The sequence below is a fragment of the Bacteroides sp. AM23-12 genome (assembly GCF_003434395.1).
GTDB classification, from domain to species: domain Bacteria; phylum Bacteroidota; class Bacteroidia; order Bacteroidales; family Bacteroidaceae; genus Bacteroides; species Bacteroides thetaiotaomicron.
The window spans coordinates 1-115343 of record NZ_QTLF01000010.1; the positions used below are offsets into that span (position 1 = coordinate 1).

At 41.5% G+C, this 115343-nt stretch carries 69 protein-coding genes, 1 tRNA gene and 3 pseudogenes; 51 read left to right on the forward strand and 22 right to left on the reverse strand.

Annotated elements, in window-relative coordinates; all coding sequences use genetic code 11:
- The 7 genes and pseudogenes from DW640_RS10980 to DW640_RS11010 all read right to left on the reverse strand — a co-directional run.
- Positions 1–181, reverse strand: a pseudogene (locus DW640_RS10980) (glycosyl transferase); the annotation flags it as partial.
- On the reverse strand, positions 178–1377 hold the full coding sequence (locus DW640_RS10985) for a glycosyltransferase family 4 protein (RefSeq protein WP_117578116.1): 1200 nt from the start codon (positions 1375–1377) through the stop codon (positions 178–180). The gene DW640_RS10985 and the pseudogene DW640_RS10980, both read right to left, overlap by 4 nt.
- Positions 1365–2468, reverse strand: coding sequence for a hypothetical protein (locus tag DW640_RS10990; RefSeq protein ID WP_048696059.1), 1104 nt, complete (start codon positions 2466–2468; stop codon positions 1365–1367). The genes DW640_RS10985 and DW640_RS10990 overlap by 13 nt, the downstream gene beginning before the upstream one ends.
- Positions 2465–3913 (reverse strand): lipopolysaccharide biosynthesis protein, encoded by a 1449-nt coding sequence (locus DW640_RS10995; RefSeq protein WP_016269018.1) that lies wholly within the window; start codon positions 3911–3913, stop codon positions 2465–2467. The genes DW640_RS10990 and DW640_RS10995 overlap by 4 nt, the downstream gene beginning before the upstream one ends.
- A 16-nt stretch (positions 3914–3929) precedes the next feature.
- Complete coding sequence (locus tag DW640_RS11000) at positions 3930–4496, reverse strand: ORF6N domain-containing protein (protein WP_048696061.1); 567 nt, start codon at positions 4494–4496, stop codon at positions 3930–3932.
- A gap of 11 nt (positions 4497–4507) precedes the next feature.
- The gene (gene metG, locus DW640_RS11005; protein WP_016269017.1) at positions 4508–6547 is read right to left on the reverse strand and encodes a methionine--tRNA ligase; all 2040 of its coding nucleotides are present in this window, start codon (positions 6545–6547) and stop codon (positions 4508–4510) included.
- Between the two features lie 143 nt (positions 6548–6690).
- Positions 6691–7416, reverse strand: coding sequence for a S24 family peptidase (locus DW640_RS11010; protein ID WP_011108539.1), 726 nt, complete (start codon positions 7414–7416; stop codon positions 6691–6693).
- Positions 7417–7860: 444 nt separating this feature from the next.
- Between DW640_RS11010 and DW640_RS23735 the strand changes: the two genes are divergently transcribed.
- The 20 genes from DW640_RS23735 to DW640_RS11100 all read left to right on the forward strand — a co-directional run bounded on the left by DW640_RS23735 (position 7861) and on the right by DW640_RS11100 (position 38772).
- Positions 7861–8184: a hypothetical protein gene (locus DW640_RS23735; RefSeq protein ID WP_008767218.1), complete on the forward strand. Its 324-nt coding sequence runs from the start codon at positions 7861–7863 to the stop codon at positions 8182–8184.
- A gap of 48 nt (positions 8185–8232) precedes the next feature.
- The gene (locus DW640_RS11020; RefSeq protein ID WP_117578120.1) at positions 8233–9138 is read left to right on the forward strand and encodes a DUF4373 domain-containing protein; all 906 of its coding nucleotides are present in this window, start codon (positions 8233–8235) and stop codon (positions 9136–9138) included.
- A gap of 183 nt (positions 9139–9321) precedes the next feature.
- A complete protein-coding gene (locus tag DW640_RS11025; protein WP_008767216.1) occupies positions 9322–9840 on the forward strand; it encodes an HU family DNA-binding protein in 519 nt (172 codons plus the stop codon).
- A gap of 190 nt (positions 9841–10030) precedes the next feature.
- Positions 10031–10162, forward strand: a complete 132-nt coding sequence (locus tag DW640_RS24305; protein ID WP_255309861.1) for a hypothetical protein — start codon at positions 10031–10033, stop codon at positions 10160–10162.
- A gap of 5 nt (positions 10163–10167) precedes the next feature.
- A complete protein-coding gene (locus DW640_RS23560; RefSeq protein ID WP_008767215.1) occupies positions 10168–10263 on the forward strand; it encodes a smalltalk protein in 96 nt (31 codons plus the stop codon).
- 91 nt (positions 10264–10354) lie between these two features.
- Positions 10355–13252, forward strand: a complete 2898-nt coding sequence (locus DW640_RS23565) for a hypothetical protein (RefSeq protein WP_158562595.1) — start codon at positions 10355–10357, stop codon at positions 13250–13252.
- Positions 13230–13508: an RHS repeat domain-containing protein gene (locus DW640_RS24395; protein ID WP_199610343.1), complete on the forward strand. Its 279-nt coding sequence runs from the start codon at positions 13230–13232 to the stop codon at positions 13506–13508. Before DW640_RS23565 ends, DW640_RS24395 begins: the two co-directional genes overlap by 23 nt.
- Positions 13509–13523: 15 nt before the next feature.
- On the forward strand, positions 13524–18014 hold the full coding sequence (locus tag DW640_RS11040; RefSeq protein ID WP_117578124.1) for a DUF6443 domain-containing protein: 4491 nt from the start codon (positions 13524–13526) through the stop codon (positions 18012–18014).
- Between the two features lie 51 nt (positions 18015–18065).
- Positions 18066–18482 carry a hypothetical protein gene (locus tag DW640_RS11045; protein ID WP_141652236.1) on the forward strand — a complete coding sequence of 139 codons (417 nt, stop codon included), beginning with the start codon at positions 18066–18068 and terminating at the stop codon, positions 18480–18482.
- 397 nt (positions 18483–18879) lie between these two features.
- The gene (locus DW640_RS11050) at positions 18880–20940 is read left to right on the forward strand and encodes an acetate--CoA ligase family protein (protein WP_016269009.1); all 2061 of its coding nucleotides are present in this window, start codon (positions 18880–18882) and stop codon (positions 20938–20940) included.
- Between the two features lie 99 nt (positions 20941–21039).
- Complete coding sequence (locus DW640_RS11055; RefSeq protein ID WP_048696075.1) at positions 21040–25062, forward strand: two-component regulator propeller domain-containing protein; 4023 nt, start codon at positions 21040–21042, stop codon at positions 25060–25062.
- Positions 25063–25123: 61 nt separating this feature from the next.
- Positions 25124–26416 carry a Gfo/Idh/MocA family oxidoreductase gene (locus DW640_RS11060; RefSeq protein ID WP_008761858.1) on the forward strand — a complete coding sequence of 431 codons (1293 nt, stop codon included), beginning with the start codon at positions 25124–25126 and terminating at the stop codon, positions 26414–26416.
- Positions 26413–26661 carry a hypothetical protein gene (locus tag DW640_RS11065; RefSeq protein WP_008761859.1) on the forward strand — a complete coding sequence of 83 codons (249 nt, stop codon included), beginning with the start codon at positions 26413–26415 and terminating at the stop codon, positions 26659–26661. The genes DW640_RS11060 and DW640_RS11065 overlap by 4 nt, the downstream gene beginning before the upstream one ends.
- A 46-nt stretch (positions 26662–26707) precedes the next feature.
- The gene (locus DW640_RS11070; RefSeq protein ID WP_008761860.1) at positions 26708–28126 is read left to right on the forward strand and encodes a Gfo/Idh/MocA family oxidoreductase; all 1419 of its coding nucleotides are present in this window, start codon (positions 26708–26710) and stop codon (positions 28124–28126) included.
- 56 nt (positions 28127–28182) lie between these two features.
- The gene (locus DW640_RS11075) at positions 28183–29532 is read left to right on the forward strand and encodes a DUF1080 domain-containing protein (RefSeq protein ID WP_072067238.1); all 1350 of its coding nucleotides are present in this window, start codon (positions 28183–28185) and stop codon (positions 29530–29532) included.
- An 87-nt stretch (positions 29533–29619) separates the two neighbouring features.
- Positions 29620–30480: an FAD:protein FMN transferase gene (locus tag DW640_RS11080; RefSeq protein ID WP_008761862.1), complete on the forward strand. Its 861-nt coding sequence runs from the start codon at positions 29620–29622 to the stop codon at positions 30478–30480.
- A gap of 147 nt (positions 30481–30627) precedes the next feature.
- On the forward strand, positions 30628–33576 hold the full coding sequence (locus DW640_RS11085; protein ID WP_062694214.1) for a glycosyl hydrolase 115 family protein: 2949 nt from the start codon (positions 30628–30630) through the stop codon (positions 33574–33576).
- A 68-nt stretch (positions 33577–33644) separates the two neighbouring features.
- Positions 33645–35777 (forward strand): alpha-N-acetylglucosaminidase, encoded by a 2133-nt coding sequence (locus tag DW640_RS11090; protein WP_117578126.1) that lies wholly within the window; start codon positions 33645–33647, stop codon positions 35775–35777.
- A 21-nt stretch (positions 35778–35798) separates the two neighbouring features.
- Positions 35799–37607, forward strand: a complete 1809-nt coding sequence (locus DW640_RS11095; RefSeq protein WP_117578128.1) for a hypothetical protein — start codon at positions 35799–35801, stop codon at positions 37605–37607.
- Between the two features lie 46 nt (positions 37608–37653).
- Positions 37654–38772, forward strand: a complete 1119-nt coding sequence (locus DW640_RS11100) for a glycoside hydrolase family 105 protein (protein ID WP_048696084.1) — start codon at positions 37654–37656, stop codon at positions 38770–38772.
- A 102-nt stretch (positions 38773–38874) separates the two neighbouring features.
- Here DW640_RS11100 and DW640_RS11105 read toward each other — a convergent pair whose 3' ends face one another.
- Entirely contained in the window at positions 38875–39360 is a 486-nt protein-coding gene (locus DW640_RS11105) for an HU family DNA-binding protein (protein ID WP_048696085.1), read from the reverse strand.
- Positions 39361–39563: 203 nt separating this feature from the next.
- On the reverse strand, positions 39564–40163 hold the full coding sequence (locus tag DW640_RS11110; RefSeq protein WP_117578158.1) for a DsbA family protein: 600 nt from the start codon (positions 40161–40163) through the stop codon (positions 39564–39566).
- A gap of 613 nt (positions 40164–40776) precedes the next feature.
- Here DW640_RS11110 and DW640_RS11115 point away from each other — a divergent pair.
- From DW640_RS11115 to DW640_RS11145, 7 genes and pseudogenes are all read left to right on the forward strand, one after another.
- The gene (locus DW640_RS11115; RefSeq protein ID WP_118196688.1) at positions 40777–41310 is read left to right on the forward strand and encodes a transposase; all 534 of its coding nucleotides are present in this window, start codon (positions 40777–40779) and stop codon (positions 41308–41310) included.
- Between the two features lie 632 nt (positions 41311–41942).
- Positions 41943–45155: a SusC/RagA family TonB-linked outer membrane protein gene (locus DW640_RS11120; RefSeq protein ID WP_062694220.1), complete on the forward strand. Its 3213-nt coding sequence runs from the start codon at positions 41943–41945 to the stop codon at positions 45153–45155.
- 18 nt (positions 45156–45173) lie between these two features.
- Positions 45174–47180, forward strand: a complete 2007-nt coding sequence (locus DW640_RS11125) for a RagB/SusD family nutrient uptake outer membrane protein (RefSeq protein ID WP_062694222.1) — start codon at positions 45174–45176, stop codon at positions 47178–47180.
- 408 nt (positions 47181–47588) lie between these two features.
- A complete protein-coding gene (locus DW640_RS11130; protein WP_074911523.1) occupies positions 47589–48725 on the forward strand; it encodes an aldose epimerase family protein in 1137 nt (378 codons plus the stop codon).
- Between the two features lie 28 nt (positions 48726–48753).
- Positions 48754–50298, forward strand: coding sequence for a sulfatase (locus DW640_RS11135; protein ID WP_062694228.1), 1545 nt, complete (start codon positions 48754–48756; stop codon positions 50296–50298).
- Positions 50299–50329: 31 nt separating this feature from the next.
- Complete coding sequence (locus tag DW640_RS11140) at positions 50330–51439, forward strand: glycoside hydrolase family 105 protein (RefSeq protein WP_062695874.1); 1110 nt, start codon at positions 50330–50332, stop codon at positions 51437–51439.
- A 1397-nt stretch (positions 51440–52836) separates the two neighbouring features.
- A pseudogene (locus DW640_RS11145) lies at positions 52837–54465 on the forward strand (reverse transcriptase domain-containing protein).
- Between the two features lie 185 nt (positions 54466–54650).
- On the opposite strand, the gene DW640_RS11155 reads toward DW640_RS11145, so the two are convergent.
- A complete protein-coding gene (locus DW640_RS11155; RefSeq protein WP_117578132.1) occupies positions 54651–57374 on the reverse strand; it encodes a trehalase family glycosidase in 2724 nt (907 codons plus the stop codon).
- A 467-nt stretch (positions 57375–57841) separates the two neighbouring features.
- On the opposite strand from DW640_RS11155, the gene DW640_RS11160 reads away from it, so the two are divergent.
- The 3 genes and pseudogenes from DW640_RS11160 (at position 57842) to DW640_RS11170 (ending at position 62516) form a co-directional block, all read left to right on the forward strand.
- A complete protein-coding gene (locus tag DW640_RS11160) occupies positions 57842–59431 on the forward strand; it encodes a sulfatase (RefSeq protein WP_225629681.1) in 1590 nt (529 codons plus the stop codon).
- A gap of 151 nt (positions 59432–59582) precedes the next feature.
- A pseudogene (locus DW640_RS11165) lies at positions 59583–61138 on the forward strand (ATP-binding protein).
- Positions 61139–61487: 349 nt separating this feature from the next.
- Positions 61488–62516 (forward strand): hypothetical protein, encoded by a 1029-nt coding sequence (locus DW640_RS11170; RefSeq protein WP_008761897.1) that lies wholly within the window; start codon positions 61488–61490, stop codon positions 62514–62516.
- A 128-nt stretch (positions 62517–62644) separates the two neighbouring features.
- On the opposite strand, the gene DW640_RS11175 is transcribed toward DW640_RS11170, so the two are convergent.
- The gene (locus DW640_RS11175; protein ID WP_233525438.1) at positions 62645–65353 is read right to left on the reverse strand and encodes a trehalase family glycosidase; all 2709 of its coding nucleotides are present in this window, start codon (positions 65351–65353) and stop codon (positions 62645–62647) included.
- 454 nt (positions 65354–65807) lie between these two features.
- Between DW640_RS11175 and DW640_RS11180 the strand changes: the two genes are divergently transcribed.
- From DW640_RS11180 to DW640_RS11250, 15 genes are all read left to right on the forward strand, one after another.
- The gene (locus DW640_RS11180) at positions 65808–67697 is read left to right on the forward strand and encodes a family 43 glycosylhydrolase (protein WP_233525439.1); all 1890 of its coding nucleotides are present in this window, start codon (positions 65808–65810) and stop codon (positions 67695–67697) included.
- Between the two features lie 94 nt (positions 67698–67791).
- A complete protein-coding gene (locus DW640_RS11185) occupies positions 67792–69189 on the forward strand; it encodes an IPT/TIG domain-containing protein (RefSeq protein ID WP_070101337.1) in 1398 nt (465 codons plus the stop codon).
- Between the two features lie 23 nt (positions 69190–69212).
- Positions 69213–72278, forward strand: a complete 3066-nt coding sequence (locus DW640_RS11190) for a TonB-dependent receptor (protein WP_055270892.1) — start codon at positions 69213–69215, stop codon at positions 72276–72278.
- Positions 72279–72290: 12 nt separating this feature from the next.
- Positions 72291–74390, forward strand: coding sequence for a RagB/SusD family nutrient uptake outer membrane protein (locus tag DW640_RS11195; RefSeq protein ID WP_117578138.1), 2100 nt, complete (start codon positions 72291–72293; stop codon positions 74388–74390).
- A 19-nt stretch (positions 74391–74409) separates the two neighbouring features.
- A complete protein-coding gene (locus DW640_RS11200; RefSeq protein ID WP_055270888.1) occupies positions 74410–75435 on the forward strand; it encodes a DUF4973 domain-containing protein in 1026 nt (341 codons plus the stop codon).
- A gap of 565 nt (positions 75436–76000) precedes the next feature.
- Positions 76001–76924 (forward strand): glycoside hydrolase family 43 protein, encoded by a 924-nt coding sequence (locus DW640_RS11205; RefSeq protein WP_048692907.1) that lies wholly within the window; start codon positions 76001–76003, stop codon positions 76922–76924.
- 20 nt (positions 76925–76944) lie between these two features.
- Positions 76945–78492, forward strand: coding sequence for a glycoside hydrolase family 76 protein (locus DW640_RS11210; RefSeq protein WP_022301663.1), 1548 nt, complete (start codon positions 76945–76947; stop codon positions 78490–78492).
- A gap of 602 nt (positions 78493–79094) precedes the next feature.
- Positions 79095–80156 (forward strand): glycoside hydrolase family 105 protein, encoded by a 1062-nt coding sequence (locus DW640_RS11215; RefSeq protein ID WP_117578160.1) that lies wholly within the window; start codon positions 79095–79097, stop codon positions 80154–80156.
- Between the two features lie 142 nt (positions 80157–80298).
- A complete protein-coding gene (locus tag DW640_RS11220; protein WP_117578140.1) occupies positions 80299–83010 on the forward strand; it encodes a glycoside hydrolase family 2 protein in 2712 nt (903 codons plus the stop codon).
- 104 nt (positions 83011–83114) lie between these two features.
- Positions 83115–84506: an FAD-dependent oxidoreductase gene (locus tag DW640_RS11225; RefSeq protein WP_022471943.1), complete on the forward strand. Its 1392-nt coding sequence runs from the start codon at positions 83115–83117 to the stop codon at positions 84504–84506.
- Positions 84507–84544: 38 nt separating this feature from the next.
- Complete coding sequence (locus DW640_RS11230; protein WP_048692804.1) at positions 84545–85693, forward strand: glycoside hydrolase family 130 protein; 1149 nt, start codon at positions 84545–84547, stop codon at positions 85691–85693.
- 47 nt (positions 85694–85740) lie between these two features.
- Positions 85741–86844: a glycoside hydrolase family 105 protein gene (locus DW640_RS11235; protein ID WP_008761909.1), complete on the forward strand. Its 1104-nt coding sequence runs from the start codon at positions 85741–85743 to the stop codon at positions 86842–86844.
- 380 nt (positions 86845–87224) lie between these two features.
- Positions 87225–89258, forward strand: a complete 2034-nt coding sequence (locus DW640_RS11240) for a hypothetical protein (protein ID WP_008761910.1) — start codon at positions 87225–87227, stop codon at positions 89256–89258.
- Between the two features lie 43 nt (positions 89259–89301).
- Positions 89302–91113: a glycoside hydrolase family 2 protein gene (locus tag DW640_RS11245; protein WP_008761911.1), complete on the forward strand. Its 1812-nt coding sequence runs from the start codon at positions 89302–89304 to the stop codon at positions 91111–91113.
- 170 nt (positions 91114–91283) lie between these two features.
- Positions 91284–92270 (forward strand): glycoside hydrolase family 43 protein, encoded by a 987-nt coding sequence (locus DW640_RS11250; protein WP_022471948.1) that lies wholly within the window; start codon positions 91284–91286, stop codon positions 92268–92270.
- A 492-nt stretch (positions 92271–92762) separates the two neighbouring features.
- On the opposite strand, the gene DW640_RS11255 is transcribed toward DW640_RS11250, so the two are convergent.
- The 8 genes from DW640_RS11255 to xerD all read right to left on the reverse strand — a co-directional run bounded on the left by DW640_RS11255 (position 92763) and on the right by xerD (position 104486).
- The gene (locus DW640_RS11255) at positions 92763–94316 is read right to left on the reverse strand and encodes a HAMP domain-containing sensor histidine kinase (protein ID WP_008761913.1); all 1554 of its coding nucleotides are present in this window, start codon (positions 94314–94316) and stop codon (positions 92763–92765) included.
- Between the two features lie 126 nt (positions 94317–94442).
- Entirely contained in the window at positions 94443–95456 is a 1014-nt protein-coding gene (locus DW640_RS11260) for an aldose epimerase family protein (protein WP_008761914.1), read from the reverse strand.
- 329 nt (positions 95457–95785) lie between these two features.
- Positions 95786–96994: a 6-bladed beta-propeller gene (locus DW640_RS11265; protein WP_074857941.1), complete on the reverse strand. Its 1209-nt coding sequence runs from the start codon at positions 96992–96994 to the stop codon at positions 95786–95788.
- A gap of 198 nt (positions 96995–97192) precedes the next feature.
- On the reverse strand, positions 97193–98827 hold the full coding sequence (locus DW640_RS11270; protein WP_165360370.1) for a hypothetical protein: 1635 nt from the start codon (positions 98825–98827) through the stop codon (positions 97193–97195).
- 89 nt (positions 98828–98916) lie between these two features.
- Positions 98917–100455 (reverse strand): YifB family Mg chelatase-like AAA ATPase, encoded by a 1539-nt coding sequence (locus tag DW640_RS11275; RefSeq protein ID WP_117578142.1) that lies wholly within the window; start codon positions 100453–100455, stop codon positions 98917–98919.
- A 13-nt stretch (positions 100456–100468) separates the two neighbouring features.
- Complete coding sequence (locus DW640_RS11280) at positions 100469–101584, reverse strand: TlpA disulfide reductase family protein (protein ID WP_117578144.1); 1116 nt, start codon at positions 101582–101584, stop codon at positions 100469–100471.
- Between the two features lie 112 nt (positions 101585–101696).
- Positions 101697–103388: a tetratricopeptide repeat protein gene (locus DW640_RS11285; RefSeq protein WP_008761919.1), complete on the reverse strand. Its 1692-nt coding sequence runs from the start codon at positions 103386–103388 to the stop codon at positions 101697–101699.
- A gap of 138 nt (positions 103389–103526) precedes the next feature.
- The gene (gene xerD / locus DW640_RS11290) at positions 103527–104486 is read right to left on the reverse strand and encodes a site-specific tyrosine recombinase XerD (RefSeq protein ID WP_117578146.1); all 960 of its coding nucleotides are present in this window, start codon (positions 104484–104486) and stop codon (positions 103527–103529) included.
- Positions 104487–104560: 74 nt separating this feature from the next.
- Here xerD and aroQ point away from each other — a divergent pair, with 74 nt between their 5' ends.
- Genes aroQ through DW640_RS11315 form a run of 5 tightly spaced genes read left to right on the forward strand, consistent with a single transcriptional unit; the run spans position 104561 to position 108708 of the window.
- Positions 104561–104983: a type II 3-dehydroquinate dehydratase gene (aroQ, locus tag DW640_RS11295; protein WP_008761921.1), complete on the forward strand. Its 423-nt coding sequence runs from the start codon at positions 104561–104563 to the stop codon at positions 104981–104983.
- A gap of 31 nt (positions 104984–105014) precedes the next feature.
- On the forward strand, positions 105015–106472 hold the full coding sequence (pyk, locus tag DW640_RS11300) for a pyruvate kinase (protein WP_008761922.1): 1458 nt from the start codon (positions 105015–105017) through the stop codon (positions 106470–106472).
- A gap of 25 nt (positions 106473–106497) precedes the next feature.
- The gene (locus tag DW640_RS11305) at positions 106498–107136 is read left to right on the forward strand and encodes an O-methyltransferase (protein WP_117578148.1); all 639 of its coding nucleotides are present in this window, start codon (positions 106498–106500) and stop codon (positions 107134–107136) included.
- Between the two features lie 16 nt (positions 107137–107152).
- A complete protein-coding gene (rbfA, locus tag DW640_RS11310) occupies positions 107153–107485 on the forward strand; it encodes a 30S ribosome-binding factor RbfA (protein WP_008761924.1) in 333 nt (110 codons plus the stop codon).
- Positions 107482–108708: an FtsX-like permease family protein gene (locus DW640_RS11315; protein ID WP_117578150.1), complete on the forward strand. Its 1227-nt coding sequence runs from the start codon at positions 107482–107484 to the stop codon at positions 108706–108708. The genes rbfA and DW640_RS11315 overlap by 4 nt, the downstream gene beginning before the upstream one ends.
- 182 nt (positions 108709–108890) lie before the next feature.
- Here the strand turns inward: DW640_RS11315 and DW640_RS11320 are convergent, their stop codons facing one another.
- A complete protein-coding gene (locus DW640_RS11320; protein WP_011108506.1) occupies positions 108891–109901 on the reverse strand; it encodes a 2-oxoacid:ferredoxin oxidoreductase subunit beta in 1011 nt (336 codons plus the stop codon).
- Between the two features lie 3 nt (positions 109902–109904).
- The gene (locus tag DW640_RS11325) at positions 109905–111755 is read right to left on the reverse strand and encodes a 2-oxoacid:acceptor oxidoreductase subunit alpha (RefSeq protein ID WP_032840807.1); all 1851 of its coding nucleotides are present in this window, start codon (positions 111753–111755) and stop codon (positions 109905–109907) included.
- A 203-nt stretch (positions 111756–111958) separates the two neighbouring features.
- Here DW640_RS11325 and DW640_RS11330 point away from each other — a divergent pair.
- Positions 111959–112030, forward strand: a tRNA-Arg gene (locus DW640_RS11330).
- A gap of 173 nt (positions 112031–112203) precedes the next feature.
- Here DW640_RS11330 and secDF read toward each other — a convergent pair.
- The gene (secDF, locus tag DW640_RS11335; RefSeq protein WP_008765303.1) at positions 112204–115236 is read right to left on the reverse strand and encodes a protein translocase subunit SecDF; all 3033 of its coding nucleotides are present in this window, start codon (positions 115234–115236) and stop codon (positions 112204–112206) included.
- Positions 115237–115343 lie beyond the last annotated feature (107 nt).

Below are 115343 nucleotides of genomic sequence, written 5' to 3' on the forward strand. Positions count from 1 at the left end.
CAGGGAGCGGCAGCAGCGGAAGCGCTGAGACAGGCTGAAAGGCAACGGTCTCCTGTACACCTTTCCCGTCGGGAGCGATGAGCGACGTTTCGTGCCCCATGCCCGCCCATGTCTGAGCAAACTGTTTATAATACGTTTCCCGATGGCCTGATACTGAACAATCTATGACTGTAACTTTCATGATTCCGATGCTTTTGGGGGCTTGGACATTTCTAATGCTTCTGAATAAACTTGCCGTAACTTCTGCCCCGCCAACTGAAAGTCGAAACGGCTGACGATGGACTGGCGGATTTTCTCTTTGTCGAACGACTCGTAGGTGTCGTACAATGTTTTCATCTTAGCGGCGAGCGCATCCACATTTCCCGGTCGGATGAGGAAGCCGCTTTCGGGAGTGATGATGTCCTCCGGTCCTCCGCATACGGTGCCGATGGCGGGCAAGCCTGTTGCCATTGCTTCGATGAATACGATGCCGAATGTCTCCGCAAAGGAGGCCAGTACAAAAGCATCGCAAGTAGCCAGCAACCCGGACAATTCTTCCCGTGACAGGCGGCCGGTCAGTTTTACCTGCTCTTCCAGGTGGAGAGACTGAATCTGCTCTTTGAGTGACTGCATTTCTTCCCCGTCTCCGGCAATGAGTAAAGAGACGTGCGGCATATCCTTGAATGCCCAGTGAAAAGCAGTCAGCAAATCCCAGAATCCTTTGCGCTTATTCAGGTTTCCGATGCTGATGAAAGTGAAATGTTTCTCTTTCTCCGTCCGGTGAGGGCTGAATGCAAAGGTGTTCGTATCTACAAAGTTCGGTATGACGGTCACTTTATCCGGGTCACTGACGTATGCGCACAGGCTCCGTTTCAGTTTCGTGCCGACACAGATGATCTTGCGTGCCTCGCTGTATGCCTTCTTTAGTATCACTGCCTGCGACGGTGTCGTCTGATTGCCGTTGATGGAAGAGGCGTGCTCTGTGATGACATAGGGAATCTTATACCATTTATAAACCAGTCGTGCGGCATACCCTGCCCATGTGCCGAAGTGCGCATGAATCAGGTCGGGGCGACCGTAAGTGCGGATATACTTCCGTACTAACAAGACGGTCAGCAGAGACCAGATGATTCCTCCCGCGCGGGTGCTTAGTTTCGGGTTCCATGCGTGCATGCGCATGGTGACGAAACTGCCGTTATCTTCTGCCGATATCTGAAAATGACTCTCTTTGCGGAACCGTTTCCATGTGAAGTTCTTCAGAGGCCTTTGCTCCGTGAAGGCAAGTCCTGTCCGGCAGCCTGATTTAGCCAGTTGCATAGCCTGCTCGAAGAACATATATCCCCGGTGCGGGGAGGAGTCCTTCTCAGGATAGTACATTGGAAGTATCAGTATATGCATTTGTCTTTTATTTTTAGAAGAAGAATGGTGATGAAATCGCGGATACGTTTCCCGAAAGTAACGGTCGGCACACCGGTGTAGGCGGAGGCTTTCTTGCGGAAGGCCTCTTCGTCATCGAAAGTGGGGTGGTTCACAAAGTGTTTGTACAGCAGATACAATCCTCTTTTTTTCTCGTAAGGAAGATGCCATACCGCTAGTTGCTCGTCTCCTTTTTCTACCGTATTGTATTTGGGGTAGGTCCAGAGGCGTTTGACGTATTGATTGGCGATATTGTTGTGGATGTTGAGCCTCGTAGCCACTACGCTCAGGAAGTGGGCTTCTTCGTTCAGTTTGGGCTGATTGGCGGCAAAACGTTCCAGATTATAATTCCATAAAGCAGGATACGCTTCGTTGATTCGTGCTACTACATCACCACGCAGCGAGATAAATTCTCCCCCGTAATAATGGACAAGCTCTGTTCTTGTGACTCCGTTTTTCGTATCTTGCTGCTCTGCTTCTTCCTTTTCCGCTTCTGTTTTCTTCGTTGCCTCCTTCTCTTTTTCTCTCTTCTCTTTTTCTACGTAACAGTCATTATAGATATCTGTCATCTCCTTTAGTGTGATTCCGTTCACGCTGAGGTCCGGTCGGTCGGATGCATCGTACAGGGCGGAACCGTATTTCCGTGTGTCGCTGAACAGTTGCTCCAACGGACGCATACAGAGACAGTCCGCATCGCAGATGAGCAACGTATCGTCCGCTTGCATCCTTTTCTCCATATAGCGCAGGATATCATACAGGTAGAATTGATTTCTCCATGCCCCGTACCATCCTTTGGGAGGGATGCAGAGATAAGGCAGGGTAACAGTCTCAATCCGTAACTCCTTGAATAATCGTTCCAGATAATCGGGAAACTGATCCAGATTGCTGAAGAAAAGCAACTTGTCATCCGGATGATAATGCCTGAAAGTGGTAAAGAACGGCACTTGTATCTGCATATAAATGGAATGGACGAGGGCGGAATCTCCCCGTTTGCCTGCCTGCGGATAGAAACTGGCATCTTCTTTGGATTCCTTGTAGAACCAGGTCGCTATGTAATTGGTAGGTGTCGTCATGATATCTTTTTCTTTTTAATGAACTGAATACATTCCTTGAAAATGACTGATTGCATTTTCCACAAAACAAGTGCATATAGAGAAGCCACGAAAAACACTTTGATGGTAAGTGACAAATACAGATTAGTGATGCCCGACGTTATGTAATGGGCTGCGATTGTCAGCGAAGCTGCCAGCAGAAAATAAGGAGCGATATCTTTCAGTATGCTGAACAGCGTCAGCGGAATCTCTCTCCGGGCAAAGCAGTACCAGACAAACAGCCACCCGATATTGATAGCGACAAACAGATAAATCATGGTGGTGATGCCGTATGGATAACTGATACAGGCAGTGATCAGCTGCAACACGCTCAGTGCGATACTGTTGAACATAAAGATGGAAGACCGCCCGCGGCTGACCAGCAATAAGGAGAACAGATTATTGATCGGGATAAAGGCTCCCCATATACAAAGTAATTGCATGATCCGTGCGGAAGCGAGCCACTTGTCCGTGATGGCAATCAGAATGAACTCTCTGGAAATGAGGCTGAGCCCGAACATGGCAGGGAAAGAAATAAAAGCCGTGAAACGCAGCATTTTATGAAACACGGCCGCCTGACGCTGCGGGTCATTAGCCACACTTGCCAGTACGGGCTGGGTGACTCCGTTGATCATTCCGGTGATGAGGGCGTGTCCCTTATTGTTCCAGTTGTTGGCCTGGCTGAAGTCTCCGACTTCCTGTTTAGTGTAGAATTTACCCAGCAGGACGGAGAACAGGTTTTGGTTGATGATAATAAAGACTTGCGTAATCAGCATTTTACTGCTGAATCCGAACATCTCCCTGATGGGAGAGAAGTCAATGCGGAAGCTGGGCTTCCAGTGGGCAAAGTACCAGTTGAGTGCCGTGCCTATGACGACAAAGGTCATTGTCTGTATAGCCAGACCCCAATAGGCAAATCCGTTTGCGGCAAGAATAATCCCCACAATACCGGATAGAAACAGGCTTGAAAGAGAAATGATGGTATTCTCCTTCACTTTGAGATTACGGAAAAGAAGAGCTCGTGGAGCTATCCCGAAACTGGCTATAAAGAAACTGAGGAAAGAGAAACGGGCAAGCGACGTTAACTCCGGAGTATCATAAAATTTAGCAATCAGCGGAGCTGAAGAATAGAGCAAAATATAAAGAACAGCACTAAAAGAGATACTGAACCAGAATACAGCGTTATAGTCTTTATCGCTGACTTTCTCGCGATTGGCGAGTGCTGCGACAAATCCGCTTTCCTGCAGGGCGGAAGCAATGGCCGGAAAGATAGCCAGCATACCGATCATACCGTAATCTGCAGGGTCCAGTAATCTTCCTAACACTACTCCGAAAAGAAGTCCTAGTAGCTGCTGTACGCTGCTGCTGAGCCCTCCCCAAAATAGCCCTTTTGCTGTTTTTTGTTTCAGTGACTGTTCTTCACTCATATTATTATACCATATTTCACTTTCTGAATCCTATTGGATTACGTGGCTTATCCGCTGTTGCTTTTTGCGCTTGCAGTTCGGCCAGTGTTTGATTGATCAGCTCCAATTGTGTGCGGGTATCCTCATTAATATCATTATAATCGGTGAAGGCCTCTTCGATATAATTTTTCAGTTCTTCCATCTGATTTTCTAACTGGCCGACTCTATCTACAGGAAATTTGGCAATTAGTTGCCGTATGGCAACAAATGCACGTACAATCAGAACACTGGTCTGTATGGCAATATCACTTCGGAGTATACTGGAGAGCATTACAACACCGTGTTCGGTAAATGCTAGTGGAAGAGCAGATTTCGGACGTTTGGCACGGGATGTCATCACAAATTGTGATGACATATCTTCCCATTCCTCATTTGTTAGTTGAAACATAAAGTCTTCGGGAAAGCGGCTCTGATTCCGCTTTACCGATTGATTTAAGATACGTGTCTCAACTTGGTACATTTCGGCCAAATCAAAATCCAGCATTACTTTCTGCCCTCGGACTTCATATATCTTACTCTGTATTAATGTGAGTGTAATATCCATTAGCTTATCACTTATTTTACTTCGCTGCCCGGCTTCACCTCTTTCTGAGGCATGATAACTGCCAGACTACCGTCGTTGTTTTCGGCACTCAGAATCATGCCTTCGCTGACGATACCTTTCAGCTTGCGCGGTGCGAGATTGGCGATAAAGCAAACCTGCTTGCCTACCAGTTCTTCCGGCTGGTAGTGCTTTGCGATGCCCGATACGATGGTACGTGTTTCCAGTCCGTCGTCAATCTTGAATTGCAGCAGCTTGTCGGCTTTCGGCACTTTCTGACATTCAAGGATGGTACCTACGCGGATGTCGAGTTTCGTGAAATCATCAAATTCGATGTTCGGACGAATCGGGTTTGCCTTATAGTTGGCTTCTTCGTTGGCCTTCTTCGTGTCGAGCAACTTCTGTACCTGTGCCTCGATTACGCTGTCTTCTATTTTTTCGAACAGCAGTTCCGGCTTGTTCAGCTGATGTCCTACCGGGAGCAGGTCGTTCCTTCCCAGTTCCGACCATTCGAAGCTTTCCATGTTCAGCATCTTGCGGAGTTTCTCCGAGCTGAAAGGCAGGAACGGTTCGAAAGCGATGGCAAGGTTGGCAACCAGTTGCAGAGAGATGTTCAGGATGGTGCCTACACGTTCCATGTCGGTCTTTGCCAGTTTCCAGGGTTCGGTGTCGGCAAGGTATTTGTTGCCGATGCGTGCCAGGTTCATCGCCTCTTTCTGCGCGTCGCGGAATTTGAATACGTCGAGCAGCTTTTCTACTTCTGCCTTTACGTCGGCAAATTCTTTCAGGGTTTCTTTGTCGTAATCCGTCAGTTCTGCGCAGGCGGGTACTTTGCTGTCGAAGTATTTCTGAGTCAACACCATTGCACGGTTCACGAAGTTGCCGTATACGGCTACCAGCTCATTGTTGTTGCGTGCCTGGAAGTCTTTCCATGTAAAGTCGTTGTCCTTCGTTTCCGGAGCATTGGCGGTCAGTACGTAGCGGAGTACGTCCTGCTTACCAGGGAAGTCTTCCAGATATTCGTGCAGCCATACCGCCCAGTTGCGGGAAGTCGAAATCTTGTCTCCTTCCAGATTCAGGAATTCGTTGCTCGGCACGTTGTCCGGCAGGATATAGCTTCCTTCCGCTTTCAGCATGGCGGGGAATACGATGCAGTGGAATACGATATTGTCCTTTCCGATGAAGTGGAGCAGGCGTGTTTCGGGGTCTTTCCACCATGTCTCCCAACTGTCGGGAAGCAGTTCCTTGGTATTGGAAATGTATCCGATAGGAGCATCGAACCACACGTACAGCACCTTTCCTTCCGCACCTTCTACGGGCACAGGGATACCCCAGTCGAGGTCACGACTGACGGCACGCGGCTGCAATCCCATGTCGAGCCAGCTCTTGCACTGTCCATATACGTTGGGGCGCCATTCCTTGTGGTCTTCCAGAATCCATTGGCGCAACCATCCTTCGTGTTTGTCGAGGGGCAGATACCAGTGCTTGGTCTCCTTCATCACAGGTTTGCTGCCGCTGATGGCGCTCTTCGGGTTGATCAGATCGGTGGGCGACAGGGAGGTTCCGCATTTCTCGCATTGGTCGCCATAGGCACCTTCCGAATGGCAGTGAGGACACTCACCGGTGATGTAACGGTCGGCGAGGAATGTTTTCGCTTCTTCGTCGTAGTATTGTTCGGATGTTTTTTCGATAAACTCTCCTTTGTTGTATAGCGTCTTAAAGAAATCCGAAGCCAGCTCATGATGCGTCTTCGAAGTGGTGCGGCTGTATACATCGAACGAAACGCCGAATTCTTCGAACGATTTCTTGATCAGATAGTGGTAACGGTCTACTACATCCTGCGGAGTGACTCCTTCTTTCTTTGCACGAATCGTGATAGGTACTCCGTGTTCGTCCGAACCTCCGATAAACAATACATCTTCTTTCTTCAGTCGCAGATAGCGCACATAGATATCTGCCGGTACATATACGCCGGCCAGGTGACCGATGTGTACAGGTCCGTTCGCATACGGCAGTGCCGATGTGACGGTGGTTCTCTTGAATTTCTTTTCCATTGATATAGAGTGATTTTATGATTTTACTGCTTGCAATGTGCAAAGATACGGTTTGCAACGTGCAAAGATAATGCTTTCCACAGATTTCAGGAAGAAATGTGACAGGAAATCTGTGGAAAAGGCTTGTTTAGCCTGTGCCGTTTTTACATCATCATATTCTTTCTGATGGAGAACTTCACTATTGCCATATCCTGAATGGTGTCTACAGGCAAGTCCATCGGCTCGTGGTGCGGATTGTAGCTGACGAGTTTGACGTACCCTTCCTTCTCCGAGCGGTTGACGTATTTCACCGTCAGATACTGGTCTCCGTCGAGGTGGAACGCCACGATGTACATTTCTCCGTAAATGACGTTGCTGAAGTTGTTGATCCCCTTGAACCCTACGATATCTCCCGATTTGAGAATGGGATACATACTGTCTCCGTTGACAAAGATGGCTCCGTCACACGCGGGTATGCTCGGAATCAGTATTTTGCCCAGCGCATATTGGCGTTTGTCGGAAAGCAGGGTCCTTAAATTGGCGGCGGCTGTGATGTCATAGAGCGTCACACTTCGGTCGTCTATGGCTTCTGTGGTTTTTGAATTGTGAATAGTCTCTACTTCTCCCCGTATCTTTCCGTTGTCAAAAGACTTTGGGTCGTGCAGCGGACTTCCCTTTCCGGTCAGCAGCCAGTTGTAGTCCACATGACGCAGCTTATTCAGCAGTAAAGGAAAGTCTATGCTGTTTCGCGCGCACCAGTTGGAAAGTGTCGCTCTGGCTACTCCTAAATAGGATGCAAGTTCACTATCCCGTTTCAGATTCAACGCTATTTTCGCCCGCTTTACGATTTCCGGTACATTCAGCAGTGTATCCGCTTGTTTCTCATTCATGTTTTTGCTTACTTTTTTATATGTTAATATTTATTCTTGCCTTATCGCCTCATATACAGTCTTTTGTAAAATAATTCAGCGTTAATATCTAAAATTATTTGTTTTATATATGCGACTTACTATACCTTTGTGGTATTCGAAATGAATATTTGATTTCAAAATTAGAAATAAAAATTAGATAAACCATGAGAAAACAAGAAAAAGATGCGAAATACTTTCAAAAACCGCATTCTCCCCCTCCGAAAAGAGAGCTGTCAGCTGTTAATAGTTGATTTGTCAGGAGTTAACAGTTGTTATATTGGGTATTAACAGCTGACGTGATGGCTGTTAACATCTGACGGGCAAGTTGCCAATGATCATTGTGTAGGATGTGAACCTCCTGTGCGCAGGCTGCCTTACCTTTTATCTGAAAACATATCAAGTATATCAAAAAGAATAACCGGAATGGAAACATTACAAAAACAAACACTTTACGTTTGCGGCTGTTGCAAACACACGCTTCCTTCAGAAGCCTTTTACGTAGATAAGAAAACCGGCCTTTCAAACAACTACTGCAAGGAATGCCGCAAATCTGCCAGCCGGAAATACAGGAAGACCGAGAAGCGCACGCTGGCACGTGATGACCGTGAACCTTATCCCGTTATCACCTCTACGAAAGACCCCGATCTTCGTCAGAAACTGATTCTGTCCGCCCTGCAGACTGTAAGGGCAAGTATCAAGCGGAAAAAGCAGAAACTTTGTGAAGTGGAAGCGGAACTGACTGATTAACAAAATGAAAAAACTGACTGATAAACTATTTATAAAAACAATACAACTATGGGAAGAATCAAACAGGGACTGGACTACTTTCCCCTGAGCACCGACTTCATGCACGACCGTATCGTTCGTCGTGTCATGAAGCGTGAGGGCGATTCCGCTTTCACCGTTTTAATCTATATTATGTCTTATCTCTATTCGGGCGAGGGCTACTATGTCCGTGCCGACACCGATTTCTGTGACGAACTTTCCGATCAGCTTTTCAGTACGGACAACGATACCGTCCGCCGTGTCATCCGTCTGTTTCTTGAATACGGGCTTTTTGACTCTGCGCTTTATGAGCGTTACAGCATTCTGACTTCTGAGGATGTCCAGCGGCAGTATCTCTTCATCACCAAACGTCGCAGTCGTCACCATATCTGTCCGGATTATTGTCTGCTGCCGGAAGGGAAAACAACGGATGAGCAGCCGGATACTGTTGCCGCAACAGGGGAAAATGTTGCAGTATCCCCGGATATTGCAACGGTATCCCGGGATACTGCAACAAAAACAGCTCTCATAAAAAGAAAAGAAAAAGAAAAGAAAGAAAACATCCTCCCTAACCCTCCTTTCGCAAAAGGAGGGGATGAAGAAGAAGGGAGTGAAGGAGAGAAAGTAGCTGAAGGAGCCGGAGGCGGGATGAGAGAAGAATGCGATCAGCGATCTGCCACGAGGAAACGGAATCTGACGCAGGAAGATATCGACCGGATGCAGGTTCCCCCGGACGGATGTCCCCGCAATTTTTCCGGTCTGCTGGAGAATCTCCGTCTCTTTCGTGTTCCTCCTGCTGAACAGTACGCTATATTGCTGAAAAGTAATTACGGTGAAATCGGTGGTGATATATGGAAAGGCTTTAGCGTCATTCGTGGAAGCGGTGGGAAGATTAAACTGCCGGGACATTATTTGCTGAGTGTGCTGAATAAATAATATGAATTTGATAAATATATGTATATCAATATGTTATATGCTTATTTCTTATATTAACTAACTTATTAACGCACATTTCCGAAATCGCTTGTATAGCTGAGAATAAGCCCTTATATTTGCAGTGTCAATAAGCTTAACGACAGAAACTAACAAAAAGATTAATAACTAAAAACTATTACAATTATGCCAGTATTATATAAACCTTTCCAGTCTAATCTGGAAGATAAGAAAAGTGGGAAGAAACTGTTTTATCCCCATGTAGTTCGTACAGGAAATATCAATTCCGCACAGCTTTCCAAAGAGATTGCCGCATATTCTTCCCTTTCTCCGGGTGATGTGAAAAATACGCTTGACAATCTGGTGACGGTGATGGCGCAGCATCTTCAATCGTCCGAAAGCGTCAGTGTGGATGGTTTGGGAACGTTCCGCATGGTGATGAGTGCCCGTGGCCGGGGTGTTGAGACCGCCGATGAGGTGAGTGCTGCACAGGCTACGCTTACCGTCCGCTTCCAGCCTACCACGACGAAGAATCTGGACCGTACCACCGCTACCCGTTCTATGGTGACGGGTGCCAAGTGTGCCCGCTATGACAAGCTGGTCTCCGCACCTGGTGACGGCGGATCGGTTGATGATCCGAATGACAAGCCTGGTGGTGGCAGCGATGGCGGAGATGATGGAGAAGCACCGGACCCGACAGTATAATTTGTTTCTTGCTTCGCGGGAAGAAATATAAGACTAACGACTGAACTGTAACTGTAAAACAGAAAAATAAAGAAACAAGAAACAAACTAGAGCTAACTAAGGATAACCAGCAAAAGACTAACTAATGATAATTGGTTAAAGACTAGGACTTTAATAAGACAATCAACTAAACAGAGAATTATCAATTAACATGAGAACTATCAATTTGATCGTGGTGCATTGTTCCGCCACGCAGGGGAATCGTACGCTTTCTCCGGAGGAAAATACGGTAGGAACACAGAGTAAACTAAACTATTTAAAGAACGAGAAAGGTGGTAAATGATGGCAATGAAGAAATCAGTATGGGATATGATCCTAAAGGTGGTTATCGCGGTAGCGTCAGCTGTGGCAGGCGTTTTGGGTGCTAATGCGATGAGTTTGTAAGAAATCTAAATTCATTAAAGGGTACATACCAAATATCTTGTTGTGTACCCTTCTTATATTTATCTAAACTATTCTCAAAAATAAAAAATATATGAAACGTTTGAGTATTAAACATATACTTGTAACATTGCTGGCAATGGTAGGAATGATACCACCGGTTGTTGCTAATAATCTTCCATCAATTACTTCTTTGGAACGTGAACCAGTCGTCTATTCGCCGCAAGTGGCTTCAATGATCCGTTACGATCATACTCGGGTTAATCAGAATACAGGATGTATTAATCAAAGGATATCGCTTGTAAATTTCTTGGATAAGGATTTTGACTTTCCTATTTCCATATCTTACACTTCTCAAGGATTTCGTCCACAAGTAGCTGATAATTATGTAGGGAGAGACTGGATGCTAGATGTCGGTGGAATAATCTACCGTAAAGTGAACGGAATGCCAGATGATTTGAAGGGATATAAAACTTTGCCCGGAGTCCATAATACATATACGGGATTTCTTGCAATGCTGGGAACCAATTATTTCAACATGGACACTATGAAAAAAGATGTATATCAGAATCCTTATAAGTACGCTTACCGACCAGAAAGTACAATGGCTACTTTGCCTGTTATTCCTCCTACAGAGAATAAAGGGAATATAGAAAGTTGTCCTGATGTCTTTTATTTCTCTTTTGGAAAGCATTCCGGAAAATTCATGATTAATTATGATGGAAGTATAAGTGTCATCGGATACAATGGGGGTAAATACCAAGTGGATTTAAGTGGCATGAAGTTGCTAGATTCTACTTCCTCTCAAAATACCTACATTCGTATTCTTACAGATGATGGCTACGTATATACTTTTGGTGGTGATGGTTATGCCTCTTTGGAATATACCGCACTTGCATGGAAAGGCGGTTCTATTTCCAATCCTGATAGTGAAATAATGCATAATGAAATAACTGCTTTTCATCTGACACAAATAAAAGCCCCTAATGGACGGATATTAAATATCCATTACCGGGATATTGGTCCGATTTATCATCAATTTCCAACCAGACTGATTGATCTGAATCAGAGTGCCGACTATGCGAAAAAAACAGATTTACTGACACAATACTTGCTTAGTGGAAAAAGAACTGCCGTTAAATATAATGTAATTGAAAATAAACTTAATTTCAAGACTAATCCCCCAATGTACGGAGAGACAGACGGAACTTTAAAGAATTCTTATTCTTTGACTAAAGTTGCTTTGATAGATCGTATTGAGGTTGATGGCTGTACTATACATTTTTATTATTCTGCTCGTAGCAAACATACTATTCCTGTTGGAGATATGAAGGAAGGATTTTTTCTTAATAGCGGTGCGAAACTCGATTCTGTAGAAATGAAGTATAACCAGATAAAGGAAATAGCACGGTTCAAATATGATTTTAATTGGGGTAATCGTATGTTTCTGAGTACAGTGAGCACAACGTGTGAAGGGACACATAGCTTTAAGTACTATCTTCCGAATGTACCAGAAATTCCGACTCCTCTAACTGGTAACATTGACCATTGGAACTTTTGGCGTGGAAGAGATAAGAACGCTGGATTGATACCGGGAATGACACAAGAAGGAGATAACCAACTGGATTTTGAGTTCACCACCAATGACCGCGATGCCACAGGAAAAGACTTTGATGCAACCCAATTGGAGCAAATCACCTATCCTACAGGCGGCAGTGTGCAGTTTATTTATGAGCCTCATCGATATTCCTATATCAGCAAGCAGACAGAAGGTTCATCTTACTATCCGTCTCTTGAATTCCCTTCTTTGGGTCGCTATGGATGGGCTGGAGGTGCACGTATACATCTCATTCGCTATTTCGATGCGAATGGTAAAGAACAAAGAGAAATAGAATATACATATGGAAAGGACTTGAATGAAGGAGAAGTGATGTATATACCTTTTTATAAATATCTTCGAATTGAGCCTAACTTTGACAAGCCTGGTCAATATGTTGTTAAGGCAGTATCATATAACAGTGATGGTTTTAGTGATGTTCCCTATCCATCCACGCATATTCGTTATCCTGAAGTGACGGAACATTATCTTGATCCAAGCAAGGGGGGGATAGAGCAGGAACACTCATATAAGATAACTTATTTTCAAGGCTATCTGCAGAATCTCTCTTGGTATACAGATAACGCTTTTTTTACACCATTAAAATCATGTGCCCAAAATGAATATGAGATGGCGGAAAATTATAAAACCTTCTTGAAACATTTGGTGGCACATCCTACAGAAGATCTTATTAAGCGTTACGGGAAAATATCCAAAGAAGTTTATTATAATGAAAATGGTAAAATGCAAAAATGTGTAGAGTATAAATATCAATATAATAACTCTGACAAGTACGGTTTGTGCATATTTACACCTAGTTTCCCTCTTGATATCTACTTTGGATTATTTACTCATATTGCACAAGAATCTTTTCGCACATTCGTTCCCGTGAGTAAACGTACTGTTATTTATCAAGGAAGCCAAGAAGAAGCAAAAGTTCAAATGGAATACTTTTCCTATAGCGAAAACGGTTATCTGAAAGAACAGGTTATGGTAAAAAATAATGGAGATTCTTTAATCACTTGGAATTTGTATGGGAATTATTCTACAAGTAGTGGCTTTCAAATATTACCGACTGACAGAAAGCTTTATCTGGGTACTTCTCATGGGAGGAAAATACTTAAATCCTATAATTTTAGTTATCGTCCTTTGGAGGTTCTTTCCGGATGGCGTCAGTATTTTAATGTTTTGGCACGAGAACTACAATTAGATGAAAATTATAAACCTATTGAAAGGATAGATTATAATTATTATGATAAATATGGGAATATTTTGGAGAAGGTGGAGAACAACTCAAAACATACTGTTTTTTTTATGGAGTCACTATGGACAGAATCCCAGAGCACGGATAGAAAATGCTACCTATCAAGAAGTGAGTTCTGTTTTAGGTTGTAAACTAGAAGACTTGTCTGCTTTAACAGCATATACTCCTATTCTTGACAATGATTTCCGAATTAAGTTACCTTGTGCAAGAGTATTTACTTATTGGTGTAATCAACGTAATAGCATAACAACCTCTACTGCCCCTAATGGTCAGAGTACTTACTATACCTATGATAAAAGGGGAAGATTGATTCAGACTTATCAACTTAATGAAGAGGGTAGAATGGAAATACTTCAATTAAATAATTATCACATTGTAAATGAATAAACACTTGAGGAAAATATGAATACAAAATACTTGAAATTTATGTTTTTCCTATTGGTATATTTACTGATAGGGACACAGGCATATGCTGAATCCATAGATGTAGGAAGTCCTTACGGCTATTTTAAGAGGTCTTTTATTTCTAATACTAAAACTTCTTTAGCATCGGATAGTTATGGAAATTCCAATAATGATGTGCATTATAGATTTCGGATAAATGCTCCAACTGTATTGCTAGTTCATCATGTCGGCTCAGAGTTATCGAATACATCTATGTACTTGTTGAAAAAGACAGCAGAGGACAGTATGTATACTGAAATATGCGTTGCACGTGATGACTCACAAATAGAAGAGACTAAAGAAATACAGAAATACTTACTTCCCTATGATGGTGAACAGGAAAAAAATCTGGCAATAATTCTACAAAATCAGGCTTTTATTTGCATGGTTTTGGAAATGGGGGAATATGATCTTGTTTGTGAAGGTAGTACTTTGACGGATGGTGTGAATAATGGGAAGATTTGTACAACCTTTAGTATGTTACAGGAGGGAATGTTAATAGATAGTCCTATTGATTTAGGGACGCAAGGTTGTTGCTTTTCCTACGATATGGATGCACATTATAATGTAGGCTTCACCGGGAAACTACCTGTTTATTATAGAGTATGTCTTAATGAACCAATGTCAATTAATGTGGTAGCTAGATCCAATGCTCTTATACAGGCGTATGTATATGATGAACAGAAATGTGAAATGGAACATAGTTACGATGGTAACATAACTGACATGGGGCTTAAAGCTGGTATCTATTATATTTATCTGACTGGGTATGATAAAGATATTTATCTTCATACATCTATAACAGGAGTCTCTGTTAATACAGGAAACTGCATAGATGTACCAGTTCAAATAACTCAATCATCAAAGGATGGTAGCATATCTTTTGATATGTCTTGTAATACAACTTTATATACAGATAATTATCATGGGAGAGATACCAATGATATGTTTTTTGTTCTTCATTCAGAGGATTCCATTTCTCTTCAGATTATGATTCATCACTTTGAAATGATAGGAGGGTTAGAACTTACGCTTATGAAGGGGAAACTAGGAGAAAAAACATTATTCACTATTCAACAAAATGATGACATCAGACTTGAACTTTCTTCTGGGACTTATTATTTGATTTGCGAAGGGGTAGCGACAAATGGACGTTTTGGACTTAGCATAGAAGAAAAATGTTACAAAGAATCGGAACAACCAGGGCCAGAGGGACCGGAACCAATGGAGAATTATTCTCCCACAATAAGTTTGAATTATATTCAGACAATTACGCCAATGGTATCTAATGATACGATAAGTAATTTCTCTTATCTCAGCAAAGCTGTTCATAATATACACTACTTTGATCATTTGGGGAGACCTGTACAGGAAATATCGTATAAATTTTCACCTAAAAAACAAGATATAGTTATTCACCACGAATATGATGGATTGGGACGTGACAGTAAACAATGGCTGCCTGTTGCTTGCACAAATAAGGAGGCGGGGGCATTTGCTGAACAAGAAGTTGTATCTGCAGACGCTCGCATTTTGTATGCGGATGATTCGGCATTCAGTTATTCGGTATACGAGGATTCTCCGCTTAATCGTGTGATAGAGAGTTATGGTCCCGGACAAGCATGGCAAAGTTCCGGACATAGTAATAAAAACAATTATCGTATTAATAATGTCGAAGATTGTTGTTTGTTTCTGGGTGTAGGTGGAACACGGGACAATCCTCAATTACTGCAACATGGACACTATTTGGCTTATGAGTTGGATGTCATCGAAACCAGAGACGAGGATGGACATATTAAATACAGTTTTATGGATAAAGAAGGACAATTGATATTGTCTCGAAACGTTGCCGACAAAGATACTTTGGATACTTACTATGTTTATGATGATTTTGGATGTCTCTGTTTTGTATTGCCACCTAAAGCAGTGGACAATTTAGTAGAAATGTCTCAAGATATATTGGACAAGTATGCCTATCAATATCGCTATGATTATCGCCATCGTTGTATAAGTAAAAAGATGCCTGATTGTGATTGGATTGAACAAATATATGATCATAATAACCGTCTCTTATTTACTCAGAATGGAGAACAAAGAAAACGCAATGAATGGAGCTTTTTCTGCATGGACTTATTGGATCGTCAAGTTCTTACAGGTATGTATCGTGGAACTATACCGAATCGTGAAATTTGTGATGCTTCGGATATATACGCAGTATTTGCTCTAGACAGTGTTAATACTTACTATGGTTATAGGATTCAATGTCCGGAAAGCATTCTTACTAATAAGTTAGAAATATTACAAGTGAATTATTACGATACGTACGATTATCTTAAATTTTTGCATGGTATTAATAAAGAATTGTTTTATGTCGAAGATACTAAATATGGACGGTTGTATGATAATCAACAGGAGCAACACTGTAAGGATCTGCTGACAGGAAATATAACTTTAGTCTTGGGTAACGGGCAGAAACTATATCATAGTTATTATTATGATTATTATCGGAATCTTATTCAAGAACGGCATACGACAGTGAATGGAAAGACTTTAGTCTATAAATCTAATTTTAACTTTAGCGGACAGCCAATAGACGTTTGTAAGGAGTATGCTACAGATGCTAAGATTCAAAAAAGCTATGTTTATGATCATGCAGGGAGACTGACGAGAGAGGTGAGTATTATTGGAAATGATGCAACTGATTTTGTTTATTGTTTTGATGAAATCGGAAGGCTTGATAGTTTGATACGGATAAATGGATCAGATTCATTAATAACGACAAATGATTATAATATCCGTGGTTGGTTAACTGAGATTGATAGTCCATTTTTTAGGCAGAAATTGCACTATACTGATGGTATGGGTGTTCCTTGTTATAATGGAAATGTTAGTAGTACGACATGGCAGAATGATGCATCAACGACACGTGGTTATCGATTCTCTTATGACGGACTTTCACGACTGAAAGATGCTATTTATGGCGAGGGAGAAGGCTTGGTAAATAATTGTAATCGTTTCAACGAGAAAGTGACCGGTTATGACAAGATGGGAAACATCTTGGGTCTCAAACGCTATGGACAGACTGCAGAGAATAGTTATGGTCTGATTGACAACCTTTTTCTTACTTACAATGGTAATCAGTTGCAAGCTGTAAACGACGATGTAACGAGTATTGTTTCCAATTATAATTCTGAATTTAAAGATGGAGCAAAGCAATCTGTAGAATATTCTTATGATTCTAATGGGAATTTAATACAAGATTTAAACAAAAAGATGATTGAAATTCAGTATAATTGTTTAAATTTACCCAGTCGGATACAGTTTGAGGGTGGAAACAGCATCGCCTTTCTTTATGATGCAAACGGAACAAAAATTCGTACTACACACATAATAAATGGGGTCATTACTTCCACTGACTACTGTGACAATGCGATCTATGAAAACGGAGTGCTTGATAAACTCTTAACAGGAGAAGGATATATTACCCTATCAGATACTGTTTACCATTATTTTCTGCGAGATCATCAGGGTAACAATCGGGTAGTTGTCAGTCAGGATAGAACAGTAGAAGAAGTGAATCATTATTATCCGTTCGGAGGGGTGTTTGCTTCGGATTCATCTGTTCAGCCTTATAAGTATAATGGCAAGGAACTGGATAGAAGAAACGGATTGGATTGGTATGATTACGGGGCTAGGATGTATGATCCAATTTTGGGGCGATTTATGGCTACTGATCCTTTATATGAAATGTCATACTCGGAAAACCCTTATACCTATTGTCTGAATAATCCTTTTAATCGTGCGGATCCGACAGGAATGGTATCACATTACAATTGGAAAACTCATCGATATGAGGATGAAAATGGAAATGAAGTTTCTTGGGAACAAGTGAAACAGGAGTATATGCCAGAAAAAGAATCTAAAGTAGAAAGAACTGAGGATAATTATTCTCAGGAAATATCACTGGTAAATACATTCTTAGTTCCTTGGGGAAATGCAGCTGCTCTTCACGCCGGATTGAAATATACTGAACATCCGTTTGGAAAGGGTTACTTTAGAACGAAGAAGGGAAAATATTTTTCAATGAATATTTTTCATCAACCGGAGGGTACCAAGTTGGCTAGAAAAGCCAAAGGTCTTGTAAATAGTGCTAAAGGTGCAAAGGATGCAACAAAAATAGCTAGAGGATTAGGTAACGTAGTAGGAGTAGTCTCTACAGCAATGTCTGGATATCTATTTTATAATGATCCTAGTGTTAGAAATGGTATTGATATTTCTATGGGTATAATTAGTTTTTTCTATTGGCAAGTTGGTGTAGCTTCTTTTGTCGGATCATCATACTATGATACAAGTGTGATGAACTATAATCAAAAAAAAGAGAATCTCAAAAATGGAGTGAATCCTATTATGGGCACTTTTAATTTTCAGACAGGGCGATATGATTTCTAAAATTTATATTATTAACCGTCCTTTATTAAAGGATTTAATACAAGAGAATAGATGAATATTATAGATTATTTTGTATATCTTATTTTTCGTTTTTTTCATTGTCCTCCTGTAGGAAAAAATGCCAATGATGCTAAATTGTTTTCTCTAATGATAGCGGGCTGGATTATGGGAATGTTCATTATGACGATAGGATATAGTTATTTGTTGTGTACAAAAAACGAACTGGTATTTTTTTTTAAAGATAGAAGTCCAGTCATAGGTATGGTAGTAACTTTTGTGATTTGGATATTCTTATTTTTAGACCATTATTTAATTCGAAAAGAAGCAATCGTCTTATTGGATAAAAAATATAAATTATTTACCCCATTAAAGCGAAGAATAATAAAGTGGATCACTATTATAAGTATTATAATGGTTGTTGTAACTTTGTTTATATTAAATAGATATGTCGATATGCTTCATTCTTAATGTGTTGTAAAGGTTGTTTTGAGTTATTCTTGTTTGTTTTTAGCATAGAAGTAACTTGATTTGACGGCTACCCTAACATTCAGGACAAGACTCTATGTTAGGGTAGTTTTATGAATAAAAACATTATAATTAGAAAAACATAAACTAGTAAATTCTAATTAAATCGACAAAGAGCTACCACTATTAAGTTATGATTGGGAATAAAATAATAATTTTGCTTTCTGTGAAAATTAAGTTAAAGCATAAACTAGCTAAATGTTACTATATTATATATTAAGCCTGGAATTTATTTTATATTTCTAAGAACTTCCACCCATAATTCTCCTCTTTTTCTTTCTTTTTTCTCGCAGGAAAGAATATATTTGTATCCTAGTTTAAACGAAAACCAGTGTATGATATGATAACAACCCAGTTGCTTCGTCCCGAGAGTATAGTTGTAGTAGGGGCTTCGAATAATGTACATAAGCCGGGTGGCGCTATATTGAAGAATCTGATAAACGGAGGTTATCAGGGAGAACTCCGGGCTGTGAACCCGAAGGAGACAGAAGTGCAGGGAGTTCCTGCCTTTGCAGATGTAAAAGAATTGCCTGATACCGATTTGGCTGTGTTGGCTGTTCCGGCTGTGATGTGTCCAGATATAGTAGAGACACTGGCAAGCGAGAAGCAGACGCGGGCATTTATCATACTCTCTGCCGGATTTGGTGAAGAGACACGCGAAGGAGCGTTGTTGGAAGAACGTATACTGGAAACTGTCAACAAATATGGTGCTTCACTGATTGGTCCGAACTGCATCGGACTGATGAATACATGGCATCATAGCGTCTTCAGCCAGCCTATTCCGAACTTGAACTCAAAAGGAGTCGATCTGATCTCCAGCTCCGGTGCTACGGCGGTCTTTATTCTTGAAAGTGCGGTGACAAAAGGATTGCAGTTCAATTCTGTCTGGTCGGTAGGAAATGCCAAGCAGATTGGTGTGGAAGATGTGCTGCAATTTATGGACGAGAATTTTGATCCAGAGAAAGATTCCCGTATCAAGTTACTCTATATTGAAAGTATTCACAACCCGGACAGATTGCTCTTCCATGCCTCTTCATTAATAAGGAAAGGTTGTAAGATTGCAGCGATAAAAGCAGGAAGTTCGGAAAGCGGAAGTCGGGCGGCTTCTTCACATACAGGAGCGATTGCCAGTTCCGATTCGGCTGTAGAGGCGCTGTTCCGTAAAGCCGGAATCGTGCGTTGCTTTTCCCGCGAAGAGCTGACTACCGTTGGTTGTATCTTCACCCTCCCCGAACTGAAAGGGAAGAACTTTGCCATCATTACTCATGCCGGAGGTCCGGGAGTAATGCTGACGGATGCCTTGAGCAAAGGCGGACTGAATGTCCCTAAGCTGGAAGGTGAACTGGCGGAAGAACTGAAAGCCCAACTCTTTCCCGGAGCTTCCGTAGGAAATCCGATTGACATCCTTGCCACCGGTACACCGGATCATTTGCGTATCTGCATTGACTATTGCGAAGAAAAATTAGACAATATAGATGCTATCCTGGCTATCTTCGGCACACCCGGACTGGTGACCATGTTTGAAATGTACGATGTCCTTCATGAAAAGATGCAGACCTGTCACAAGCCTATATTCCCTGTTCTTCCCTCCATCAATACAGCAGGAGCGGAAGTGGCGGCATTCCTTGCCAAAGGACACGTGAACTTTTCCGACGAAGTGACTTTGGGAACTGCACTGTCCCGCATTGTCAACGCCCCGAAGCCGGCGGTGCCTGAGATTGAACTGTTCGGAGTCGATGTACCGAGAATCCGTCGTATCATTGATTCCATCCCGGAGAATGGATACATCGAACCTCATTATGTGCAGGCATTGCTGCACGCAGCCGGTATTTCATTGGTCGATGAATTTGTTTCCAATAAAAAGGAGGAAGTCGTGGATTTTGCCCGTCGATGTGGATTCCCGGTAGTAGCCAAAGTAGTAGGTCCTGTACATAAATCGGATGTCGGCGGCGTAGTACTGAACATTAAAGGGGAACAGCATCTGGCACTTGAATTTGACCGTATGATGCAGATTCCCGATGCAAAAGCGATCATGGTTCAACCTATGCTCAAAGGCACGGAACTTTTTATTGGTGCAAAATATGAAGAAAAGTTCGGGCACGTGGTACTTTGCGGTTTGGGGGGCATTTTTGTGGAAGTTTTGAAAGATGTATCTTCCGGCTTGGCGCCCCTTTCTTATGAAGAGGCTTATTCAATGATTCGCTCCTTACGCGCCTATAAAATTATCCAGGGAACTCGTGGGCAAAAGGGAGTAAACGAGGATAAATTTGCTGAAATTATTGTTCGTTTGTCTACCTTGCTCCGGTTTGCAACAGAAATCAAAGAAATGGACATAAACCCGCTCCTGGCCACTGAGAAGGCGGTTATAGCAGTGGATGCGCGTATCCGAATAGAAAAATAGGACTATTCTTTCATTCATTGAGACATATTTTCTATCTTTAGGCAGTAATTTTGCCTACATTTGATAACTCAAAACAAAAAGGTAGAAAATACGTATAGTATGAAGAAAGCTTTAGTACTCCTGGTAAGTTTTATATGCTATCAAATCGTCTGTCATGCACAAGTGATGGATGAGCATTATTATTTCAAAAACCTAAGTGTACAGAATGGATTATCCCAAAATACAGTAAACGCTATTTTGCAGGATAAACAGGGCTTTATGTGGTTTGGAACAAAGGACGGACTGAACCGGTATGATGGTTTGTCATTTCGTCAGTTCAAGCACGACGGTCGCAGTCAGAGAAGCATTGGCAATAATTTCATAACAGCGCTTTATGAGGATGCGGAAGGAAACATTTGGGTAGGTACGGATGTGGGACTCTATATCTATTATCCGGAGAATGACTCGTTCCGGCATTTTGAAGAACTGAGTGCGGAAGAAACCAAGATAGAACACACTGTGACAGCGATTGTGGGAGATGACCAGGGATGCGTCTGGATTGCGGTAGAGTCTCAGGGACTCTTTTGTTATGATTTGGAGAAAGAGAAACTTCAGAATTTTACCTTGAAAAACTTTCCTTTCATTTCCACTAATGTCCAGTCTTTTGTCTTTGATAACAGCGGAACTCTCTGGATAGGCTGCTATGGTGACGGACTCTTTTATTCAAAAGACCGTCTGAAAACACTTCAACCCTACATCTCTCCCGTCGACAATAAGGAAACTTTCGAGAACGATGTCGTAACTACTCTTGTAAAAGGTGCCTATAATTGTCTGTATATCGGCTCTTTGAGAGGTGGGGCAAAGGAGTTGAACCTAACTTCCAACAAATTACATGATTTGCTTTCCGTTGATGAAAATGAAGAACCGGTTCTTTGTCGTAACTTGCTGGTTGCTTCTGATAATGAATTATGGATAGGGGCGGAATCCGGAATTTATATTTATAACCTTCGAATGGGCAAATATGTCCATTTGCGCAGTTCAATCAATGATCCATATTCTCTCTCTGACAATGCGGTCTATTCACTATGTAAGGATCGTGAAGGAGGCATATGGATTGGTTCTTATTTCGGGGGAGTGAACTACTATCCCCGTTTCTATACTTACTTTGAAAAGTATTATCCGAAAGGGACAGATAATGGTTTGCATGGAAAAAGAGTACGTGAGTTCTGTCAGGACAATCAGGGGATCTTGTGGATCGGTACGGAAGATGGAGGATTGAACCGCTTTGATCCGAAAACAAAAACCTTCTCTTTCTTTACTCCAAGTAATGCGTTCACTAATGTTCATGGATTATGTCTGATTGGCGATCATCTTTGGGTAGGAACTTTTGCGAAAGGAGTGAAAGTTATTGATACACGTACGGGAGCGATTGTGAAAACATATCAGAAAACCGATTCGCCACGTTCATTGATAGATAATAGCGTTTTTTCTATTTGTCAGACAACAACGGGAGATATTTATTTGGGTACTTTGTTTGGTTTGCTGCGCTATAATAAGCAGACCGATGATTTTGACCGGATACCGGAACTGAACGGTAAGTTTGTATATGATATCAAAGAAGATTCCGGCAGTAATCTATGGCTGGCGACCTATGCTAATGGGGCCTATTGCTATAATGTCAATGAAAAGAAATGGACCAATTACTTGCACGATGAAAACAACCCTAGAAGTCTGCCGTATGATAAGGTATTGAGCATTTTCGAAGATTCTCACCGACAAATCTGGTTAACTACACAAGGTGGAGGTTTCTGCAAGTTTCATCCCGAAACAGAAACTTTTACTAGCTATGATTCCCGTAACGGATTGCCGAATGATGTTGTTTATCAGATTGTGGAAGATAAAGAAGGCCTTATGTGGCTGACAACCAATAATGGTCTGGTGTCTTTTCAGCCTGCCACGGGAGCGATGAAAGTATATACTACCGCCAACGGTCTGTTGGGCGAGCAGTTTAACTATCGTTCCAGCTTTGAGACGGAAGATGGAACGATTTATCTGGGCAGTATTGACGGCTTTGTCGCTTTTAATCCGAAAAACTTCTCTGAAAATAAGTCTCTTCCATCCATTGTGATTACGGACTTTTTGTTGTTCGGAAAAGAAGTATATCCTGGTGATCCTTCGTCTCCGCTGAAGAAAAGTATTAATTTCTTGGATGAGCTGGTTCTTCAGCCTGATCAGAATTCTTTTTCATTTCGTGTCGCTGCTTTGGATTTCCAGGCTCCGCGAATGAATCAGATCATGTATAAGTTGGATGGCTTTGATGATGAATGGCTGCCCGTTGGAGAGAGTCCTGTGGTATCCTATTCCAACTTGTGGTATGGCAATTATACCTTCCGTGTGAAAGCTTCTAACAGTGACGGAGTATGGAACGAAAATGAAGTATCTTTGATCGTTCGTATACTTCCTCCTTTTTATCTTACTATCTGGGCTTATTGCGTATATGTTTTGCTGATCATAGGCTGCTCCCTGTATGCTGTGTGGTATTTCAAGCAGCGAAGTAACTATAAGCATCGCAGGCAGATGGAGAAGTTCGAGCAGGAAAAGGAACGCGAGATCTATCATGCAAAGATCGACTTCTTTACGAATGTAGCTCACGAGATACGTACTCCGCTGACTTTGATTAAAGGTCCACTAGAGAATATTATTCTTAAGAAAAAGGTTGATGCGGAGACGCGTGAGGATCTGAATATTATGAAGCAGAATACGGAACGTTTGCTGAATCTGACGAACCAATTACTAGACTTCCGCAAGACGGAAAGTCAGGGATTCCGTTTGAACTTTGCTAAATGCAACATCACGGAGGTGCTGAAAGAAACCCACCTGCGGTTTACTTCTCTTGCCAAACAGAAAGGACTGGAATTTACCCTGCAACTGCCCGAGACGGATTTTTATGCTCATGTCAATCAAGAGGCATTCACCAAGATTATCAGTAACTTGCTGAACAATGCCGTGAAATATTCGGAACATTATATACACGTATCTCTGGAGGTGACCGAGGGGGATGAAAGCAATGTATTCCGTATCCGTACAGTGAATGACGGAGTGATTATCCCTCGTGAGATGAGGGAAGAAATATTCCAGCCTTTTGTCCGTTTCAACGAGAGAGAAGACGGAAAAGTGACCACCGGAACGGGTATCGGACTGGCTCTTTCACGCTCATTGGCCGAACTGCATCAAGGAACGCTGGCTATGGGGGAAGAAGAAAATAGTAATACCTTCTGCCTGACATTGCCTATCGTTCAGGATATGACAATTACTTTGACTCCGGAAACAAAAGCGGAACCGGAACCTGTAAGTGAGGTTCCGGTGGAAGTGGAACAAGGAGAAAAAAAAGACAATCGCCCTACAGTACTGGTAGTGGAGGATAATCCGGATATGCGAGCCTTTGTTGTCCGCCAGTTGTCGAAAGAATATGCCGTACTGTCGGCAGTCAATGGGGCGGAAGCCTTGAAAATGTTGGATGGCAATTATGTGAATTTGGTAGTGAGTGATGTAGTCATGCCTGTGATGGATGGCTTTGAACTCTGTAAGACGATTAAATCGGACTTGAATTATAGTCATATCCCTGTTATTCTGCTGACTGCGAAAACGAACATCCAGTCTAAGATAGAAGGCATGGAGCTGGGCGCAGATGCCTATATCGAGAAGCCTTTCTCTGTCGAATACTTACAAGCTTGTGCCTCTAACCTCATTCAGAACAGAGAAAAACTACGCCGGACTTTTGCGCAGTCACCTTTTGTGGCAGCCAACACCATGGCATTGACCAAGGCCGACGAAGACTTTATCAAGAGACTGAATGAAGTAATTTTGGCTAATCTTAATAATCCGGAGTTCAGCATGGATGATATAGCGGACAGTTTGAATATGAGTCGTTCTAACTTCTATCGTAAGATAAAGGGAGTACTGGATTTGAGCCCGAATGAGTATCTTCGTTTGGAACGCTTGAAAAAGGCTGCCCAGTTGCTGAAAGAAGGAGAAGGGCGAGTAACTGAAATCTGCTATATGGTAGGATTCAACTCTCCGTCCTATTTTGCCAAATGTTTTCAGAAGCAGTTTGGAGTGTTGCCGAAGGACTTTGTGGATTGAATAATCAGTTAGCCTTGATACGGAAACTGAAATAAAATACGAGAATTTAATAAATTAAATAATGAAAGATACACCTATTAGTAGACGAGATTTTCTGAAAAATATGGGAATAGCCGGGGCTGGAGCATTTCTTGCAGCGAGTCCCTGGCTTTCTGCATTTTCGGAGGTGACGAACACGTCTAGTGAAAAATGCCGTCTGGCAATTATCGGTCCCGGTTCGAGAGGACGATTTTTAATGAGTTTCCTTGTGAAAAATCCGAAGGTGGATATTGTAGCGTTGTGCGATATTTATCAGCCTTCGATTGATGAGGCTTTGAAACTTGCCCCTAAGGCAAAAGTATACGGTAACTATAAGGAGGTGTTGGAAGATAAGAATATAGATGCCGTCCTTGTGGCAACTCCTCTTAGTGCTCACTATAAAATAGTGATGGATGCTTTTGATGCCGGGAAACATGTATTCTGCGAAAAGTCAATCGGTTATACGATGGAAGAGTGTTACCATATATATCAAAAGCATCGCAGCACCGGAAAAATTTTCTTCACCGGGCAGCAACGTCTCTTTGATCCGCGCTATATCAAGGCGATGGAAATGATCCATGCGGGTACGTTCGGCGAAATCAACGGAATTCATACTTTCTGGAACCGGAATGGCGACTGGAGACGTTCTGTTCCTTCACCAAGTTTGGAGCGTCTGATAAACTGGCGTCTCTATAAGGAATTCTCGAAGGGATTAATGACGGAACTTGCCTGCCATCAGCTTCAGATAGGTAGCTGGGCATTGCAAAAACTTCCTGAGAAGGTAATGGGGCACGGAGCCATCACTTATTGGAAGGACGGACGTGAAGTATATGATAATGTAAGTTGTATATATGTATTCGATGATGGCGTGAAGATGACATTCGATTCCATTATTTCCAATAAGTTCTATGGTCTGGAAGAGCAGATTATGGGTAATCTCGGAACGGTGGAACCGGAAAAGGGACGATACTACTTTGAAAGTGTGGCTCCTGCACCGGCATTCCTGCAGTTGGTCAATGACTGGGAGAACAAAATGTTTGATTCACTGCCTTTTGCAGGTACAAGCTGGGCACCGGAAACTGCCAATGCGAATACAGGAGAGTTTATTTTGGGCGAACGTCCGAAAGGTGACGGTACTTCCTTGTTGCTGGAAGCATTCGTAGAGGCTGTGATAACACAAAAACAACCGGAAAGAATTGCCGAAGAAGGCTACTATGCTAGTATGCTCTGTCTGTTGGGCCACCAGGCTATGGAGGAAGAAAAAACGCTTTACTTTCCTGATGAATACAAAATTGACTATCTGAACCATCAATCCAAAACACTCGAAACAGTATGAAAGATACAGTCCTGACCGCACGACGGAAGAAAATAGAAATAATCACTTTACTTGTATGTTTTGTGCTTGCCAATCTGGTGAATCTTTATGCAATCATCACATATCACAGATCCATGATGGAGATGATCACCTCTATTTTCTATATAATCATTTTTGCTTTTGTACTCTATGCCGCATGGGCGCTTCTGCGCCTCCTTTTCTATGGAGTGAAAGCGCTATTCACAAAGAAGAGAAACAGGCTGTGAGAACAGACCTGAACGAATATACTTAATCAATATCAATGAATAATTTATGACAACACGAAGAGATTTTCTAAAGACAATGTCACTGGCCTCTGCCGGATTAGCACTGGGATCCGGTGAACTGCTGAATGCTCAAACTATTTCATCGAAAAAAGGAAGAAATGAAAAGGTAAAAATAGCCTATATTGGCATTGGAAACCGTGGAGAGCAAATTATACAGGATTTTGCACGTACGGGTATGGTAGAGGTTGTGGCTCTGTGTGATGTAGACATGGGAGCTAAACATACACGAAAGGTGATGGGCATGTATCCTAAAGCGAAACAGTTCAGAGACTTCCGCCAGATGTTTGACAAGGCTGGTAACGAGTTTGATGCTGTAGCAATTGCTACTCCTGATCACTCTCACTTCCCTATCAGTATGCTGGCTCTGGCTTCCGGCAAACACGTGTATGTGGAAAAACCGCTGGCCCGTACTTTCTATGAGGCGGAACTGTTGATGCAGGCTGCCCTTAAACGTCCGAACCTGGCTACTCAGGTGGGAAATCAGGGACACTCGGAAGCAAATTACTTCCAATTTAAAGCTTGGATGGATGCAGGGATCATCAAGGATGTGACAGCTGTTACTGCTCACATGAATAATCCGCGTCGCTGGCATAAGTGGGATACGAACATTTATAAACTACCTTCAGGCCAGCAACTCCCGAAGGATTTGGATTGGAATACCTGGCTGGGAGCTGTTCCTTATCATGAATATTGCAATAAGTATGATCAGGGTGAATGGCGTTGCTGGTATGACTTCGGTATGGGAGCTTTGGGCGACTGGGGAGCACATATATTGGATACTGTTCACGAGTTTCTTGAACTAGGCTTGCCTTACGAAGTGACTCTGACACATCAGGAAGGACACAATGATTACTTTTTCCCATATTCTTCTACGATTCTTTTCCGTTTCCCGCAGCGCAAAGGAATGCCACCGGTAGATGTCACTTGGTATGACGGTCTGGATAATCTTCCTCCTATTCCTGCAGGTTACGGTGTTTCCGGACTGGATCCGAACATTCCCAAGACTAATCAGGGCGATGTTCCTCCTGCCAAACTGAATCCGGGAAAGATTATTTATTCAAAGGAACTGACTTTCAAGGGTGGTAGTCACGGAAGTACTTTGTCTATCATTCCAGAAGAAAAGGCAAAGGAAATGGCAGATAAGTTGCCGAAAGTGCCTAAAAGTCCGTCCAATCACTTCGAGAATTTCTTGCTGGCATGTAATGGCATTGAAAAGACGCGTTCACCGTTCGAGATTAACGGTGTCTTGAGTCAGGTATTCTCACTGGGAGTAATGGCGCAACGTCTCAATACCCAGTTATTCTTCGATCCCCGCACGAAGCAGATTACCAATAATGAATTTGCTAATTCAATGTTGGCCGGACTTCCGCCGCGTAAAGGCTGGGATGAGTTTTATAAGTTGTAAAGACCGGTAGGAAATATAAAACAGAATAAAGTTTGATTATAATAACAATATAAGTAATGAAGAAAAATATCGTATTGACTTTACTTTTGTTCTGTGCCGCTTCTTTGTCAGCACAGAATTGGGAACCGCTTTTCAATGGTAAAAACCTGAAAGGATGGAAAAAACTGAACGGCAAGGCTGAGTATAAAATCGTAGACGATGCCATTGTAGGTGTATCAAAAATGGGAACTCCTAATACCTTCCTGGCAACCACCAAGAATTACGGAGATTTTATCCTTGAGTTTGACTTTAAGGTTGATGATGGCTTGAATTCAGGAGTACAGATTCGCAGTGAAAGCAAAAAAGAATATAACAAGGGCCGTGTACACGGTTATCAGTTCGAGATTGATCCCTCCAAACGTGCCTGGTCGGGTGGTATCTATGACGAAGCTCGCAGAAACTGGATTTATTCTTTGAACTGGAATCCTTCGGCACGTACGGCTTTCAAGAACAATGCATGGAATAAGGCCCGTATCGAAGCGATAGGCAACTCTATCCGTACATGGATCAACGGAGTGGCTTGTGCTAATATCTGGGACGATATGACTCCTGTCGGATTTATCGCCTTGCAGGTACACGCTATCGGCAACGCTGCTGACGAAGGCAAGACAGTAAGCTGGAAGAATATCCGTATCTGTACGACAGACGTAGAACGTTATCAGACACCGGAATGTCAGGCTGCACCCGAAAGAAATCTGATTCCTAACACACTCTCTCCACGTGAGAAGAAAGAAGGCTGGGCATTGTTGTGGGACGGCAAGACTAACGAAGGCTGGAGAGGAGCGAAACTTTCTACTTTCCCTGCCAAAGGCTGGAAGATGGAAGACGGCATCCTTAAGGTAGTAAAAAGTGGCGGTGCAGAATCTGCCAACGGTGGTGACATCGTAACTACCCGTACCTATAAGGACTTTATCCTGACTGTAGATTTCAAGATCACTGAAGGTGCAAACAGCGGAATCAAGTATTTCGTTAATCCTGAAATGAATAAGGGTGCCGGTTCTGCTATCGGTTGCGAGTTCCAGATTCTGGACGATGACAAGCATCCGGATGCTAAACTTGGCGTGAAAGGCAACAGACAATTGGGTTCATTGTATGACCTGATTCCGGCTCCTAAGAATAAACCTTTCCATAAGAAAGAGTTCAATACTGCTATGATCATCGTCAAAGGCAACCATGTAGAGCACTGGCTGAATGGAGAGAAACTGATTGAGTATGACCGTAACAATGAAATGTGGAATGCACTGGTAGCTTATAGCAAGTATAAGAACTGGCCTAACTTTGGAAATATTATTGAAGGTAACATCCTTCTGCAAGACCACGGAGATGAAGTATGGTTCAAGAACGTGAAGATTAAAGAATTGAAATAAGAATATATTGTAGAAGAGGAGTTGTGCCGGAAATCTCATTTTGTTGATGAATGCTGCTTCGAGCACAGCTCCTTTCTTTTTTGATAGATGAAGACTGCCATTCAACATTTGTACAGACCATCCCATGAGGGCGACGGATTACTTTACGTCTGGTTCCCGTCTATGCATACACGCGTAGATATTCTTTTGTGCAGTCAGAAATCAGAAGAAGAACTGCTGTCTGTTGCTGAACGTATTCATGAAGCTTTAAGCTGCCTGGAGAAGACAGCCAACTATTATGATCCTGCCAGCGAACTGGCTGTCGTCAACCGGACCGCTTCTGTATCTCCGGTAGTTCTTAGCAGTCAACTTTATGCAATGGTTGATCTGTGTCTGGAATATCACGAGAAAACATCGGGATGCTTCGATGTGACAGTTCATTCGGAGAATTATAATCAGGATACTATTCATTCGGTATGTTTGTCGGCAGAAGAACAAAGTATTTTTTACCGGCAACCGGGGATAACGATCAACCTTTCAGGATTTCTGAAAGGATATGCCTTGGAGACAATCAGAGACATATTGCACTCCTGTTCTATAGAAAATGCGTTGATCAATATGGGAAACAGTTCTGTACTTGCTTTAGGCAACCATCCGGCCGGAACGGGATGGAAAGTTAACTTTGGCAACCAGTCGGAGACGGAAAAGACCGGGGAGTCTCAAAGTATACTCCTTTATAATGAATGCCTCACTACTTCCGGAAACGAGTCGGAGGGGCGCAGGCATATTATTTCTCCTCAAAATGGCAACTTTGTTGAAGGTCTCAGGCAGATAGCGGTTGTAACAAAGAATGGGGCTGTCGGAGAGATACTGTCTACCGCTCTGTTTGCCGCCGGTCCGGAACAGCGTGAAACGTTGCTTGCCAGTCTCCGCCCTTTACTTGTCAATCACTTCCTTATTGGTTATTAATCGACCGCATTATTTCTTCTTTCTGGCGATAAAACACGTCTGGAATGGTCTTTTGACCATATTATTCCATTTATCGGTCTATTTCTTTTATTACTTCTGTTGATTTTTGGTTTTCTTTGTAGCGTCGATTATCAATCTAACTTTTATATGAAAAATAAGATTTTATTAGTAGGGCTGTTTTGCTGTAGCCTTGTATCAACAGAAGCACAAGTATTATTGGATAAGAACGCTGGTAAAAACAGTTTTCCCATCGTTTCACCGGCTGCCAATGTCGTTGTTTGTTTTGATGGCAAGGATGAAACTGTCGTTCGTAAGAGTGTGACTTTATTTGCAGACGACGTTCGTCGTGTGACGGGACAGGACCTGAAAACACAAGCAAGTAATCCGGGTGATGTCTCGGCTCGTTATGCCATCATCGTGGGAACTGTCGGAAAAAGCGCATGGATCAATGCGCTGGTAGCCCAAAAGAAGATAGACACAACTCCCATCACCGGTGGATGGGAACGTTATATGATAGAAACGGTTGATAATCCTGCACCGGGTATTAAGAAAGCCATTGTCGTAGCTGGTAGTGACAGGCGTGGTACGGCTTACGGACTTCTCTCCATATCTAAAGCGATAGGTGTGTCTCCCTGGTACTGGTGGGCCGATGCTCCGATAAAACAACAGAAAAAACTGGCTGTCAACGTTCATAAATTCATTTCAAAAGAACCTGCTGTCAAGTTCAGAGGTATCTTTATCAATGACGAAGACTGGGGACTTTATCGCTGGTCAAAGAACAATTATGAGAAAGAACGTGGAAACTTCGGACCGAAAACATACGCGCAGATTTGTGAGTTACTGCTCCGTCTTCAGGCAAATTATCTGTGTCCGGCCATGCACGATGCGTCTATGGCATTTCATCGTATACCGGAGAATAGATTGGTAGCAGATAGTTTCGCCATCGTGATGGGGTCTTCTCACTGCGAACCGCTGTTGTTCAACACGGCAAGCGAGTGGAAACGTGACAAGATGGGCGAATGGGATTACATCAACAATAGAGCGGGAGTAGACAGTGTGCTGAGAGCACGTGCGAATGAATGTGCTCCTTTTGAGAATGTGTACACTCTGGCTCTGCGCGGATTGCATGACAGAGCGATGAATGCGAGCAATGATATGGCGGATAGAAAACAGATGCTCCAAGATGCATTGATGGCACAAAGAAAGATGCTGATTGATGCGACGGGTAAGCGTGGCGAAGATATCCCGCAAGCCTTTACTCCTTATAAAGAGGTGCTGGATGTATACGACGAGGGACTGGAACTGCCGGATGATGTTACGATTATATGGCCAGACGACAACTATGGCTATATGAAGCGTCTGAGCAGTCCGAAAGAACAGAAGCGTTCGGGACGTTCGGGTGTTTATTATCATTCTTCCTATCTGGGCAAGCCTCACGATCATCTTTGGATGAACACCACTTCACCCACGCTGATGTACGAAGAACTTCGCAAGGCTTATGACATGACGGCAGACCGGATCTGGCTGCTCAATGCCGGTGATATCAAATCATGTGAGTTTGCTGTAGATTTCTTCCTGTCGATGGCTTATGATATCGATTCTTTCAATTTTGACAGAGCGGCTACTTATCGCACGGAATGGTTGTGTGGTATGCTGGGTGACGAATACCGCAATGAGTATCAGGATGTGATCAACTCATTCTACAAACTGGCTTTTGCCCGCAGACCGGAGTTTATGGGATGGGGCTATCAGTGGGCTACCGATAAGCATGGAAGAGAACGGAATACAGATACTGATTTCTCCTTGGCGAATTACAGGGAAGTGGATTCACGCCTGAGTGAATACCGCCGGATCGGAAGCATTACAGAGAAGATTCTGAATAAGCTGCCGGAAGAGAAAAAGGCCTGCTTCTACCAGTCATTGTATTATCCGGTGAAAGGATGTGAGTTGCTGAACAGAATGATACTGGACGGACAGAGAAACCGTTGGTACTCCATTCAGCAAAGAGCGTCTACCAGCGAATTGGAGAAAAAAGTGAAGGCTTGTTATGATAGTCTGCAAGTCATTACCCAAGGATATAATTCGCTGCTCGGTGGCAAATGGGATCATGTAATGACAATGAAACAGGGATTTGCCGCTGCTTACTTTGAACTTCCGGCATTAAGAAAGACTTCACTGGCATCTGACGCTACACTGGGCGTAATGGCAGAGGGAGAAGATGTGCTGAAAGGTCTGAAGAGTTTCCACTCCTTGCCTTGTTTCAATACTTACCTGCGTCAGTCATATTATGTGGATGTTTTCAATAAAGGGGCAAGCCCGTTGAAATGGAAGGCATCTGTTACGGACAACTGGATTTTATTGAGCAAGAAGGCAGGCGAAACGGCTACGGAGGAACGTATCGAAGTATCGGTAGACTGGGCAAAAGTACCGGTTGGAGAGAAAGTATTCGGGGTATTGGAAATTACTTCCGACCGGGGCGAGAAAGAGAATGTTTACATCTCTGTATTCAATCCTTCTTCTCCATCCCTTGCCGAAATGGATACTTTATTTGTGGAACATAACGGATATGTCTCTATCGATGCGGCAAGTTTCCACCGGAAAGTGGAAAATAAGGCGATCAAGATGAGAACCATTCCTAATCTGGGGATAGAGAATACGGCTATTCAGTTGGGTGATCCGACGGCTGCCCCACAACGTACTGCAGGACGTAGCACACCACGTCTGGAGTATGACTTCTATACTTTCGAGCAAGGTTCGGTTGATGTCTATACATATGTGTTGCCTACATTCGTGACAAGCAAGGACAGAGGCTATGCCGGACACGAAGCAACGAATATCGAAACCAAATATGGTGTATGTATTGACGAAGGACCGGTTTTGAATCCGTCTACATCTTCTTTTGAATATGCGCAAATCTGGTATGAGAGCGTATTGAAGAACTGTAGAATCAATAAAACAACTTTGCATATCGACAAGCCGGGTAAGCATACCGTGAAAATAATCTGTGGAGATGCCGGAACTGTATTGCAAAAGATTGTATTGGACTTTGGAGGAATGAAACGTTCCTACTTTGGACCACAACCGACAAGAAAATAGAGTTGTTTGATGAATATGTAGTTAAAGATTGCCATGGTTGTATATGACCATGGGTGATAGGGTTAACCATGAAAAAACACTTTTTACTTTTAGTCTTCCTGCTCTTTGCTGCGATTGTTGAGGCTGCTAATCCGGTAAAGCAAATGTTGGAACGTCTTCAGGAAGGGCTTTCCGACCGGTTTAAGATTGAGATCTGTTCTTCTTCTGATGAAGGCGACTATTTTGAACTGTATGGTGGCGGGCGCAAAGTCACAGTGCGTGCCAACAATTATGTAAGTGCCGCCTTTGGCATTAACTGGTATCTGAAGTATTACTGTCATGCCCATGTCTCTTTCTGTGGAGACCAGTTACCTCAATTGCCTGTTGATCTGCCACAGGTGAAAGAACGTCATGCGACTAAACTATCCGATAATTTTTACATGAATTATTGCACATTTAGTTATACCACGGCCTTTTGGGACTGGAAACGTTGGGAACGTGAAATAGATCTGATGGCTTTGAGCGGTATCAATATGCCGATGGCTATGGTTGGGGCGGAGGCTGTATGGCGGAATACGCTGTTGAAATTCGGGTATACGCTTCCGGAAGTAAAGGAGTTCTTGTGTGGACCGGCTTATTTCGGTTGGTTGCTGATGGGTAATCTTGAGAATATCGGTGGTCCGTTGCCCGATGAATGGTTTAAGGAGCAGATAGTCTTACAGAAGAAAATACTTGCCCGTATGCGTGAATATGGGATGAAGCCTGTTTTTCAGGGATTTTTTGGGATGGTTCCTTCTTCGTTGAAAGAAAAATATCCGGAAGCCCGCTTGGTGGAACAGGGACTGTGGAACTCGCTTCAACGTCCTCCTGTGCTCGATCCTGCCGATCCGTTGTTTGAAAAAATGGCAAAGGTGTGGTATGCTGAATATGAGAAGCTTTATGGGAAAGCGGACTTGTTTGGCGGTGATCTCTTTCACGAAGGTGGAAAGACCGGGGGCATTGACGTAACAGATGCCGCTCGCCGGGTACAGACGGCCATGAAACGATATAATCCGGATGCGACGTGGGTGATTCAGGCATGGTTGGGAAATCCGAAAAAGGAATTGCTGGCAGGACTCGACAGAAAGAATACGCTGATCGTTGATCTTGCTGCCGAGTTTTGGGATAACTGGCGGAAGCGCAAGGGCTTTGATGGCTTCCCGTGGTTATGGTCGCATATTTCCAATTATGGAGGTAACATTGGTCTGCACGGGCGTCTGGACGCTATAGCTACCGGTCCGGTAGATGGTCAGAAGGATTCGGCGGCATCACCGAGCATGAAAGGAACCAGCTCTACCCCGGAAGGCATCGAGGTGAATCCGGTAGTATTTGATTTGTTGAATGAAATGCGCTGGCGTTCGGAGCATTTGAATCTGGATGTCTGGTTGAAAGAGTATTCAGTGCGTCGTTATGGTGTGGAAGATGAAAATCTGAAAGAGGCGTGGACTATTTTCCACCGTACAGCTTATGGTACTTATACCGGTCATCGCCGTCCGTCAGAGTCGGTCTTTTGTGCCCCTCCCAGCTTGAAAAGAGATAAAATCACGGCTTCTGCCTGGAGTCAATGCCGGATTTTCTATGATCCGGAGCTCTTTGCCCAGGGAGTAGGATTATTCTTGCAAAGTGCAGACCGTCTGAAGCAGACGTCAACTTATCAGTATGATGCAGTCGATTTCGTTCGTCAGTATCTTGCGGATTTAGGGCGGGAAGCATATTACAATCTGGTGGATGCTTATCGGGCGAAAGATACGAAACAGTTTGATTACTGGTCGGAGAGGTTTCTGCAGCTGATTAGGGATCAAAATGAGTTACTGTCCACCCACGAATGCTTCTTCGTGGGACGCTGGCTGGATATGGCCCGTTCGAAGTCAAAACAGCCTGAATTGCAGGATTTGTATGAGCACAATGCCCGTATGCTGATCGGGACATGGACGGAGACGCTTAGTCCGGTGCGCGACTATGCCCACAAGGAATGGGGCGGACTGTTGAAGGATTATTATCTGCCTCGCTGGACTAATTACATCGCTTATCTTAAAGGTACATTGGAAGGACGTTCACTTACTGTTCCGGACTCGTTTCAAGCGGAGAAGGCATGGGTGAATGCACATAATAAGTATGTGCTTGAGACTGGTGTTGATCCGGTGGAAACAGCCAAGAGAATGTATCGTAAATATCATATTTAATCACTACTCAAAAATAGTACTATGAAAGGATTATTGAAAACAGCTGTATTGTTGGTTATTTTCTGCGCTACAGCCATGGCCTGTGGAGGTGGTGGAGAGGATGCATTGGATCATAAGGGAGGTGATGGTGGCGGAACTGGTAATAAGGGCGATCAAGAAGAACCGGAACAACCATTTGTTGCTCATATTACTCCTGTCGACAAACTCAATCAAGGTGTCCCGGTGATTAATTCGCACGCTGATGTTACTTCGCGTTCGTCCTTGAAGATGAACTTTCGGACGTATTCACAATTGGGAGAGAGTGTACTAAAATCTGCCAAACCTAATTATGTACGGGTTAAGAAATTGGCTAATGATGGTTATATCATGTTCTATCACAACAATCAGATTGGTGCCAGTTGTTCTTATGCGACCAGTACGGACTTTAAAACATGGAGTTATAAAGGCAAGCTGTTTACAAATTACAGTATTATCGACAGTAAAGGTGAAAAGAATGACCGGCGTTATTCAAATTGTGATGGGCTGGTACTTTCCAACGGAGATATTCTGGCCGTAGCCTCCTATAGGGCTAATAATGGGTATAGAGACTTACCTAATGATGCAGGTATTGAAATGAGACGTAGTACCGATAATGGCGTTACGTGGAGTGAACCGGTCTCAGTGTATCAAGGTGTCAACTGGGAGCCGTATTTGCTGGAATTGTCCTCGGGAGAAATCCATTGCTATTTCACGGACAGTAGCCGTACGGGTATTGAAGGCAAAGACACCGGAACTGCAATGGTCATATCCAGAGATGGCGGTCAAACGTGGACGCCTTCATTTGGAAGTATCCCTTACTATGTGATACGAATGAAGTGGGAACAAGACGGAAAAACATACTTCAATCATCAGATGCCGTCTGTTATTCAACTTAAAGGTAGTAATGAACTGGCGGCCGCTGTAGAGACTAATAACCGTGGAACATATTATATATCACTGGCTTATTCCGGCGAAGATGGTGAATGGGATCATCTTGATGCGGATCAGGAAGGACCGGCTGATAGCGACAATTTGTCTTTTTTAGGCAGCGCTCCATATTTATCTCAGTTTCCATCGGGTGAGACTGTGCTTTCGTATAACAAATCTTCTACTTTCTATATGAAAATGGGGGATGCCAAAGCGCGTAATTTTGGAAGTGCTTATTCACCGTTTTCAGGTAAGGGGTATTGGGGAACGTTGAATTTGGTAAATCCGCATCAATTGGTGGGAGCGATGCCTGATACTTCTAATGGAACAATCATGTTATCACAATTTATTCTTAATCATCGTATCAATGCAGTACGCCGTAACGTAAAGGTGGATGGCAACAATAAGGAATGGGTGAATACGGATCATGCGCTTTTTGTCGGAGAAAAATCGCAAGTGCAGGGAACTCTCCGCTGTTCGTGTGATGACAAGAATGTATATTTCCTGGTGGAAGTACTTGACCGGAGCTTGCTGAGAGGTGATTATGCTACTGTTTATCTCTCTCCGGATGATAGTAAAAGTTTGACGAACGGTGCTAAACGGATACAAGTATCAATGGATGGATTGAAAAGTACCGAAACTTATGCCGGCAAGTGGAACAATGCGGAGATGGGGGTAGAAGTGAAAACTTATGTGTGCAATGACACCAATGAAGATCGTATTGACAACTATGGTTATATTGCCGAAATCTCTGTCCCCCGTTCCAGCCTGACTATTTCTTCGGGACAGGTATTGGTCAATTTCTCTATTACCGACAATAAAGAAGAGGAAGCAGTCAGTGATGTGTCTTCTATAAGCCGCTGGATACCGGTGGCGGGATTGTAATCTGATAATAACGTGAATAATTAATTATATAGAAACAATTGTAATGATGAAAAAGAACTATTATTTAATTTGTGTATTGTTACTGGCTGCTTTCTGTACAACCAGTATTGCTACTGCTCAAAATTATTTTGGAGATTTTCCTGTAAAAGCAGATCCTAAGACTGTTGGTAATAAATTGAGCAGACGCTTGATGGAAACTAAACATCAGCTATATTTTGATAGAGGAATACATTATGCTGAAGTATGTACATGGTACGGAGCTCTCCGTTTTGCAGAATTGACGAATAACAAAGAGCTGATCAAGCTATTGAGAAATCGTTTCGAACTATTGTTCCACCTGGAAAAAGAACTCCTTCCTCCACCCATACACGTAGACCAGAATATGTTTGGTTGTCTGCCTCTCAGATTTTATAATATAACGAAGGATAAACGTTATCTGGACCTCGGATTGCCTTACGCCGACACTCAATGGGAGCTTCCTGCCAATGCGAATGAAGAAGAACGCAAATGGGATAAAAAGGGATATTCCTGGCAAACTCGTCTTTGGATTGACGATATGTATATGATTACTATCGTGCAGTCTGAGGCTTATAAGGCTACCGGTGATCCTAAATACATCAATAGGGCTGCCAAAGAAATGGTTCTGTATCTGGACGAATTGCAACACCCTAACGGCCTTTTCTACCATGCACCGGATGTGCCTTACTATTGGGGACGCGGAGATGGCTGGATGGCTGTGGGTATGACAGAGCTACTGTTCAACCTGCCGAAAAATGATCCGAATAGAGACCGGATAATGAAAGGCTATCTTTTGATGATGAACAATCTGAAGAAATATGTGAACAAGGACGGATTGTGGAATCAGCTGATAGACCAGCCCGACTTTTGGACTGAAACATCCGGATCTGCAATGTTTACCTATGCTATGATCTTGGGTGTTCAGAACGGATGGTTGGATAAAGAAGAATTTGCTCCCGTTGCACGCAGAGCCTGGTTGGGCCTGTGCAATTATATAGACGATAAAAATGACCTTACCGAAGTTTGTATCGGAACGGGAAAGAAAAACAGTAAGCAATATTATATGGACCGTCCTCGCATTGCCGGAGATTATCATGGACAGGCACCTATCTTGTGGTGTGCTTATGCTTTGCTGAACAATAAGTAAAAAACAGATATATTCTGTTGTATAAGTTGTATAAAAGGAGAGGATGTCCCCACTGATTGGAGACATCCTCTTTCTCTAAATATAACAATATAAAATGATTCCTTATACTGTCGGGTCCGGTGCTTCATCACCGCCGTCATTACCGCCTTCGTTTCCTCCGCCTTCTTCACCACCACCTGAAGGAGCAGAACTGCTGTTTCTGGTTACATCCAGTTTCTGAATGCTGACAGACTTTATCATATTTTTCAGCAACTCCCCCGGAGTAAAGATGATTTTACGGTTTTTCAATGTTTCCGTAGTGACTTCCTCTGCGTTTTCTTGGCTTTTGCATCCGAAGGAAGGACGGAAAGTTCCAAATTCCCCCAAGTTGACGGATGCTCCGATTTCCATATACGTTATCAGAGAATCAATGAGTCCGTCAAGGACGGCTTTTACTGTACCGCGTGGAACGAATCCTACTTTGGTTACCTGATCGCACAGCATCTTAAAATCAACGTTGACTACATTGAACGGACGCGCTACATATTTTTCTGCTTTGGTATCGTCGAAACCAAAGGTTGTTTTTTTGACTACATATTTCAGTGCCATAATTTAATTTTAGTTTTTTAAATAGTTTATAAATCGAGTTTCTGTTTTGTGATCACGATGCAAAGATATGGCATCTGAAATTACTGTGCAAGTTATTTTTCGAAAGTGCGTTAAACAAATAATTAATAATTCGTATATTGTTGATAATGAACGTTTTTTTCGCTATAAGCTTGCCTTGTAGTGTGATAGTACTATTAGAAAAACTACTTCTTTAGATATACGACAGTTTTTCCTCCTCCATACTTCCGGATTATCTCTTCTTTCAAAAACTTATTGAGTAGTTCAATTGCTTTGTTGCGGCTGATTTCTGCCAATCTCATGAAATCGGTACGGGTGATACAGCCATGTTTGTCCAGATGTTGTATCAGGAGGGTACGGCATCTTTCTTCGTTGGAATCGTTATTAGTACGATAGGGTGACTCTATGCGTTCCAGTTGCAATGGTTCCAGACTCTCACGAAACTTTTTGTTAATGCGCAGGTTCACCTTATTTAAATGGATGGAAGGAGAACGAATTTCTTTCTTCTCTATCACCGGACGGTCACATGTCAGTGATAGGGAGAAATGTCCGATTTCCCCGACTTCTACGGTCCAGCCTTGCGCGAGCCAGTGTTGTAGCTCATCACTGACGGCTTGCAGGCAACCTTCTATTGTGGCTGGACTGAAGCCGTTGGATTTGGATACTAGTTCAACGAACTTATCGGCATTAATGGTGCCTGACGGAATAACACGTGCATAAAGTGCCTGTTGCTCCTCCTTTTTCTGTGGATTACCACTCGTGTATAAATCGTAATAAACGCTCATAGTTACTTTATATTTTTCTTGTTCTACAGATAATTTCTTTCTCTTCATAAATTAATTCGTCCGCCTATAGCCGGACGCAAGTTTGCCTATAGGCGACGTTGCGTTTGCCTATAGCCGGACGAAAGAATGCCTATAGCCGGACGAATTAATTTATGCACTCAAAGATATTACTTTTTTCGGAGAAGGGACTTAGTTTTTCCACAAGCACAGTTTAATAATCAGGATTCTATTTTGTAAATGAATAAATTGTTGCTTTTATTGGACTATATGTTCTATCTTTTTCTGATCAGTATGTTTATTTTTGTACACAAGGCTCATAGTCTTCCTTTTTGTATTGGATCATAGTAGAACTGGGGAGGCTGTCCGAAAAACTTATAGGCCGACAAGTCTGCAGTAGTAAGTATGAAGATTTCCCATTTTTATAGCATGGTTTAACACTATATTCTATGTAGTCTCACTACTTTTTGTACCTTGAAAGCAAATAAAGGCCATGCTTATGACATACAAAAAAGCGAAGACCGCAGACAAGAAGTATTTTTCCCGACTGCATAGATGAATATGTGGAGGTGATGCCTCTGTGCGTTTGTTTGATGTATTTGTAGATAGTCTGGACATGCCCCCCCTTGACTTTGTCCAAAGTATCCCCAAAGGTACAGGTATACCCGGTTATGATCCTCGCGATCTTTTGAAACTGTATATCTATGGTTACTTTTATCAAATCCGTTCATCAAGAAAATTAGCACGTGAATGCAAGTGTAACCTGGAGGTCATGTGGCTACTTGGTAAACTGTATCCGGATTTTCGTACCATATTCGACTGTCGTAAAGATAACAAAGACAGCATAACAAAGGTATTCAAGAAGTTCAACAAGCTCTGTATGGGACTAAAGCTTTTCTTAAAGTCTTATATCTCTATAGATGGTAGCAAGCTCAAGGCAGTCAATGCTAAGGACAACAATTTTACGCTTAACAAATTGGATGACCGCATCAGACGTTTAGACGAACATATCAACTTGTACATGGAGGAACTTGACGCGTTCGACTGGGAAGAAGAGCGAAGTTGTCTAAAGATGAACTCCAACATAAGCTTGAGGTATAATTCATGCAAAGGTCTTTTTTCAAAGATTATTATGACTTTATATAAATAAGTGTTTTATCTCATATTAATAATGAATGGAGAGATCAGAGCTTGATTGGTTAATGAATTAAAGAAGAAACAATTTGTTCAATAGAAGAAAGAATAATCCATAATAGTTAACTTGTTGGGTATCTATGTTGGATTCATTTATATAGCCCAAATAGGCATTAGAGCTTATCCTAAAGGATCTTTTTAATTCTTAAATTAGTTTGGGACTAATTTTCCATTAATTGGTTTGTTTGTAGTATTATAATTTGGTCGATTTTTCTACTTTTGTCTCATCCAAAAGGATAAATATAAGGTTTTCAACAGGACAGAACTCAATTAATAGAAGATAATAATCTTCATGACATGAATGAAAAAGGTAAAGATAGAGATTGTGATAATAAGAATTTTTATTGGGGTATAGTTGAATTAAAAGGATTGTTTGAAGGATAAATGAAAAAAGTATTTTGGATTTCTCTTTATATATTTTAGAGATAATAATCTTGTTTTTTGACATAATGTTAAACTTAATTTAATACGCCTATGGTATAATAAAATGATTTTTTTCATTCTACTTCTTTTGCATTTTGCAAAACTATGAGTTATTTATATGGGATAAAATCCTCTGTAAACTTTTAATCTAATAAAATGTTAAACATGGTCAAAAAAGTTTTATTTTTATTTTGTTGTATGTTCGCACATGTTATATATGCCCAGAATATGATGATAAAAGGGACTGTCATAGATGCGAACAATGATCCTCTATTGGGGGTGACTATTATGGTAAAAGGAACTACTACAGGAACCATAACCGATGTTGATGGGAATTTTTCTATAAAAGGTAAAACGGGGGAAACATTGATTGTTTCTTATATTGGAATGCAGACGCAGGAAGTGGTATTTAGAGGACAACCACTTAAAATTATGTTAAAAGACGATGCCCAAGCCTTGGAAGAGGTTGTGGTAGTTGGTTATGGTACCATGCGTAAGAAAGACCTTACCGGATCTGTAATACAGGTGCGTCCGGATAAAATAGCTAATGAAAATCCCAAAACTGTACAAGATATTCTTCGTGGTACACCAGGTTTGGCCATAGGTTACAATGCTGATGCCAAGGGTGGTGGTTCCATGAATATCCGCGGTCAACGTTCTGTTTATACGGATGGTAATCACAACTCACCCTTGTTAATATTAGATGGTATGATGTTCTATGGCGAACTTTCTGAAATCAATCCTGACGATATTGGTCAGATTGATGTATTGAAGGATGCTTCTGCGGCAGCTGTGTATGGTGCCAAAGCAGCCAATGGTGTTATTATCATTACGACTAAAAAAGGAAAGAGAGGTAAACCGGTAGTAAACGTCAGCACAAATATTGGTCTGACACAACGAAGCGCTTACCGTGAACGATTTAGTCCTTCTGCATATTTGCAGCATTATGCAGACTGGAAAGCTAAAAGTACTTACGGAGCTAATGCAGAAGGTAATTGGGACGACTACCAAATTGGTGTATATAAAGGTATGGATGACTATTATACGAATCCCGATAAGTTGACGAATATTGATTTGGATATTTGGAGAGGTTATACTAGCAACGAATCTGGAGAAAGCGATTTGAGCATTTGGGCAAAGCGTTTGGGATTCACAGGTAATGTGCTTGAAAATATTCTGTCAGGCAAGACTGTGGATTGGGAGGACAAAGCCTTTCGTTTGGGTTTCAATCAGGACTACAATGCCAGTGTCAGCGGTGCTTCTGAGAAAGTGGATTATTACTTCTCTTTGGGCTATCTGCGTAACGAAGGCGCCTTGATTGATGATACCTATCGTGCTGTTCGTGCCAATATGAAATTGAATGCCAAAGTAACTAATTGGTTCGAGATAGGAGCCAATGTCAATTTCCAAGATCGTACTGATGGCAGTATTGACATGGACGAAGGTCAATTCATGCGTAATAGTCCTTACGCGGATTATGCCGATGAAGATGGGAATCCTATTCAATATCCGAATGACGAAACTTATTCACAGCGCGGTTATAATTATGATTTCCAAAAACAATATTTAGATCTGGAAAAAGGATATACGGTGCTGAATTCTATCTTTAACGCTAAAGTAAAACTGCCTTTTGGCATCACCTATCAGTTCAATGTTGCACCGCGTTATCAATTTTTCTATGAGCGCTATTTCATGTCAGCAGACCTGCCAGGTAGCAATCCTAACAATCGTGGTGCCGATCGTGAACATGCCAAACGTTTTGATTGGTCATTGAACAACACTATCACTTGGGACAAAATTTTTGATAAAAAGCATCACTTTATTGTAACTTTAGCTCAAGAAGCAGAGGAACGCCAACGTTGGTCCGACCGCATTGAGGCACGCAACATTCAGCCTTCAGATGCATTGGGATTCCATAATACACAGAATGGTTCTAAAGAGAGCAGTTCCTATTCAACCACTGACTCGCATGAGACTGCTGACGGTTTATTAGGCCGTCTGTTCTATTCCTATGATGACCGTTATATGCTGACCACATCTATCCGCCGCGATGGTTATTCTGCATTCGGTTCTACCAATCCTTATGCTTGGTTCCCTTCTGTAGCTGTTGCATGGACTTTCTCTAACGAAAAGTTTTTCCAAAAAATCAAGAATGTGATGAGCAGTGGTAAGTTACGTGCTTCCTATGGTAGTAACGGTAATCGTTCATTGGCGGATCCTTACACGGCATTGGCAAATCTTAGTGCAGGTAGTGGCGATTATATGGGTTATCTTACATCTACTGGTGAAGTAGAATTAATGCGCTATCTAATGGCAAGCCGTATGGCAAATCCTACCTTGCAATGGGAGAAGACAAAATCGTGGAATTTTGCCTTGGATTTTGGTTTCCTAAATGATCGTATTACCGGTACAATGGAATTTTATACGATGAATACCAACGACATGATTATGTCACAACCATTGCCAGTTTTTACCGGTTTCAACAATATTACTACCAATTTGGGGCAAGTTAACAATACTGGTTTTGAATTCTCCTTGAATACGGTAAACATCAAGCAAAAGAATTTTGAATGGAATACAACGTTCAACTTCTCCTATAATAAGAATAAAATCAAGCACCTGTTTTATGAATACGAAAACGTATTGGATGCTAATAGTAATGTAATCGGGCAAAAGGAATCTGACTATACTGCTAACGGTTGGTTCATCGGAAAACCCATCAACCAAATATGGGACTATAAAGTGATCGGCATTTGGCAGAACGATGAATGGAAAGAGGCAGCCAAATACAAGCAGCAGCCGGGCGACCCGAAGGTATGGAACAATCCGGAGAACGATATCTATAACGCTGATGGCAGTGTGCAAACTATCGTCTATAACGATGACGACAAGCAGTTTCTGGGAACAACCACACCTCCCATTAACTGGTCATTGCGTAACGAATTCGTACTTTGGAAAGATTTAACCGTTTCCATCAATATCTACTCCCGTATGGGTCATAAGGCTCTTTCTACCAACTACTTAAATAATGACGATGATGGTGGTCGCATGTCATACGCTGCTGCCTGTTTGCAAGCTAAAGAGTATTGGACCATCGACAATCCGACTAATAAGTACGGAAGAATCGATGCCAATGGTCCTGATGGTGCCAAGAAACCCGGTATGCTGTATAATCGCTCCTTCATCCGTTTGGAAAATATTGCTGTAGGATATACACTGCCTAGAAAACTGACACAGAAATGGGGCATTGAGCGTGTGAAAATATCCGGTACTGTACGCAATGTTGCTACATGGGCCAAAGACTGGGAATATGGTGATCCCGAAACCGGTGGTCTGGGTACCCGTCTTTACTCGCTGGGACTTAACTTATCATTTTAAACCTAAAAACAAACAGATATGAAAAGTTTCATTAAGAAAAATATATTCAATAGTTTGGTGCTGTTATCCGGTACATTGTTGATATTTACTGGCTGTGAAAAAAGTTTTCTGAAGGCTGATCCATTGTCATTCTATGAACCGGAACAGACATACTCTACCGAATCCGGTTTGAAGTCCGTATTGGCTATTGCTGACCGTCAGTTGAAGCGTTATTATACGACAGGTGGCGATGATTTATTTCCTCTTGTATCGGAATACACATTCTCCGATTTAATGGTCCCATCTCTTACTGATAAGACGGACTTATTGGATAATGTAGCTCAAAAACTGACACCTAATAGTGATCAAAGTACACAGCAGGACCTAAGTCGTGTAAGTACCCTTTGGTTCTTTTGGGATCAAACAACCAAGGGTATTCGCAATGCCAATTCAATCTTGACCTACATAGACAATATAGATTTAAGTGAGGAAATCAAGAATAAGTATATTGGTCAGGCCTATTTCCATCGTGCATTCCGTTACTATCTGTTGGTATTCCAGTATGGGGATGTACCTTTCATGACTAAACTTCTTGAAGTACCCAAATTGAACTTCCGCTCTACCAAACGTGATGCTATTTTGGATCGTCTGATTCTGGATATGGAATTTGCCATAAAATGGGTGCCCGAGCAAAAGGATATGGACTTGATTGGTGGAGTGAATAAAGGTGCTTGTCGCATGCTGCTCTCCAAACTTTATTTGGCTAGAGGTGAATACCAGAAGGCGAAGGACCAATTGGACATCATCATAAACAAATCTGGTTATTCACTGATGACCGAGAGCTTCGGTACATTTTGGGAAGGAGGAGAACCAGAGACATGGCCCATTACCCGTAATGTTATCTGGGATCTGCATCGTCCGGAAAACAAATTACTTACCAGCAATAAAGAGGTAATCATGGGATTGCCGAACCGTGGTTTCGCTAAAGAATCATTTTTGGCTAATCCAACTATGCGGAATTTTTATCCATTCTATTTCAATAACAGTTTAAAAACTCCCGATGGTAAACAAGGTTTGATAAATATCAAGCGCAACAACAAAGATTATAATCCTCAATATGACTATATGCGAGCTATGGGTCGCGGTGTAGCCAGAGCTCGCCCTACATGGTTCTATCAAAAAGGAGTATGGGTCGTAAATGGTAAAATGGATCAGACTGACTTGCGCCACAGTGTAGAGTATGGTAACTGGGTAACTATGGAATCACTCAAATACAATAATAAGGCTTCCAAATATTTTGGCCAGCCGTTGAGACTGTTTGATGAACAAGGGAAGTTGTTATGTTCGGATACTATCCGACGTTGGTACGATGTTCCCCATTACATTTGGAAATTGGATGATCCTGTTCGAGAGGCCAATATTAACGGTTCTGATGGTCACCACGGAGCTTCTGATGGTGGTTATGGTGATTGGTATCTGTATCGTCTTGCTGAAGCCTATCTGTTGCGTGCTGAGGCTAAATTTTACCTTAATCCGAGCGATGCCACTATCAAGGATGATATTAACATTATCCGTGAGCGTGCTCATTGTACTCAACTCTATGGGGGAAATATTACGATTGGTGACATCATGAATGAACGTGCCCGTGAATTATTTTGGGAAGAGTTCCGTAACGTAGAGCTTACCCGTGTGTCACTCTGCTTGGCCCGTAGTGGTCGTCCTGACGAATGGGGTAACACCTACGATTTGGCGACCTTTGACAAACAGGAAGGCACTGATCTAATTGGCGGTAGCTATTGGTACCAGCGTTGTATCCGCTATGGCATGTACAATAAGGGTGTAACAATTGTAATCGATGCTGCCAAATCTCAGCTTAACTATATTATAGATAAGAAAAATATTTACTGGCCTATCCCTGAAAGAGAAATCAAAGCTAACAACAAGGGAAGGTTGTGGCAAAATTATGGCTATGACGGCTATGATCCCTCCATTCCTGTATGGGAAACTTGGGAAGAAGCCGAAGCTGATATGGATAAAGTTGATTAGTTGATTTTTGTATCATCAACTAGTACAACAGAATGAGAATGGAGGTATATTAAAGTGACGGTATCAATAGTATAGTTGTTGTGAAAATATTCCTCTATTCCCTATTTTGAAAAGAAAGGTAGTTTATGGACTCAATATAAATAAAACTGGTGATGAGTATGTCCGCTATTACATGTTTGTTTTTTATGTGGTAATTATTGTCGTTTGAAGACCACATGTGCGGCATTGCCAAAGTCGGCTATTGTTCGGAAGTGGAGCAATATATTTGTTGGAACTATTTTTATGGTAGTAAATTGTTATCACGAACTCTTCGCGCCGGGCTAAATATGACCTCACAGTAGTAGTTTTCACTTAGTCGTACGAAGCAATTTTTACAGAAGAAATAAACATATAGACACTTTAATTGATATGAACAGAATAATGATTTTAATAGCAGGTTTTATGCTACTGGTAGCAGCCTGTACCGATAAGCAGACCGATGGTAACACGGTTTCCGGACTGAATCCAGCAGACTTTCGCATGGAAGTGGATGGTAAACAGACGTATTTGTTTGTGTTGAAGAATACAAATGGCATGGAGGTTTGCATCACCAACTTTGGTGGACGCATTGTTTCGATAATGGTACCGGACAAAGAGGGTATTATGCGCGATGTCGTCTTGGGCTTCGACTCTATTCAGGATTATGTTAATCATCCTAACAACTTTGGTGCTACCATCGGTCGATATGGCAACCGTATCAACCAAGGTAGAATCACCGTTGAGGGAGTGGAATACCAATTACCTCAAAATAATTATGGTCACTGCTTGCACGGTGGTTTGAAGGGATTCAATTCTCGAATGTTCGATGCTAAACAAGTGGATGGGCAGACGCTGGAACTAGGCTATTTGGCAAAAGATGGCGAAGAGGGATTCCCCGGCAATCTTGCCTGCAAGGTTACATTCACACTGACAGATGACAACGCCATCGACATTTGCTACAACGCCGAGACAGACCACACCTCCGTGGTTAATCTGACCAATCATTCCTACTTTAACCTTAATGGCAATCCCGCTACAGGCAACTCTGACCATCTGCTGACCATCTATGCTGATGCCTACACTCCCGTGGACAGCACCTTTATGACTACCGGTGAAATTGCTTCAGTAGGGAATACAGACATGGATTTTCGTCAGCCCACACCCATTGGAGCGCGTATCGACAATGAGTTCATTCAATTGAAGTACGGCAAGGGCTACGACCATAACTGGGTGCTTAATACGAAAGGTGATGTTTCCCAAGTGTGTGCCACACTTGAATCACCTCAGACCGGCATTGTACTTGATATTTATACCAACGAGCCAGGTCTTCAATTCTATGCCGGCAACTTCTTGGACGGAACGGTAAAAGGTAAGAAAGGTATCGTATATAACCGTCGTGCCTCTGTCTGTCTGGAAACACAGAAATATCCCGATTCTCCTAACAAGCCGGAATGGCCCTCCGCATTGCTGAAGCCGGGAGAGAAGTATGAGAGCCGTTGTATCTATAAATTTTCCGTGAGAAAATAATTTGTTATTACTTTTGTGAGAAACGACAATGAATAATTCAAATCTAATTAAAATAGTTGCTCCCATGTTGACGAGTATTTTATCGTGCAGCAAACCGAGTGAAGAGATAGTCATCAATCATCCCAAGGAGGTGAGAAGTACTCCAAATATATTGTTTGTCATTGCTGACGATCAATCTTTCCCTCATTGCTCGGCTTATGGCAATTCTTTTGTTAAGACTCCGGCATTTGATTATATAGCTAGCCAGGGATGCTTGTTTCAGAATGCTTATGTGACATCTCCGGGTAGTAGTCCTTCCAGAGCATCTATTTTATCAGGAATGTATCCTTGGCAAATAAAGGAGGCAGGAACTCATTGTTCATATTTTCCAAAAGATATAGTTTGCTATACAGATATTCTGACTGCTAATGGTTATAACGTAGGTTATACTGGTAAGGGGTGGGCACCAGGCGATTGTAAGGAAAGAGGGGTAAATCCCGCAGGAAAAGCTTTTAATAAGAAAAAACTGACCCCTCCCTATAGTGGCATATCCAATATAGACTATGTTGAAAACTTTAAATTGTTTTATCAAGATAGCGATAAAAAACAACCATTCTGTTTTTGGGTAGGCTTTAATGAACCACATAGAGGTTTTGAACGTGATTCATGGCAGAAAGAGAATAAATCACTCTCAATCGTTAGTGTACCGGGTTTCTTGCCTAATCATGATGTTGTTAAAGGTGATTTATTGGACTATTCGGTAGAAATAGAATATCAGGATGCACAATTACAAAAGATAATTGATTTTCTGAAGGAAAAAGGTTTGTTTGATAATACATTGATTATAGTGACTGCTGATAACGGTATGGCTTTTCCAAATGCAAAAGCTACCTGTTACGATGCCGGGGTACATGTTCCATTAGCCATCTGTTGGGGAGACAAGATAAAAAGAAAGAATACTAGCGAAATTGTTAGTTCTGTAGATTTTGCTCCAACGATGTTGGACGCAGCAGGTATAAATCGTTCTTCCTATGGGCACATGTCAGGCAAAAGTATGTTGCCTTTCTTAATGGAAAACAAAGAACAGAAAAGAGAAGCTGTCTATTTTGGAAGAGAAAGACATAGCTCTTCACGGTATGCAAACTTAGGTTATCCAATAAGAAGCCTTAGAAAAGGAAATTATTTGTATATAAGGAACTTTCATCCGGAAAGATGGCCAGCAGGTGATCCGACACCTTTGGATAAAAACAACAATTTGGCAAAGGCCCATTCTGGTTATTTCGATATAGACGGTTCACCTACTAAGCAGTTTTTTATTAATAACAGGGAGAATGGCGATGGTGTACAATATTTCATCCGTACTGTCGGTTTCAGACCTTATGAGGAGTTATATAACATTGAGAATGATCCCTGTTGTCTTGATAATTGTATTGAAAAACCAGAATATAAGGGTGTATTGTCAGAGTTAAGAGGCAGATTGGATCAGTTACTATATCAGACGAATGATGTAAGAGTAACTTCCGAAAAGGGGGACAGTATTTGGGAATCATATCCACGAATAGATAGTATAAGGAATTTTCCTCCCTATGAGTAGTATTTTAGTGTTATTTTTTTAGATGGAGACTATGAATAAAAGAGTATATTTATTGTTTATATGTTTGAGTGTTTTGTTTGTTCAAAATATATTTGCTCAAAAGAATTTATTGACAAATTTTCCCAATGGATTTACTCCGGAGGAAGTCGGAAGTCGCTTGGCCTACAGGTTCGTGAATAGTAAGCATGCACTTTATGTAGGTAAGTGGATAGGGTATTATGAAACATTCACGCATAGTGCAGCTTTTGAATATGCTGTAATGACGAAAAAAGACAGATTGGCAAAGCTTGTTCAGGATAAATTTGACTGTTTATTGACAAAAGAGAAACAGTATTTGCCTCCTAAGAACCATGTTGATTTAAATACGTTTGGCAGTTTACCTTTGAAACTGTATAAAGTGACAAAGAAGAAATGCTATTTTGATCTTGGTATGTCTTATGCGGACAGCCAGTGGGAGGTTCCGGCTGATGCCAAGCCCAAGCAAAAAGAGTGGGCGGATAAAGGGTATACGTGGCAGACACGATTGTGGATTGATGATATGTACATGATTCCCATTTTACAAATAGAGGCGTATAAAGCTACTAAAGACTCGAAATATATAGACAGAGCAGCTAAGGAGATGGTATTATACTTGAATGAATTGCAGCGGCCTAATGGTTTGTTCTATCACGCTCCTGATGTGCCTTTCTATTGGGGACGCGGAAACGGTTGGATTGCTGCAGGTATGGCCGAGTTGTTACAATATCTGCCGAAGAAGCATAAGGACCGTCCGCGCATCTTGCAGGGATATCTGACGATGATGAACAGTTTGAAAGATTTCCAAAACAGCAGGGGGATTTGGAATCAATTGATTGACCAACCCGATTGTTGGGCCGAAACTTCCGGTTCTGCGATGTTTACTTTTGCGTTCATCAAGGGAGTGAAAAACGGTTGGCTGAATGCCAAAGAATATGCACCATTAGCCCGCAAGGCATGGCTCACCTTGGTGCCGTATGTAAACGAGGATGGAGATGTGACTGAAATCTGCATTGGAACGGACCGAAAGAATGACAAACAGTATTACTATGATCGCAAGCGTTGTATTGGTGATTATCATGGGCAGTTAGCATTTCTTTGGTGTGTAGTAGCATTGCTAGAATGATATCATAATTAAAGAAGAGTAAAGCATAAACGTATGATATTTATTGGTTGAATAGTAATGGAATGTTTCCAGTTATCTGAAAAAGACTCTACTGGAAAACTTAAGGTGAGGAAATCTGTTTTGCAGATCCAACCATAATCAGTGCGGTAAATACTACTTGATTGGTACTGGAGACAATGTTTCGGAAGCAAAGGCTTTTACCGCTTTAATGGTTCAAGGAGAATGACTGTTATTATTTGACTTAATAGACTATCATAGTTCTCTTTTGCTGCCAAAGATATCTCTTATTATAATGGAAGAATTTTTATAGATAATAACAAATGTGAAAACAATATCTGACTATTAATCATGTCGGAATTATGTGCTGCAAAACATAATCAAGAAAGAACTATTTGTTCTAGAGCAACAATACTACTGCTGAAACACGGCTATAATCAGTTCTCTACGGGACTCATGTAAAGAATGTGATGTTAACCCGAGAAAATGACTGAATAATCGGCAAGCATTCTTATTATCTTGCTTCGAAATCAAACAGAGACTTAAATGGACTGTTACTAGATGTATGAAAAAGTGGGATGGCTTTGGGAAAAAAGGGACTGTCGCTCCCCAAATATACTAATGACAAAATAAGGGTGTCTTTATAATGGAATTCTACTTGAAAAAATGAATGCATAAGGTGTATTTTGTGAACCGCTAACTTTTAATCTTGACAAGAAGGTTGATGTGGTATGAAAATTTGAAGACTAGAATGAGAAAAGTCAGAATACCGATTTTATGAAAAAATGCACTAAAATATTTTATTCGTTAGTTGTAGGAAAACGCCGTGTGAGTGATTTGTGCGCCCGTAGTGGATGTGTAGTAAATATGTCGATAGCAAGGCATTAGGTAACTTTCCCAAAACCTATCATCACCCGACTTATCTGTTCAACGAAAGACGGCAGGGAGTGTAGCATGTTGGGGAAGTCATAAGTCAGATAGTTCTTAAATTTGTGACCGAATGATGAGATGAAAGATATAGATACGAGGATAAAATCCTGATTGATTGAATGGCAACCTAAGTGGTCGTTGCAGAGACTTTGACATGAGAATAGCTAAACTCGTCATATTAAGATACTTCTGATACAGAAGATCAGTAGCAAAAGCTGGAAATTATCGTAACGCAACCATTGGCAATGGTAAAGGGTGGAAACCATATCCGACAATCTATCATGCTGTTGTTAGTACACAGCTAAACGGGGATTACCTGACTCGGAATGCTGCAAGGCTATGAGGTTTAGCCTCTGAATATCCGACACAACGGAGTTTCTGTAGTAATTTGAGTAAGGGAAAGTCTTGTAAATGGCAAAAGGGAGCAGTTAAAGGTTTAATACAATTTTAGAAAAAATGTGCGAGACATTATGAGAAATTCAGAGAAAGTATTAAACGGTCTATCAAAGCCTAGTCCGCAAGTAAATTACAAGTTCAATCGACTGTATCGAATCTTGTTTAACGAGGAGATGTATTATGTTGCCTACCAACGCATTAATGCAAAGGAAGTAATATGACTGAAGGCTCTGATGGGAAAACAATAGACGGTATGAGTTTAACTCGGATTGCTGATTTGATTGACTTACTCCGAAAGGAGACATATCAGCCAAAACCTGCAAGACGGGTGTATATTTCAAAGAAAAACGCGAAAATGCGACTGTTAGGGGGCCATCTTTTGACGACAAATTGGTACAGAAAGTAACACGGATGATTCTCGAAGCCATTTATGAAGGGCAGTTTCAAGACTGCTCACATGGTTTCAGATCCAATGCCTTCTACGATTGATAAGGAAATTCTTGAAAGCGGGTTATCTTGAAGATTGGACATTTCACAATACTTTCAGTGGCACTCCGCAAGGAGGAATAGTTAGCCCTATTTTGGTTAACATCTATTTAGACCGACTTGAGGAGTTCATGATGGGAATACATCCAGAGATTTGATGTGGGAGTCACAGCGACTCGCAAACCTTTCGAGGGGCACAGAAGTCTTGATTTTCAGAAGAAAGTGGCTATGCAAAAACTTAAAACGGTAACGGCTAAGAGTGAACGCAAAAAAGCTGTAGAACAGCTCAATGTTATTGACAGAACAAGATTGCAGATACCCAGTTTTGATGAAATGGACAATGGATACAAAAGGCTTAAATATGTGAGATATGCCGATGATTTTCTGATTGGTGTAATTGGTAGTAAGGAAGATTGTTAAAGAATTAAAGAGGATATTAAGAACTTCCTTGAATCCGAATTGAAACTCGAATTTTCTGACGAAAAAACTCTGATTACCCACAGTCAAAAAGCGGCGAAATTCCTTGGATATGCGGTCTTGGCAAACCGTTCCAATCTTGCCAAACGAGATAATACGGGTAGATTGTCAAGGGTATATAACAAGAAAGTTCTATTGAGAATTTCTATGGAAACCATTAAGAAGAAATTACTTGATTTCGGAGTGTTGGAGGTAAAAACTCACAACGGGAAAGAACACTGGAAGCCGAGGGAGCATAGAAAAATTATCTGTAATGATAACTTGGAAATCCTTCAAAAGTATAACTACACGATTAGAGGATTCCACAACTATTATGCGATTGCAAACAACAGTTCTTTACTCAACTCTTACAAGTATATCATGGAGTATAGTATGTATAAAACGTTTGCCGGCAAATACAAGAGCAAAGTATCCAAGATTGCCCGCAAATATAAACAAGATGGTTTATTCACTGTACAATATCAGGGCAGTAAGGGAGGAGAGAAGCAACAGACATTTTACAACGAAAGTTTCTCAAGAAGAAAAACCTGAGATAGGAGAAAATATTGATAATTCTACCGTAGTTTATCATGCCAACAGAACAAGCCTTATTGATAGGTTGAAATCTGAAGTGTGAGATATGCGGCGTAACAGGCAAATTGGATATGCACCACGTTCGCAAATTAAAGGCTTTAGGCGGTAAAGGATATGCCGACAAGCTAATGATTGCAAGACGCGGGAAAACCATAGCCTTATGTTGAAGTTGCCACTTCAAGGTTCATTCGGGCAGTATAGGCTGACTCTTTAATGGAGAACTGGATATACGGAGACGTGTACGTCCGGTTCGGAGGCGAGTACTTGGAAACCTACCATAGAAATATGACAAGGAGCTGGGTACTTGGCCTACTAATATACTTATCATACAGTCTGGTGTGGTTACGCGCTGTTAGATTGATGTAACTGTAAGTTTTCCCGATTTGTTTGTACTAGGTAATGTGATTTCTAATAATCCTTGATGGTATACTCTGCTTTCCACCACTTTCCCATTGAAAGTTACCTGGTAATCTTTTTCCGGATTCATACAAACAAGAATTGTTCGTTGATGAGGGACTGTTGAATCATCAAATGCTATTTCTGCTTGATACTGCGTATTATCATCGTTGAACTGGCTGTTAGAAATCCACACCTCGAAGCCGGTTGAAACTTTCCCTATCCGGTAATATGCAGCAAACCAGTTGAGTATGGGAGATGATAGACCGGAAAATTGATGCCATCCGGCTCCACGTTGTGAGGAGATTATAAAGTGTTCGAAGGTGTAATAACTCTCCTTACATTCTGTCCCCCATGTGTTTAATGCTGTAGTCGCTACTTGATAGGCTTTTTCTCCTTCCCCAAGATCCAGCAAGGCTTTCCATACCATCCATTGATGAGGAAACCAAACGGCTCCATTCCAATAACCAGCTGTACGATAATAAGGGGCAGATTGATCTACTGTGGAGATACCTACATTGGTCCACATTTCATTAGGAGAAAATACATGGCTTATCATTCTGTCTGTTTGTTCTTTGGAGGAGATATTTGCAATGAGCGGACTTACTCCGTCCAAGCCTTTATTAAAGTTGGAGCCATCTTTATATCGATAGAGGCCTTTAGGTGTGCCGTTGTTATCATGCATTACATATCCAAAATAACCGGTCTCCTCATCCCATGAATAGGTTAGTAATGCATTTGACAGCTGTTTGATGGTTTGCTCATACTCTTTTACATCTTTCTTAAATCCTAGTTCTTTTGCTGCTAAACGTAAAATTTTAGCAGCTCGGATATAATATGCTGAAGTTACTACTGGAGTAACAGAAGCTTTGTCGCGTAAAGCATGTTGAGGTGGATAATCATCCCATCCTCCTGAATTGTAGAAGTAGTCCCATGTTCGTAGCAGACCAGAACCTTTCATTCGGGTTGTGGAGTAAGGATTCTTACCTGTCATAAAATCAAAGAACTGCTTCAGTCGTGGGTATAGAAATTGTAATGCTTCTTTTGACTGACTATTATTCCATAAATCATAATAGGCATACATTTGTATAGGTAGCGGAGTTCCGTGATGAATAAATGCAGATTCACTTCCTACAGGAGTGGTATAAGCCCTGATATATTCGAAAGCTTTAGTAATATCCACATCTATTAACCCTAAGGCTATGAAGCCAGAATCCCATGTATAAAGACTATTCCAGTTTTTTCCGGGTGTAAAGTGTCGGATATATTGTCCTTGGGTATGAACAGGGTAAACAATGTTAGATAATAATGCTGATTGTAATAGGCGATGTCCGAATTCGTATTTTTTTCCATCTGCTAATATTCTCTTCTTGGAGTCATCCGAATCTTCTTGTATCAACGAAGTCAGAACCTCCGGTGCGGAGTGAAATTCTTGAATCTGTTCATTGACTTGTTGGGGAGTTCCAGTGCAGACCAGGGCATATATAGTTTGTTCGGAATGTGGTGCTAGGACAATCGGGCGTAAAAATGCATTGGAATAATGCCATTCTCTATTTCCTATTAATCTCGATGATACATGATCGTGAGTCTTTTTGCGGAAGAAAGATTCCAGATTGTCATCCAAGACTTCTCGAATCTGGGATTCTTGGTAGTTCCATGCTATCCCATAATAGTTATCACATTCCGGATATTTTAAGATAAAATCTTGTTTTGTTTTTCCCGTTTTAATTTCGGGGATAAAAGAAAGTTTCCTTGGAAGTATCTTGATTTGGTTTATGTCTTCTTCGCTACCAACAAAGAAGCCATCTAAGTCAGTACTGTGAGTTCCCTCTGAGTTTAATTCCATTTTATATCTCCCAGGTTTCTTACAGGAATAAGGGATTGAAATAATGCAATACTCCCCAGTTCCTTGTAATTCCAGACGACTTTCTGTTATTCCTTTTACTTGAAAAGTGCTCGTTTTTCCTTTGGGAGTATTGTATCTGAATCCTATTTTTCCTTTTTCTTTTCCTGGGAGGATATTTATTTCATAAATCACTCTGTCTCCTTTGTCTTTCCCAAATTCTTTGCCTAGAACATAACCACTGAGTGATTGAGAAGTCTGCATCTCATTTCTTTTCCATCCGTCGTATACTAGATTATACTGTGGAGATTTGCGTACAGGTTCATTTAATATATAGTCGGTTGCATTGTACCATTGTATATTGGAGTTTTCGGGTATCTTAAATCTGGGTTGCTCTCTTTCATAATCAATATATGCCATTAAATTAAGAACCAAATTCTGGTTGGCAGTGGTATTATTAACGCAATGCATGCCTACCAGTGTTCGTTGCTTATCTAATATATAATAGGTGACGTCAGTAAACACACGATCTTTCCACTCCATTTCATAGCGGTATGTGATACGGTTCATAGAGGGATTGATGTCCCATGGATAATAAGATGATTCAAAAAGAACATGAGGAACTAGTTGACGATTACGGTAATAGCCGGGCATTACGGAAAAGTCAAAGCGCTTTCCTGCTTGCATATCGGGGATATGGGAGATTCCGGCATAGCGTTTTGAATAAGGCCCCCAAGCTTGTAGCGAAGTGATGTCGTGACTATCGCTGAAACATGATGGAGGAATTATTGGCTGTCCTAATGTAGATGTTGTTCCCAAAACAACTATCAGGAACATTAATAAAGATTGCTTAGCTTTCATATTAGAATGTAAAATGGTTCATTATAGCAAAGGTATGACTTTTAAAAGTTAACAAAGAAAGAATCTGTTCAATAAAGGAAAGAAAATATTCATAATATAAGTAGTGGGTCACTATGGTTATGCAAAATCCTTCTTATTTGTTAATTATTTAAGGATTAATTTCCCACCTATTGGATATCAAGTATATCGAATTTGCTCCTTTTGAAAGAATGCAGCAGTGAATGATATAGCTTCTGATAGTTTAATATGCATGTGTTGTCTAACATAAAATTGCAGATTACGATAATTGATGTGATGTGATTATTGCTAAAATAGCAACTTCTGTTATAAAAAGGAGAGATACTTTCATTTTTTGAACAATAAGTTTCTTCATTTTTTTTCTAATTTCCCTTTCTTTGCATTGCTTTTCTACAGAACTTATTTGCTAATTAATACTATAGAACATGAAACGAAAATTCCCAAAAACACTATTTGCATTGCCTATATGCAGTTCGACATTCACACGTATGAGCAATAAGCATATCTTATCTACTTTGGTTAGTTCCTTGCTAATTCCACAGGTCAGTGCTGCTGTAACTAGTAAGCCGAATATTTTGTTCGTTATTTCTGATGATCAATCTTATCCACATGCATCAGCGTATGGATCTTCTTTAGTAAAAACGCCAGGATTCGATTTGGTTGCTCAAAATGGATGGCTGTTCAATAATGCTTTTGTTACCTCTCCAGGAAGTAGCCCTTCCCGCGCTTCTATACTTACTGGGCTCTATCCTTGGCAGATAGAAGAGGCGGGTACACATGCTTCTTCTTTTCCAATTGATTATGAGTGCTTTCCTGATTTATTAGAAGAGGCAGGCTACTATATTGGATACACCGGAAAAGGATGGGGACCTGGTAACTGGAAAATATCAGGTCGTAGGCGTAACCCGGCTGGTCCTGAATATAATAAAAGACGTATTCGTCCTCCATATAAAGGGATATCCAATATTAATTACTCTCAAAATTTTAAAGATTTCCTTCATGACAGAGAGGGAAAGCAACCTTTTTATTTTTGGGTAGGTGCGAATGAACCACATCGCCCCTATGAGAAAGATAGTTGGGAGAAGGCTGATAAAAGGCTGGTTGACGTAGAGGTGCCTCCATTCCTCCCTGATAAACCGACTATAAGAAAGGACTTATTGGATTATGGCACTGAAATAGAATGGTATGATAGTCAGTTGTCTCAGATTATTGATATATTGAAAGAAGAAGGTGAATTTGAGAACACTTTAATAATAGTTATGGCTGACAATGGTATGCCTTTCCCTTTGGCTAAAGCAACCTGTTTCGAATATGGTATTCATGTTCCATTAGCGATATGTTGGGCAGATGGAATTAAATATGGAGGAGTTAGTGACGAACTTGTTAGCAGTGTAGATTTATTCCCAACTATACTTGATGCTGTCGGTATACGACATAAAGAAAAGCTGGCAGGAAATAGTATACTCCCGTATCTGAAAAAACAAAAGAATAGTACTGGGCGAACGACAATATTTGCAGGAAGAGAACGTCATAGTTCTGCACGATATAATAATTTAGGATATCCTATGCGTGTGTTGAGAACTAGAAAGTTTCTGTATATAAGGAACTTTTGTCCCGAAAGATATCCTGCTGGTGATCCTTGCTATATAAATAAGGAGGGAAACTTAACGCCAATGTATAGTGCTTATTTTGATATAGACCAAGGTCCGGCTTGGGGCTTTATTGTTGATGAAAAAGATACTCCTGAGATATACCCCTATTTTCTGAAGGCGGTAGCAAAACGCCCATATGAAGAACTGTATAATATAAGTTCAGACCCAGGTTGTCTTAATAATTTAGTTGGCGATAGTGAATACATGAAAGAACTGGATTATCTTCGGAATAAGTTGAATGATGCACTTAAAAAGACTAAAGATGCACGTTATCTGGATAGTTCTGATCAAGATCAGAATATTTGGGAAAGTTATCCGCGTTTGAATGGGGAAATAAGATCATTTCCAAAACCCCTGTTTTAGTAATATCTATTTAGTATCCTGTACACTTATTTGATAGTATAAAATCATGTTCTTGTTATTCATTTTAAAACAAGAAGTTTCTCAAATAATAGTGTTGGAGATAAGAGGGAAATTTGTATTTTTGTGTGTTGGTGTATAAAAACAGAAGAATATGAGCAATAAGATTTATCCCATTGGCATACAGAATTTTGAAAAGATTCGGAATGGCGATTATTTCTATATTGATAAAACAGCATTGATTTATCAAATGGTAAAGACGGGTAGTTATTACTTCTGAAGCCGTCCTCGTCGCTTCGGAAAGAGTCTTCTCATATCCACTCTGGAAGCATACTTTCAAGGCAAAAAGGAACTATTTGTGGGATTGGCTATGGAAAAGTTGGAAAAGGATTGGAATAAACATCCTATTTTGCATCTGGACCTCAATATCGAGAAATATGATACTTTGGAGAGCCTTGACAACATACTTGAAAAGTCTCTGACAGCATGGGAAAAACTATATGGTGCCGAACCGTCTGAACGTTCCTTTTCCCTGCGTTTTGCAGGTATTATACAGCGTGCATACGAGAAAGCCGGGCAACGCGTTGCCATCCTGGTGGATGAATACGACAAGCCCATGCTGCAATCCATCGTAATGAGGAACTTCAAAAGAAATTCAGGGATACCTTAAAACCCTTCTATAGAGCGCTCAAGACAATGGACGGTTGCATCAAGTTCGCCCTACTGACAGGGGTGACGAAGTTTGGTAAGGTCAGTGTATTCAGCGATCTGAACAATTTGGATGATATTTCTATGCGGAATCAGTACATTGACATTTGTGGTGTTAGCGAACAGGAGATTCATGATAATTTGGAAGCCGAACTTCATGATTTTGCCGATATACGGGGAGTGACCTATGATAAACTTTGTTCAGAGTTGAGAGAGCGTTACGATGGCTATCACTTTACACATAATTCTATTGGTATCTACAATCCGTTCAGTCTGCTCAATGCCTTTAAGTATAAGGAATTCGGTAGCTATTGGTTTGAAACCGGAACGTCTACCTATTTGGTGGAATTACTGAAAAAGCATCATTACGATCTGGAACGAATGGCGCACGAAGAGACTGATGCGCAAGTGTTGAATAGCATTGACTCCGAGTCCACTAACCCCATTCCGGTGATTCATCAAAGCGGATATCTTACGATCAAGGGATATGACGAGGAATTTGGTATATATCGTTTGGGTTTTCCCAACCGGGAAGTGGAAGAGGGATTTATTCGCTTCTTGCTTCCTTATTATGCCAGCGTGAATAAAGTGGAATCTCCGTTTGAGATTCAGAAATTTGTCCGTGAGATACGCTCCGGTGATTATGATTCTTTCTTCCGTCGTTTACAAAGTTTTTTTGCAGATACTACCTACGAGGTGATTTGTGATCAGGAGCTGCACTATGAAAACGTACTTTTTATCGTATTCAAATTGCTCGGCTTTTATACCCAAGTGGAGTATCACACGAATGACGAACGCATTGATCTCGTTCTGAAGACGGACAAATTTATCTATATCATAGAATTTAAGTTGGAAGGTACTGTCGAAGAGGCTTTACAGCAGATCAACGAGAAGCATTGTGCGCTCCCCTTCGAAATGGATGAACGGAAACTATTCAAAATAGGAGTGAACTTCAGTGCTAAAACTCGCAATATAGAGAAGTGGGTTGTAGAGATTCTTTAAAGAATTATGTATTTTCTATAGTGGTCTATAATTTTTTCCATCATAGAAAACCACAATTAGATGTTACTTTACAAGTTTTTATTCTACAAATATGAGTGTTTTGCCCATAAATCACAATAAGCCGTGACTTATATTGCTTTTGTCATATCCGAAATTCTATTTTTCAAATTTTCCAATTTATAAAGGAGAAAATTTAAATAAGAGTGCGATTATAACATATTTTTTTATCTTTATTCCTTTGCTTTGTAAATTTGGAACTTTTTTGTGTTTACGAACATTCCTTATAATTTGTATAAATGTTTATTTGTCTCTATATTTATAAATTGTTTAACTTTTAAATATAATTGCTATGAGACAGGAACTGTTTTTAGGATGGAGTATCCCTTTTGCGATGTTGTTTGCGTTTTATTCATGCAGCCATGAAATGGATAGCAATTTAGAAAGCGCTGTTGAAGAGGCTGTTGATTTGAGATTGGATCAAGACAGTGCTTTAACGAGAAGTGATCTATGGGAGGAAGAAGAAGAGTCTGCTTTAGAGTGGGCAGAGGATAGGGAAGGTAAGTGCCCTTATTCCCCATGTGGGTTGTGTGAATTTAAATTTGTTCCAGACTTAGATTCTGATACAGAAGATGGTTATAGTTATTATGCTGATTTTTGTTGGAATGCGGGATTTATTGAGGAAAGCACAGGACAGGATGTTTCTGATCAATATTTTTTGCAAATTCAGTGGAGCTATACTGGTTATATGAATGAGTGGGCTTATATAAATATGCGCGGTAGTAAATATGGCCTTGTCAAAATACTTGGTGATGGTGCTCTTGAAAAAATACCGGCATATGCTTTTCCTTATAGTACAACAAGACGATATATTTACATGAGAATGCGTACTATTCATGAAAGTTTTATAGGGGCTACGCCAGTACCAGAAGTAGAAACTCAATATAAATATGATCGTAGCTTATTTTCTATGTGGAGTTATCCAGAAGTGATTGGAGATCCTTATTGTAATTACTGGGGGTATAATAGACCACAACCAAGCGTAGATGACATTATTAATGGTGAGGTTGCAGTGGACGAAACAAGTTTTATTGTGAGAGTTTATTTGCCAATGAATACAGATAAATATAGTTACTCGTGTATTATGTATAATCATAATTCGGGTTATGAGCAATCCCTTGGAGGAACTACGAACAGTAATAACGAGGGAATGGCTATCGGTACAAATATAGGGAAAAGTGGTGGTCAAATTGAAGTAATTGCAAAAAGAACTAATAAGTTGACTGGTGATGTGACCTATGATACGACCTATAGGGATTACTCTGCTGGAGATAAAAATGTAGATATTTATATATCAGAATATGCTTTTGGTTATGAATAAAAGTATGTCTGAGCATTTATGATATGTAAGAAATGAAACCTTTTATTAGAGCAACTGCACCAACGGTTTTACCTGTATAATAACGAATAAAACTGTTGATGTGGTTACCCTGTATAAGGTTTATAATGTCAGACTGATGTAACTGTGAGTTTTCCCGATTTGTTTGTACTAGGCAATGTAATTTCTAATAATCCTTGATGATATGTTTTGCTTTCTACTACTTTCCCATTGAAAGTTACTTGGTAATCTTTCTCCGGATTCATGCAAACAAGAATTGTTCGCTGATGAGGAACTGTTGAATCATCAAAAGCTATTTCTGCCTGATACTGTGTATAATCATCATTGAACTGACTGTTAGAAATCCACACTTCGAAGCCGGTTGAAACTTTCCCTATCCGGTAGTATGCAGCAAACCAGTTGAGTATGGGAGATGATAAACCGGAGAATTGATGCCATCCGGCTCCACGTTGTGAGGAGATAATGAAGTGTTCGAAGGTATAATAACTCTCCTTACATTCTTTCTCCCATATATTTAATGCTGTAGTTGCTACTTGATGGGCTTTTTCTCCTTCTCCAAGGTCCAGCAAGGCTTTCCACACCATCCATTGATGAGGAAACCAAACGGCTCCATTCCAATAACCGTCTGTACGATAATAAGGAGCAGACTGGTCTACTGTAGAAATTCCTACTTCTGTCCACATTTCATCAGGAGAAAACACATGGTTTATCATTCTGCGTGTTTGCTCTTTGGAAGAGATGTTTGCAATAAGCGGGCTTACTCCGTCCAGTCCCTTATTAAAGTTGGAACCATCTTTATATCGATAGATGCCTTTAGGTTTGCCATCGTTATCGTGCATTACATATCCGAAATAACCGGTTTCCTCATCCCATGAATAGGTATGTAATGCATTTGACAGTTGTTTGATGATTTGCTCATATTCTTTTATATCTTTTTTAAGCCCTAGTTCTTTTGCGGCTAAACGCAAAATTTTTGCAGCTCGGATATAATAAGCCGAAGTTACTACCGGAGTAACAGAGGCCTTGTCGCGTAAAGCATGTTGAGGCGGATAATCATCCCATCCTCCTGAATTATAAAAGTAATCCCATGTTCGTAGTAGACCAGAACCTTTCATTCGGGTTGTGGAGTAGAGGTTCTTGCCTGTCATAAAATCAAAGAACTGCTTCAATCGTGGATATAGAAATTGCAATGCTTCTTTTGACTGAGAATTATTCCATAAATCGTAATAAGCATACATCTGTATGGGCAATGGAGTGCCATGATGAATAAATGCAGATTCACTGCCAACAGGAGTTGTATAAGCTCTGATACACTCAAAAGCCTTAGTAATATCCACATCTATTAATCCCAGAGCTATGAAACCGGAATCCCATGTATAAAGGCTATTCCAATTTTTGCCGGGCGTAAAATGCCGGATGTATTGTCCCTGGGTATGAACGGGATAAACAATGTTGGATAATAATGCTGATTGCAATAAGCGATTGCCGAATTCATACTTCTTGCCATCTGCTAATATTCTGTCTTCAGAGTTATTCGAATTTTTTTGTATTAATGAAGTCAGAGTTTCCGGTGTGGAATGAAACTTTTGAATCTGTTCATTGACTTGTTGGGACGTTCCGGTGCAGATTAAGGCGTATATAGTTTGTTCGGAGTGAGGTGCCAGGACAATCGGGCGTAGGAAAGCATTGGAATAATGCCATTCTCTGTTTCCTATTAGCCTCGATGATACATGGTCGTGAGTCTTTTTGCGGAAGAAAGATTCCAGATTGTCATCCAGAACTTCCCGAATCTGAGATTCTTGGTAATTCCATGCTATTCCGTAATAGTTATCACATTCCGGATATTTTAAGATAAAATCTTGTTTTGTTTTTCCCGATTTAATTTCGGGAATAAAAGAAAGCTTTCTAGGCAGTATCTTGATTTGCTTAATATCTTCTTCGCTACCGATAAAGAAACCATCTAAATCAGTACTGTGAGTACCCTCCGAAATTAATTCTAGCGTATATTTTCCTGGTTCTTTGCAAGTATAGGGGATTGAGACTATGTTATATTCTCCGGTGCCTTGTAGCTCTAGGCGGCTTTCGGTTATTCCTTTTACTTGAAAAGTGCTTGTTTTTCCTTTAGGAGTATTGTATCTAAATCCTATCATTCCTTTTTCTTTTCCAGGTAGAATATTTATTTCATAGTTCACTTTGTCTCCCTTATCTTTTCCAAATCCTTTTCCTAGAACAAAACCACTGAGTGATTGAGAAGTTCGCATTTCGTTCCTTTTCCATCCGTCGTATACTAAATTGTACTGTGGAGATTTGCGTACAGGTTCATTTGATATATAATTGGTTGCGTTATGCCACTGTATATTTGAATCTTTAGGGATTTTGAACTGAGGTTGTTCTCCTTCATAATCGATATATGCCATCAAATTGAGAACGAGATTTTGATTAACAGCGGTATTATTGACACAATTCATGCCTACCAGTGTTCGGTGTTCATCTAATATATAATAGGTGACATCAGTAAATACTCGGTCTTTCCACTCCATTTCATAGCGGTATGTGATGTGGCTCATGGATGAATTGATATCCCATGGGTAATAAGATGATTCGAAAAGCACATGAGGAACCAGTTGACGATTGCGGTAATAGCCTGGCATTACAGAGAAATCGAAACGCATTCCGGCTTTCATATCGGGTATATGTGAGATTCCTGCGTATCGTTTAGAGTAAGGCCCCCAAACTTGCAGTGAGGTGATGTCGTGACTATTGGTAAAACATGATGGAGGGATCGTTGATTGTCCCAATACAGATGTTAGCCAAAACATGATCATTAGTAACATCATTAAAGATTGCTTAGTTTTCATATTTGAGTATAAAATGATTCGTTGTAGCAAAGGTAAGTTTTCTGATTGCTAAAATAGAAAGAAATTATTCAATAAAGAATAGAAATTGTCCATAATGAAAATAATTGGTCGCTATCATCTCTTATATCCTCTCTTATTAGTTGTTAAAAACGCTTTGGGACTAATTTTCCATTTATTGACCTGTTTGTACTACTCTAAATGCAACAGAATTTCTACTTTTGTGCTGTTCGTAAAAACTATTGCAGTCGTTTTATGTGAGTACTTGATAAAATAAAATAAAGAAGGTAAAGAATATAACGATTGGTTTTTTGAAGTATAGTTAAAAAGGCTGTTTGAAGGATAACACATTTTAATTAATTTTTAAATCACATGTAACACAAAGGGCTTGTATTGAGCTCAACTTAAATCTTATGAAATGAATAACAAACCGATTAAAAGAAAAAGTATCACTATGAGCGCACACCGTTTTATATATATATTGACGGGAATATTTTTGCTCTTATCGTGTGGATCGGATAACAATGCTCCGGCTGATGATTCAGGGAATACTACGAATCATTATCTACAATTACAGCCAAATGGACTGAATACAATCAAAGTTTCTTGTACAGAAAAAAGCTTTACATTTCCTATCCAAATCAAAGTTGTAGGAAATGGAGCTAATCAGAGCTTTAAAGCCCAAATAAACACATGGAGTGAAGATGAGCTGAAAGTATATAATAACAAGGAGAAAACATCTTATGTACTTTTGCCCTCGTCATTGTATTTTCTTACCTCTACAGAAGTGTCTTTTAAAGAAGGAGCATCTACTATGGATATTGAGGTTAAGTTTAATCCATCTAAAGTATTTACTGAATTTAGGGAAAAAGGTGTCGAATATGTTATTGCTTTAAAACTTAGTAGCGATGAAGTTCAAGTAAGAGATAGCCAAAGCAAAATGCTACTTGGTATTTCTTTTGATTATCCAATAGTTGGTTTTACCGCTTCTGTTGCAGAAGTTAGTGTGAATAAAGATTTGATTCCTGTATCTATTGGTGCAATACTTGACTATACGGTCGATGGAGTATCGGCAGTCAATCCTTGGGATTTCGTTTGTAACTTCGCTGTACCATCTAATGCGGAAGAATTGGTTGCAGAATATAATAAAGTTTATAAAGCTTCTTATCAACTTCTGCCCGCAAGTAATTATGATTTAGGTGAAGGTGTGTCTTTTAAGGCTGGTGAAACTCAGGCTAATGGAGAAATTATGGTTAAGCGTGAAGGAATGGCTATCGTTAATTATTTACTTCCTTTACAGTTAGGTCGCTGCTCTAATGGAAATATTATTTGTCGTGATGAAGTTTGTTATCTTCAAATTGGAAGAACATATACAAATCCTATTATTTCAGATAAGAGTGTACCTGATCCAAGTGTGATTCGTGCTAAGGATGGGTACTTTTATTTATATGCGACACAAACCAAGACTTATTGGATGCCTGTTTATCGCTCAAAAGATTTAGTGAATTGGGAATATCAAGGTACAGCTTTTAATAAAGCAACCGAACCTGATTTACCGGGGGGAGGGGCATTCTGGGCTCCGGAAATTCGTTTTCTTAATGGCAAATATGTACTTTATTATTCATGGGCTAAAATGAATGGCGCTGATATTAGTTATACGGCTGTAGCTGTAGGTGATACACCTATGGGACCTTTCCCTGACAGTAAAGAATTGATAGGGAATAAAGAATTTGGTTCTAATTGTATAGATCAGTTTTATTATGAAGAGGATGGAAAGAAATATATGTTCTTTGGAAGTTTTAAAGGTATTTATGTTACTGAATTGGAAGATGATGGGTTGACTGTTAAATTAGGAAATGATGGTAAACCTACTTTGAAGAAACAAGTTTGTGGGAATGCCTTTGAGGGCACTAATATATATAAAAAAGGCAAATATTATTATTTGTTTGCTTCCATTGGTAGTTGTTGCAATGGCGTGAATGCTTCTTATCAAGTGGTAGTTGGGCGTTCGGAAAACCTTCTTGGTCCTTATGTTGATAAAGACGGGAAAGATATGCTCAAAAACAACTGGGAACTTGTGTTGGAAGGAGATGGGCAAAAATGGATAGGACCTGGACATAATTCTATTATTGTTCAAGATGATGAAGGCACTGATTGGATGATTTATCATAGCTATATGAAAAAAGATGGTGGAGTTGGAGGTCGTTTGGGAATGCTCGATCGCGTATTGTGGACTGATGATGGTTGGCCATATATAAAAAATAAGATTCCATCTAATTCGGATTTAATTCCTGTATTCTATGACTAGAGTTTAATTTAAAATATTCTCTAATGAGAATGATATATTTATTAAATATATTACACAATTAAATAATGCTCATAACATTAAAAATCAATGTATTATGAAAATGAAAACAAAAACAAGAAATCATGGCTGGTATCTTCTATGGGGAGTACTGGCGTTGGTTAGTTTCTGCTTTTTGAGTTGCAAAGATGATGATAAAAGTGAAGAACAACAACCTTTTGATCCGACTAAGCCAGTGCTTATTTCCGATTTTACTCCCAAAGAGGGTGGTATGGGGGCACGGCTCGTGGTCTATGGAGACAATTTCGGGAACGATGTGTCTAGAGTAAAAGTTACTATTGGTGGGAAAGCTGCAAATCTTATTGGAGTAAAGAATCAAAGTTTACATTGTTTTGTACCGTCTCAAGCATTTAATGGCGATATTGAAGTTACGATACTAGATGAAAATGGAGAGGAGATCGCTTATGCGGAAGCAGAAGAGAAGTTTGTATATCAGAAAAAGATGTTAGTGACTACCTTAGCTGGAGAAACGTATGAAAATAACACAAAATGGGATGTAAAAGATGGACCTTTTGATGACTGTGGTGGATTCGATAATGCTAATTGGATGGTTTTGGATCCAATGGATTCTGATAAGTTGTATGTTTGTGGAGCTAACAAGTCACATCGTGTGCTTGACCTTGCCAATGAAACTGTGGGTACTATTTCATTTCCTTCCCCAGTGGGAACTTCGAGTATAAACGCTATAAGTTTCTCTAAAAAAGGAGAATTAATTGTAGTAAAAGACTATGCTAAAACCGATCAGCCTGCGACTTTCTTTTTTTCTCGTGAGAGTGGGTTTCAAACGATTGTTGAAAGTTATGTTGCCCGTGGTTCTCGTTCAGCTAGTGTTCATCCTGTAAATGGCGAAATTTATACTTCCCGGTATGATTTGGGAGTGGTTGGACGATATGATCAGGATACAAAAGTTCATGAATTTGATAAAATACCACTTCCATATTCAAAAGTTGGCGTTTTTACAGCTATTCATCCTACAGGGAATTATATGTATCTTATTTTGTCTGATGATACACATATTATCATGCGTAGTGATTATAATTGGATAGAAAAAACATTTATGACACCTTATTTGGTATGTGGTAAATATAAAGAGAGTGGTTGGACTGATGGAATGGGCAATAGAGTTAGACTGAATGTTCCAAGGGAAGGTTGCTTTGTAAAGAATCCTGAGTATGTAGGGCAGGAAGATGAATATGATTTTTATTTCTGTGATCAGAGAAACCACTGCATTCGTAAAATGACTCCTGAAGGGCGTGTAAGTACTTTTGCAGGACGCCCAAATGGAGAAGGAAAAGAAGGGTATAATGATGGAGATTTGCGTCATGAGGCTCGTTTTTCACGCCCGACAAGCATAGTGTATGATGAAAAAAGAGAATGCTTTTATGTTGGCGATGTTGATAATCATCGTATCCGAAAGATTGCTATGGAAGAATAATAAATGATAAACATACTTTTCTTATGATGAAAAATTTTTTGTTAACATGTATGTTGTTACTCGGACTTTCTGTTTCAATGTGGGGACAGGAAAATATTGTAGTAACGGGAATTGTGACCGATACAAATAAAGAACCTATGATCGGTGTAAATGTAGTTATCGCAGATATGCCGGGTTTAGGTGCTATTACTGATATTAATGGTAAATTTTTGATTAAAATGCCGCCTTATCATAAATTGGTATTTACATACATAGGTTATGACCAAGTAGAGGTGCTGGTGAAAGAACAACGGACGGTAAATGTGGTGATGAAAGAATCAGAAGCACATTTGATAGACGAGGTAGTGATTACAGGTACGGGAGCACAGAAAAAGATAGCAGTAACAGGTGCTGTGACTAATGTGGATGTAGAGGATTTGAAATATACTCCTTCTACCTCTATGGCTGACGCGTTGGCTGGGGTTGTACCAGGCATTCAAGCTATGCAATCGAATGGTCGTCCTGGTACAGTATCTGAGTTTTGGGTGCGTAGTATTTCTACATTTGGTGCTAGTAGTGCTGCTTTGGTTTTAGTTGATGGCTTTGAACGTGATCTAAATGAGGTAAGCGTAGAGGATGTTGAGTCATTTACTGTATTAAAAGATGCTTCAGCTACGGCGATTTATGGTAGTAAAGGAGCTAATGGTGTAATTTTGATTAATACTCGTCGTGGTAAAGAGGGGAAAATTAATATTAATGCTAAGGTAGAAGGTTTCTATAATACATTTACCAAAACTCCTGAATTCGTAGATGGATATACCTATGCTTCCATGGCTAACGAAGCTAAGATTGCACGTAATCAAGAACCGCTTTATCAACCGGAAGAATTGGAGATATTTCGATTAGGGCTTGATCCAGACTTGTATCCGGATGTAGACTGGATGGATATTATGCTTCGGGATGGTGCATGGAGTTCACGTGCATCTTTGAATATGACTGGCGGTGGAAAAACTGCTCGTTATTATGTAGGTGGTAGCTATCAGGAGCAACAAGGTATGTATAAAACAGATAAGTCCTTAAAAGATTACAATACTAATGCAAACTTTCGGAAATGGACTTATCGTATGAATGTGGATATAGATATTACTAAGACTACTATATTGAAAGTCGGTCTTTCCGGTTCATTGCAAAAACAAAATGATCCGGGTGTAGGAACTACTGCTATTTGGACTACTTTGATGGGATATAATTCTATTATGATGCCATTGACTTATTCTGATGGTAAAATTCCTGCATGGTCTGGGAAAGAAGACAATATCAACCCATGGACGCAGGCAACACAGACTGGATACAATGAGAGTTGGAAAAATAGTATTCAAACTAATGCGGTATTAGAACAAGATTTAAAATTTATTACCAAAGGATTGAAATTTATTGGCCGTTTTGGATATGATACTTATAATGAGAACAATATAAGACGTGTTAAATGGCCAGAATTATATAAAGCTGAGAATTACCGTGATACCAATGGTAACCTCATTTTTACCCGTGTTTCAGAAGAGAAGAAGATGACTCAAAGTTCAGGATCTAATGGTAATCGAAAAGAATTTTTTGAATGGGAATTACATTATAATCGTGGGTTTAATGATCATCATACAGGAGCTGTTATAAAATATACACAATCCTCTAAAGTTTTCACACAAGGTATTGGTTCGGATTTGAAGAATGGTATTGCTCGTCGTAATCAAGGTATTGCAGGACGTGTAAACTATAATTGGAAGTATCGTTATTTTATAGATTTTAATTTTGGTTATACAGGTTCAGAAAACTTTCATAAAGATCATCGTTTTGGCTTTTTCCCAGCTGTTTCTGGAGCATGGAATTTAGCTGAAGAGTCTTTTATAAAAAAACATGTGAAATGGATGAATATGTTTAAAATTCGTTACTCTTGGGGTAAAACAGGTAATGATAATTTAGGCAATAACATTCGCTTCCCGTATTTATATACGATTGCGACAGATGGCGGTGGATATAAATTTGCAGATTATGGATATGACCGTAGTTATAGTGGTATGTATTATTCTCAGGTTGCTTCTGAAAATGTTTCGTGGGAAATTGCTACCAAGCAGGATTTAGGTATTGATTTCAGTTTTTTTAATGATAAATTGTCAGGTTCTATTGATTATTATCATGAAAAACGTACTGGTATTTATATGGGGCGTGCTTATTTGCCAGGGATTGTTGGTTTAACAGGCTCTAATCCTTCAGGAAATGTGGGTGAAGTAAAATCGGAAGGTTTTGATGGTAATTTTACTTTTAAGCAAAAGTTGGGTAAAGTAAATTTAACTGTACGTGGTAATATGACTTACGGCAAGAATGAGATTTTGGAACGTGACGAAGAAAATACTCCTTATTGGTATAAAACAATGGCAGGACATCGTGTAGATCAGGCTATGGGATTAATTGCTATGGGGCTGTTTAAAGATTATGAAGAGATTCGTAACTGGCCGTCTCAGTTCGGTGATGTTATGCCAGGTGATATCAAATATAAAGATATCAATGGTGATGGTGTGATTAATGACAATGATAAAGTAGCTATTGGTGCGACAAAAAGACCAAACTTTACTTATGGTTTTGGAGCAAGTGCTAAATGGAAGGGATTAGATGTAAATGTACACTTTCAAGGAGTTGGGAAATCTACTTATTTTATTAATGGTTCTACAGTGTACATGTTTTCAGGAGGAGATGGCTGGGGAAATGTCTTGAAAGAAATGGCAGAAGGAAATCGTTGGATTTTAGGTGTTAATGAAGATCCTAATGCAGATTATCCACGTTTGACCTATGGAAATAATAGCAACAATAACCGTGCTTCTACTTTCTGGTTGAGAAATGGTGCTTATCTGAGATTGAAAACTTTGGATATAGGTTATTCACTTCCTAAATCATTAGTTAATAAGGTACATATGAACCAAGTGCGTATATTCTTTATTGGAACTAATTTGCTTACATTTTCTAAATTCAAGCTTTGGGACCCTGAAATGGGAAGTGCAGATGGAAAGAAATATCCGCTTAGTAAAACATTCTCTTTGGGAGTATCTGTTAATTTATAATAAAGATTTTATATGAAAAAAGTAATTATAATTTTATCTTTTGTGGCAGGATTGAGTGTCTTTATGACCGGATGTTCTGATTATCTGGATTCGGATTATTTATTCGAGGAGCGTATGTCCATAGAGGATGTATTTAGCAACAAAGATTATACAAATCGTTGGTTGGCGGAAGGTTATGCTTATTTAGGCAATAACTATATGCAAGATGTTTGTAGTAAAAAAATTCTGCCTTTTAATTTTGCTGATGATATGTATTTTGGTGATGAGGGTGATGGTTATAAAGCATGGAAAAGTGGGCAATATTCGGAGAAAGGAGTCTTAGGAAATAATAATCAAAGTTTAGGTGTTTGGGAGACTGCTTATAAAGGAATTCGTCAGGTTTCTATTTTCTTGAATAACATTGATAAGAATAAGGAATTTACAGAAGAAGAAATCTCGGATTTTAAAGGTCAGGCTCATTTCTTGCGTGCTTATTTCTATTGGTTTATGCTCCGTTTATATGGTCCGATTCCTATTCTTCCAGAGGAAGGACTTGATTACATGGAAAGTTATGATGATTTGGCTTATCCAAGAAATACATATGACGAATGTGTAACATACATTAATGATGAATTGTTGAAAGCTGCAAGTGTATTACCTCTTCAGCGATCAGTACAAGAAATAGCTCGTCCAACTCGTGGAGCTGCACTTGCATTGCGTGCTAAAGTATTTTTGTTTGCGGCAAGCCCGTTGTTTAATGGAAAAGCACCAGTGTCTGTTGCTTCAGCTTTAATAAATAGAGATGGAACACATTTGCTTCCTGATGTATATGATGAATCGAAATGGGCAAAAGCTGCAGCAGCAGCTAAAGATGTGATGGATTTAAATTTTTATGAATTGTATACAGCACCAGCTAAAACAATAGGAGATATGGCTTATCCTGCTACTATAACTCCTCCTCATAATGCGGAATTTTCTGAACAAGATTGGCCCAATGGATGGAAAAATATTGATCCGTTTGAGTCATATCGTTCCTTGTTCAATGGTTCTGTTGCTGCTAATGCAAATCCAGAATTGATATTTACACGTGCAGGGAATCAAGGTGGCGAGAATATAAGAGTAATGGTGATACATCAGATTCCTAGAAATACAGGTGGAGGATATAACTCGCATGGTATGACGCAAAAACAGTGCGATGCTTATTATATGAATAATGGCGAAGATTGCCCGGGTATGAATGATATGTATAGTGATCGTCCGGGATATGTCGGTCGTTACAATACGGAAGAGCGTCCAAAAGATTTTGTGACTGCTGAGGAATTAGTAAATTATCCGGAATTGGGGCAGCTAGGTACAGGGGTTTCTAAACAATACGTACAGCGTGAGCCGCGTTTTTACGCATCTGTAGCATATAGTGGAAGTACATGGCATTATTTGAAAGCACTGAATGATGATAATCATGATGAAAAGAGTAATGTACCAGTCTTCTATTATAGAGGAGGAAGTAATGATGGATATAAATCATCTTCTTATTGGTTACGTACTGGTATTGGAATTAAGAAGTATGTACACCCAGATGACATTAGTTATACTCATAACTCGCCATATGATATATCTCGTGTTGTGTTTAAGCCAGATCCCGCCATTCGTTATGCAGAGGTATTGTTGATTTATGCGGAGGCTTTGAATGAATTGACAGGGGCATATGAACTTCCTTCCTGGGATGGAAGTAAGACTCACTCTATTAGTCGAAACGAGACAGAAATGAAGAAGGGTATTCGTCCAATCCGTATTCGTGCAGGATTGCCTGATTATACACCAGATGAATATAATAATGTAGACAAGTTCCGTATGAAACTGAAACGTGAACGGCAAATAGAACTCTTTGCAGAGGGACATCGTTACTTTGACTTACGTCGTTGGATGGATGCTCCGGAAGAGGAATCAGCTCCAGTATATGGTTGTAATGTGCTTGCAACGCAGGAGATGAGAGAAGACTTTCAGACACCAGTAATGTGTACTTCATTACCTACTATTTTTGCAGAGAAGATGTGGCTTTGGCCTATTAGTCATACTGAATTGAAACATAATGCCAATCTGATCCAAAATCCGGGTTGGACTGATCCTGAATAATATTTGAACGATTGAGAATATGAAAAATATATATTATTTATTTTTAGGCATGGTAGTGGCAATATGCTGCGTATCGTGCAATAATGAATGGGAAGACGAGCAATATTTGCATATGGCTTCTTTCAAGGCTAATGTGAATGCACAAGGAGTGACGACAACATATGTTCGTTATAAACCAGGAGGAGTAGTGCAATATAAACTGCCAATAATTATTAGCGGTTCAACTGTGTCTGACCGACCTTTGAATATTCAGATTGCCCTAGATCCGGATACTTTGGCTGTATTGAATCAAAATGTATATGGTCATCGCCAAGAACTATATTTCCAGCAGTTACCAAGCCAATATTATAATATGTCAGAAACCGTGGAAATTCCTGCCGGTGAAACTACAGGGGTATTACCAATCGATTTTAAATTAACAGAAGATTTGGACCAGGCTGATAAATGGGTATTGCCTTTGCAAATTGTGGATGATCCTTCATTAGGTTATAAGGCTAATCCTCGCAAGTATTTTCGAAGAGCAATGTTACGTCTTTTACCGTTTAACGATTATTCAGGTACTTATGATGCAGCTCAATACTTGATTCACTTTAAGACAGATGTGGATAATAAGGAGCCTTTTACTGTAAGTGAACAGCGGGCGTTTGTTGTGGATGACCGAACAGTTTTTATTTATGCTGGAACTAGAGATATTGATTACTTAGACCGTAAGTTATATAAGATCTTTATTCGTTTCCCAGAAGAGGGTAATGACACTAAACAATTAGAGGTTTGGGCAGAAAATGATGAACTTAATTTTGGTCCACTTACAGACGCAGATGGCAAACCATTGGCATTCCAGTCTAACTTCTCTATGTATAGTGAGATGGATGAACTGAAACCTTATCTGAAGAAGATTTTTATAACAATGAATTTATATTATGAGTTTGATGATTATACTACTGTGCCTGGAAAGAGAATTCGATATAAAGTACAGGGTTCATTGTCAATGCAACGTAATTTGAATACTTTGATTCCGGATGAAGACCAGCAAGTTCAATGGTAAAAGTGTGAAGAAAGGCAGATATGATTAAACGATGATTAATCTATGTAGCTAAACTGAAACGCAAGTTATCGCAAATTTTGATTTAGTTCAGAATGAATTTGTGGTAGCTTGCGTTTCAAACATTAATAATGAATATTTTGCAACATTTTTTACTAAAAATATGAAGAATACACACAGCAATTTATTTTTAAACGTATGTTTGATATTAGGAACTATTTTCTTTTTGTCTTGTGGCGGCGGTGACGATTCACCACTTAATAAGAATGATCAGAAGGGAGATGATGGGCAGAAAAATGAAGCAATCATAGAGACGGTTACTGATTTTACAGCGAAAGAGACTGATAAGGCGAATGAATTACTATTGGAATGGAAAAATCCATCAGGAATTGTCGCTGTGGAGATATCTTATTTCTTGGAAGAAAATGGGGAATCTCCTGCAATTATAAATGTGCGTGTATATGGTGAGAAAAATAGCAAATATACACTCCAATTACCAGAATTTGGAACCTACCAAATTGCTGCTGTAGCCGTTGATAATTATGGTAAGCGTTCCGAGAAAGTGACGATTTCAGCTACTCCAGCCGAAAAAGACGCGATTGACCCGGATATAATAGCAGAGTATAAATTGCCGATTGCCGATCCTTTTGTGTTATACCATGAAGGTAAATACTATGCATATGGAACTCGTGTTAACGGATTCGAAGTGTATATCTCTGAAGATTTGAAGCAATGGAAGCGAAATGATATAAAGGCTTTGTCACCGGAAAATTCCTGGGGAACTAAATGGTATTGGGCTCCGGAAGTATATTATGTGAAATCAAAGAATTTGTTTTATATGTTCTATTCGGTGGAAGAACATATTTGTGTAGCTACTTCTACTAGCCCGGAAGGCCCCTTTATACAGAGGGAAAAGAAGCCTATTGTAGCAGATGAAAAAGGAATTGATACTTCGTTTTTTATAGATGATGATGGTACTCCTTATCTCTATTATGTACGATTTACCGGGGGAAACGTGATTTGGGTAGCAGAAATGAATGACGACTTGACCAGTATAAAAAAAGAAACATTGACTAAGTGTATAAGTGCTACTGAACCTTGGGAGAAGAAACAAGGGACGATTGCCGAAGGTCCTTCGTTGTTGAAGAAAGGGAATACTTATTACCTGATATATTCAGCAAACCACTATGAAAGTAAAGACTATGCTGTAGGATATGCAACGGCTAGTTCTCCTAAAGGACCTTGGACCAAGTATAGCGGAAATCCGATTCTCCGGAGAGACAAAGAGGCTGCTAAGTCTGTAGGGCTAGTCGGTACAGGACATGGAGCACCGTTTGTCTGTGCCAATGGAAGTTATAAATATATCTTTCATGCTCATGCAAGTGAGACAAGTGTAGGCCCCCGTACTTCCTATATCAGTAACTTTAATATCTCCGATAAAGGAGTAATTAGTATCACAGGAGAAACGATTGAACCAGTGAGAATAAAGTAACCCTATAAACTAGGAATATCATGAAAAATATCCGATTTAATATGCTGTTAGGAATCTGTTTCTTTCTCTTATTTGCATTATTAGGTGCATGCGGTGGGGGCGACTCGCCTATCACGGATGAAATAGATGATGGAAAGCAGGATGGACAGGGCCCAAAAACAGTACCTCCGGTTACCAATCTTGTGGCGGAGAAAACGGAGAGAGCGAATGAATTGCAAGTAAGCTGGACTAATCCTGTCGGAGCTATTTCTGTAGAGATCTCTTATTTGTTAGAGGGAGATAAACCTGAGAACACAGCAAAGAAAAACATACGTATTGCTACAGAAAAGGTTGGTTCACTGTTAATAGTTGTCTCTGAACCGGGAACATATATTGTGACTGCCGTCGCTGTCGATAATTATGGGAAACGCTCGGAGGAATTGACGGTCACTGCTACGCCGCTTCGTGAAGAAGAGGTAGTGAGAACCCGTTTCCTGGAAAGAGCTGACATCCTGATGACTTCGTTAATGAATCTTTGTTTCGGAAAGTCTGCACGTGACTGTTGGAATACAAGATATCCGCTTGCTACTGGACCTTATTGGGATGGAGATGCCGTAGTCTGGGATCAAGGAGCAGGGCTTTCTGGCTATGTAGCTTTGCGTGGAGCTTCAATCGGGGTATCTGCTTATGAAAAAAAGTATGCAGATTTGACTGACCGTATGTTTAACAGTATCAATCGTTTTATCACAACTGATAACAAGCGCAGCGCTTACGCAGTTTATCCGCAAAACGGAAATGAAAGGTATTATGACGATAATGTCTGGATAGGACTGGATATGGCGGAACTGTATGAACAGACAAAGGAAAATCGTTTCTTGGAGAAGGCGAAAATGGTTTGGGATTATTTGATGGTGGGAAACACCAGTTCATGTGGTGGCGGTATTCTTTGGAGGGAAATACCGGCATACAGTAATAAACATACATGTTCTACCGCACCGGCTGCAGTATTGGGATGTAAATTATATCAGATAACCAAAGAGCAGAAGTATCTGGATAAAGCTAAAGAATTTTATGCATGGTTGATACAATACATGCAAGATCCGAGTGATCACCTTTTCTATGATAATATTACTCCTTCGATGACTATAGGTAAAAGTAAGTACAGTTACAATTCCGGTCAGCCAATGCAGGCTGCTTGTTTATTGTACAATATAACAGGAGAACAACAATATCTGAATGAAGCGCAGCAGATTGCCCGTTCAGCCTATAGTAAGTGGTTTACCTTGTATGACTCAAAAGAACTGGGAGAAAAGTTCTATCGTATAAATGGAGATCATGCCTGGTTTTATTCTGTATTGTTTCGTGGTTTCCTTGAACTGTATAAGATTGATGGAAGAAGGGATTATGTCACTGCGTTCGAGAAGAGCATGTTGCAGGCTTGGATGTCAGAATGCCGGAATCAAACAACTAATCTGCTGAGTAATAATTATTTTATCGGTAAAACGAATTCTTCTTGGCAAGTCCTGCACGAAGGAGCTTTTGTCGAGATGCTGGCTCGTTTAGCTGTACTGGAACTAGAAGGAAAATAATGAAGAATAAGATGTATAAAATGAAAAATGATGGTTGGATACATGATATAGCGAAGGCACTGTGTTGCATATTCCTGATAATGACATCGGGTGGTATGCTTTATAGCTGTTCCAGTGAAAATGAAGACCCTGTGCCACCGGTTCAGGAAGGTACGGAAAATGACGAAAAGGAAAAATACACCTATGTGTATCAGTTGAAGGCAGATAATTATAATATGCCGACAGAGGGTACTATCTCTCCTGAGTATGATGACTCTCCTGAGGGAAAAGATATTAGTAGTTTGGTTGATGGAGACTGGACAACTTCTTTCTATACTCCTAATAATTCTGTCTCTATCATCTGGAAGGGAAAAGAACCGGTTGTAGCGCGTTATTATTCGGTTATGGCAACCGGAGATAAAGAAGGAAATGCACCTGGTGCGTGGTCTCTTTACGGATCGAATGACAATGTGAAGTGGGTCGAACTAGATAATAGAATTCGGCAGGAGTTTGAAAAAAGGGAGAAAAAGTTTTTGGAGTTGAGACATAAGGAGGCGTATCAGTACTATAAACTGACCATTCATCGGAATCAAGGCGGAAAAGGAATCGAAATTCAGGAATGGATGTTACAGACCAAGCGGACAATTGATACTCCCTTACTGACTGATTTTCCGGAAGGGAGTACTCCTAAGGAGATAGGGAAACGGTTGGGAAAACTTTTTGCAAAGGGGAAACATAATGGGAAAACTCTCAGTTATCCGGAAACTTTTACTTGGAACGGAGCATTGAAATATGCGGAAGTAGCGAAAGACAATGAACTGATCCGGTCCTTGAAAGATGGGTTTGAGTCTTTTTTTACTACTGATAGGCACTTTTTGCCTGGGATGGACCATGTTGACCGGAATATGTTCGGTAGTCTTCCTCTCACATTGTATCTGATCACTAAAGATGAACGATATCGGGAAATGGGTATACCTTACGCAGATACCCAATGGGAAGTACCGGAAAATGCAAGTGCAAGTGCGAAGTCATGGGCAGCGAAGGGATATAGCTGGCAAACTCGCTTGTGGATTGATGACATGTATATGATTCCTGTCATTCAAACGCATGCTTATAAAGTGACCGGTGAGTTGAAATACGTTGAGCGCGCTGCTAAAGAAATGGCGATGTATCTGGATGAGTTGCAACGTACGAATGGACTTTTCTATCATGCATCGGATGTACCCTATTTTTGGGGAAGAGGAAACGGATGGGTGGCGGCAGGGATGGCAGAAGTGCTTCGCTATCTGCCGGAATCGAGTCCATATCATTTGCCTATTGTAAGAGGTTTCCAAACTATGATGGCAAGTCTGAAAAATTATCAAACAGAAGAGGGTATGTGGAGACAGTTGATTGATAAACCGGACTGCTGGGTAGAAACATCAGGTTCGGCTATGTTTACTTACGCATTTATTATGGGAGTGAAATATGGATGGTTGCCGGTAAAAGAGTATGGTGAGGCTACTCGAAGAGCATGGTTGGCTATGCTTACTTATATAAACTCGAATGATAAAGTAAGAGAAGTGTGTGTCGGTACCAACAAAAAGAACGACATGCAGTATTATTATGATCGTCCGCGTAATACGGGAGATTATCATGGACATGCACCCTATCTTTGGTGTACGGTTGCTCTTCTGGAAAAATAACGATGAATACGGGCAATTCTGTCTTTTATTAAAGTATTTTGGGACTAAAATCTCATTTATTGACCTGTTTTTGGCAGGTTGAATAAAAGGAAACCTCTACTTTTGTTCCGTGCCAAAAACCATTTAAAACTATAACATAAATATGCATAACTTTGTTAAGACCCTTTTTTCTGTTTTGCTACTATTTTTCTGTTCAGTATTGACTGCACAAAATAGGATGAATGACGCTAGAGATCCAAATCGTATTTGGCTTGATTCGGAAGTCACTCATCATGGAGATTATCAGTGGAAAATGATGAAAGCAGGCGATATCACAGATCCGGGTGAGAAAATATCTTTATCAGATTATCCGACTGAACAATGGTTGCCAGCCATTGTTCCCGGTACAGTCTTAAATTCTTTAGTGTATAATCAGAAATATCCCGAACCTTATTATGGAGTCAATAATAAACTTGAATCAAAGTTGATCCCTGATCTCTCTCAGGTCGGACGTGACTTTTATACTTATTGGTTCCGTACCGAGTTTGCAGTTCCTCAATCTTTTAAGGGGAAGAATGTTTGGTTACAGCTGGATGGAATCAATTATCGGGCAGAAGTATGGGTGAATGGGAATTTGCTTAGTACCATCAATGGTATGTTTATACAGGACTATATTAATGTGACCGATTTTGTAAAGATAGGGAAGAATAATGCACTGGCTGTAAAAGTGTATCCGGTTGATGTTCCCGGAAGTACTAAGCCGAAGTCTTGGGGGGCTGCGGGAGAATTCCATAATGGTGGTAACGGCAATATCGGATTGAATACTACGATGTTGATGACTGTAGGCTGGGACTTTACCTTTATGGATGGCATCCGTGACCGCAATACAGGCATCTGGAAAAACATTTCTATCTATGCTACCGGAAAGGTAGCTCTACGTCATCCGTTTATTAAGTCTGAATTGCGTAAACCGGATTATGACCAGGCACGTGAAACCGTATCTGTAGAAGTGATTAATTCGTCAACTAGCAATAGTGGAATTAATTGCAAAGTAAAGGGTGAGATTGTAGGTGAGAATATATCTTTTGAGAAATCATTCCGAGTGATTCGGGGAGAACAAAAACTGGTTACTTTTTCTCCGGAAGAGTTTCCGCAACTTGTGATGAATTCTCCTCGCTTGTGGTGGCCGGTCAACAAAGGACCGCAAAACTTATATGATTTGAAGTTGACAGTATCAGTTGATGGAGTGATCTGCGATTCTGTAAAGACAAGGTTTGGTATTCGTGAAATCACTTCCGATACTAAAACGCCTGACAAATCACGTGTCTTTTATGTGAATGGTAAACGGTTGTTTATCCGTGGTACGAACTGGATACCGGAAGCTATGTTGAGACACTCTGATGAGCGTACGTATGCTGAATTGCGCTATACTCGCCAGTCGGGCGTCAACCTTCTGCGTATGTGGGGAGGTGGCATTGCCGAATCTGACTATTTCTTCCAGCTTTGTGATGAATTGGGCTTGCTGGTATGGCAGGAATTCTGGATGACAGGGGATACTCGTCATCCTCATGACAAGGCTCTCTATATGAGTAACGTGGAGTCTACAGTGAAGCGTATTCGTAATCATCCGTCTTTGGCTTATTATGTTGCTTCCAATGAAAGCACAGAAATGACCGGAACTCCCGAACTGCTGAATCAGCTGGATGGTACACGTGGATATCAGATGCAGTCGGAGTGTGCCGGAGTACATGATGGCAGCCCTTACAAACAGGTGAATCCGATGCAGCATTATGAAAATACAGCTTCTCCACGAGGTAGTCGTGTAGATGGCTTTAATCCTGAATATGGTGCACCGACTCTTCCTACAGTAGAAATACTCCGGGAAATGATGGATGAGAAAGACCTGTGGCCTATCAACAAAGAAGTGTGGGATTACTTGGATGGAAACGGTTTCCATCTGATGACTACCATGTATACAGACTTGGTGAATCATTATGGAAAGTCATCTTCGATTGATGAATTTGCTCAGAAAGGACAACTGCTGGGTGCAATAAACTCTAAGAGCATCTGGGAAGTATGGAACTATAATAAGCTGGATTATGGCGACCGTTTTTGTTCGGGCCTTTTGTTTTGGTATCATAACTGTTCTATGAGGCAGGTAGCTTCCCGTATGTGGGACTGGTCTCTGGAGCCGACAGCTTCGCTTTATCACACGGCCAATTCTTTGGAGCCTTTGCATGCTCAGTTCGATTATCTTAAAAATACGGTTTCCGTAGTGAATGATTTCTATCGTTCTTTCGATAACTACAAGGTTACAGCACAGGTGTATGATATAAATAGCCGGAAGGTGTTTGAAGAATCGGCTGCTGTTAATCTACCGGCTGATGGAGTAGCGAATGATGCGTTGACTATTCGTTTTCCCGAAGACATCTCTCAGGTTCACTTTATCAAATTAATACTGAAAGATGAGAAAGGGAAAGAAGTTTCTTCTAATTTCTACTGGCGTTCCAACGATAAGTACGAAGGAAAGACGACCTTGACCGGTCCGGTAGCCTCTGGCTTTGAGGATTTGAGTAAACTTCGGACTTCTAAAGTGAAACTGGCTTATAAGGTGAGGGAAGAAGGTGATAACTATTTTGTTGATATCACTATGAGGAATACATCCAATCAGATAGCTTTCTTCAATCAACTGCAATTCCTTAATGCAAAGATGAGTCCGATACGGCCGTCATTCTATACGGATAACTTCTTCTCCCTGACTCCGGGTGAAAAGAAGACGGTAACGATCGAGACGGCAAAGGAGAAACTGGGTGAAGGAGCAATATTGGTATTAAAAGGATGGAATATCGATAGCCAAAAGTATAAACTTAAGTAAGATGAAACTTAAATTTATGGCTGCATTGATAGGCGGATTGTTTAATTGAGTGTTAGTGAATCGGACAAAGGAACTAATGTTCACCAAATGATAAATAGAATACTATGACTTCTAGAAGAGAATTCTTAAAAAAAGCAGGGCTGTTGACCGCAGCTTTCACTGTACCTACTCTCAATACGCAGGGAGAAACAACGCAATCCAGGCTGAGTCTGAAGAATACAAAGATTGCCGTAGATGATCGGTGGGATGTTATTGTAGTTGGCGGAGGGCCTGGCGGTTGTGCTGCCGCTATCTCGGCAGCACGCGAAGGGGCCAAGACTCTATTGATTGAAGCAATGGGGCAACTTGGCGGGATGGGCACAGCCGGTATGGTTCCGGCATGGTGTCCGTTTTCTGATGGTGAGAAGATTATTTATAGAGGTCTGGCAGAGAAAATTTTTGAAGCTTCGAGGAAAGGAGTACCGCATGAGAGAAAACAGAAAATGAATTGGGTGAGTATAAATCCCGAATATCTGATGACAGTTTATGATCAGATGGTTACTGAATCGGGAGCCCGAGTACTCTTCTTCTCAAGAGTTGCTGCTGTAGAAAAAGCAGCCGATGAAACGGTAGACGCTATCATTGTCGCAAATAAATCCGGGCTTGTTGCTTTCAAGGCAAAAGTTTTTATTGATGCGACAGGTGACGGGGATTTGGCGGCATGGGCAGGCGCATCATTCAAGAGAGGAGATGATAGTGGGGTGGTACAGAGCTCATCTTTATGCTTCTCGTTTGCTAATGTCGATAGCTATAACTACAATCTGACGGGGCCCTCATTACATACTAGTAATAAGAACAGCCCTGTTTATAAAGCGATTGAGTCTGGGAAATATCCATTGATAGATAAGCATTTTAATAGTAATTTTATTGGTCCGGATGTGGTGCAGTTCAATGCCGGGCATCTTGATAATGTCGATTCAACTGATCCCTGGGCAACTACGCAGGCAATGATGGCAGGTCGGCAAATTGCAGGACAATATTTGGAAGCAATGAAGGATGTTCAGCCCAAAACTTTTGGTAGTGCTTTTTTGGTGAAGACTGCTTCTTTGCTTGGAGTCAGAGATAGCCGTCGGATTGAAGGTGATTATACTTTTACGGTAGAGGACTGGAAAGAACGTAGAACTTTTGAGGATGAAATCGGACGTAACTGTTATTATATAGATGTTCATAAGCCCGGCCATAAAGAGACACGTTATAAAAAAGGAGAATCTCATGGAATCCCTTATCGCTGCCTGACACCTAAAGGACTGAAAAATGTATTGACTGCAGGACGCTGTATATCTACTGATGAAGAAGCATTCGGGAGTTTACGGGTAATGCCTCCTTGTCTGGTGACTGGCGAAGCTGCCGGAATGGCTGCAGTGCATGCTATAAAACAGGCAAAGAATGATGTCCACAAAATCGATACTGATTATCTGCGTAAAAGATTGAAGGAGGAGGGACAATATTTGCTGTAAAGGTAAATGATTTATTATGAATAAAGCAGGAAAATAAGATGAAACTAAAACTCGTAATTAGTCTGACCGGTATATTGATGTTATATGGATTTACCATGAAACCTTCTACGGATACGACTACAGGTAAGGAGGATAACAGAAGTTGGGTACTCGGTCCCTTCGTACGTCCTGAAGGTGCTAATCCCGTAATTTCACCTCAACCTACTTCTTTTTATTGTCCGATGCAGAAGCAACAGGTGAAGTGGGAAGAGAGTGATACATTCAATCCGGCGGCTACCGTGAAAGACGGGAAAATAGTCGTACTTTACCGGGCGGAAGATAACTCAGCACAGGGTATCGGTAAAAGGACTTCACGTATCGGATATGCTGAGAGCACGGATGGAGTCACAATGACAAGACTGGACACTCCGGTATTATTTCCAGCGGAAGATAACTTTAAAGGTATAGAATGGCCCGGTGGCTGTGAGGACCCACGTGTAGCAATGACGGAAGACGGCCTGTATGTGATGCTTTATACGGCATGGAACCGGAAGACACCGCGTATCGCTGTAGCCACCTCCCGGGATCTAAAGAACTGGACAAAGCATGGACTTGCTTTTGAAAAGGCCTACGACGGACGCTTCACTAAGATAGCCAGTAAATCTGCTTCCATACTGACCAAAGTAAAGAAAGAAAAGCTGGTTATTGATAAAGTAGACGGCAAGTATTTCATGTACTGGGGAGAGTATGCTGTTCACGCGGCTACTTCTGACAACCTTGTAGACTGGTATCCGGTACTGGACGAAAAGAATGAATTAAAGAAGTTGGCGAGACCGCGTAAAGGGCATTTTGACTGTCAGATGACAGAATGCGGACCTCCGGCTATACGAACCAAAAAGGGTATTGTGCTTCTGTATAATGGAAAAAATGCAGGAAAGGACAGGGATACCTCATATCCGGCAGGTGCTTATTGCGCCGGACAATTTTTATTTGATAATAATGATCCTTATAAAGTACTGGACCGGTTGGACAAACCTTTTTTTGTGCCTGAAGCACCTTTTGAGAAGAGCGGGCAATACAAAGATGGAACAGTATTTATCGAGGGACTGGCATATTACAAGAAGAAGTTATATCTCTATTATGGTTGTGCGGACTCAAGAATAGCAGTGGCCGTGTGCGACAATGTAAAGAACCTGAAGGTTAAATAACTCCCGTAGATATTCTATAATTGTATAATAAATAAAAATAAGTCGTTATGTGTAAAAAACTACTTTTATTATTGCTCTTGTTACCTTTTCAACTATTATCAGCTCAGACTAAATTGCTGACGGACTTCCCGGAAGGATACACTCCCGAAGAGGTCGGTAAGCGTTTAGCATACCGCTTTGTAGGCGAGAAGCACGCACTTCATGCCGGTAAATGGATTGGATATCCGGAAACATTCTACTGGAATGGCGCGCTGAAATATGCTGCGGTAACAAAAGATAAAGAGTTGATAAAGCTTCTGGAAGATAAGTTTGCCCCTTTGTTTACATCAGAGAAGGCGCTGCAGCCGATTATGAATCATGTGGATTTGAATATGTTCGGTAGCCTTCCACTGGATATGTACCGAGTGACAAAGGATAAGAAATACCTGTATCTTGGACTGCCTTATGCCGACTCTCAGTGGGAAGTTCCCGCAAATGCAAAGCCTAAAGAAAAGGAATGGGCTGAAAAAGGGTATTCCTGGCAGACACGTTTGTGGATTGATGACATGTACATGATTACGATTGTGCAGACTCATGCGTATAAAGTGACGAAGGACCGTAAATATATTGATCGGGCGGCGAAAGAAATGGTGATGTACCTGGATGAACTGCAACGCCCGAATGGTCTTTTCTATCATGCACCGGATGTTCCTTTCTATTGGGGACGTGGGAACGGATGGATGGCGGCAGGTATGTCGGAGCTGCTCCGTTGTTTGCCAAAGAAGCACAAAGACCGTGCCCGTATCTTGGAAGGCTATCAGAAAATGATGAAAAGCCTGAAGGAGTATCAGAATGCAGATGGCTTGTGGAATCAGTTGATTGACAAGTCTGATTGCTGGACAGAGTCATCCGGATCGGCAATGTTTACTTTCGCATTCATTATGGGCGTGAAGAATGGCTGGCTGGATGCGGAAGAGTATGCACCTGCTGCCCGGAAAGCTTGGTTGGCTTTGGTTCCATACGTTAATGAAAAGAACCAGGTAAGAGAAGTTTGTGTCGGAACCAATAAAAAGAATGATCTGCAGTACTATTATGATCGTCCTCGTCGTACTGGTGATTATCATGGACAAGGTCCCGTTCTTTGGTGTACTGTCGCTCTTCTGGAAAAATAACAGAGTATTTCCTTATTCTTGTTTTATTGCCGCATAAATCAAGGAGAATCATAGTCCGTAGTTTCCCTTTTGAGAAAGGGAAGCTGCGGATGCTTTTATCATAACGGATACGGTTGCATGAGACTGGATCTTCAGATATCGGCACTCGATGAACAGGCAAAAAGGACGTAATATGTTCTGTTTTGGTACTATTTTACTCATTCTACATTCATTTAGAACGAATTCTTTTACTAATTGCTCAATTTGTTTTACTGAGATAAGGTGATCTTCGCTAATTTTGTCCTCGTTGATAAGAGCCGGTAATGGCTTGGGAAATATATCTAAATAAAGTATTAACAGAATCAGGATTAGTGCTGATTCATATAATTATGATGAGCTGTATGAACTTAAAATTCTTGCTTTGTGGAATAGCTATCGGGCTATTGACCGGGTCTGCCTGGGCCGTTAATTATACACCGGAACAGGTCAATGCACATATTTCTTTGAAAGTGCCCGGAAATAAGGCTAAGCAGTACCCTTTAATTTTAAAGAGAACGCAGAATGATAATTCTGCCTATCAGTTAGTAGCCTCTGAAAATATTCCGCTGACGATTTCTCAAAAGGTCAAGGAAGCTAATGGGCGTCTACATATTGACATGTGTATTACAGCTCTGGAGGATGTGTACTTTAACTATGGACAGAATGTGTCTACCGGTTTCCGTCACGACGATTGCTTGTTTTACATGCCCGGATTTTGGTATCGCCGTAATCTGCGCTCGCCCAAAGAAGCTCCTTCATTCCATACATCTGATAGTTGGGTAGTCCGTGAGGATAGATTGAGTGCTCCATTGACGGGAATCTATAATGAGAAGGACAAGCGATATATGACAGTAAACCGACTGGATAAGTTTACGACCGACGCTTTGACTACACATAAGGAAGGTGAAGTGATTCTTTCCGGAAAAACATCCTTGGGTTTTACAGGTTTTGAAAATCAGAATGGAGTGGCTGCGCTTTCTTTCGGTTTCCCCTATGAAGAAGCTCCCAGAAGTTATATCCGTAAACTGACATTGGCTCCTAAAGTAAAAGCTTTCCAACTGCTGAAGAAAGGGGAAAACATCATGTTAACTTGGGAAATTTCGGAAAACAGTGCGGATGACTTCTCCGATTTTGTACGTCATGCCTGGGAATATTCTTATGATACTTATGCTCCGAAACCGGTTGACACTCCTTACTCCATTTCTGATATGAAGCAGACGCTCAGCAATTACTTTGTGAATAGCTTGGTAAGCAAGCCGGAGTTGACCTATAATTCGGGCGTCGGTCTGCGAACAGATGACTGTAAGAGTAACGGTGAAGCGGAAATTGGTTTCGTGGGACGTGTGCTCTTGAACTCGTTCAATGCTTGGGAATATGGCTGGGAAACCAATCGTGAAGAACTGAAGGAAAATAGTCTTAAGATCTTTGACAGTTATCTGAAGAATGGATTTACACCGGCGGGTTTCTTTAAGGAATTTGTTAATTTAAACCGTGGGTTTGAAGAACCGGTACATAGTATTCGACGTCAATCTGAAGGAATTTATGCGATACTTCATTTTCTGGCATACGAAAAGAAACAGGGACGCAAGTACCCGGAGTGGGAACAGCGGGTCAAACAGATGTTTGAAATGTTCCTGAAACTTCAGAACGCTGACGGCAGTTTCCCCAGAAAATTCCGTGATGACTTTACGATTGTGGATAAGAGCGGAGGTAGTACTCCTTCAGCAACATTGCCACTAGTGCTGGGATATAAATACTTCAAGGACAAACGCTATCTTGCCAGCGCCAGAAAGACAGCTGAATATCTTGAGAAAGAACTGATCTCCAAAGCAGACTATTTCTCTTCTACACTTGATGCGAACTGCGAGGACAAAGAAGCATCGCTGTATGCAGCCACTGCTACATACTATCTTTCACTGATTACGAAAGGCGAAGAACATAAGCATTATGCTGACCTGACAAAGAAGGCCGCCTACTTTGCCCTGTCATGGTATTATCTGTGGGATGTTCCGTTTGCTCCGGGACAGATGTTGGGAGACATTGGCATGAAAACCCGCGGTTGGGGAAATGTGTCAGTGGAAAATAATCATATCGATGTATTTGTTTTTGAATTTGCTGACGTGCTTCGTTGGTTGTCCAAAGAATACAAAGAGAACCGCTTGTCTGATTTTGCAGAGGTGATCTCGACTTCCATGCGTCAGTTGCTGCCTCATGAGGGCCATATGTGCGGCATTGCTAAGGTCGGTTATTATCCTGAAGTGGTTCAGCACACCAACTGGGATTATGGAAAGAATGGAAAAGGATATTACAACGATATTTTTGCTCCCGGCTGGACGGTTGCTTCCTTATGGGAACTTTATACTCCCGGACGTGCGGAGACTTTCCTGAAGAAATAAAACAGTACAGGTTGTGTCCTGCAGAAACCTTTTAAATTATATCATGATGAAACAATTTATTATCTTATTAGTCGTGTTTTTTAATTGTTCGTATCTGCCTGCTCAGTGGAAACCGGCAGGAGAACGGATTAAAACAGAATGGGCTACCAAAATAGACGTTGAGAATGTGTTGCCCGAGTATCCCCGTCCGATTATGGAACGTCCGAACTGGGTGAACCTGAATGGGTTGTGGAATTACGCCATAACTCCGGTAGGGCAGGCGGCTCCTCAAAAATATGAGGGACAGATCCTGGTTCCTTTTGCGATAGAATCCAGCTTGTCCGGTGTAGGAAAAAGACTCGGAAAGGAGAATGACTTGTGGTACCAACGCAAATTCTCTGTGCCGTCAAAATGGAAAGGCGAACGTGTATTGCTGCATTTTGGAGCTGTTGACTGGAAAACAGATATTTGGGTAAATCAAATTAAAATAGGACAGCATACTGGTGGCTTTACTCCTTTCTCATTCGATATCACTCCTGCCTTGAAGAATGGAGAGAATGAACTGGTAGTAAAGGTTTGGGACCCGACGGATAATGGTACTCAGCCTAGAGGAAAACAAGTGAATAAGCCCTCCGGTATCTGGTATACGCCGGTTAGTGGAATATGGCAGACAGTATGGCTGGAACCTGTGCCTGCACAGTCTATCACGAACATCAAAATAACTCCTGATATCGATCTGAATAAACTGACAGTAGAAGTTGCTACTGATGAGAAGAAGCTATCGGACAAAATAGAAGTGAAGGTGTTCGATGGAAAGGAACTGGTGGCTAAAGGAGTTTCCATTAATGGTATTCCTGTTGAAATAGCCATGCCGGCTGATGTGAAGTTATGGTCACCGGAGTCCCCTTCTTTGTATGATCTGGAGATCAGCCTGTTCGAAGGCAATAAGCTGGTGGATAAGGTCAAGAGTTATGCTGCCATGCGTAAATTCTCTACCAAGAGAGACAAGAACGGCATTGTGCGCTTGCAGTTGAATAATAAGGACCAGTTCCAGTTCGGTCCTTTAGATCAAGGCTGGTGGCCCGATGGGCTGTATACGGCTCCTTGTGATGAGGCATTGGTATATGATATTCAAAAGACAAAAGACTTTGGTTATAACATGATCCGTAAACATATCAAGGTGGAACCGGCTCGTTGGTATACGCATTGCGACCGTCTGGGGATTATTGTATGGCAAGATATGCCGAGCGGAGATAAGAATCCGGAATGGCAGATGCGCGAGTATTTTACAGGAACGGAGAAGAAACGTTCCACAGAATCAGAAGCAACCTATCGAAAAGAATGGAAAGAAATCATCGATTGTCTTTATTCTTATCCTTGTATTGGTACATGGGTACCGTTTAATGAAGCCTGGGGACAGTTCAAGACTCCTGAAATTGCAGAATGGACCAAACAATATGACCCTTCACGCCTGGTGAATCCTGCCAGTGGTGGTAATCATTATACTTGTGGTGATATGCTTGACTTGCACCATTATCCGGGGCCGGAAATGTTTCTGTATGACGCCCAGCGTGCTACAGTGCTCGGAGAATATGGTGGTATCGGTCTGGTATTGAAAGAGCATCTATGGGAACCGGATCGTAACTGGGGATATGTTCAGTTTAATACTTCTAAGGAGGCAACCGATAAATATATGGAATATGCCAATGTATTGAAAGAACTGATTCCCCGTGGATTCTCGGCTGCTGTCTATACTCAGACTACAGATGTGGAAGTAGAAGTAAACGGATTATTGACTTATGACCGTAAGGTTATCAAGCTGGATGAGAAAACATTGAGGAAGATGAATAAGGAGATCTGTGATGCTCTGAAATAACAGGTTCCATTTACTCATGATATTTATCTGATTGTTGGTATGGGGTGGACTAAAAAAAATCTTTTTAGCCCGCCCTGTGTCATTATTGATGGTTAAGGTGCAGAACATAACTGTTTTGCCCGAAAAAATAAGTAACTTTGTCTGCAATTATAAACTTAAAAAGTCTGTCTATGATAAAGAAAGGGATGAACGCTCTTTTGCTTCTTTGCATCCTGTTGGTTTGCAACGGAAAAAGTGGTGCAATGGAGAAAGAAGGAAACAATGCTCCGGAGAAAAAAGTGAGTGTTGAGTCAGATCGTCTGCCTATTGCTGATCCGTATGTGATGCTTTATAATAACAAGTATTATGCCTATGGTACCGGTGGCACAACGAAAGGTGAAGGTTTCGCCTGTTTTTCTTCGGACGATTTGAAGAACTGGAAACGGGAGGGACAAGCGTTGTCGGCAGCCGATTCATACGGGAAGTGGGGCTTTTGGGCACCAGAGGTTTACTATATCGAATCGAAAAAGAAATTTTATATGTTCTATTCGGTAGAAGAGCATATCTGTGTGGCTACTTCCGACTCCCCTGTAGGCCCGTTCCGGCAGGAAGTGAAACAACCTGTTTGGGAGGAGAAAAGCATTGATACTTCCCTCTTTATAGATGACGATGGTACTCCCTATCTTTATTTTGTGCGTTTTACCGATGGAAATGTTATTTGGGTAGCTCGGATGACCGATGATTTGATGAAGATTAAAACGGAGACATTATCTCAATGTGTGAAAGCGGAAGCACCGTGGGAACTTTTGCAGGCTAAAGTAGCAGAAGGACCTTCAGTCCTCAAGAAGAATGGAACATATTATCTGATCTATTCTGCCAACCATTATCAGAATAAGGGCTATGGAGTGGGCTATGCCACTTCCAAGTCACCAATGGGACCATGGATTAAGTATAGCAAGAATCCGCTTCTGCAAGGAGTTGAGGGCATGGGATTGGTCGGTACGGGGCATGGCGCGCCTTTTCAATGCAAAGATGGCAGCTGGAAATACATTTTCCATGCCCACTGGAGCAAAGAGAAAATACATCCGCGTACTTCCTATTTCAAGGATTTCGCTATCTCAGATCAGGGAGTGGTTTCTATTAGCGGAGAGGTCATTGAACCGAGAGTCATGAAATAATCGCTTGAATACTTGAAAATGCAGCAGGTACTTGACAAACGCTTTTTATTGTTGTATATTTGTAGTTCCAAACCTGAACTGAATAATATAAGAACGATATAATAAAATGAGAAAATTAGTGTGTGATCATCCTCTACGGTGGTATAATATAGTAACAAATAGTACTTATCTCTCTGACGTATAACAGAGGATAGGATACTCCGATATAGGAAAAGGCTGCAAACTTTATGAGGTTTGCAGCCTTTTTTGTATTATAAATTCAATCCAGATTCTACAAATTTCTATTTTAAAGTTTATAATAAACGAGGGGGACGTTTATAATAAACGATCACAGTATTTATTATAAACCCGGTTGCCGTTTATGCAGTACTCTGTTACTATTTTTGTATAGTTAGAATGTGCGTTCTCCGATTATAGCTAATTACGATAATTATAGTTGACAATGATTGCGGGTAATCTAACTATACAAAGCTCTTGAATACCTTATGTTATTTATGCGTGAAGTTCCAGTATAAACCGGCATCCCTTGGTGTAGCTTGTGTCCAATGTCAGACTGCCATTCATTTTGGTGGCGATGAGTGAGCAGATAGGTAATCCCAAGCCATCACCTGTAGTCAGGTCTTTGACCTGGGTGAAAGGTTTGAAGAGATTTTCCTGTTGTTCTGCCGGGATACCTGTTCCCGTATCGGTTATGATGAACTGATGGGTGTGCGCGCCACGTTTCTTGAAGTCGAGGCTGATACGTCCTTGCTCCGTATAGAAAGCGGCATTTTTCAGCAAGTAGAGCAGGATACGTTCCAGCTGTTCTTTATTCGTTTTTACTTGGAGTTTGGGGGCGTTTACAGAAGGGGTGACGTCCGGCTTCATAAATTCTTTAGCCTTCTCCATGACGCTTTCGCAGAAAGTACCCGCATTGACTTCTCCCATTTCATAAGGTTCGGTCAGTGAGTTCTCCAAAGAGGAAAGCTCTTGAATATTGTCGCTGAATTGCTTTAAGGCTGCTACTTGTGCCTGCATCTGCTCTGCATACCTTGGTGCTTGGGCGGAAAGCTCTTTGGCGGAAGTCCCTAAAGTGTTCAGAGTCGGCTCCATTTGTGAGGATATATTCCGGATGAACTTTGTTTTCAGCTCGTTGTGCTCATTGGCTATGACCACGCTCTTTTTGAGTTTGCGGTTGCCGGTGATAAATTTCAGCAGTAAGATGGCAAGTACAATGATTGTGGCTACAAGGATAGCTACAAGCGTACAAAGTCCTATGATGATGTATTGCTTGGCGGATAGTGTGCTGTCTTTGTCCTGTATGGTCTGGAGGCTTTCGTCATATTTTCGTTTCAGGACATTCAGCTCATCCTGGGCAGTCAGGGCTTTTACAGAGTCGGTCCATACAATATAGCTTTCGTACGTACGTTCCATCAACGGGGCATTGTTGGCTTTGCGGGCGATGCCGATAAGAGTCTTGTAGCAGTCGCTCACTTTATCGTAGTCCTTCTTTTCCTTGTATTGGCTGATGAGTTTGCGGAAACAGGCGTCTCCTTGTGTATTCTGATTGAAAGTATAGTAATAGTTGGCTTTCGTATAGAGCAGCACTTCCATTAAAGAATCATTTTTGGCGAGACTGGCAATCTCTTCCAATTTGTCCAGCTGGTTTTTTGCCTGTGCAGGATTCTTCAGTGAAATGTACATCTGCAACCGTTCCTTGCTGATGGGAAAGCGTAAGTCATAAAAGACTTTGTTTTGCTTCTGTTCGCCTGTCCAAATGAGTTGTTCCATATTACGGCATAATTCGAAACCTTCTTTGTAGAAGTTTTCTCTGACATATAGAGCATTGGCTTGAATACCACATTCTATAGCTTGTGGATAGTTCTCTCGCACGGCAAATGCTTCATACGCTTTCTTAAACAGATAACGGGCTTTGATGTAATCTTTCTGCTTCAGGCTGCTTAAAGCCTGTTCTTTTAGTTCTGTGGCTTTATCCTGAGGTGCTTGTGCATAAACTGACAGATAAAAACAAAATGTGATTAAAAGAGTTACAATGGACGTTTTCATACTATTGCTTTTATTATTTACTACAAATGTAAAACAAATATATGAATAAAAAAGATATAGCCAGTAAAAAAAATATCGCTGTTTATACGAAGCTAAGCGGGAACAATATGTAGAATACTTAAAAAATCATTTGTCGAATGTATAAATAGTTCTGTGGCGATACTCTTCCCCCGGCATGAGCAGGCAGGACGGAAAATGCGGATGCGAAGGGGTATCCGGAAAGTATTGTGTCTCCAGACATACACCGATATCCGGTGTGGGAGCGAGATAGCCGGCGGTATATAATAAGACACCGGGTAAGTCAGTCCTGACAGTCAGCCTTCTGCCGGAGAAAGGGTCGGATAATACGGCGGCTGTCAATAACGTGTCGGACGACTCTTCTTTCAGGATATAGCAATGATTGTATCCCTTGTTCCAGTGCAACTGCTCGTTATCGTCGTAAAGATGTGCTCCGATGCTGCGACTGGTGCTGAAATCAAACGGACTGTCTTTGACATCCTGTGCCTGTCCGGTAGGAATAAATTGTGAGGTTGTCTCTAATATTCGTGCAGCAGGTATCATGAGCTCATGCTCCGTTATTTTTCGTTTGTCGCCGGACAGGTTGAAGTAAGCATGATTGGTGAGATTCAGATAAGTAGGGCGGTCTGTGGTTCCGTGATAGCTGATTGTCAGTTCGTTGGTTTCCGTGAATTGATATTCCACTTCCGCCTGTACATTTCCCGGATATCCTCCTTCCATGTCCGGAGAGTGGAGAAGGAAACGGATGCCGGAATCTGTCCGTTTCCATTGCCATATCTTCTTGTGAAAGCCGGATAGTCCGCCGTGATTGGTGTTCTCTCCGTCGTTTTTCTCCAGCAGATAGGTAGTGCCTTCGATAGAAAAGGATGCCTGATGAATGCGGTTGGCAAACCGGCCGACAGTGGCTCCCATATAATAGGTGTCTTTGAGATATCCTTCTGCATGGTCATATCCCAGCAGAATGTTTTCAAAGACGTCGTATCGGTTCGGCATATTGGCCGAAACCCAGGTGGCTCCCAGGTTTGTAAGCTCGATGGAGGCTCCGGTAGCGTTGGTCAACCGGAACAGATAGATGGAATCTCCCGATGGAGTACATCCCCAATGTGTAATTGTAAACTGCATGATCTGCTTATTTTATATGAATCTTTTGCTTTGCAAAGGAAAGCAAAATCAAAGAATCAGAAAATAGAGAAAATCAGTTTAAAGATGGACAATTATAAGAATTGTGTCTGTGTTTTTCTATCGAAAGGAAATGGGGATGTGCTCTCTCAACGGAATGCCGGAAGGTGTGTTAAAAATCGGTAGTATCTTAAATCTCCTCCTTCGGGAAGGAGGAGTACCCGCAGGGGGAGGTGGTAGGTGAATACGCAATTCTTTCATTCATAGTAAATTATAGACAACCCCATTTTAGTTACTATTGACTTTTGAAACACGCTCTGGCTTTCTGATAGTTATTTCTTCATTTTAGCGAGTAGAATGACGTTGTTGCCTTCTTCATCCAGTGAATTTATCAATGTTTGTGCACGTTTCTTTGCCTCTGCCGGAATATCTTTCCGGGTTATTTCTTTTTCCAGTGTTTCTTTTAGCTGGGCAGGTTCCATGTTGGCAACATAATAACCATTGCCGAATGAAGGCCATATCTGCATCTTTTTCGTTCCCAGGAAATCATTGTACAGGCGGAAGTAGCTGCCATGCAGTGTTTTCTTATCTATGATATACTTGGCAGGCTTGCTGCCGCTCCAAGTGTTTTCTGATACTTGTATCGGCACGGAAACGTCTCCGATAAAGTGACGCGGGTATTCGGAATAGCCATGCCAGGGGATTTTCTCCTTGTTCGGATATTCCACGGTGAATCTGGCTTCGAGTCGATTTTGGGCTGCGTTATAGTGGTACAGACTGTCCGTTCGTGGGGCAGGCATGATCACCATTAACATAACGCCGTAATCATTAGTATTATTATCCATAAATACTTCGTTGCTAAAGTCGCGCGGAACGGTCAGATGTCCCGGTGCGATAAAGTTCTTGCGTTTACCTTTGAAATCTTGTGTCCACACGACAGCCGGCCAGCCTTCGAAAGGCAGAGTTGTCAGAGTGACTTCCGACTTTTCCGTATCTACTCTGAATTTGCCTTTGGGCACGCGCATACATAAAGGAATGGGAGGCTGAGGATTGCCTTGTAAATCGAATACGAGCAGCTTGTCACTCTGCCAGGGCAGTATGTAGATACGGTTGTGGGCTTCGTCCAACTGGTCGGCGTATGTGTTTCCATATTCGTTGGGCCCTTGTCCGTAGGCACCGATAGTGGTGATGAATTTGCCGTCGCGGGTAAAAAGTTTGTAGGGAGTCTGTTTGTTATTGCTCACCAGGATGTATTTTTCTCCCACTGTGGTGCGTATCCAGCCTCCTACTAGTGCTTCGTCCCGGTTGTCTAGTTTGACAACTTGAAGTTCTTCTGTCAAATAGCTGAGTGGAATGTCTACTGTGTCTTTCAAAGCCTTTAAATTACATGAGACTAGTGTGCCGGTAGGTGTCGTGACTCGTTTTGCTACAATAGGGGAGAGTGCCAGTGGGTCGGTCTTTGTTTCACTGTTGTATACAAAAGCAACAATTGCAAGTAGACAACTAGCACATAAACTTAAAATAATAATTCTGTTCTTCATACGGTTCTGTATTTGGTTAGTACTGTTTTTCTGATTATCACTGAGGCAAAAGTAGACCGAAGTGAGCAGAAAAACAAAAAAACAGGCGGACAAAAAGGTACGATGTGACTAGATGTATGTTGTTGATTATTAATAATATAATATATATATGCGTTTGTTTTCAGGCGGACAAAGACTTCAACTACCCTGGGGCGACAGCTAAAAAACTTTGAGAAAACTGTCTAAACTTATATTCTCATCAGTAATTCCCAGCTTATCAGTCTTTATCCGATATTTCCGTTTGGTAATGGCAGCTTTGCTCACACAATAGATATCAGATAAATCCTGTATGTTGACATTGATTTTGACGAGGCAGCAGAAGCCGATTTCTTTATCTCCCAACTGCGGATAAGCCTGTCGTAACCGAACGACAAAATTGTCGAACGCATCATTCACTACTGAAGTGACTTCTGCCCATTCTGCATCTGTCACTACTATCTTGTGACTGGTGCCCGGTTCGTCCTGATTGTTGTTGGCATGGAGTGAGGGCAACTTATGGAAGAATGGCATTCTCCGGAAAAGCGCTTCACGGAGTTCAGTCTCTTTATTCCTTAGCCGGATTTCTTTCTCCCGTAGTCCACTTACTTCGGCTTCTTTGTACAGTAACTGGTTTTCCCGCAGCAGTCGCTTCTTTTTCTCTCTCTGATAAAAGAAAAATGCGATGAATCCGATACTCAGCAGAGCTGTAACGATTCCCAGCATCCATAGTTCCCTTTGCTGCTGTTGCAGATGCAGCTGGTATAATTCATTCTGTAATTTGAGTTGGTTGAATTCTCTTTCCCGTATCCCTGTACTGATATTGTTTAGTATATTGTCCCTTATCGTGCTTTCCTTCTGCTTGGTATAAAAGACTTGTTCCGGATATTCTTTTTCATTGATCAGATTGAATAAGCGTGCATTGGCTTCCATGGCAATAAAGCTGGAAGATGAGATTGCGGCTTGCCGATAGTAATATTGGGCGGAGTCAATCTGATTCAAGGCGGCATGGGTTCTTCCGCATAGCAGCAGATAGTGTGGTACTTCATTTCTTCCGCGGCGTTGGCTCGATAATTGTTGAAGATATATGACTGCTTGCCGGAAATCCTTTCTTTGCAGACTGGTGTTCAACAGACTTTCCAGCGCATAATAATTCAAAGACTGGTATTTGGGCGAATCCATAAGTTCTTTCATTAGCTGCAGATAGCTTTGGGTGTATCTGTCATGATCTTGCATTTTGTTTATAATTTGCAGATATAGCTGGCTGGTAGAAAAATAGAAAAGTGTATCTTTCATCTTAAGAGCCAGTTGTCTGCTGCTGTCTGCCATCACCAATGCCTGCGGATAATCCTGCTTTCTGCTGTATGCTGCCCTTCGTAGCCCGTACAGCCTTGTTTTTAGCGTATCATTTAGCTGGTATCCTTTCAGAATTTGTTCGCTCATCAGTAATGTGGAATCGGGCAGATTACGATATAAATAGGAGGCGCTTTGCTCAATGCGTGCCCGTACATACTGGGTTTGCTGCTCGTTTTGTTTATATTGCCGGATGGCGATCTGCAATAATGAATCATCAGGTGTTCCTGTTTTCCACAGAGTTGCCTTGTAGAGCAACAGGTAATAATCTCCCTGATCATTGAGAGGTAATTTGTCGGGTTCTTCTATTTGTTGCAGGTAGAAAAAGATACTGTCGGTTGATACATTCTCCATCTGCATCGCTTTTTCCAGAAGATGAGATGGGGCAGGTTGACAACTACTCAGCATGATAAGCCATCCGATGAGTAGAAATAGGGGGTAATATGGGTTGTCGTGTTTATTCATATACTAGATTCTATCTTGCGAAAATAGTATTTTATATGAGACAAAGACTTTTTCTTTATGGTATTTTATTGATTTACTGTCAAGCGCTTTTATCCCGCCCAGTTTTCTCTGTCTAGATTGCGATAACTGATGGCTTCAGCCAAATGGGAGGGCTGTATCAGTTCCGCACCCTCAAGGTCGGCAACGGTACGTGCCACCTTTAATATACGGTCGTATGCGCGTGCGGAAAGATTGAGGCGTTCCATTGCATTTCGCAGCAGGGAAAGTCCTTTGTCATCCGGCCGAGCGTAAATGGATAATAACTTGCTGCTCATCTGTGCATTGCAGTAGATACCGGGATGATCGGCATAGCGCTGTTCCTGTATACGGCGTGCCTGAATGACTCTGTTCCGAATAACACTGCTTGCTTCTCCCTGTCGCTGATCGGATATCTTGTCGAACGGAACAGGAACAATCTCTATCTGAATATCAATACGGTCCAACAACGGACCGGATATCTTGTTCAGATACTTTTGTACCTGACCAGGACTGCATACACATGCCTTGGTCGGATGATTATAGTATCCGCAAGGGCATGGATTCATGGATGCAATGAGCATCAGATTGGCGGGATAACTGATTGTGCTCTTTATGCGGGAGATGGTAATCTGCCGGTCTTCCAGTGGCTGGCGCAGGACTTCTAATACCCCTCTGTTGAATTCGGGTAATTCGTCCAAAAATAAAACTCCGTTATGCGCCAGGCTTATTTCTCCCGGTTGGGGAAAACTTCCGCCTCCCACCATTGCAACTTGCGATATCGTATGATGGGGATCACGGAATGGCCGTTGGGAAATCAGTGAAGAGCCCCGGTTTAGTTTTCCTGCAACGGAATGTATTTTGGTCGTTTCCAGGCTTTCACCCAGGGAGAGGGGAGGAAGGATGGAAGGTAACCGTTTAGCCATCATTGATTTACCACTGCCGGGAGCGCCGATCATGATGAGATTATGTCCTCCGGCGGCAGCAACTTCCAACGCCCTTTTCACATTCTCCTGTCCTTTTACGTCTGCAAAGTCCAGGTCAAAGGCTGTTTGCTGTTGATAAAACTCTTCCCGCGTGTTGACAACGGTCTGTTCCAGCTCCCGCTCACCATTGAAGAACTGGATAACTTCTTTGATATTACTGACGCCATATACCTTCAGTTGATTGACAACTGCTGCTTCCCGCGCATTCTGTTGAGGAATAATGAGTCCCTCAAAGTTTTCTTCACGGGCTTTGATAGCAATAGGCAGTGCTCCTTTGATAGGCTGAATGCTCCCGTCAAGACTAAGTTCTCCCATCATCAGATAGCGGGATAACTTTTCGGAAGATATGGTTTCGCTGGCACCCAGCAAGCCGATGGCAAGAGGCAAATCATAAGCCGAGCCTTCTTTGCGGATATCGGCCGGTGCCATATTTACAACCAGGTTACTGGTCGGCATTTTATAGCCATTGACTTGCAGTGCGGAGATAATACGTTGGTGACTTTCCTTCACTGCGGAATCCGGAAGACCGACGAGATAGAACATACAGCCACGTGAGCTGTTGACTTCGATTGTGATGAGTGTTGCATCAATCCCTTGAACAGCCGCTCCGAAAACTTTAATTAGCACGTTTGATTACCGTTTATTTCTTCTGTTTGTTTTTCTTTTCTTTTTCTGTCGCTTCCTCAACGATGTTTTCTATTTTCTTTTTCAGCTCTTCTCCCCGAAGGTTCTTAGCTAAAATCTTTCCGTCCGACGAGAGAAGTATGTTGGCAGGTATTTTATAGATAGAATATTGCTTGGCTACTTCAGAATTGAGTCCGCCGAAATCGCATACCTGTTCCCAGTCCAGCGTATCGCGTTTGATGGCGTCTTTCCATTGCTGCTTGTCTACATCCAGTGAGATGCCGAGCATTCCTATATATTTGTTCTTCTTATACTTTTTGTAGATTTCTCTTAGCTCGCTGTTGCTCTGCTTCTGAGAGATGCTGTCGTTCCAGGAAGCCCAAAAGTTGATCAGCAGGCTTTTCTGCTTGAAGGCGTCTGATGAACGGGTAATCTTTTCTCCTTTCGCATTGGGCAGGCTGAAGAAAGGTGCATATTTGCCAATCTCCGATTTTTCTGCCTGAGTGATTGTTTCATTCAAACGTTCGATATACGGTTTGTCCTGTAATACACCTGTCATTACTTCAACTAGCTTTTTAATTTTACTGAAGTCAGGCGTTTCTTTCTGAACGAAGTATTTGTCTAATAAGTAAAGGCTTACATAGGAGGAGTGATGTTGCAGTATGAACTCTTCCGCCATTTCTTCGGCAGTGTTTGCTTTCTCTACAGTTATTCTTTTATCCACTGTTTCTTCGCTGGCTTTTTCTGAAGGATCAGCCGGATCTTCCAGTGCTTTTTGGAAGTCTGTAAACTCCTCATTGTATATATTTCCACTGATAGTCAGGAAATTCAGGTTGATCGTATCTCCTTTTATTTTGATCTTGTTACCTTTATCAAGAAAGACAGGATATTCAATCCGGTTCTTGAGTAACAGATAGGCAGAAGTGATCGTATCTACGCTGGTAGTGTAGGAGAACTTATCGTTTTCTACATAAATGGTGTCTATCCGGTCGTACAGTTCGTCCATGCCGTACAAATAAAGTGTATCTGTTCCGAGTCCTTTGATCTCTCCGGTGATGGTTGTCTCATTGGAGCCCTTCTTGCATCCGACCAGACAGATAATGATGAGGATTAAAATACTACTCTTTTTCATTGCTTTGATTTCTTTTCTGCGAAAGTACGGTTTTTTACAGATAAAAAAAAGAATTGCCCGTCATTTGTAATGACGAGCAATTCTCAATATCTAAAATAGAGTGGTAATTCTCTTATTTGATGATGCTCATGAAGTCTGCATTTGTGAAGAACTTAGAGAATTCCAAGTCTGTTGCAGCTTTCTTAGCCAACGCAGGTTCTTTAGCAACAGCGCTCTTCAAGCTGCTGGTTACCATAGAAGAATTGTTAGTTCTAGCACCTAGAACTGCCATCAGGTAGTCTGTGTAAGCATCTGGTTTTTCTACGCCTGCCAGTGTGTTTTTAGCTTTGTTGTAGTCCTTAGCAAGGATCTGAGCCAAAGCAGCACTGTTAGTCTTAGCGTCACCGAATGAGTTAACTGCTCTTTCGTACTGGCCTTGAGCGATGTACAGGTTACCCATAGATTCGCCAAGTTCTTTTGTACCTGCAGCTTTACCGAAGTAAGCTTCAGCAGCAGCTTTGTCACCCTTGATCAAAGAGATCAAACCTAAGTTCATGTTTACTTCAGGAGCAGCGTTTACGCTGGCAGCTTTCTTCAGGTAAGATTCAGCTTTGTCAACATTTCCAGCTTGATAAGCAAGCTTACCAAGGTTGTTGTATGCGCGGTAATCGTTAGGGAACTGTTTTGTTGCCTGAGTATAGATAGCTTCCTGTTTTGCAGGGTCGTTAGTCAGTGTAGCAGCATACAGCAATTCTTCGATGTTCAGTTCAGAAGGATTAGAAGAAGCAAGCTTAGTGATTTCTTCGTCAGACTTACCGATGATCTCGTAGTTCAAAGTCAAACGAGAACGACGCAGTTGAGGAAGGATATCGTCAGCCAGGTTCTTGTATACAGAAGAGATGTTCTTGATTTCTTGTTCTCTCTGTGCAGGATCCTGATACATAGATAATACGCGAAGGATCAGTTCTTTATCCTGGATGTTAGATTTAGAAACCAGTTCCTGGAAACCTTCCCAGTCCTGTGCAGTATATTTAGCGTCAACCGGAGCGTCGATCTTAGCTTTCTTCAAGTCTTTGTTCAACATCTTGGTAGTGTTGCTTTCGCGGTTTTCTGCCAGAGTTGTATTCAGGCTTACACCACCATCAGGAGAAGCATAAGCAGAAACTTCGATGTTGCTGATCTTCTTGTTGGCAGCTTCGTTTATGTTAGCAACTTCCTTGTTGAATTCTTTAGCAGTTTTCAACTCGCTTGAACGGATGTTAGCCTGTTGGATCAAGAACATGATGTTAGCATCGTGTTTTTCCTTGATGATACGTTGGAAAGCATCTTCGCCCAGAGCCGGGTTAGCGCTGCCCAATGTGTTATTTACCAATTCAGAAGTAGAGATTACACCATCAGCTACTTTCACAGCGGGGATAACGACTTCCTTTTTACCAACTTTAGCTTTGAATTCAAGCCACAGTTCAGATTTTGCCATTTCAGGAACATAGTCGAAAGATGTTTTCATCGTATAGCTACCACCTACTTTGTAAGAGATAGTCTGATCGTTTCCTTCTACTTTTTCTCCTTGGAACACAGCACTTTGTCCTTTAGCTTCACCGCCATTCCATTTCAAAACCGGAGTAACTTCTACTACAGCTTTTTTCTTGAAATACTTTTCAGGGAATTTACCATTAATGGTAGCAGGAACTTTACCACCTACTGCTTCCAACACTTGTGGAGTAACAGTGAAGTAGTCCGCTGACAGGGGACCCATTTTCTTGCACGAAGAGAAAAGTGCAACAACAATTGCCATGAGTAAAGGCAAGTACAACTTCTTTGTCATTTTAGGTATAAATTAAATGTTTGTAATTGAAATATCGTCATATTTATAACCCCTTTTCAATCCTAATAAAGGAAAAACATCGCAAAGATATTAATTCTTAATATAATTATGTAGTTAGCAGGAGGTTTTTATCATAATTTAATGAAAACCCGACTCTTTTTCTCGCCGATACTTGATATTTCGGGGATGATGCTCGATAATCTCGCTGCGAAGCATGTTTCGGTCGATATGGGTATAAATTTCGGTCGTCGCAATCGATTCGTGTCCGAGCATGCATTGGATGGCCCGTAAATTGGCGCCACCTTCCAGTAAATGAGTGGCAAAGGAGTGTCGGAAAGTGTGCGGACTGATGTTTTTGGTGATACCCGCATTTTGTGCTAATTCTTTTATCATATGAAAGATCATAATCCGGGAAAGTGATTTGCCTTTCCGCTGGCTGACAAACACAAAATCTTCATAGTCTTTTTTAACTTCTATCCGGTTGCGGTCCAAGAAATAAAGTTTGATCTCGTTAATGGCACGGGGGGAAATGGGAACAAGACGTTGCTTGCTTCCTTTGCCTTCTACTTTGATGAAGCCTTCATCAAAATAGAGATCGGATAATTTGAGGCTGACAAGTTCGGATACACGGAGTCCGCAGCTGTATAATGTTTCCAGAATAGCTCTGTTGCGCTGTCCTTCGGCTTTGCTGCGGTCTACGGAGGAGATGATGTTGTCGATCTCTTCTACGGTCAGCACTTCGGGGAGTTTTAATCCTATCTTGGGACCTTCCAGCAGTTCGCTGGGATCAGCCTCCAGATAATCCGCCATAATAAGGAAACGGAAGAAGGACTTGATGCCGGATAAAATGCGTGCCTGAGAACGAGGATGAATGCCGATGTCATGCAATCCCGCAGCGAAACGCTGGAGATCGGACAGGCATACTTCAAGAACATCTATCCCTTCCAGAGTCAGAAAACTCATCAGTTTATCCAGATCGGTCAGATAAGCGTCCAATGTATTGGGGGATAAAGACTTTTCCAGCTTGAGGTACTGCTGGTACTTTCTGATTATCAGTGCTTGTTGCTCCTTCTTCTTGTTTTTTTCGTTGATTTCCATTTCTTTTTTCTACCTTTGTAGCCTGAAATATTGTTCTTTGGATACAAAGGTATTAAAAAAGCAGGACTACGGCGATGAGAATACAAATTATTAATGGCCCGAACATCAATCTGTTGGGCAAACGTGAACCTTCCATATACGGAAGTGTTACATTTGAAGACTATCTGGCTGAGCTTCGTAAAAGATATGCTGATTTGGAGATCGACTATTTTCAATCGAACATTGAGGGAGAAATGATTGACTGCATTCAGCAGGTAGGTTTTGAGGTAGACGGCATCATTCTGAATGCCGGCGCTTATACACATACCTCCATCGCTCTGCAGGATGCCATTCGTTCTGTGACTTCTCCGGTGATCGAGGTACATATTTCTAATGTACATAGCCGTGAGTCTTTCCGGCATGTATCTATGATCGCCTGCGCATGCAAAGGAGTGATCTGTGGCTTCGGGCTGAACTCGTATCGTTTGGCTCTGGAGGCTTTGTTAGGTAATAAATAAGGTATTAATATATTAAATAGGTAAAAAGGCTATGTTACTGAAACAGACAAAAATCGTCGCATCCATTTCGGACAGACGTTGCGATGTGGACTTTATAAAACAGCTGTTTGAAGCTGGGATGAATGTGGTACGTATGAATACGGCTCACGCTAGCCGTGAAGGTTTTGAAGCGTTGATTGCCAATGTACGTTCCGTATCCAACCGGATTGCAATCCTCATGGATACCAAAGGACCGGAAGTACGTACAACTGCCAATGCGGAACCGATTCCATATCAGATAGGTGATAAAGTAAAGATTGTCGGCAATCCTGATCAGGAGACGACTCGTGAATGTATCGCTGTTTCGTATCCTAACTTTGTGAACGATTTGAATATCGGAGGTCTGGTTCTGATTGACGATGGTGATCTTGAACTGGAAGTAATCGATAAGACAGCCGATTATCTGCTTTGCGAAGTGAAAAACGATGCAACGTTGGGAAGCCGCAAGAGCGTGAACGTCCCGGGTGTTCGTATCAATCTTCCTTCATTGACAGAGAAAGACCGTAACAATATACTTTACGCGATTGAAAAGGATATCGATTTCATCGCTCACTCTTTCGTGCGCAACCGTCAGGACGTACTTGATATCCGTGAAATTCTGGATGCTCACAATAGTGATATCCGGATTATTGCCAAGATTGAGAATCAGGAAGGGGTGGACAACATCGACGAGATTCTTGAAGTGGCGGACGGCGTGATGGTAGCCCGTGGTGACCTGGGTATCGAAGTGCCGCAGGAACGTATTCCGGGTATCCAGCGTGTGCTGATCCGCAAATGTATCCTGGCAAAGAAACCGGTGATCGTTGCGACTCAGATGCTTCATACCATGATCAACAATCCTCGTCCGACCCGCGCGGAAGTGACCGATATCGCGAATGCAATCTACTATCGTACGGATGCTCTGATGTTGAGCGGTGAGACTGCTTATGGCAAATATCCGGTAGATGCAGTCAAGACAATGACCAAGATCGCGGCCCAGGCTGAAAAAGATAAACTGGAAGAGAATGATATCCGTATCCCGTTGAACGAAAACAGTAACGATGTAACGGCCTTCCTTGCTAAACAGGCAGTGAAAGCTACATCGAAACTGAAGATACGTGCCATCATCACAGACAGCTATAGCGGACGGACCGCCCGTAATCTGGCAGCTTTCCGTGGTAAGTTCCCGGTATTGGCTATCTGCTATAAAGAAAAGACCATGCGTCATCTGGCACTTTCTTATGGAGTGGAAGCAATCTATATGCCGGAGCTGGCCAACGGACAGGAATATTATTTTGCCGCTTTGCGCCGCCTGTTGAAGGAAGGACGTTTGCAGCCGACTGATATGGTAGGATATCTGAGTAGCGGTAAGGCAGGTACACAAACTTCATTCCTCGAAATCAATGTCGTGGAAGATGCGTTGAAACATGCGGGAGAAACTGTATTGCCTAACAACAATCGTTATCTCTAACTGTTACATCTAAAATAAGTTTTTTATGCAGGAGACTGAATCTATTGATGAATATATTTTGCAGCATATCGATGCGGAAAGTGACTATCTGAAAGCACTCTACCGGGATACGCATGTGAAACTGCTTCGTCCCCGTATGGCTTCCGGGCATTTACAGGGGCGGATGCTGAAAATGTTTGTGGAGATGATTCGCCCCCGGCATATACTGGAGATCGGAACGTATAGCGGTTATTCTGCCCTTTGTCTGGCGGAAGGCTTGTCGGAGGGCGGAATGTTGCATACGTTTGAAATTAATGATGAACAAGAGGACTTTACCCGTCCCTGGCTGGAGAATTCTCCTTTTGCGGACAAGATTCGCTTTTATATAGGAGATGCCTTGGAGCTTGTTCCTCATTTGGGCGTTACGTTCGATCTGGCCTTCATTGACGGTGATAAACGTAAATATATCGATTATTACGAGATGGTTTTAAAGCATCTTTCCACAGGTGGGTATATCATTGCCGACAATACATTGTGGGATGGTCATGTGTTGGAACAATCTCGTAGTACGGATACGCAGACCATTGGCATCAAAGCATTCAATGACGCCCTTGTGACGGACGACCGGGTGGAGAAAGTGATCCTGCCTTTGCGTGATGGGTTAACTATAATAAGAAAAAAGTAAGATAAGGAGTAAATTTATGGAAACAACCAGACAGAATAAGATATCCCGCCTGTTACAGAAGGAGCTGAGCGAGATATTCCTGCTTCAGACAAAGGCAATGCCGGGTATATTAATATCGGTCAGCGCAGTTCGTATCAGTCCTGATATGAGTATTGCGCGCGTGTACCTGAGCGTTTTCCCGTCAGAGAAAGCAGAAGAAATGGTGAAGAATATCAATGAGAACATGAAGTCCATTCGCTTTGAGCTCGGAACCCGTGTGCGTCATCAATTACGGATTATTCCCGAATTGAAGTTCTTCGTGGACGACTCACTGGATTATATTGAGAAGATTGACTCTTTGCTGAAGTGAATTTTCCCTTCTACATAGCCCGGCGTTATCTTTTCTCGAAAAAGAAGCATAATGCTATCAATATTATTTCCGGCATATCAGTATGCGGGGTGGCACTTGCTACGTTGGCACTGGTCTGCACGCTTTCCGTATTCAACGGATTTCAGGATATGGTAGCCAGCTTTTTCACAGCTTTTGATCCTCAGTTGAAGATTACCATCCGCGAGGGAAAAGTCTTCGATGGACAGGATGAAAAGATTCGTGCGGTCTGTGCGCTTCCGGAGGTCTCGGTATCTACAGAGACGCTGGAAGAGAATGCGATGGTGCAATATAAAGACCGTCAGGCTATGGTTGTGTTGAAAGGCGTGGAAGATAACTTTGAGGATTTAACCGAAATAGATAGCATTCTTTACGGAGCCGGCGAGTTTATTCTTCATGATTCGATAGTGAATTATGGAGTGATGGGCGTGGAACTGGTTTCAACTTTGGGTACCGGACTGGCCTTCGTGGATCCTTTGCAGGTGTATCTTCCCAAGCGTAATGCCAAAGTGAATATGGCGAATCCCGGGGCTTCTTTCAATCGCGACTATCTTTATTCACCGGGTGTTGTGTTCGTGGTCAACCAACAGAAGTATGATGAAAGCTATATTCTCACTTCCCTTGATTTCCTTCGTAACTTATTGGACTATACGACAGAGGTTTCCGGCATTGAGTTGAAACTGAAACCGAACGCCAATATATCATCCGTACAGTCTAAAATAGAAAAAATGCTGGGTGATGACTTTGTGGTACAGAACCGTTATCAGCAGCAAGCAGATGTTTTCCGTATCATGGAAATAGAGAAGCTGATCTCTTATCTGTTTCTTACTTTTATTCTGATGATTGCCTGTTTTAATGTGATCGGTTCTCTTTCCATGTTGATTCTGGATAAGAAAGACGATGTCATAACCTTGCGCAGTCTGGGAGCCAGTGATAAACTGATATCCCGTATCTTTTTATTTGAGGGACGGCTCATCTCTCTCTTTGGTGCTATCTCCGGTATTATACTAGGGTTGATATTGTGTTTCATTCAGCAGAAGTTTGGCATCATTACCCTTGGTGGAGGTGGTGGAACTTTTGTGGTGGACGCTTATCCGGTAAGTGTTCACGTATGGGATGTAGTACTTATTTTTATTACTGTTTTAGCAGTGGGATTCCTGTCTGTATGGTATCCAGTGCGCTATTTAAGCAAGCGACTTCTGTAATTGGCTGAAGAAGAAAAAGATTATAACCTTAGAATACGGAGGTGTAGGTATTTTGTAGGGGAGTTTGCTAAAGTGGAACTAAAGTATTTTATGTATTTGGGCAGAAACTATATAAACAAAAAAGCGCAGGCAGGAGACGAACTCCTTTGCCTGCGCTTTTCTTTTTTTCTCAGTCAAGTGAATTACTTCACTTCCCAAGTATCGTTTGTCATCAGCAACTCTTGGAAATTGTGATATTTTTTCTTGCCTTTGACTTCTTCAATCTGTTCTGCTACGGCATCGTTGTAGGTAGGCGCCTCTACTTCACGAATCACACCGAGTGCAATCGGGAAATCAGGACCTTCCATCAAAGCCAACTTCAACTGAAGAGTATTGTCCTGGCAATGAGCATCGTGAATCAGAATATCTTTTTCTGTGATGCCATTCTCGCCAAGTTTCACCACTTTCAGTCCAAAACCTTCCTGCATCAATCCGAACTCTTTGTTTTCACCGAACAGCATCGGTTTGCCGTGTTCCAGATAGATTGCATTCTTTGCGCGTCCTTCCTTTGTTGCAACAGAAGCGTGAGTTCCGTCATTGAAGATTACGCAGTTCTGCAGAACTTCCACAACGGATGCACCCTTGTGGTTGGCAGCTGCTTTCAGAACCTCTACAGAAGCGGCGCCGTCTACAGCGATACAACGTGCAAAGAAACGTCCGCGTGCGCCGAATGCCAGTTCTGCCGGATGGAAAGGGTCTTCTACCGTTCCGTAAGGAGACGATTTGCTGACGAATCCGCGTTCGGAAGTCGGTGAATACTGTCCTTTGGTCAGTCCGTAGATACGGTTGTTCAACAGAATCATGTTCAGGTCGATGTTACGACGAACAGCGTGGATGAAGTGGTTACCACCGATAGCTAGACCGTCACCGTCACCGGAAATCTGCCAGATAGTCAAATCCGGATTAGCCACTTTGGCACCTGTTGCAACGGCAGCGGCACGTCCGTGGATGGTATGGAAGCCATACGTATTTACATAATAAGGCAGACGGGAAGAGCAACCGATACCGGAAATTACGGCGATATTGTGCGGAGCTACTCCCAGTTCGGCCATTGCCTTGTGCAGTGAGTTCAGGAAAGCGTGGTCACCGCATCCCGGACACCAGCGAGGCTGACCTGATTTATAATCTTGTACGGTATATACTTTATCGCTCATCTCTTATTCCTCCAATAATTTAGTAAATGCATCTATCAATTCTCTCGTAACGAAAGGCTGTCCTTTCACTTGGTTGAACTGGCTGATATTCAGTCCGGGTACTTTCATACGCAGGTAACCGGCAAATTGTCCCAGATTCTGTTCGGCTACTACGATCTTCTTATATTTACGTAATACGTCGGCTGTATTCTTCGGCAGCGGGTTGATGTACTGGAAGTGTGCGAATGCAACCTTCTTTCCATGTTCGCGCATGAAGTCCATAGCCAGACGGAGATGTCCGTAGGTACCGCCCCAGCCTACAATCAGCAAGTCTGCGTCTTCGTCGCCCAGCACTTCAAGTTCGGGGATGTAGTCTGCAATCTTGTCCACTTTTGCCTGACGCAGGTGAACCATCTTGTTGTGGTTTTCGGGTTCGGTAGAGATAGCGCCGGTTTCGTTACTCTTTTCAAGCCCACCGATACGGTGCATGAAGCCTTCTGTTCCCGGAGTCGCCCAGTAGCGTGCGCCTGTTTCTTCGTTACGTTGGTACGGGGTCCAGTTGCCCGCCATGTCCGGAGTTACATACGGAGGGTTGATGGCAGGGTAGTCATTCAGATCGGGAAGTTTCCATGCGGCAGAGCCGTTGGCAACGAAAGCATCTGTCAGCAATACGACCGGAGTCATGTGTTCCAAAGCAATTTTGGCTGCCATGTAGGCGGCATCGAAACAGTTGGTCGGTGAAGTGGCGGCGATAACCGGCATCGGGCTTTCGCCGTTACGACCGTAGAGTGCTTGCAGCAAGTCGGTCTGTTCCGATTTGGTAGGCAGACCCGTAGACGGACCACCACGCTGTACGTTGACAATCACCAACGGAAGTTCGCCGATAACGGCCAAGTTCATCGCCTCACTTTTCAGGCAGATGCCCGGACCGGAAGTTGTCGTTACTGCCAGCGCACCTGCAAAAGCTGCACCAACGGCAGAAGCACAACCGGCGATTTCGTCTTCGCACTGTACGGTTTTTACTCCCAGTGATTTATGCTTGGCCAATTCATGCAGAATATCGGTAGCTGGAGTGATCGGGTATGAACCCAGATACAGTTCCAGACCGGCTTTTTCGGCTGCGGCAATCAATCCGTAAGATGTTGCCTTGTTACCATTAATATCTGTATAAAGCCCTTTTGATTTCGGAGCTTTGCTTTCAATCTTATAAGTAGAGGTAGAAGCGTGTGTGTTGGCACCGTAGTTGTAGCCATCGTTCAATACCTTAATATTTGCTTCTGCGATTTCCGGTTTCTTGGCGAACTTCTCGCGCAGCATCTTTTCCGCTGCTGCCAGATTGCGGTTGAACAGCCAGCAAACCAGTCCGAGCGCAAACATATTCTTGCAACGGAGAATCGTTTTATTGTCCAGTCCGGAATCTTTCAGACTTTCTTTGCACATAGAAGAGATGGGCACTTCCAGCACTTCTTGTTTAACGCCTAATTCTTCAAAAGGATTGTTGGTCTTAAATTGTGCTTTTTCCAGGTCTCTGGCTTCGAACGAGTCGGAGTCGGTAATGATAAGTCCTTGCGGTTTACAGAATTTGATTTGTGTTTTCAGTGCGGAGGGGTTCATCGCTACTAATACGTGGCAACGGTCTCCTGGAGTGTACACCTGTCCTGCGCCTACGTGGATCTGAAAACCGGAAACACCGGTCAGTGAACCTTGCGGGGCACGGATGTCTGCCGGATAGTCGGGGAATGTACAGATGTCATTTCCTACCGTAGCCGACACGTTCGAGAAGATGTTGCCTGCCAGCTGCATACCATCGCCGGAGTCGCCGGAGAAACGTACTACGACTTCCTCCAATTCTTTAACCATCATTTCGTCTGCCATAACTTTAATTACTATATTTAATTTAAAAACTGATTTTACTTTCAATTTGTGAGCGCAAAGGTCGGAAAGTTAATCGAATTATCAAAATAAATCGAACTTTATTGTCCTATTGACGCCAAATAATTGGATTTACTGAAAGGAACCTGCATTTTTATTCTTGTTAAATCAACAGAAACCGTTATCTTTGCAACCAAAATAAAAGCGGCCTTGTAGTTCAACGGATAGAATAGAAGTTTCCTAAACTTTAGATAGGGGTTCGATTCCCCTCGGGGCTACTAAGAGAAATCTGCGGGAGGCGGTGTTGTTTTGCTTCATACTGTATTGAGTTTTAAGTATTACAATGGCTTCTTTAAAGATTAACGTCTTATAGCTTCTATTTGTTTTAATAATCAATAGAAAAAGCCTCTTCCGAACATTCGGAAGAGGCTTTTTCTATTTCTGGAATTTATTATTCTTCCGTAGCTGCTACCACTACTTTTTTGTTCTTCATCATGTTGTATGCAATCGGAGATGCAATGAACAACGAAGATAAAGTACCGATAACAACACCGAGGATCATTGCGAATGCGAAGCTGCGGATTGAATCACCACCGAGGATGAAGATACACAGCAATACGATCAACGTACTCAATGAAGTATTGATGGTACGAGCCAGTGTAGTGTTCAGAGAGTCGTTGAACAACTGACGCTTGTCACGTTTCGGATACAAGCCGAAGAACTCACGTACACGGTCGAAGATTACCACCTTATCATTAATAGAGTAACCGATAGCCGTCAGGATAGCACCGATGAATGTCTGGTCGATTTCCAGTGAGAACGGAACGATACCCCACAACAATGAGTAAGCACCGATAATCATGATCGTATCACAAGTCAGAGCTACGATAGAACCGATACTGTAAGCGATGTTGCGGAAACGGATCAAGATATACAGACCGATAGCGATCAGAGCCAGAACAACTGACCATACGGCACCTGTCTTGATATCGTCTGCGATACTCGGACCTACTTTCTGTGAACTTACGATACTACCGCCTGTGTGATTGTCACGGTCGATGAAAGTAGCCAATGTGATGTTCTGTGTCAGCAATGGCTTCAGTGTTTCGTATAAGTATGATTCAATCTCAGAGTCTACATTGTTACCTTCGTCTGCGATACGGTAGTTGGTGCTGATACGTACTGTTTTCTTATCTGTACCGATAGCGATCACATTTACATTTACATCTTCACCAAACTTGTCAGCGATCAGTTCACGAACTTGTTCCGGTTCTACCGGATTCTCGAATTGTACCTTGAAGTTACGTCCACCGGTGAAGTCAATACTTTGACTTAAACCACGCAATGCAAACGAACCGATACAAACAAGGATAATAGCGCTTACGATGATCAGTGATTTCTTATTGGTTCCCATGAAGTCGAAACGGGTATTTACCAGCAAGTTTCTGGAAATCTTGGAAGTAAATGTCAGGTTCAGCCATTTGTCTTTATTCATGAAGTGTTCGTAAACCAGACGAGTCATGAACACAGCAGTGAAGAAGGATACAAGGATACCGATAATCAATGTAGTGGCAAAACCACGGATAGGACCTGTACCGAAGTTGAACAGGATGATACCGGTGATGATAGATGTCAGGTTGGAGTCGAAGATAGCAGAGAAGGCATTTGAATAACCGTCAGCCAATGCTTTCTTCACACCCTTGCCGGCACGAAGCTCTTCTTTTGTACGTTCATAGATAAGTACGTTCGCATCTACTGCCATACCGAGTGACAACACCATACCAGCAATACCGGACATGGTCAGTGCCGCCTGGAAGGATGAAAGGATACCCAGCGTGAAGAAGAAGTTCAGGAACAATGCGCAGTTGGCAACCATACCCGGGATGAAGCCATACATGGAACACATATAGATCATCAACAGGATCAAAGCTACAACGAATGAGAAAATACCTGCGTTAATAGATTCCTGACCTAGAGACGGACCTACGATATCTTCCTGTACGATGTGCGCCGGAGCCGGCATCTTACCTGATTTCAATACGTTAGCTAAGTCCTTTGCCTGTTCAGGAGTGAAGTGACCTGTAATCTGTGAACGTCCACCTGTGATTTCAGAGTTCACGTTTGGAGCAGAATATACATAGTTATCAAGAACGATAGCGATAGAACGACCGATGTTCTGTTTGGTCAGCTGTGCCCAACGGCGTGCACCGTCAGAATTCATGGTCATGCTTACAGCTGGTTTGCTGTATTGGTCGAATTCGTCTTTTGCATCTGTTACTACGTCACCTTCCAACGGAGCTTTGCCGTTACGTTCGGTAGACTTGATAGCATACAATTCGAATGTCTGTCCTTTCTTATCAAATTCAGAAGGAGAAACACCCCATTTCAGACGAAGGTCTTTCGGAAGTTCTGACTGGATTTCGGGCATGCTCAGATATCTGTTGATATCGGCAGTATCCTTATAGTTAGCATAGCCGATCACCGGACCCTGACCGCTTGAATTCAACTGAAGAACAGCTAGCAACGGATATTGCTTTTTGATTTCTTCCATATTTGCTCCCGCCTTTTCGTCTTTGGCATCTCCTTTCAGAGTAGCTGCGAGACTGTCGGCAACGCTTACGGCTTTCTTTGCCGGAGTAGCTTCTGCCAGCTTGGCTGCGGGGATTGTGTCTGCAGTTGCGTTAGTGGCTGTAGAATCAGCGGCAGTTTCCTGTGACAGGATAGCACGCAATTTTGAGTCAGCCGACTGCATAGCCGGAAGAATCTCTTTTGCAGTATATGTTTCCCAGAATTCGAGGTTAGCCGAACCTTGAAGAAGTTTTCTCACACGTTCCGGTTCCTTGATACCCGGAAGTTCCACCATGATACGGCCCATCTTATCTTCGAGGCTCTGGATGTTCGGCTGAACAACACCGAAGCGGTCGATACGGGTACGAAGCACGTTGTATGAGTTTTCAACGGCAGCCTTTACTTCTGCTCTCAATACTTTTTCTACTTCGGCATCTGATGATTTCTGGTTAACTTTATCTTTCAACTGTTGTGTTGCGAAGAGTTCGGAAAGTTTTGCGCCCGGAGCAGTTTTCTGGTATTCTCTGACGAACAAGGTAATGATATCGTCCTGGCTGTTGACAGCTTGTTTTGCAGCTTCATTCAGCGCTTTATTGAAGTTTTCATCCGGCTTGTTGTCAGCCAATGCTCTGATAACATCAGGCACAGAAACTTCAAGGATAACATTCATACCACCTTTTAGGTCCAAACCTAAACTGATCTCCATTTCACGACAATCTTTCAGCGTCCAGTTCCACAGCATTACTTTCTCATTGGAGAGAGAGTCAAGGTAGTCTTGTTCTACTTTCGGGTCGCCGTTCGCAATCTCTTTCGCCTTATTAGTGTAATGGCGGGTTACGAAGGAGAAGGAGAGGTAGAACACGCATACCAGCGTGAGTAGTACCGCAAAAACCTTTACAAATCCTTTGTTTTGCATTTTACTTTTAATTTATGATGATTACTTTTTTAATTTAATTTTCAGTTAAATTCTGCCGTATACAAGTCCATTTTGCCGCATACAAGGCTGCAAATATAGTTTTTTTT

Bases quoted from the DNA above. Each gene is read 5' to 3' on its own strand.
- DW640_RS10985 (WP_117578116.1), bottom strand. From the start codon at position 1,377: ATGCATATACTGATACTTCCAATGTACTATCCTGAGAAGGACTCCTCC.
- DW640_RS10990 (WP_048696059.1), bottom strand. From the start codon at position 2,468: ATGACGACACCTACCAATTACATAGCGACCTGGTTCTACAAGGAATCC.
- DW640_RS10995 (WP_016269018.1), bottom strand. From the start codon at position 3,913: ATGAGTGAAGAACAGTCACTGAAACAAAAAACAGCAAAAGGGCTATTT.
- DW640_RS11000 (WP_048696061.1), bottom strand. From the start codon at position 4,496: ATGGATATTACACTCACATTAATACAGAGTAAGATATATGAAGTCCGA.
- metG (WP_016269017.1), bottom strand. From the start codon at position 6,547: ATGGAAAAGAAATTCAAGAGAACCACCGTCACATCGGCACTGCCGTAT.
- DW640_RS11010 (WP_011108539.1), bottom strand. From the start codon at position 7,416: ATGAATGAGAAACAAGCGGATACACTGCTGAATGTACCGGAAATCGTA.
- DW640_RS23735 (WP_008767218.1), top strand. From the start codon at position 7,861: ATGGAAACATTACAAAAACAAACACTTTACGTTTGCGGCTGTTGCAAA.
- DW640_RS11020 (WP_117578120.1), top strand. From the start codon at position 8,233: ATGGGAAGAATCAAACAGGGACTGGACTACTTTCCCCTGAGCACCGAC.
- DW640_RS11025 (WP_008767216.1), top strand. From the start codon at position 9,322: ATGCCAGTATTATATAAACCTTTCCAGTCTAATCTGGAAGATAAGAAA.
- DW640_RS24305 (WP_255309861.1), top strand. From the start codon at position 10,031: ATGAGAACTATCAATTTGATCGTGGTGCATTGTTCCGCCACGCAGGGG.
- DW640_RS23560 (WP_008767215.1), top strand. From the start codon at position 10,168: ATGAAGAAATCAGTATGGGATATGATCCTAAAGGTGGTTATCGCGGTA.
- DW640_RS23565 (WP_158562595.1), top strand. From the start codon at position 10,355: ATGAAACGTTTGAGTATTAAACATATACTTGTAACATTGCTGGCAATG.
- DW640_RS11040 (WP_117578124.1), top strand. From the start codon at position 13,524: ATGAATACAAAATACTTGAAATTTATGTTTTTCCTATTGGTATATTTA.
- DW640_RS11045 (WP_141652236.1), top strand. From the start codon at position 18,066: ATGAATATTATAGATTATTTTGTATATCTTATTTTTCGTTTTTTTCAT.
- DW640_RS11050 (WP_016269009.1), top strand. From the start codon at position 18,880: ATGATAACAACCCAGTTGCTTCGTCCCGAGAGTATAGTTGTAGTAGGG.
- DW640_RS11055 (WP_048696075.1), top strand. From the start codon at position 21,040: ATGAAGAAAGCTTTAGTACTCCTGGTAAGTTTTATATGCTATCAAATC.
- DW640_RS11060 (WP_008761858.1), top strand. From the start codon at position 25,124: ATGAAAGATACACCTATTAGTAGACGAGATTTTCTGAAAAATATGGGA.
- DW640_RS11065 (WP_008761859.1), top strand. From the start codon at position 26,413: ATGAAAGATACAGTCCTGACCGCACGACGGAAGAAAATAGAAATAATC.
- DW640_RS11070 (WP_008761860.1), top strand. From the start codon at position 26,708: ATGACAACACGAAGAGATTTTCTAAAGACAATGTCACTGGCCTCTGCC.
- DW640_RS11075 (WP_072067238.1), top strand. From the start codon at position 28,183: ATGAAGAAAAATATCGTATTGACTTTACTTTTGTTCTGTGCCGCTTCT.
- DW640_RS11080 (WP_008761862.1), top strand. From the start codon at position 29,620: ATGAAGACTGCCATTCAACATTTGTACAGACCATCCCATGAGGGCGAC.
- DW640_RS11085 (WP_062694214.1), top strand. From the start codon at position 30,628: ATGAAAAATAAGATTTTATTAGTAGGGCTGTTTTGCTGTAGCCTTGTA.
- DW640_RS11090 (WP_117578126.1), top strand. From the start codon at position 33,645: ATGAAAAAACACTTTTTACTTTTAGTCTTCCTGCTCTTTGCTGCGATT.
- DW640_RS11095 (WP_117578128.1), top strand. From the start codon at position 35,799: ATGAAAGGATTATTGAAAACAGCTGTATTGTTGGTTATTTTCTGCGCT.
- DW640_RS11100 (WP_048696084.1), top strand. From the start codon at position 37,654: ATGAAAAAGAACTATTATTTAATTTGTGTATTGTTACTGGCTGCTTTC.
- DW640_RS11105 (WP_048696085.1), bottom strand. From the start codon at position 39,360: ATGGCACTGAAATATGTAGTCAAAAAAACAACCTTTGGTTTCGACGAT.
- DW640_RS11110 (WP_117578158.1), bottom strand. From the start codon at position 40,163: ATGAGCGTTTATTACGATTTATACACGAGTGGTAATCCACAGAAAAAG.
- DW640_RS11115 (WP_118196688.1), top strand. From the start codon at position 40,777: ATGCCCCCCCTTGACTTTGTCCAAAGTATCCCCAAAGGTACAGGTATA.
- DW640_RS11120 (WP_062694220.1), top strand. From the start codon at position 41,943: ATGGTCAAAAAAGTTTTATTTTTATTTTGTTGTATGTTCGCACATGTT.
- DW640_RS11125 (WP_062694222.1), top strand. From the start codon at position 45,174: ATGAAAAGTTTCATTAAGAAAAATATATTCAATAGTTTGGTGCTGTTA.
- DW640_RS11130 (WP_074911523.1), top strand. From the start codon at position 47,589: ATGAACAGAATAATGATTTTAATAGCAGGTTTTATGCTACTGGTAGCA.
- DW640_RS11135 (WP_062694228.1), top strand. From the start codon at position 48,754: ATGAATAATTCAAATCTAATTAAAATAGTTGCTCCCATGTTGACGAGT.
- DW640_RS11140 (WP_062695874.1), top strand. From the start codon at position 50,330: ATGAATAAAAGAGTATATTTATTGTTTATATGTTTGAGTGTTTTGTTT.
- DW640_RS11155 (WP_117578132.1), bottom strand. From the start codon at position 57,374: ATGTTCCTGATAGTTGTTTTGGGAACAACATCTACATTAGGACAGCCA.
- DW640_RS11160 (WP_225629681.1), top strand. From the start codon at position 57,842: ATGAAACGAAAATTCCCAAAAACACTATTTGCATTGCCTATATGCAGT.
- DW640_RS11170 (WP_008761897.1), top strand. From the start codon at position 61,488: ATGAGACAGGAACTGTTTTTAGGATGGAGTATCCCTTTTGCGATGTTG.
- DW640_RS11175 (WP_233525438.1), bottom strand. From the start codon at position 65,353: ATGTTTTGGCTAACATCTGTATTGGGACAATCAACGATCCCTCCATCA.
- DW640_RS11180 (WP_233525439.1), top strand. From the start codon at position 65,808: ATGAATAACAAACCGATTAAAAGAAAAAGTATCACTATGAGCGCACAC.
- DW640_RS11185 (WP_070101337.1), top strand. From the start codon at position 67,792: ATGAAAATGAAAACAAAAACAAGAAATCATGGCTGGTATCTTCTATGG.
- DW640_RS11190 (WP_055270892.1), top strand. From the start codon at position 69,213: ATGATGAAAAATTTTTTGTTAACATGTATGTTGTTACTCGGACTTTCT.
- DW640_RS11195 (WP_117578138.1), top strand. From the start codon at position 72,291: ATGAAAAAAGTAATTATAATTTTATCTTTTGTGGCAGGATTGAGTGTC.
- DW640_RS11200 (WP_055270888.1), top strand. From the start codon at position 74,410: ATGAAAAATATATATTATTTATTTTTAGGCATGGTAGTGGCAATATGC.
- DW640_RS11210 (WP_022301663.1), top strand. From the start codon at position 76,945: ATGAAAAATATCCGATTTAATATGCTGTTAGGAATCTGTTTCTTTCTC.
- DW640_RS11215 (WP_117578160.1), top strand. From the start codon at position 79,095: ATGTTACAGACCAAGCGGACAATTGATACTCCCTTACTGACTGATTTT.
- DW640_RS11220 (WP_117578140.1), top strand. From the start codon at position 80,299: ATGCATAACTTTGTTAAGACCCTTTTTTCTGTTTTGCTACTATTTTTC.
- DW640_RS11225 (WP_022471943.1), top strand. From the start codon at position 83,115: ATGACTTCTAGAAGAGAATTCTTAAAAAAAGCAGGGCTGTTGACCGCA.
- DW640_RS11230 (WP_048692804.1), top strand. From the start codon at position 84,545: ATGAAACTAAAACTCGTAATTAGTCTGACCGGTATATTGATGTTATAT.
- DW640_RS11235 (WP_008761909.1), top strand. From the start codon at position 85,741: ATGTGTAAAAAACTACTTTTATTATTGCTCTTGTTACCTTTTCAACTA.
- DW640_RS11240 (WP_008761910.1), top strand. From the start codon at position 87,225: ATGAACTTAAAATTCTTGCTTTGTGGAATAGCTATCGGGCTATTGACC.
- DW640_RS11245 (WP_008761911.1), top strand. From the start codon at position 89,302: ATGATGAAACAATTTATTATCTTATTAGTCGTGTTTTTTAATTGTTCG.
- DW640_RS11250 (WP_022471948.1), top strand. From the start codon at position 91,284: ATGATAAAGAAAGGGATGAACGCTCTTTTGCTTCTTTGCATCCTGTTG.
- DW640_RS11255 (WP_008761913.1), bottom strand. From the start codon at position 94,316: ATGAAAACGTCCATTGTAACTCTTTTAATCACATTTTGTTTTTATCTG.
- DW640_RS11260 (WP_008761914.1), bottom strand. From the start codon at position 95,456: ATGCAGTTTACAATTACACATTGGGGATGTACTCCATCGGGAGATTCC.
- DW640_RS11265 (WP_074857941.1), bottom strand. From the start codon at position 96,994: ATGAAGAACAGAATTATTATTTTAAGTTTATGTGCTAGTTGTCTACTT.
- DW640_RS11270 (WP_165360370.1), bottom strand. From the start codon at position 98,827: ATGAATAAACACGACAACCCATATTACCCCCTATTTCTACTCATCGGA.
- DW640_RS11280 (WP_117578144.1), bottom strand. From the start codon at position 101,584: ATGAAAAAGAGTAGTATTTTAATCCTCATCATTATCTGTCTGGTCGGA.
- DW640_RS11285 (WP_008761919.1), bottom strand. From the start codon at position 103,388: ATGACAAAGAAGTTGTACTTGCCTTTACTCATGGCAATTGTTGTTGCA.
- xerD (WP_117578146.1), bottom strand. From the start codon at position 104,486: ATGGAAATCAACGAAAAAAACAAGAAGAAGGAGCAACAAGCACTGATA.
- aroQ (WP_008761921.1), top strand. From the start codon at position 104,561: ATGAGAATACAAATTATTAATGGCCCGAACATCAATCTGTTGGGCAAA.
- pyk (WP_008761922.1), top strand. From the start codon at position 105,015: ATGTTACTGAAACAGACAAAAATCGTCGCATCCATTTCGGACAGACGT.
- DW640_RS11305 (WP_117578148.1), top strand. From the start codon at position 106,498: ATGCAGGAGACTGAATCTATTGATGAATATATTTTGCAGCATATCGAT.
- rbfA (WP_008761924.1), top strand. From the start codon at position 107,153: ATGGAAACAACCAGACAGAATAAGATATCCCGCCTGTTACAGAAGGAG.
- DW640_RS11320 (WP_011108506.1), bottom strand. From the start codon at position 109,901: ATGAGCGATAAAGTATATACCGTACAAGATTATAAATCAGGTCAGCCT.
- DW640_RS11325 (WP_032840807.1), bottom strand. From the start codon at position 111,755: ATGGCAGACGAAATGATGGTTAAAGAATTGGAGGAAGTCGTAGTACGT.
- secDF (WP_008765303.1), bottom strand. From the start codon at position 115,236: ATGCAAAACAAAGGATTTGTAAAGGTTTTTGCGGTACTACTCACGCTG.